This window comes from Burkholderia ubonensis (assembly GCF_001718695.1).
Classification (GTDB): domain Bacteria; phylum Pseudomonadota; class Gammaproteobacteria; order Burkholderiales; family Burkholderiaceae; genus Burkholderia; species Burkholderia ubonensis_B.
The window spans coordinates 2,442,766-2,558,108 of record NZ_CP013420.1 but is presented as its reverse complement, the minus strand read 5'-3'; the positions used below and the strand labels follow the sequence as shown (position 1 = coordinate 2,558,108).

Below are 115,343 nucleotides of genomic sequence, written 5' to 3'. Positions count from 1 at the left end.
GATGACGACTTCCCACTGAGTCATTGCTTACACCCCCGCCGGAACTTGCTTGTGCCAGTCGGTCGCGCGCTGGAACGCGTCGGCGACCTGCAGCATCCGGGCTTCGTTGAAATAGTTGCCGATGATCTGCAGGCCGACCGGGCGCTTCGCATTCGCGCCCGCGCCGAATCCGCACGGCACGCTCATGCCGGGCAGGCCCGCGAGGCTCACCGACAGCGTATAGATATCCGCGAGATACATCTGCACCGGATCGTCGCCCTTCGCGCCGATGTCCCAGGCGACCGTCGGCGACGCCGGGCCCATGATCACGTCGCAGGACTTGAACGCTTCCTGGAAATCCTGCGCGATGATGCGGCGGATCTTCTGCGCCTGCAGGTAGTACGCGTCGTAGTAGCCGTGCGACAGCACGTAGGTGCCGATCAGGATGCGGCGCTTCACTTCGGGGCCGAAGCCCTCGGCGCGCGATTTCTTGTACATGTCGAGCAGGTCGCCGTATTCGGCGGCGCGGTGGCCGTAGCGCACGCCGTCGAAGCGCGACAGGTTCGACGACGCCTCGGCCGGCGCGATCACGTAGTAAACGGGGATCGACAGCTCGGTCTTCGGCAGCGACACCGGCACGAGCGTCGCGCCGAGCGCTTCATAAGCCTTGAGCGCCGCGTCGACCGCCGCGCGCACGTCGGCGGCGAGGCCGTCGCCGAAGTATTCGTTCGGCAGGCCGATGCGCAGGCCCGCGAGCGGCTTGCCCGCGTCGTTGCCCGGCGCCCACGGCTGGCCGAGGTGGCGCGTGAAATCCTCGTCGGCGCGCTCGAGGCTCGTCGAGTCGCGCTCGTCGAAGCCCGCCATCGCGTTGAGCAGCAGCGCGCAGTCGGCGGCGCTCTGCGCCATCGGGCCGCCCTGGTCGAGCGACGACGCGAACGCGATCATTCCGTAGCGCGACACGCGGCCGTAGGTCGGCTTGATGCCGGTCACGCCGGCGAACGACGCCGGCTGGCGGATCGAGCCGCCCGTGTCGGTGCCGGTCGCGGCCGGCGCGAGGCGCGCGGCGACGGCGGCCGAGCTGCCGCCCGAGCTGCCGCCCGGCACGGCCTTCGTGTCCCACGGGTTCTTCACGGGGCCGAACGCGGAGTTCTCGTTCGACGAGCCCATCGCGAACTCGTCCATGTTGGTCTTGCCGAGCGTGACCATGCCGGCCGCCGACAGGCGGGCGACGACGGTCGCGTCGAACGGGCTCGCGTAGTTCGCGAGCATCTTCGAGCCGGCGGTCGAGCGCCAGCCGCGCGTGACGAACACGTCCTTGTGGGCGATCGGCAGGCCGGCGAGCGGGCCGGCCGCGCCGCGCGCGAGCTCGGCGTCGGCGGCCTTCGCCTGCGCGAGGGTCAGATCGGCGTCGACATGGACGAACGCGTTCAGGTCCTGCGCGGCGTCGATCCGTTTCAGATAGTGCTGCGCCAGCTCGACGGCCGAGCATTCCTTGGCGGCGAGCGCGGCGCGCAGTTCGGTCAGGCTTTTTGCGTGCATTGAGTGGTTTTCCTGGGAATTCTGGGGCGCGTGCGGCGTGAAGCGGCGCGCACGCTTGTCATCGAACGCTTACTCGATCACCTTCGGCACGAGGTACAGGCCGTCCTGCACGGCCGGCGCCGGACGCTGGTTGTCGTCGCGGTTCACCGTTTCCGTGACGGCGTCGTCGCGCAGGCGCTGCGCGACTTCCTGGATCTGTTCGATCGGGTGGGCGAGCGGTGCGATGCCGGCGGTGTCGACCGCCTGCATCTGCTCGACGAGGCCGAAGAATTCATTGAGCTGGCCGAGCGTATGCTCGGCGTCGGCGTCGGCCATTTCGAGGCGCGCAAGGTGCGCGATGCGTTTCACGTCGGTCAGGGTCAGAGCCATGCAATCACCGGAAAACAAGGCGGCGCAGCGCGCGAACAGCGGCGCTGCGGCGGGGGTTGGAGGGTGCGATCCCACCCTCAAAAATCGGGTACGAAGCGGGAAAAATACCGTCCGTTTCGATTCAAATACCGCGAAATTATAAGGTATCATTACGCGTTCGACCCAAACCCGGCAGCCTTTTCCCGTACCGCTGAGCCCCTTGTCGGCAAGCCGTGCGTGCTTCGTGCGACCCCCGGTAGATTTCACTCGCAGCTTCGAGCGCCGCGGCGGCCGCTTCCGCCACGATCCGAGGCTGTTATTTTTTCCGCTGCCGCCCCGAGCACTCGCATCGCAGGGCTGGCCCAGAGCGAAACAGGATTCTGAAGAAGAATGTTCGGTTTTTTGCGCAGCTACTTCTCCAACGATCTCGCGATCGACCTCGGCACCGCAAACACCCTGATCTACATGCGCGGCAAGGGCATCGTGCTCGATGAGCCGTCCGTCGTGTCGATCCGCCAGGAAGGCGGCCCCAACGGCAAGAAGACGATCCAGGCGGTCGGCAAGGAAGCCAAGCAGATGCTCGGCAAGGTGCCGGGCAACATCGAGGCGATCCGCCCGATGAAGGACGGCGTGATCGCCGACTTCACGGTCACCGAGCAGATGATCAAGCAGTTCATCAAGACGGCCCACGAGTCGCGCATGTTCTCGCCGTCGCCGCGCATCATCATCTGCGTGCCGTGCGGCTCGACCCAGGTCGAGCGCCGCGCGATCAAGGAAGCGGCCCACGGCGCCGGCGCGTCGCAGGTCTACCTGATCGAGGAGCCGATGGCGGCCGCGATCGGCGCCGGCTTGCCGGTGTCGGAAGCGACGGGCTCGATGGTCGTCGACATCGGCGGCGGCACGACCGAAGTGGGCGTGATCTCGCTCGGCGGCATCGTCTACAAGGGCTCGGTGCGCGTCGGCGGCGACAAGTTCGACGAGGCGATCGTCAACTACATCCGCCGCAACTACGGGATGCTGATCGGCGAGCAGACGGCCGAGGCGATCAAGAAGGAAATCGGCTCCGCGTTCCCGGGCTCCGAAGTCAAGGAAATGGAAGTGAAGGGCCGCAACCTGTCGGAAGGCATCCCGCGCAGCTTCACGATCTCCAGCAACGAAATCCTCGAGGCGCTCACCGATCCGCTGAACCAGATCGTGTCGTCGGTGAAGATCGCGCTCGAGCAGACCCCGCCGGAACTCGGCGCGGACATCGCCGAACGCGGGATGATGCTGACGGGCGGCGGCGCGCTGCTGCGCGACCTCGACCGCCTGCTCGCGGAAGAGACCGGCCTGCCGGTGCTCGTCGCCGAAGATCCGCTCACCTGCGTGGTGCGCGGCTCGGGCATGGCGCTCGAGCGCATGGACAAGCTGGGCAGCATCTTCTCGTACGAGTGATCGTCTAGGCAGTCTTCCTGACATGACGCAACCGCGGCGTGGCCGGCTCGCTCGTTCAGAACGAACCGCCGCGCCGTTTGCGCGTCTGAGCATCATTTAACCGATCATTCGCGCCCGGCGCCGACCATGGAATACAGTCCGCCGCCCCTCTTCAAGCAAGGTCCGCCCGCCCTCGCGCGGCTCATTTTCTTCGTCACGGTCGCCATCGCGCTCCTCGTGTCGGACGCGCGCTTCAACACGCTCGAAATCGTCCGCGGGGTGCTCGGCACCGTGCTGTATCCGCTGCAGCGCGTGGCGCTCGTGCCGCGCGACCTGTTCATGGGCGCGGCCGAAATCGCGACCACCGGCGCGACGCTGCGCCACGAGAACGACCAGTTGCGCGCCCGCAACCTGCAGCTGTCGACGCAGGCCAACCAGGCCGCCGTGCTCACGCAGGAAAACGCGCATCTGCGCGCGGTGCTCGAGCTGCGCCAGCACATCGCGACGCAGTCGACGCCGGTCGAGATCCAGTACGACACCGCCGACCCGTTCACGCAGAAGATCGTGATCGGGCAGGGCATGCAGCAAGGCATCCAGGGCGGCGCGCCCGTCGTCAGCGAGGACGGCGTGGTCGGCCAGGTCACCCGCGTGTTCCCGCTGCAGGCCGAAGTCACGCTGATCACCGACCGCGATCTCGCGATTCCGGTCCAGGTGCTGCGCACCGGCCTGCGCAGCGTGATCTACGGCACCCCGCGCGGCGATTCGCTCGACCTGCGCTTCGTGCCGACGAGCGCCGACGTCGTCGCCGGCGACGAGCTCGTCACGAGCGGCCTCGACGGTGTCTATCCGCCCGGCCTGCCGGTCGCGAAAGTCGTGCGCGTCGACAAGCTCGCCGACACCGCGTTCGCGCGCGTGACCTGCGCGCCGGTCGCTGCTGTGCGCGGCGCGCGCCAGATGCTGGTGCTGCACTACCAGAACGCCATTCCGCCGCGCCCGGCCGAGCCGGAGTCGGCCGACAAGAACGCGAAGGGCGGCAAGAAGGCCGCGAAGGGCGCCGCCAAGGGCGAAAAGGGTGACAAGGCGGCCGACACGGGCGCGAAGCCGGCGGCCGGCGCCGCGGCCCAGCCCGGCGCGCCGGCTGCGCTCGCCGCCCCTGCGGCACCAGCCGCAACGGCCAGGCCCGCCGCCCCCGCGAAGCCCGCCGCCGGGCAATCAGGAGCCCAGCGATGAATCGTCCGCAATACATCCTGCAGCCGGTCAACCCGTACTTCATCGTCTTCAGCCTCGCCGCCGCGTTCCTGCTGAACCTGATGCCGTGGGGCCACCTGCCCGGCGTGCCCGACTTCGTCGCGCTCGTGCTGCTGTTCTGGAACATCCACCAGCCGCGCAAGGTCGGGATGGGCGTCGCATTCGCGCTCGGCATCCTGATGGACGTGCACGAAGCGGGGCTGCTCGGCGAGCATGCGCTCGCCTACACGCTGCTGTCGTACGGCGCGATCACGCTCCACCGCCGCGTGCTGTGGATGCCGATCGGCGTGCAGGTGCTGTACGTCACGCCGCTGCTCGTCGTCGCGCAGCTCGTGCCGTTCGTGATCCGCCTGCTGATGGGCGCCGCGTTCCCGGGCTGGCGCTACCTGGTCGACGGTTTCGTCGAGGCCGCGCTGTGGCCGGTCGCGAGCCACCTGCTGCTGATGCCGCAGCGCCGCCCGGTCGATCCGGACGATACGCGCCCCATCTGAGCGCGCCCGCGCCTCCAGGACCTGCCTTGAACCCCCGCCGCCCTTTCGCCCGCCGGACTTTCGCGCGCGGCTCCGCTCGCCCCTGACCGCATGACCGAATTCAACGACACCCAACAGCAGCTCTCGAGGTTCCGCCTGCGCGTCGCGGCGGCGGGCGTGTTCGTGTTCGTCTGCTTCGGGCTGCTCGCGAGCCGCTTCTTCTACCTGCAGCTCTGGCAGCACGGCAAGTACGCGCTGCAGGCCGAGGAAAACCGCATCTCGGTCGCGCCGATCGTGCCGAACCGCGGCATCATCACCGACCGCAACGGCGTCGTGCTCGCGAAGAACTACTCCGCGTACACGCTCGAAATCACGCCGTCGAAGCTCACCGACACGCTCGAGAACACGATCGACAAGCTCGCGACGATCGTCCAGATCGACGCGCGCGACCGCCGCCGCTTCAAGAAGCTGCAGGAAGACTCGAAGAACTTCGAAAGCCTGCCGATCCGCACCCGGCTCACCGACGACGAAGTCGCGCGCTTCACCGCGCAGCGCTTCCTCTTCCCCGGCGTCGACGTGCGCGCGCGGCTGTTCCGCCAGTACCCGCTCGGCACGACGGCCGCGCACGTGATCGGCTACATCGGCCGCATCTCGAAGCGCGACCAGGACAAGATCGACGCGATGAGCGACGACAACGACAGCGACCCGGAGCACTACGATCCGCGCCGCGACGCGAACAACTACAAGGGCACCGACTACGTCGGCAAGATCGGCGTCGAGCAGAGCTACGAGACCGAGCTGCACGGCCTGACCGGCTTCGAGGAAGTCGAGGTGACGGCGGGCGGCCGGCCGGTGCGCACGCTGTCGCGCACGCAGGCGACGCCCGGCAACAACCTCGTGCTGTCGCTCGACATCGGGCTGCAGCAGGTCGCCGAGCAGGCGTTCGCCGGCAAGCGCGGCGCGCTCGTCGCGATCGAGCCGAAGACGGGCGACGTGCTCGCGTTCGTGTCGTCGCCGAGCTTCGACCCGAACTCGTTCGTCGACGGGATCGACCAGCAGACCTGGGACGAGCTGAACAACTCGCCCGACAAGCCGCTGCTGAACCGGCCGCTGCACGGCACCTACCCGCCGGGCTCGACCTACAAGCCGTTCATGGCGCTCGCGGGCCTGACGCTCGGCAAGCGCACGCCGAGCTGGGGCATCCAGGATCCCGGCTACTTCACGTTCGGCGGCCATACGTTCCGCAACGACGTACGCGCGGGCCAGGGTTTCGTCGACATGAACAAGGCGATCATGGTGTCGAACGACACCTACTTCTACATGCTCGCCCGCGACCTCGGCGTGAACGCGATCGCGAACTTCATGAAGCCGTTCGGCTTCGGCCAGATCACCGGCATCGACATCCAGGGCGAGGCGCGCGGGATCCTGCCGTCGCCGGACTGGAAGCGCAAGACCTTCAAGAAGGCCGCGCAGCAGAAATGGTTCGACGGCGAGACGATCAGCCTCGGGATCGGCCAGGGCTACAACTCGTTCACGATCCTGCAGCTCGCGCACGCGACCGCGACGCTCGCCAACGACGGCGTGGTGATGAAGCCGCACCTCGTGAAGGAAGTCGAGGATCCGATCTCGCGCGGGCGCCACCTGACCGTGCCGAAGGAAAGCGACACGATCCCGCTCAAGCAGTCGGACATCGACGTCGTGAAGCGCGGGATGGAGAACGTGATCGAGAACCCGTCCGGCACCGCGTACAAGGTGTTCCGCGGCGCACCGTACCTCGCCGCCGGCAAGACCGGCACCGCGCAGGTGTTCTCGCTGCAGGGCGGCAACTACAAGGGCCACCTGCTCGCCGAGCACCTGCGCGATCACGCGCTGTTCATCGCCTACGCGCCGGTCGACCATCCGCAGATCGCGCTCGCGCTGATCGTCGAGAACGGCGGCTGGGGCGCGCAGTCCGCGGGCCCGATCGCGCGCCGCGTGCTCGACTTCTACCTCGTCGAGCGCCAGAAACCGGAGAACGAGGCGGCCGCGGTGGCCGCCGCGGCCTCGGCGACCGAGCCGATCAACGCGCCGGTGATCGGCGACGCGTCGAAAGCCGTCACCATCGCGGCCGGCTTCAAGATGCTGCCGCAGCCGGTCGTGCCGGGCGCGGCCAGCGCGGCGGAAGCGGCGTCGGGCGCATCGGCGCCGGGCGCGAATCCCGCATCGGGTGCGAACGCCGCCGAGGTTGCCGCGCCCGTCCTGGCAAGCGCCGCGGCGCCGGCCGCCGCGAGCATGCCGCCGTTCCGGCGCATGCCGCATCGGCCGCACAAGCCGGCCGGCGAAGCGCAGCCGCTCGCCGCCGCGCCACGCAACGACAACCGTGCAGCGTCCCCCGCGAAGGCGGCGGACGCGGGCACCGCTCATTGACGGAGAAAGGCATGCAATTCGACAAGCGCGCCTGGCTCGACAAGATCAAGCAGATGTTCGCGGGCTTCGACCGCCCGCTCGCCCTCATCGTGTTCCTGCTGCTGTGCGTCGGCATCGTCACGCTGTACAGCGCGAGCATCGACGTGCCGGGCCGGGTCGAGGACCAGTTGCGCAACATCCTGCTGACGTTCGTGCTGATGTGGGTGATCGCCAACATCCCGCCGACGACGCTGATGCGCTTCGCGGTCCCGCTGTATTCGTTCGGCGTCGCGCTATTGATCGCGGTCGCGCTGTTCGGGATGACCAAGAAGGGCGCGAAGCGCTGGCTGAACGTCGGCGTCGTGATCCAGCCGTCCGAGATCCTGAAGATCGCGACGCCGCTGATGCTCGCGTGGTACTACCAGCGGCGCGAAGGCGGCGTGCGCTGGTACGACTTCATCGCCGCGTTCGGCATCCTGCTGGTGCCGGTCGGGCTGATCGCGAAGCAGCCGGACCTCGGCACCGGCCTGCTCGTGTTCGCGGCAGGCTTCTTCGTGATCTATCTCGCGGGCCTGTCGTTCAAGCTGATCGTGCCGGTGCTGGTCGCCGGCGTGATCGCGGTCGGCTCGATCGCGGTGTTCGAGGAGCGGATCTGCCAGCCGGAAGTGCAGTGGCCGCTGATGCACGACTACCAGAAGCACCGCGTCTGCACGCTGCTCGACCCGACGTCCGACCCGCTCGGCAAGGGCTTCCACACGATCCAGGCGGTGATCGCGATCGGCTCGGGCGGCGCGCTCGGCAAGGGCTACCTGAAGGGCACGCAGGCGCACCTCGAATTCATTCCGGAAAAGCACACCGACTTCATCTTCGCGGTGTTCTCCGAGGAATGGGGCCTCGCCGGCGGCCTCGTGCTGCTCACGCTGTACATGGCGCTGATCGCGCGCGGGCTGTACATCGCCGCGCAGGGCGCGACGCAATTCGGCCGGCTGCTCGCCGGGTCGCTCACGCTGGCGTTCTTCGTCTATGCGTTCGTCAACATCGGGATGGTGAGCGGCGTGCTGCCCGTCGTCGGCGTGCCGCTGCCGTTCATGAGCTACGGCGGCACCGCGCTCACGACGCTCGGCATCGCGATCGGGATGATCATGAGCGTCGGCCGGCAAAGGCGGCTGATGAAGACCTGACCCGCGCGGAAAATCAACTCGAAGCGGCGCATGATGCGCCGCTTCATCATTGCGGCGGCGCATCATGCGCCGCTTTGTCATTGCGGCGGCGCCGCGCCGGCACCGCCGCCGCTCGCCGGGCCCTGCGCCTTCACGCGTTCGCTGAGCTCCTTGAATTTGAGTCCCGCGGTCTCGTCGCCCTGCGCGGCGGCCGCCGCGTAGTACGCGCGCGCGATGTTCAGGTTCTGCTCGACGCCGTCGCCGCCGCGCTCGTAGAACGACGCGGTCACGTACTGCGCGGTCGGATCGCCCGCGTCGGCGGCCTGCTTGTACCAGACGAACGCCTGGCGGTTGTCGCGCGGCGTGCCGCGTCCGTCGAGGAACTGGTTGGCAAGCGACAGCTCGGCCTGCACGTGGCCCTGCTTCGCCGCCTTCAGGAACCAGCGGTGCGCCTCAGCCGGATTGCGCGCGACGAAATCGCCGTCATCCAGCATCCGGCCGTACACGTACTGCGCGTGCGACATGTTCGCGTCGGCCGCGCGCCTCAGCCAGCGCAGCCCCTCTTCGACGTTCGCAGTCACGCCCTCGCCCGTGATCAGCATCATCGCGTAATTGAACTGCGCGAGACGGTTGCCGCGCTCGGCCGCATCGTGAAACTGCACGAGCGCCGCCCGGAAATTGCCCGCGTTGTAATCGGCGATCGCGGACTCCGTCTCGCGCGCCGGCTCCGGCTGCGCTCGCGCGCCCTGCGCGAACGCAGCGCCGCAGACGGCCCACAGGCCGAGCGCCGCGCCGCCCGCCCGCAGCGCGCGCGCACAGGTGCGGCGGCACGCGCCGGCGCTTGCGTTCATGACCGCACCTCCTGCAATGCCTGCCGCGTCGCGCGCAGCAGCCAGCTGACGTCGGCGGACAGCGAAATGACCCGGTAGCCGGCGTCGCGGTATTGCCGCGCCGCGGCCGTATCGGCCGCGTAGATGCCGACCGCGACGCCCGCTTGCCGGCCCGCCGCGAGCACGCGCGCCATCGCGGCTTCGACGGTCGGATGCCGGATGTCGCCGAGATGCCCGAGGCTCGCCGCGAGATCGGCGGGACCGATGAACAGGCAGTCGATGCCCGGTATCGCGGCGATCCGCTCGACTTCGTCGACGCCGCGCGCCGATTCGATCTGCGCCATCACCGCAACCTGCGCGTTCGCCGTCTGCAGGTAATCGCGCCGCATTCCGAACGCCGCCGCGCGCACCATGCCCGCCACGCCGCGCAGCCCGTCCGGCGATTCCGGCGACGGGTAGCGGGTGAGCCGCACCGCGTGCGCGGCGTCGTCCACGGTTTCGATGTTCGGAAACATCAGCGTGCGCGCGCCCGCATCGAGCGCGCGCTTCACGAGCCACGGCTCCCGCGCCGGCACGCGCACGACCGGTTCGCTCGGCAGATGGGCGGCGGCCAGCGCCCGCAGCTGCGACGCGACGTCGTGGCTATCGTTCGGCGCATGCTCCATGTCGATGCAGAGCCAGTCGTAGCCGGCGTGCGCGAGCGCCTCGGCCGCGGCGTCGCTCGCAAGCGTCAGCCACAGGCCGTATAGCGGGTCGTCGCCGTCGTGCAGGCGTTGTTTGAGGGAATTGGTCAGCGTGCTCATCGAAACGGCCTCCAGACGGACGGGCATTCGAAAGGGACAAGCAACGGGCGAGACGGGACGGGGCGCGACGCGCCGGGCTGCGCCGGCGCAGAAACGCTGACGCGTTTTGCGACGCCACGCAACGATCATAGCTCGGCACGCGGCGGAATGTGGGAAGGGGCGGAACGGAAAGCCGCCAGGGGATTACCGCCATCGACCGCGGCGGACGGAACGCCGCCGCGGCGGCCGTCCGCGCCACCCGGGCGGGACGGCCGCGCCGGGAAGCTCAGCGGCCGGGCTCGCGCTCGACGTCGGCCCAGCAGTTCGGCGTTTCGTACAGGCGCACGCGCTCGAGGCGCAGGTTGATCCCGTAGTGCGCGTCGTAGACGTTCGCGAGGATGTCGAACGCGATCGCCGCAAGGTTCTCGACGGTCGGAATCCGGTCGATCACGACGGTCTTGTGATCGGCCATCTGCTCGAGGAACGAGCGCACGACCTCGTCGCGCGCGTAGACGAGAAACGCGTGATCCCACTTGCTGACCAGGTGCTCCATCGCGAGCGCCTTCACGTCGGCGAAATCCATCACCATGCCGCGGTCGGGCGCGCCCTCGGTATCGACGAGATCGCCGCGCAACGTGATTTCGAGCACGTAGCGATGGCCGTGCAGGTTCCTGCACTGGCTGCGGTGATCGGGAATGCGGTGTCCCGCGTCGAATTCGAGTTTTCGGGTAATCAGCACGATGTCAAAAGCCGGTGCATCAGGGAATGTTCAGATATTTGTGCGTCTGCATCGACAGGCGCCACTGCGGATGGCGCTTGCACCAGTCGATCGCGAGCTTGGTGTTGAGGTCGCGCGACGGGCCGTCCATCGGCTGCACGAGAAAATAGTCGAAGTCGAGCTTCGCATAGTCGGCGAGCCGCTGGTTGTCCTGCGGAATCACGACCTTCAGCTCGTTGCCCTTCGTGACGACAAGCGGCGCGTCAGCCTTCGGGCTCACGCAGATCCAGTCGATCGACTCGAGCACCGGCAGCGAGCCGTTGGTCTCGATCGCGATCTCGAAGCCTGCCGCATGCAGCGCGTCGACGAGCGGCTGGTCGAGCTGCAGCATCGGCTCGCCGCCCGTGCAGACGACGAAGCGGTGCGCCTCGCCGTCCGGCCACAGGCTCGCGACCTGCGCGGCGAGCGCCGCCGCGTCCTTGAACTTGCCGCCGTTCTCGCCGTCGGTGCCGACGAAATCGGTGTCGCAGAAGCGGCACAGCGCCTGCGCGCGGTCATCCTCGCGGCCCGACCACAGATTGCAGCCGGCGAACCGGCAGAACACGGCCGGACGGCCCGCGTTCGCGCCTTCGCCCTGCAACGTGTAGAAAATTTCCTTGACCGCGTAAGTCATCGTCCTGGATCCGGCTCGCGCCGTTCGTTCTCGATCAGTTCATCATTGTGCGCCGCCGGCGCGCGGGCGTCACAGCGGCGCTTCGGTCACGCGCTCGCCCTTCAGGTAGGCCTCGTAGCCGCGCTTGCGCAGCTTGCACGCCGGGCATTCGCCGCAGCCGAAGCCCCAATCGTGCAGCTCCGCCCGTTCGCCGACATAGCACGTATGCGTCTCGACGCGGATCAGCTCGACGAGCGCCTGGCCGCCGAGCTGCTCGGCAAGCTGCCAGGTCTGCGCCTTGTCGAGCCACATCAGCGGCGTCTCGAGCACGATGCGCGTGTCCATGCCGAGGTTCAGCGCGACCTGCAGCGCCTTCATCGTGTCGTCGCGGCAGTCCGGATAGCCGGAGAAGTCGGTCTCGCACATCCCGCCGACCAGCACGCGCAGCCCGCGGCGGTAGGCGATCGCCGCGGCGATCGTCATGAACAGCAGGTTGCGGCCCGGCACGAACGTGTTCGGCAGGCCGTTCGCCGACGTCTCGATCTCGATCGCGCGCGTCATCGCGGTGTCGCTGATCGCGCCGAGCACCGACAGGTCGATCATGTGATCGTCGCCGAGCCGGCCGGCCCACGCGGGAAACTCGCGCTTCAGCGCGTCGCGCACGCCTTCGCGGCACTCCAGCTCGACGCGATGGCGCTGGCCGTAGTCGAAGCCGAGGGTCTCGACCGTCTGATAGCGTTCGAGGGCCCAGGCCACGCACGTGGCCGAGTCCTGTCCGCCGGAAAACAACACGAGCGCGCCGTCTTTAGCGTCTGTCCGAATCACCGTGATACTCCGTGAATGTGTAGGCTCGCGCCGCGCCCGGGCGACCGGCTGTCGCGAGGGCCGCCCGGCGCGTGCCGGCTGCGCCGGCTCGACCAGTATAGGCGGGGCCGCCTGCTTCAAAGACGACGGGACGCTTATGCCGCCCATCGCGCGACATCGGCGCCTCACACCGGCGCGATGCCGGACCGCCCGCTTCGCGATGCACGCGAAGCGACGCGCTAAGTCATTGAGCGGGCACGGATTTTATCACGTCGCCGCGAATGCCGCCGGGCAGCGCGCGCCACCACAAACGAAAAACCCCAAGAATCCGGCGATTCTTGGGGTTCGAAATGCTGGTGGCCTGGGACGGAATCGAACCATCGACACGCGGATTTTCAATCCGCTGCTCTACCAACTGAGCTACCGGGCCAACGAAGAAGAGAAAGTATATCGAGGTATCTGGCGTAGCGCAAGCACTTTCGCGAAGTTTTTTACGCGATGCCTTCCGGCGGCTTCTTGCCGAGTTCGACGCCGAGCTGCTTGAGCTTGCGATACAGGTGCGTGCGCTCGAGGCCCGTCTTCTCCGCGACGCGCGTCATGCTGCCGTTCTCGCGCGCGAGGTGATACTCGAAGTACGCGCGCTCGAACGCGTCGCGCGCCTCGCGCAACGGGATGTCGAACGGAATCGCCGCCGTCTGCCCGGCGAGGCCGAGCGTCGCGGCCATGTCGTCGCCGAGCGTCGGCAACGCGGCCGCGGACGCGATCGCCGCGGGCCCGGCGGCCGGCCCTGCTCCCGGCTTCGCCGCCGCGTTGATGGTCGCCGGCGCCGCGCCGCGCGCGAGCCCGTGCTCGACCGCCTTCAGCAGCTTCTGCAACGCGATCGGCTTCTCGAGGAAATCGAGTGCGCCGATCTTCGTCGCCTCGACGGCCGTGTCGATCGTCGCGTGCCCGGACATCATGATCACGGGCATCGTCAGCAGCCCCTGCGCCGCCCATTCCTTGAGCAGCGTAACGCCGTCGGTATCGGGCATCCAGATATCGAGCAGCACGAGATCGGGCGTCTGATTCAGGCGGTAGTCACGCGCGGCCTGCGCGTTCTCCGCCGCCTCGACGACATGTCCTTCGTCGCTGAGGATCTCCGAGAGCAATTCCCGGATGCCCATTTCATCATCTACCACCAGGATGGTTGCCATTTACGCTGCCTTTGTCTGCACACTTGCTTTTGTCTTTGCGGGGGCCGTCCCGCCCTGCACGCCCTGTACGCCATGCCCGGCGTCCGGCGCATCGCTCGCCAGCTGGACGAACAGGATCGACACCTGCGCACCCTCGACGACCTCGCCGTGCATGCGATTGCGCAGGTCGATCCGCGCGCCGTGCTCGTCGATGATTTTCTTCACCGTGGCCAGCCCGAGGCCCGTGCCCTTCGCCTTCGTCGTCACGTAAGGCTCGAACGCACGGGTCAGGATGCGCGCCGGAAAGCCCGGACCGTTGTCGGACACGGTCAGGCGAACCGCGACACGCGTTTTGCCCTCGGTGTCAGGATCGCCATATTCTACTGTCTTGGTTTCGATCAACACACGCGGCTGCGCGACTTCCGCAACCGAATCCTGCGCATTCTGCAGCAGGTTGTGGATCACCTGGCGCAGTTGCGTCGCGTCGCCGCGAATCACCGGCAGCGGCGCGAGCTCGACGACGATCGCGCTCTTGCCCTCGCCGACGCCGTAGAGCCCGAGCACCTCGCTCACCAGCTCGTTGAGCTGCAGGTTCGCGAGCACCGCCGGCGGCGTGCGCGCATATTCGCGGAAATCGTCGACCATCCGCTTCATCGCCGCGACCTGGTTGACGATCATCGTCGCGCCGCGCTTCAGCACGTCCGCATCCGTCGGCGCGAGCTTGTCGGACAGCTTCATCTGCAGCCGCTCCGCCGACAGCTGGATCGGCGTCAGCGGGTTCTTGATCTCGTGCGCGAGCCGCCGCGCGACTTCGCCCCACGCAACCGAGCGCTGCGCGGAAATCACGTCGGAGATGTCGTCGAACACGACGACGTAGCCGGACGTCTGCGGATCGTCCGCCTGCCCTTGCACCGTCGACACGAGACGCGCGCCGCGCACGAGCAGTGTCAGCGGATCGGCTTCACCCGGCACTTCGACCGCGAACTGCTGCTGCCAATGGCCATGATCGCCGCTGCCGCCGTCGGACGCCGCCTCGCGATCGGCGAACGCCTTGCGCACCATCGCGCCGAATTCCGCGACGACGCCGACCTGGTCGAGCGTCGCGCCGATCAGCGCATCGAACGGCTGCCGGAAGATTCGCTCGGCGCCGCGGTTCGCGGTCGTCAGCCTGAACTGGCGGTCGAGCACGAACACGCCCGCGGTCAGGTTCGCGAGGATGCTCTCGAGATAGGCCTTCGAATGCTCGAGCGCGATGCGGTTGTTCTCGACCGCGAGCCGCGCCTCGGACAGCTGGCGCGTCATCGCGTTGAACGCCTGCGTGAGGAAGCCGAGCTCGTCGCGCGACTTGATCTCGCGCTTGGGCGTGTAGTCGCCTTCCGCGACCTCCTTCGTCCCCTGCGCGAGCAGGAACAGCGGCCGCGCGAGCTGCTGGCCGAGCGCGAGCGCGAGCATCATCGCGATGAAGGTCGCGAGGAACAGCGCGAGCGTCAGCGTGCCGATGTACATCTTGCGCAGGCCCGTGCGGCCGAGCGCCTTTTCCTGGTATTCGCGATACGCGCGCTGCACGGCGTCCGCGTTGTGCGCGAGCGTCGGCGGCACCGGCTGCGTGAGCTGCAGGAAGCGTTCGGCCGGCTGCAGCAGCGACGTGGACGCATCCGGAATGGGCCGCACGACGCGCAGCCGCAGCGCGCCCTTCGCGCCATGCGCATGCGGATCGCCGTCGACCTCGCCCTCGATCGCCGCGTACGCGCCGCGTTCGCGCGCCTGGTTCAGCATCAGCGGCGTCGGCAGGTCGTCCGGGATCAGCGCCGCGAAATTGCCCGACGCCTGCGCGACGATGTGCAGGTCGGGTGCGGCGCCCGGGCCGCTGCGGCCGGGCTCGACGATCGTCGCGTCCTGCACGCCGAACTGGTCGCGCAGGCGCAGCAGCGTGAGCGTCGTGCCGTTCGTGTTCGTATCGGCGCTCGCGAGCTGGTCGGACATCAGGCGCGCCTTCGTCTGCAGGTCGGACAGCGATGCGTCGAGCATCCCGCGGCCGAGGTTGAGGCCGGCGGTCAATGCGGTTTCGACGTTCACGTCGAACCACGATTCGATGCTGCGCGACACGAACTGGTACGACACGATGTAGATGATGCCGCCCGGCACGACGCCGACGAGCGCGAAGAACACCGCGAGCTTCGCAAGCAGCCGCGTGCCGAACTTGCCCTTCCTCAGGCGCACGACGATCATGCCGATCAGGCCGAGCACGACGAGCAGGAACACCAGCGCGACGACGATGTTGGTCGCGTACAGCCACGAGTAGTAGCGGTCGAAGAATTCGGTGTTCGCGCTCGCGGCCGCCAGCAGCACGAGCAGCAGCAGCGCGGTGAGGGCAACGGTCGAAACGATCACGCGCACGAGCAGGCTCTTCCCGCTGGCCGCGCGGCGCACTTTATTTAGCACGTTCGGTCACCGTGAAGGTAAAGCGCTTCCAGTCCGACCCGAGCGTCCAGTCGCGGTTGTTCACCGCGTCGACCTGGAACGGCTTCGGCATCAGCGCCGTATCGAGCTGCATCCGCACCGAGGCCGTATAGGTTTCGCCCTGGTGCACCTGGTTCCGGTCGATCACGTGCCACGACGTGATGTGCTTGACGACCGCGAGCGCGTCCTTCAGCGTGCCGAAGCCGAGCTGCAGGCCGCCCGTCGACACGCGGTATTCGCGCGTGAGCGGCTGGAACGACAGGCGGATCGTCTGCGACACCGACACCGGCTGTTCGTCGAACCAGTACCAACGCGCGCGGGCCAGCTCGAAATCGGTCGTGAAGTAAAGCGGGATGCCCTTGTTGACGGCGTCCTCGAGGTTCGAATTCAGCTCGAAATCGAAGCGGGCGTCGAGGCTCCAGCCGCTGCCGTCGGACTGCAGCGATGCGCGCTGCACGGCGATCGATTCGGCGCGCGCCGGCCTCGCGACCGCGAGGCACAGGGCCAATGCGACCATCAGCACGGCCGCGAGCCGAAGTGGAAAAAGGTGTTTGATCGTCACCGTTTCTGAAACCGCGCGTAGAAAAATCCGTCGTGATCGGTGTTCTGGTCGGGACCGGCCGCGCCTGCCTGCGCCCCGCCCGAGGCGGCGCGCGGCAGCAGCTGGCCGGGCGCGTCCAATCGTACCGCATCTTCACAAGCCGCTTCAAACCAGCGCGCCTGCAGCTCACCCTCTTCCGGAAAGATCGAACAGGTCACGTACAGCAGTTCGCCGCCCGGCTTCACGAGCGGCCACAGCGCCGACAGGATGCGGCGCTGCTCGGCGACGAGCGCCGGAATGTCGGCCTCGCGGCGCAGCCAGCGAATGTCGGGATGACGGCGCACGATGCCGGACGCCGAGCACGGCACGTCGGCGAGGATGCGGTCGAACGGCCGGCCGTCGTGCCATTCGCCGGGCGCGCCCGCATCGCCGACGCGCACGTCCGCGACCAGCGACAGCCGCGCGAGATTCTCGCCGATGCGCGTCGCGCGGGCGGCGTCGCTTTCGAGCGCAACGACTTCCGCGTCGGCGAGTTCGAGGATATGCCCGGTCTTGCCGCCGGGCGCTGCACAGGCGTCGAGCACGCGCATCCCGTCGGCCGCGCCGAGCCATTCGGCGGCGAGCTGCGCGCCCGCGTCCTGGACGGACACGACGCCGTCGGCGAAGCCCGGAATGCGTTCGACCGGCAACGGCGAGGCGAGCCGCACCGCATGCTTGCCGATCGCGGCCGCGTCGATGCCGTGCGAGCGCAGCGTGTCGAGATACGCGTCGACGGTCGTGCGGCGCGCATTCACGCGCAGCGTCAGCGGGCCGGGACGGTCGCCAGCCGCGAGCATCGCCTGCCAGCCGTCGGGCCACGCGGCCTGCACTGCGTCACGCCACCACGCACGGTAGTTCCAGCGCGCGACCGGATCGTCCTGCATCGCCGCGACCTGCGCATCGCGCTCGCGCAGGAAGCGCCGCAGCACCGCGTTGACCATTCCTTTCGCGAACGCGACCTCGCGACGCGCGCCGATCGCGGTCACGGCCTGGTCGACGACGGTGAACGCCGGATACGCGGCGGCGTCGCCTTCATCGAGCAGCAGCGCGAGCGCGCACGCGAGGACGGCCTGGACATGCGCGGGCGGCGCCTTGCTGACGAGCCGGCCGATCAGCCAGTCGGCGCTGCCGAGGCGGCGCATCGTCCGGTAGGCGACGTCCTGCGTCGCGCCGCGCGCAAGCGCCTGCGCGCCGGACGCCATCCCCGCGAACACCGTCGCCAGCGCGGCCGGCAACGCAGTGCCGCGGCGCACCGCGTCGACCGCCTGCGCGGCCGCATCGAGCGCGAAGCCGAGCGACTCGGGCGCGAGGCGCAGCGCGGACGGGCGCGCAGCGCGGCCGGAGGAAGACGGGGCGGAGGAACGGGTTCGTGTCATCGGAGCGAAATCGGCAAACGGGCGCCGCGAGCGGCGGGAACCGGGCCGCCGCGTGGGCATCGCGATCCCAAACCGCGCATTGTAGCGTGAGGCCATGCGGCCCCTTTGCGGGCGCGGCAAATGAAACACCCCGCAGCGCGAGGCATGCGGGGTGTGGGCGATGAATGAGGGGCGGCTTAGAGCCTGTTCACGCTGATAACGGGCTTGCGGGGGCCCTAATCGAAGCGGCCGGTACGCGCCATTTCCATCAGGCGCGCGATGCGCTCCTCGGTGGCCGGGTGCGTCGAGAACAGGTTCTGCAGGCCGCCGCCGTGCAGCGGGTTCATGATCATCATCTGCGCGGTGGCCGGATGCTCCTCGGCCGCCGGGAACGGGATGCCCGCCGCGTAGCGATGGATCTTGTCGAGCGCCGTCGCGAGCGCCTGCGGATCGCCGGAAATCTGCGCGCCGCCGCGGTCCGCCTCGAACTCGCGCGCCCGCGAGATCGCCATCTGGATCAGCGCGCCGGCGATCGGCGCGAGCAGCGCGACCGCAATGCCCGCGATCGGATTGGCCGGACGGCCGTTCTCGTCACGCCCGCCGAAGAACATCGCAAAATTCGCGAGCGCCGAGATCGCGCCCGCCATCGTCGCGGTGATCGTCGAGATCAGGATGTCGCGGTGCTTCACGTGCGCGAGCTCGTGCGCCATCACGCCGCGCATCTCGCGCTCCGACAGCACGCGCAGGATGCCCGTCGTCGCCGCGACGGCTGCGTGCTCGGGGTTGCGGCCCGTCGCGAACGCGTTCGGCGCGTCTTCGTTGATCAGGTACACGCGCGGCATCGGCAGATTCGCGCGCGTCGCCAGTTCGCGCACCATCCGGTAGAACTGCGGCGCCGTGCTCTCGTCGACTTCCTGCGCGTTGTACATGCGCAGCACCATCTTGTCGGAGAACCAGTACGAGAAGAAGTTCATGCCGAGCGCGAACAGCAGCGCGATCGTCATGCCGCGCGAGCCGCCGATCATCCCGCCGATCACGATGAACAGGGCCGTGATCGCGGCCATCAGCATCGCGGTTTTGACCCAATTGAACATACGTGTCCACTCCTTTGTCCGAATGTAGCACCCGCCGGTTGCCTCGAGGGGCGAGGCGGAAAATTGTAAGCGATCTGTTAGATAAGTGCGGATCGGAAAAATTCAATCTCAGCGTTGCGAAGCCGCGAGCCTGAGGCCGAGCCCGACGAACGCGCTGCCGACGGTGCGGTCGAGCCACTTCTTCACGCCCGGCTTGCCGGAAAAACGGCGCGTCACGCTGCCCGCGACCCACGCGAGCATGCTGTTCCAGATCGTGCTCATCACGACGAACACCACGCCGAGGGTCAGGAACGCCAACGCCTTGTGCGCGCTGTCGGCCGACACGAACTGCGGGAAGAACGACACGAAGAACAGCACGACCTTGGGGTTCAGCACGTTCGTCCAGAAGCCCTGCATGAACAGCTGGCGCAACGGTTTGGCGGCCGCGGCCGGCGCAGCCCGCGCCGTGTCGGTCCCGGCCGCCGGCTTCGCGAGGATCATCCGCACGCCCAGATAGATCAGGTAGGCCGCGCCCACCAGCTTGATCACCGTGAACGCCGTGGCCGACGCAGCCAGCAGCGCAGTCAGGCCGAACGCGCAGGCGAGCGCGTGCACGCAGCAGCCGGCGGAGATGCCGAGCGTGGACATCAGCCCGGCGCCGCGGCCTTGCGCGACGCTGCGGCCGATGATGTACGCGGTGTCGGGACCGGGCGTGACGTTCAGCAGGAACACCGCCAGGAGAAAGAAGCCGAAATGGGTGATGCCAAGCATGGAAACCTCGGAGCCGGGAAGGCGCAGGGAAATTCTACGCGTGCGCGCCGTGCGTTGCGACTCGGCCGTTCGGCCGATTGCGCGCCGCCGGCGAGCCGTGTCGAATGACGCTCAGGATGCGTCGGGAAGCGTGAACCGCTGGCCCGCGGCCAGCGGCGCGCCGGCCAGGAATTCGCGCGCCGGCAGCCGCTTGCCGCCCGGTTTCTGCAGCTGCGTGACGCGCAGTGCGCCGCTGCCGCACGCCACGATCACGCCGTCCGGGCCCGCGTCGACGATCGTCCCCGGCGCCGCGTCGCCGCGCGCGTCCACGGGCGCCGCCGCCCACAGCTTGAGCGCCGCGCCGTCGAGCGTCGCGACGCCGCCCGGGAACGGATCGAACGCGCGCACCCGGCGCGCCAGCACGTCCGCGGGCTCGCGCCAGTCGAGCGCGGCCTCGTGCTTGCCGATCTTCTCAGCGTACGTCACGCCGTCGGCCGGCTGCGGCGTGGCCGGCAGGCTGCCGGTGCGCTCGAGCTGCGCCAGCGCGTCGACGATGAGGCGCGCGCCTTCCGCTGCGAGCCGGTCGTGCAGCGTCGCGGTCGTGTCGTCGGGCGCGATCGCGACGCGCGCGTCGTGCAGCATCGCGCCGGTATCCAGCCCGGCGTCCATCTGCATCAGCGTGACGCCCGTCTGAGCGTCGCCCGCCTCGATCGCGCGATGGATCGGCGCGGCGCCGCGCCAGCGCGGCAGCAGCGACGCATGGATGTTGATGCAGCCATGGCGCGGGATGTCGAGCACCTCCTGCGGCAGCAGCAGGCCGTATGCGGCAACCACCATCACGTCGTGCGGAGTTGCGCGCAGCAGCTCGATCGCGTCGGCCGCCTCGGCCGGGTACTTGCCCCCGCGGCGCAGCGACGGCGGCTGCGCGACGGGCATGCCGTGCTCGACGGCATAGCGCTTCACGGCGCTCGCCTGCAGCTTCATCCCGCGCCCGGCGGGGCGGTCAGGCTGCGTGAGGACGAGCGGCACCGGAAAACCGGCCTCGTGGATCGCGGCGAGTGCGGCCGCGGCGAATTCCGGCGTGCCGGCGAAAATGACGCGCAACGAATGTGTCATGACAACGGATCGGGGTCAGGCAGGGCGAACACGCGTCACATCGCGCGTTCGAGTTTCTTCATCTTCGACTTGATGCGGCTTTGCTTGAGCGGCGACAGGTATTCGACGAACACGCGGCCCATCAGGTGATCCATCTCGTGCTGGATGCACACGGCCAGCAGGCCCTCGCAGTCGAGCTCGAACGTCTCGCCCTTTTCGTCGAGCGCGCGCACGCGCACGCGATCCGGACGCTCGACTTCGTCGTAGACGCCCGGCACCGACAGGCAGCCCTCCTCGTAGACCTGCTTCGCGTCGCTCGACCACACGAGCTCGGGGTTGATGAATGCACGCAGCTCGCTCTTGTCTTCCGAGATGTCGATCACGATCACGCGCTCGTGCACGTCGACCTGCGTCGCGGCAAGGCCGATGCCCGGCGCGGCGTACATGGTTTCGGCCATGTCGGCGACGAGCTTGCGGATCCGGTCGTCGACCTTGTCGACGGGCTTGGCGACCTTGTGCAGCCGCTTGTCGGGGTAATGAATGATGTTCAGCAAAGCCATGGCGTTCGGTATTCGGGTGGGCGGCGTGCCCTATCGGCCATCCGGCCGAGTGGCGCCATTGCCGGGATGCAATGAAGATGAGGCGAACGCACGGCATATCAATGCCGCGCGTCATGCCTCCTGCAACTGGCCGGACGCCCGTGCGCGCGGCCCCGTCGAGTATTTCGGATGATGAAAATTTTAACATGGCGACACGCGTCTCGCTGGCCGTCGCATTCGGGCGCAATCTCATGTCGCCGCAAGCGCTGACCGCGACCATGCTGCGCGCATGGCTGCAACTCGCGCATGCGCCCGGCATCGCGCCGGCGGTGCTGCGCGTGCTGCTCGACGCGTTCGGCACGCCCGCGGCGCTGCTGCACGCGTCGGACGCGGCCATTGCCGAGCACACGAGCCCGGCGGCGGCGCAGGCCGTGCGCGCGAGCGAGCGCGCCGACCTGGACGCACGGGCCGCCGCGGTGCTCGCGTGGCGCGACGCGCCCGGCAACTGCATCGTCCCGCTCGGCGATCCCGCGTATCCGCCGCGGCTGCTCGACCTGCACGACCCGCCGCCGCTGCTATATGTAAAGGGGCGCGTCGCGCTGCTGCACGCGCGCGGGCTCGCGATCGTCGGCAGCCGGCACGCGACGCCGCAGGGCCTCGCGGATGCGACGCGCTTCGCGCGCATCCTGTCGGACGCCGGGCTCGCGATCGTCTCCGGGCTGGCGCTCGGCATCGACGGCGCCGCGCACCGGGGCGGACTGGACGGCCGCTCGAGCACGATCGCGGTGATCGGCACCGGCGCCGATCTCGTCTATCCGGCGCGGCACCGCGCGCTCGCGCACGAGATCGCCGCGCACGGCGCCATCGTCTCCGAGTGGCCGCTCGGCACGCCGGCACGCGCCGCGCACTTCCCGCAACGCAACCGGCTGATCGCCGCACTGGCGAGCGGCGCGCTCGTCGTGGAGGCCGCGCCGCGTTCCGGCTCGCTGATCACCGCGCGGCTCGCGAACGAATTGGGCCGCGACGTGTTCGCGATGCCGGGCTCGATCCACGCGCCGCTTGCGCAAGGCTGCCACGCGCTGATCCGCGACGGCGCGAAGCTCACCGCCACACCGCTCGACGTGCTCGAGGAGTACGGGCTCGGGGAACCTGCGACGCAGGCCGGCGGCGCGGCGGCCGATGCGGGTTCCTGCTCCAACCGCCACGATGCATCTGCCGCCGCCGCGCCTCGCGCGGGCGAGCGCCGCACTGGAGCAGCGGCATCTTCCGGCACCGACACCGACACCGCAGCCGATGCCAGCTCCACGCCGCCACGAACCGCATGCGTGCCCGCGAACGATCCAGCCGAACGAGCCGTCCTCGCCGCGCTGGGATATGGCCCCGTGACCTACGAATGGCTGGCCGAGCGCAGCGGCCTGTCCGACGACGCGCTCCACCGGGCGCTCCTCGCGCTCGAACTGGCCGGACGCGTCGCGAGCGTGCCCGGCGGCCGCTTCGCGCGGCTTGATTTGGCGCCCACCCCACCGCCGTCCGGCGTGCTACAGTCCCCGGCATAGGGGCGGCCGCGCCGCCGACGATATCGAAGGAATTCCATGCCCGCGCTGAATCTCGACACCGACGCGGATCGGATCGCCGAGCGCCTCCGTCATCCCGACACGCTGCTCGTCGCCTGCCTGTGCGCCGACTGGTGCGGCACCTGCCGCGAATACCGCGTCGCCTTCGACCAACTCGCCGACGCGCATCCCGAGGCCTGCTTCGCATGGATCGACATCGAAACGCATGCCGACCGGCTCGACGATCTCGACGTCGAGAATTTCCCGACGATCCTGATCGAGGACGCCAACGCCGCGCGCTTCTTCGGCACGGTGCTCCCGCATGCGGCCATCGTCGAACGGATGCTGTCCGACCTGACCGCGCTGCCGGGCGTGCCGCATGCACCAAAATTGCGCAACATCCTGAACGTCGAGGCCTGAGCGGGCGTCCGTCCGGCCCCGCCGCACGCCGCGACGCGTGCTGCCGGGCCAGGCGCTTGCCGCCGCTGCAGCCCCCCTCTATGATGGGCCGCTTTTTGCACGCCGAGCCGCCGTCATGGCGCCGTGTGCTATAAAGCCGTCGTAAAAGGGACCCACAACCGGCAAACCCGGTCTACCACACACACAGTCATGTCCAAAGCTCTGATCATTGCGGAAAAGCCTTCTGTCGCGAACGACATCGCGCGCGCTTTGGGTGGCTTTACGAAGCATGACGAATACTTCGAGAGCGACGAGTACGTCTTGTCGTCCGCTGTCGGCCACCTGCTCGAAATCGCGGCCCCGGAAGAGTACGAGGTCAAGCGCGGCAAGTGGAGCTTCGCGCACCTGCCCGTCATTCCGCCGCATTTCGACCTGAACCCGATCGCCAAAAGCGAGTCGCGCCTCAAGGTGCTGACCAGGCTGATGAAGCGCAAGGACGTCGACCGCCTGATCAACGCATGCGACGCGGGGCGCGAAGGGGAGCTGATCTTCCGCCTGATCGTGCAGCATGCGAAGGCGAAGCAGCCGGTCCAGCGCCTGTGGCTGCAGTCGATGACCCCGCAGGCGATCCGCGACGGCTTCGCGCACCTGCGCAGCGACTCCGACATGCAGCCGCTCGCCGACGCGGCCCGCTGCCGCTCGGAAGCCGACTGGCTCGTCGGGATCAACGGCACCCGCGCGATGACCGCGTTCAACAGCAAGGGAGGCGGCTTCTTCCTGACCACGGTCGGCCGCGTTCAGACGCCAACCTTGTCGATCGTCGTCGAACGTGAAGAGAAAATCCGCCGCTTCGTCCCGCGCGACTACTGGGAAGTGCAGGCGGCGTTCGCGTGCGCGGGCGGCTTCTATGAAGGCAAGTGGTACGACCCGAAATTCAAGCGCGACGAATTCGATCCGGAAAAGCGCGACTCGCGGCTCTGGAGCCTGCCCGCCGCCGAGACGATCGTCGCGGCCTGCCGCGACCAGATCGGCACCGTCAGCGAGGAATCGAAGCCGTCGACGCAGCTGTCGCCGCTGCTGTTCGACCTGACGAGCCTGCAGCGCGAAGCGAACAGCCGCTTCGGCTTCTCCGCGAAGAACACGCTCGGTCTCGCGCAGGCGCTGTACGAAAAGCACAAGGTGCTGACCTACCCGCGTACCGATGCGCGCGCGCTGCCGGAAGACTACATCGCGACGGTCAAGTCGACGATGGAGATGCTCAAGGAGAGCCACAACTACCTGCCGCATGCGAAGCAGGTGCTCGACAAGGGCTGGGTGAAGCCGAACAAGCGGATCTTCGACAACTCGAAGATCAGCGACCACTTCGCGATCATTCCGACGCTGCAGGCGCCGAAATCGCTGTCCGAGCCGGAACAGAAGCTCTACGACCTCGTCGTGAAACGCTTCCTCGCCGTGTTCTTCCCCGCCGCGGAATACAGGGTCACGACGCGGATCACCGAAGTGGCCGGCCATCACTTCAAGACCGAAGGCAAGGTGCTCGTCGAGCCGGGCTGGCTGCAGGTGTACGGCCGCGACGCCGAAGGCGCGGACGCGAACCTCGTGCCGGTGCAGAAGGACGAGAAGGTGAAAACCGACGAGATCGCCGCGGTGGCGCTCGTGACGAAACCGCCGGCTCGCTACTCGGAAGCGACGCTGCTCTCCGCGATGGAAGGCGCGGGCAAGCTGGTCGAGGATGACGAGCTGCGCGAGGCGATGGCCGCGAAGGGGCTCGGCACGCCGGCCACGCGCGCGGCGATCATCGAAGGGCTGCTCGGCGAGAAATACCTCGTGCGCGAAGGCCGCGAGTTGATCCCGACCGCGAAGGCGTTCCAGCTGATGACCCTGCTGCGCGGGCTCGGCGTGAAGGAACTGACCGCGCCGGAGCTCACCGGCGAATGGGAATACAAGCTGTCGCAGATGGAGCGCGGCAATCTCGGGCGCGACGCGTTCATGCAGGAAATCGCCCGCATGACGCAGCAGATCGTCAAGCGCGCGAAGGAATACGATTCCGACACGATCCCCGGCGATTACGCGACGCTCGAGACGCCGTGCCCGAACTGCGGCGGCCAGGTGAAGGAAAACTACCGGCGCTTCGCGTGCACGAAGTGCGAGTTCTCGATCTCGAAGATCCCGGGCAGCCGGCAGTTCGAGATCGCGGAAGTCGAGGAGCTGCTGCAGAAGAAGGAAATCGGCCCGCTGTCCGGTTTTCGCAGCAAGATGGGGCGGCCGTTCTCGGCAATCCTGAAGCTCTCGTTCGACGACGAGACGAAGAACTACAAGCTGGAGTTCGATTTCGGCCAGGACCAGGGCGGCGAGGAAGGCGAGGCGCCGGACTTCTCCGCGCAGGAGCCGGTCGGCGCGTGCCCGAAGTGCAAGGGCCGCGTGTTCGAGCACGGGATGAGCTACGTGTGCGAGCACTCGGTCGCCAACCCGAAGACCTGCGACTTCCGCTCGGGCAAGGTGATCCTGCAGCAGGAAATCACCCGCGAGCAGATGGGCAAGCTGCTCGCCGACGGCCGCACCGACCTGCTGCCGAATTTCAAGTCGTCGCGCACCGGCCGCAACTTCAAGGCGTACCTCGTGAAGCAGCCGGACGGCAAGATCGGCTTCGAGTTCGAGAAGAAGGAGCCGAAGGCGGCAGCGGCGAAGAAGACGGCGAAATCGGCGACGAAGGAAGCCGAAACCGTGACGGAAGGCGCCGACGAGAAGCCGGCGCCGGCCCGCAAGACCGCTGCGCGCAAGACGACGACGCGCAAGACCGGCTCGTAAGGGCTTGCCGCCCGGCGCACCCCGCGCCGGGCCGGCCGACAAAAAACGCGGATCGATCGCTCGATCCGCGTTTTTTCATTGCGCGGGCGGTTCGATCACCGCCCCGCCCCCGCGTTACAGCGGCGACGGCACGGCAACCCGCGACCGCGCCGAACGCGGCTGGCGCGACGAGACCGTCGAATCGACCTGATCCGGCCGTTCGGGGCGCATCTCGACGCCGATCGGCGCCGGCGCGACGCCCTGCGCCGCCCACTGCTCGCCCATCGTCGCATCGGTCGAATGGCTGAAATGCTCGACGAGGTGGTCGATGAAGGTGCGCACCTTCGCCGGCAGGTGGCGGCGGCTCGGGTATGCGATGTTGATCTCGACCTGCGGCAGCCGGAAATCCGGCAGCAGCCGCACGAGCGCGCCGCGCGCGATGTCGCTGCCGATCAGGTAGCTCGGCAGGATCGCGACGCCCATCCCGAGCAGCGCGAACTGGCGCAGCATCGCGGTGTTGTTCGCGACGACCACGTTGGTCGGCCGCACTCGCACTTCGCCATCCGGCCCCGTAAACACCCGGTCGTCGCCCCAGTATTCGCTCGGCAGGCTCAGGCCCGGATGCTCGGCGAGATGTTCCGGATGCGTCGGCACGCCGTGCTTTTCCAGATAGCTCGGCGTCGCGCAGACGGTCATGCAGCCGGTGGTCAGCCGCCGCGTCACGATGCTCGCGCTGCGCATCTGGCGCGTCACCACGATGCCGACGTCGAAGCCTTCCTCGACCAGGTCGACCTGCCGGTCGACCAGCGTCAGATCCGGCACCACTTTCGGAAACTGCTCGGTATAGGTCTGCAGCACCGGCGCGAGGTTATGCAGGCCGAACACGACCGGCGCAACGATGCGCAGCGTGCCGACCGGCTCGTGGTTACGGGCGACGACCATCTGCTCGACGTCTTCGAGCTCGTCCAGAATCTGGCGCGCGCGCTCCAGATACACCTGGCCGGACTCCGTCAGCGAAAGGCTGCGCGTGGTGCGATTGAGCAGGCGCGTGCCGAGACGGCCTTCCAGATCGGCGACGTGACGGGTCGCGACCGCGTTGGAGATATCCATTGCACTTGCGGCCCGCGCGAAACTCCCGAGATCCGCAACCTTGACGAACACTCGCATCGACTGCAAATGATCCATTTAACGACTCCTGCCGCTGTTACCGCTTCAAAAAGATGAAGCAAATGCGTAATTCTCCTACGACAGCGGAATTGATGCAGAGTTGCTCAACAAGCCCGCCGTAGCCGATAAAAACAGTCAAACATCCTCGCCACTGCCGGAAAAATGACCCAATTATTCTGATTGGAGCAACAATTGGGTGAACCTCGTCGCCCAAGCGACGGATTCAGGAAGGACGTATTTGATGCGGCACGGCATCGGCGGCCGGCAGGGCGGCGCAAACACGGCGTCGGAGCAGGCCGACGCCAATTGCGGCAGGGCGTAACAACCTGTTAAAAAGACACCACGAGGCCGCTCGACATTGCATCATGTCGGCCCCGGCCGGGCGGGACGAGGCGCGACCGCGCGCCGCCGCCCCTGCTTTCAACGCGCGATTCCCGCAAACCATGAAAATTGCCATCCTCGACGACTACCAGGACGCCGTCCGCAAGCTGAATTGCTTCCAGATGCTCGCCGACCACGACGTGAAGGTCTTCAACAACACGGTGCGCGGCCTGGGACAACTCGCGAGCCGCCTGGCGGAAGTCGAAGCGCTCGTGCTGATTCGCGAACGCACCCCGATTTCGTCGCAACTGCTCGCCAAGTTGCCGCATCTGCGCATGATCAGCCAGACCGGCCGCATCGGGACCCACATCGATATCGAGGCCTGCACCGAGCGCGGCATCGTGGTGCTCGAAGGCTCGGGCTCGCCGATCGCGCCCGCCGAGCTGACCTGGGCGCTGATCATGGCCGCCCAGCGCCGGATTCCGCAGTACGTCGCGAACCTGAAGCAGGGCGCGTGGCAGCAGTCCGGCCTGAAGACGTCGGCGATGCCGCCGAACTTCGGCCTCGGCCAGGTGCTGCGCGGCCAGACGCTCGGGATCTGGGGCTACGGCAAGATCGGCCGGCTCGTCGCCGGCTACGGCAAGGCGTTCGGGATGAACGTGCTGGTCTGGGGCCGCGAGCATTCGCTCGAGGCAGCGCGCGCGGACGGCTATGCCGCGGCCGACAGCCGCGAGGCGCTGTTCGAGCAGAGCGACGTGCTGTCGCTGCACCTGCGCCTGCACGACGACACGCGCGGCATCGTCAAGCAGGACGATCTGATGCGGATGAAGCCGACCTCGCTGCTCGTCAACACGAGCCGTGCCGAGCTGCTCGAGGAAAACGCGCTCGTCAACGCGCTGTCGCACAACCGGCCGGGGATGGTCGCGATCGACGTGTTCGAGAGCGAGCCGATCCTGCAGGGCTACAGCCTGCTGCGGATGGAGAACGTGATCTGCACGCCGCATATCGGCTACGTCGAGCGCGAAAGCTACGAGCTGTATTTCAGCGCGGCGTTCAGGAACATCCTCGCGTTCGACCAGGGCGACATGTCGAACGTCGCCAACCCGGAAGCGCTGACGCCGATCCGCAAGCGCTGACCGCCCCGCGGCCGCGCCCGCCCCTGAACCGCCAGCCGACCGTCAGGCCGCGGCGCGCCCGCCCGTCATCGCGTCGATGCGCGTGAGGAAGTGCTCGCCGTCGCGCCGGCCGAGATCGTATGCATGCCGCATCTGCGACGGGCTCGTGTAGTCCCAGCTCGAAATCGGCACCTTGCTCGACGGCTGCACGTAGAGGCGCTGCTGTTCGCCCTGCGCGACCGTGAACATCTGCGGCCGCGGATACAGCCGGGTGACGAGCACCAGCACGCGGCCCGGCGACGCGTCGAGCGCGCCGACCGGCACGTTGTCGACCATCCCGCCGTCGAGCACCGGCCGGCCATTGCGGCGCAGAACCGGCGTGAACGGCGGCGTGCACGACGATTGCAGGATCAGGTCGGCGAGATCCTCGACGCGCGCGCAGTCCTGCGCGCGCACGAATTCCGGCCGGAAACCGAGCGCGCGGCCGAGCGTCGGGTGCAGCGTCTTGCGCACGTATTTCTCGATGTTGTACGCGACGAGCCCCGCCGCGACTGCGCTGCGCGCGCCGAGCCAGCGCGGCACGTGGGACACGCCGATGCGGATCTCGGGCGCGTCGGCGAGCTTCGCGAACGGCTCGCCGTAGATGTCGAGCAACGCCTGCCGGTAGATCCGGTAGTGCGGAAACACCGGTTCGCGGCCGAACAGGTTGCCCCAGTACGCGTTCTTCCGGTTGTGGCGCAGCGCCTCCTCGTAATAGCGCATCACCCATGCCGCGTCGCGCGTATACAGCATGCACGCGGTCGCGGCGCCGGCCGAGATCCCGGCGATCACGCGCGGCCGCAGCGCGAGCGCCGGCTGCGCGACGTCCCAGAAGCCGGCCTGCCACCAGCAGCGATTGCCGCCGCCCGCGAACACGATCTGGTCGAACATCGCGCGCCGCTCAGCTGACGAGCGCGTAGGTCGACGTCGCATGGACGGCCATCTTGCCGTCCTCGTCGAACAGCTCGACCTCGCCGAACACGAGGTTGCGGCCCATCCGCAGCACGCGCGCGGTGATGAGCACGTCGCCCTTGCGCACCGGCCGCATGAAGTTCGTGTTGAGCGAGACGGTCGTCATCGGCCGGAACTCGCCGAGCGCGGACGAGATGGCCACCACCATCGCGGTATCGGCGGCGGCCGTGAACACCTGGCCGCAGATCACGCCGCCGGAATGACGGAATTCGCCGGAAAAAGGCAAGCGCAGCGTGATGCTGTCGTCGGCGATCGATACGGGGACCAGACCGAGCGAGCGGACCCAAGGGGCCAGCAAGCGGTCCAGCAATTCGCGGACTGCGTTTTCGTCCATCTTCGAATGTCCAGGAAATGTTGCGCGACCGCCGCGCAACAGGTGTGGGCGTCATCATACCGGGAGCGCGCAAACTGCGATCGCTCGTTGCCACCCCGACCGGCCCGCACATTCGTGACGAAATATTTTCGAGAAATTTGCAGAAAGGGCTTGTCAGAGGTAAAAAACCCGTGCATAATTTCACTTCTGTTGGGGGCGTTAGCTCAGTTGGTAGAGCAGCGGACTCTTAATCCGTAGGTCGAGTGTTCGAGTCACTCACGCCCCACCAGGAATTCAAAAGGCCGGTCAGCGCAAGCTGACCGGCCTTTTTCCATTCCGGCCGCCCATCGGCCTCTCCGCGCGCCCCGCCGCAGTACCTTTCCGTTAGAATCGTCCGACAAAAATCACATAACCGGCACGACGATCGCCGCATCGCGGCCGGCACTGAGAGAGCATGGGACGTCAGACATGGAAGCATGTGAACCAGACGCGACCATTGAGAGGGCATGGTCACGCACAAATCGGCGCGCGGGTCGAAGCGCGCTATCCACCCGATCGCATCCGCCCCCGTTACATGACGCACGTCGCGGATCCGGTCATGCTGCGTAAGGACGCGCTCGTTGCATTCGCGCTCGGAATCGCGCTGCTCGTGATCGCAGCGGCGCTCGCCGTTACCGCGAGCCGCGCGACCGGCGGGCTGCTCCGCGCATCGGGCACCATCGTGCGCATCGTGCAGGACAGCGACGCGATGCGCGCTTATCGCCCGATCGTCGCGTATCTCGCGAGCGACGGCCGCCGACGCGAAGTCGCCGGCGACACCGCGTCGGCCGTCCCGGCCTACGACATCGGCGAGAACGTCGACGTGCTGGTCGATCCCGCCCATCCGAACCGCCCCGCGCTGATCGACGATTTTGCGCAACGCTGGTCGCCGGTCGCGGTGCCGGCGCTGCTCGCGGTCGTGTCGCTCGCGATCGGCTGCGTGCTGTACGTGGACGAGCGCCGCAATCGCCGCCCCGGCGCCCCGTTCGCCGCATCGGCCCGGGACGCCGCGCGGCGGCGATGGAACATCGCGATCGTGCTGATTCCGCTCGCGCTCGGCACCGCGTTCATGGCCGGCGCCGGCGCTGCCGGCTTGCGCCAGTGGCAGGCCGCCCGCCATTACGCGCATTCGACCGGCCACGTCGTCGAGATCGCCGAACCCGCGGGCGCGTCCCGCAACCGCGCGTCGCTCGATTCCGTCAGCGTCGCGTTCACGACCGACAGCGGCCGCGCGGTGACCTTCGAGCAAAGCTCGGCCTCCCCGCATCCGCGGCTGTACGAAGGCGAACGCGTCAACGTGCTGTACGACCCCGTCGCGCCCGAACGCGCGATCATCGACCAGTTCTGGGACCGGTGGAGCGTGACCGCAATTCTGTTCGCGATCGGCGCACCGTTGTTCGTCGCCGGGCTGGTCGCGGCCAGCGCGCTGTGGCCCGAACCGCGACTGCACGAAATCGTCGAATGACGGATGGGGCGCGCCGCACGCTTCACCGCAGCCTGAATGCCTCCACCTTTGCGCGGTTGCCGCATGTGCGCATGTCGCATCAGCGGCGGCCGGCGCCGCGGCCGCGATCGATGAAGAACCACTCGCAGCGGGCGCATTGGCGCACGCGCCTGACCACATCACCGGCTCCCGCCTACAGCGGCAACGAATAAGTCCTCGGCTTCGTGAAGCTCTTCGTCGCCTCCTACGCGCCCTCCTTGTAGCCGAGCGGCCCGAACCCTCGTCGTCGCCGAAGTGCGTCAATTCGAGCCGGTAGCCCGGCACTTCGCGCACGTTCACGCTGCCGGCCTCCAGCTCCGTGATGAAGCCCGCGATGTGATGGAAATGATTCGTGCAGACCGACGACGGCAACGCATAGTCGCTACTGTTCGAAATCCCGATCGCGTTCATCGATATTGCGACAGCAAACGCCCGCCGCCATCCTCGCACTCGCCTGCGCCTTCCAAACGTCTGCTCACGCCAACGTCGCCCGCCTCCCTACTTCGGCAGCGTCGGGATCATCCACGACAGCACGTGCTGCTGCAGGAACACGAGCACGCCGAGCAGCAGCGTGAGGATCACGCTGTGCCAGAACGTGCGCGCGAACACGACACCCTCCTGCCCCTTCAGGTCCGTCGTCGACACGCCGGTCGCGATGTTCTGCGGCGAGATCATCTTGCCCATCACGCCGCCCGACGAGTTGGTCGCGGCCATCAGCACCGGATCGAGGCCGAGCTGCCGCGCCGCGACCACCTGCAGGTTGCCGAACAGCGCGTTGCCCGACGTGTCGCTGCCGGACAGGAACACCGCGATCCAGCCGAGCGACGCGGACACGAGCGGGAACAGCGCGCCCGTCGACGCGACGCCGGTGCCGAGCGTGTAGCTGATGCCCGAGTAGTTCAGCAGGTAGCCGAGGCCGACGATCATCATCACGGTGACGATCGCGATGCGGGTCTGCCGCCACGTCTTCGCGACGCAGCCGAGGAAATCGCCGGCGCCGGTGCGCGTCCACCCACGCGGCCGTGACGATCGCCGCGAGCAGGATCGCGGTGCCGGTGCCGAGCGGCTGGAAGTCCCAGACCGCCGCGTACGGCTTCTGGTACAGCGTGACGTACACGGCGTTGTGCAGCCCCGGCCAGTGGACCTTCACGTCGCCGATCGCCGCGATGTTCGCGCGCACCCAGACGATCACGATCACCGACACGACGAGCCACGGCAGCCAGCCGCCGTAGCCGACGCGCCCGCCCGCCCCGCCGTTCGCAGCGCCGTTCGCAGGTGCGCTGCGCGCGATCGCGAATTGCGGATCGGCGATCGGCTTCCACACTTTCAGGAAGCCGATCGTCACGATCAGCGACGTCAGCGACGACAGCACGTCGGTGAGCTGATAGCCGAGGAAGTTCGACGTGACGAACTGCGCGAGCGCGAAGCTGCCGCCCGACACGAGCAACGCGGGCCACAGCCGCGCGATCGAGCGCGCGCCGCCGTACACGCCGACCACATAGAACGGCAGCAGCAGCGCAACGAACGGCAGCTGGCGGCCGACCATCGCGCCGAGCGTCGCGGCCGGCAGCGACGTGACCGCGCCGAGCACGGTGATCGGCACGCCGAGCGCGCCGAACGCGACCGGCGCGGTGTTGAACAGCAGCGTGTAGGTGAGCGCCTCGATCGCCGGGAAGCCGAGCGCGATCAGGAGCGCGCTCGTGATCGCGACCGGCGTGCCGAACCCGGAGATCCCTTCGAGCAGGCAGCCGAACGAGAACGCGACGACGAGCAGCACGAGCCGGCGGTCGTCGGGCAGGTGGTCGAGCATCCACTGGCGGAACTGGTCGAAGCGGCCCGACTTCACCGCGATGTTGTACAGCAGCAAGGCGTTGAAGACGATCCACATCACGGGAATCAGCGCGAGCGCCATGCCCGCGGCGACCGCGTCGAACGCGAGGCCGACGGGCATGCCCCATGCGCCGATCGCGACCGCGAGGCCGGCGATCAGCCCCGCGAGCGACGCCTGCCACGCGGGGCGGCGCAGCACGCCGAGCGCGATCAGCGCGACCGCGATCGGAATCACCGCGACGAGGAACGACAGCAACAGCGAGTCGCCGACGGGCGTCAACGGCTGGACGAACAGGATGCCGGGCGGCAGGGCTGCGGTGGGATTCATCGTGTGTCGTGTCTCCGATCCAGTACCAGACGTACATTCGGCGGCCGCTACGCCCGGCCGACGCTTGCGCATGCAACCATGCGGCAAGGCCGACCGACCGGTCGCTCAAATGAGGTTAGGAGGCCGGTCGCGCTTGTACAAGGAGGGCAAGCCCGATGCGCGTCCGAATCGTTGCGCGGGCGTCGGCGAAGGGTCCGAGCAATGTTGCACAGCGGGAAAAGGTGCGTGACGGCGAGCGGGATGTTTCGTTTGGGCTCCGAAGCCTAGACTCGCTGCATCGATTCCGCCCGCGCCGGCGACGACGCGGCTCCGGAAACTTCACGGAGCAGACACGATGAAAAACCTGAAACTTGCGGCCTGCGCGTTGCTGCTGATCGGCCCGGCGCTCGCTGCCCACGCCGAGTCGACGCTGACGCGCGCCCAGGTACGCCAGGAACTCGCCGAGCTACAGGCGGCCGGCTACCGGCCGAGCCTCGTCAGCAGCCCTGACTTTCCGGAGAACATGCAGGCCGTCATGCAGCGCGCCGCCCAGGCCCGCGCCGACGCCGCCGGCCACGGCAACGACGGTCATGCGAGCGTCGAAGCGGGCAAGCCGGCTACGCCGGCCGTGGTCGATCGCAGCACGTACGCGCATCACTGAAGCAGGTGCCGCCGGCGCGTGAACCGCGACGGACGGCAGCTTCGGCTGCGGCCATCAAACGCTGAAGCGGTTCAGCGTGTACGCGCGATAGGCCGCGACGAAAGCGTCGAACGAACCGGCTTCCTTCGCTTCCAGTTCGGCCTGCTCGGCCAGCGAGCGCTCGGCGAGCGCCGCCGCAGCGCGCGCGTCGGCCTCCGGAAGCGGCCGCGCGCGGAAATGCGCGGCATGCGCGTCGCTTTGCGCGCGCGCGAACGCGAGGAACGACTGCCCGTTGTCGCGCATCGTGCGCAGCACGCGCGCGGACGGCGTGCGTTCCGGATCGGCGAGCTTCTCGCGCTGCGCGGCGATCGCACGCGCGTGCTCGTCGCCGCCGCGAATCTCGTCGAGACGCCGGCCGACGGCTTCGACTTTCACCATCAGCTCGTCCGCCCACGCTTGCAGCGCAATCGGGCTGCCGTCGCGCGACAGCGCGAGGCCCGGCTTGCGGCCCTCCATCGTCACGGCGCCGAAGTTCGCGTTCGCTTCGCGGTACGCGTCGCCGTCGAGCGGCGGGCTCGCGTCGAGCGCGCACGCCAGCAAATACGCGTCGATGAAGCGCGCGGTGTCGAGCGCGATGCCGGTCGGCGCGAACGGATCGATGTCGAGGCAACGCACCTCGATGTACTGCACGCCGCGCGACGCGAGCGCATGCAGCGGACGCTCGCCCGAATACGTGACGCGCTTCGGCCGGATCGTCGAATAGAACTCGTTCTCGATCTGCAGCACGTTCGTGTTGATCTGGATCCACTCGCCGTCGCGATGCGTGCCGATCGCCTCGTACGGCGGATACGGCTCGCTCACGGCCTTCGACAGCGCGTCCAGATAGCCCGCCAGCGTGTTGTAGTCCGCCTGCAGCGCCGCCTGCGCGGTCGTGTTCGAGTAGCCGAGGTCGCTCATCCGCAGGCTCGTCGCGTACGGACGGTACAGCGTGTCGGCGTCGAACGTGTCGAGCGTGTGCGGGCGGTCGCGCAGGAACCGCCGGTCGAGCGCCGGCGATGCGCCGAACAGGTACATCAGCAGCCAGCTCGTGCGGCGGAAGTTGCGGATCAGCGCGAGATAGCGCTCGGACTGGTAGTCGACGAGCGTCGCGGTCGAGCCTTCCTCCGCGTGCAGGCGCCGCCACACTTCCTCGTGCAGCGAATAGTTGTAGTGGATGCCGGCGATGCACTGCATCGTGCGGCCGTAGCGATACGCGAGGCCGAGCCGGTACACCATCTTCAGGCGTCCGATGTTCGACGTGCCGTAGTCGGCGATCGGAATCTGGTCGTCGGCGGGCAGCAGGCCCGGCATCGACTCGTTCCACAGCATTTCGTCGCCGATCGACGCGTAGACGTAGCGATGCAGCTCGTCGAGGCGTTCGAGCGTGAGCGCTGCGTCGGGCTCCGCCGGCGTGATCAGTTCGAGCAGCGCTTCGGAGTAGTCGGTCGTCAGCGACGGATGCGTGAGCGCCGAACCGAGCGCGCGCGGATGCGGCGTGAACGCGATCATCCCGTCGCGCGTCACGCGCAGGCTTTCCTTTTCGATGCCGCGCAGGCCGTCGGGCAGATGCTGCCGCGTCGGGCCGGAACTCAGCACGTCGAGGCGATCCAGCAGCAATTCGGTCTGGCGGATGGTCATGGTGTTCGACATTGATGCGCAAGTGCGGGCACGGCCGCGCGCGGAACGCTCGCGCGCGGCCGGCAGGATTGTTGGTCGCTTCGTTGGTAGCGGGCACTTTAACATCTCGCCGGAACACGCGCTTGGGGTGGCTCACGGCCGGCCCGGCCGCCTGCAGCGGGCCGCCGCGCGGGCGATCGCGGCGATTGCCGCTGGCGCGGACGAGCATCCGCTATAACGCCGGGCGCGGCCCTCGCGCGGCTTTCGTCGGGAGGATTGCGCGGTGCAGGATGCGGCGCGAAGAGGTGGAACCGGTGCCTTGGTGCCGTCGCTGCTGGCGCTGCCCCGCCCACCTCGCTGCTGGCGCACCTCGACCATGACCACGCCCGCGATGCAGACGGTTACTGCGGTGGGCTGGGGCTGCTATGTGTTGGTGCAGATGCCACCGCACGGCACCTACTCGCCGCCCGCATCTTACCCACGTCGTTAGAGCCTCGGCACGCCGCCCCCACGCGCACCCCGAAGCGAATCACACCGCGCCGATACCGACTGCGCGACGTCGCTCGCCGGTCGCATCCGCCCACCAACCGCCGCGAGCGTCATCCCCCGCGCGCGCCTCCCGCGCGGTCGGCCACCTCGTTCCACAGATGGAGCGCCGCGTACGCGCGCCATGGACGCCAGCCGTCCGTGCGGCGCTTCTGGCTCGCGAGCCGGTCGAGCGACGGATCGCGCGCGGTGATCGACTGCATCAGCACGAGATCCGACGCAGGCCACGCATCCGGGTCGCGCCACGCGCGCATCGCGATGTATTCGACGGTCCACGGGCCGATGCCGGGCAGGTCGAGCCACGCGTGGCGCAGCGTCGCGAGGTCGGCCTGCGCGGGATCGAGCGGCACGTCGCCCGCCGCGACCGCGCGCGCCATGCCGGTGAGCGCCGCCGCCCGCTTGCCGGGCATGCCGATCTTCGCGAGATCGCACGCGGCAAGCGCGTCCGGCGCCGGAAAGCGCCACGCGGGCGCGCCGTCCGATCGATGCGTGCACGCCGTCGTCGTGCACGACGTGCTCGCCCGCGCGCTCGACGAGCCGGCCGACGATCGTCGTCGCCGCCTTCACGCTGACCTGCTGGCCGACGATCGCGCGCACCGCGAGCTCGAAGCCCGACCACGCGCCCGGCACCCGCAGCCCGGGCGCGGCCGCGACGAGCGGCGCGAACCACGGGTCGCGCGCCAGCTCCGTGCCGATCGCGGCCGGATCGGCGCGCAGGTCGAACATCGACGCGATGCGCGCGGCGAACGCGTCGTCGACGTGCCGCGCCGCCGCGCCCTCCACCGTCGCGACGAGGCAATGCCGGCGCGGATGCCGCTCGACGGTGAGCCGGCCGGGCTCGCCCTTCAGGTCGACGATCCGGCGGTACACGCCGCCCGCGACCTGCTCGACGCCCGGAATCGCGCGCCCGCTGAAGAAGCGCAGCACGCGCGCCCAGTCGTAGGGCGCCTTGAAGCGCAGCTCGAGTTGCACGGCCGGCGGCACGCCGCCGCCGCTCACGGTTGCGATGGGGGTTGCGACCTTCAAGCTGCGCTGCCCTCCGCGACTGCGACGTCGGCCGGTTCGTCGTGCGCATGGCGCGCCTCGGCCGCGAGCAGCGTCGCCTTGCGGCGCACGCCCCAGCGATAGCCGGCCAGCGCGCCGCCCTTCTGCACGACGCGATGGCACGGAATCGCGAGCGCGACCGGATTCGACGCGCACGCGGACGCCACGGCCCGCACCGCGCGCGGCGCGCCGAGCGCCTCGGCGATCTCCGAATAGCTGCGGGTCTCGCCGTACGGAATGTTCGTCAATGCCTCCCACACGCGCTGCTGGAACGCGGTCGGCGCGATGTCGAGCGGCAGCTCGAAGGCGCGGCGCGTGCCGTCCAGGTACGCACCGATCTGCGCGACGAACGGCGCGAGCCGCGCGGGCGACTCGACCAGCTCGGCGCGCGCGAACGCGTCCTTCAGCGCGGCGACGAGCGGCGCCGGATCGTCGCCGAACGCGATCCGGCAGATGCCCTGCGCGGTCGCGGCGACCAGCACCGTGCCGAGCGACGTCGGCGCGGTCGCGTAGTCGATCCGCAGCCCCGCGCCCTGGCGGCGAAATGCCGACGGCGCCATCCCCAGCTCGCGCGGCACCGACGCATACAGCCGCGACGGCGAATTGAAGCCCGCGTCGACGGCCGCCTGCGTGACCGGCCGGCCGCTCTGCAGCGCCTGCCGCAACGCGGCGCCGCGCTGCGCGGCCTGGTACTGCCGCGGCGACACGCCGACCACGCGCTTGAACAGCCGCTGCAGGTGGAACGGGCTCACGTGGACCGCATCGCTCAGTTGCGCAAGCGTGAGCCGCTCGGGATGCGCGTCGAGCACCGCGCACGCGCGATTGACGATTTCGAGCTCGCGCGGCAGCCCCTCGGGCTGGCAGCGTTTGCAGGGACGGAACCCGGCCGCGCGCGCGGCGGCCGGATCGTCGAAGAAGGCGACGTGGTCGCGCCGCGGCAGCCGCGACGCGCAGGTCGGGCGGCAGAACACGCCGGTGGTGCGCACCGCGTAGAAGAATGCGCCGTCCGCATGCGGATCGCGGGCGGTCACGGCATTCCAGCGGGCGTCGTCGGTCGGATAGGCGGATTTCATCGGAACCTCGCACTCTCAGTGTAGACGGTGCCTACTGTAGTCAGCCGCACGCACCGTCGCGCCCCGAATCTTGCTCTGTGATTCGCGCCGACCGCCGACAAACGGGGGCGCATCGGAAAAACGGGCATGAACGGTCAACTTTCGGGCTCATTAGTCACCGTTCCGTCACATTCATGTTGCAGTGCAGGTGCGGCAAAACGCCGTCCTGACGTTTTTTTACACAAACAATATTGCGTCGCACCATCGCCGTGTGTATAGTTGGACTTGTCTCCTCCATGTCTCCTCCTGATATGGATTAAGCCCGTTCCACGTGAGCGGGCTTTTTTTTTCGTCTGCCGATTTTGCCGTGTTCGCGCGGGCGCTCCCGACTCCTTCGGCTACACTCGATGAACCTCGCTTGCCAAGGAGTGTTCACCTATGAAACCGATCCTCCGCGGGATCGATCACGTCGTGCTTCGCGTGACCGACATGGCCGCGATGACGCGCTTCTACTGCGACGCCGTCGGCTGCCGTGTGGAACGGGAACAGCCGGAGCTCGGCCTCGTGCAGCTGCGCGCCGGCGACGCGCTGATCGACCTGCTCGCCGTCGGCGGGACGCTCGACCGGCCCGACAGCGGGCCGCCCGGCGCCGGGCGCAATCTCGACCACCTGTGCCTGCGCGTCGAGCCGTTCGACCCGCAAGCGCTCGCCGCGCATTTCACCGCGCACGGCGCGCCGCCGGGCGCGCCCGAGGAGCGCTACGGCGCTGACGGCTATGGCCCGTCGATCTACCTGTTCGATCCGGAAGGCAACATGCTGGAGCTCAAGGGGCCGCCGGCCGCGATCGCGTGAGTGCGGCCGGCGCGCGCGTCACGCGTCGGCGCGGGCCTTGAGGACCGTCCATTCGACGGGCACCGGATCGTGATCCGCGCTCGAGATCCATGCGGCGCCGTCCTGCACCGTGCACTGCAGGCGCATGGTCCGCTCGGCGAGCCGCCCGAGCGCCGCCGCGACGCCGTCGTCGAGCGACAGCACCTGCACGTTGCGCAGCCGCTCCACCTTGCTGCGCACGCCCTGCCACCAGATATCCGAGGTCTTGCCGCCGTACGCGATCACCGTCACCTGCGCGGCGCGGCCCGCCGCCTTCGAGATGCGCCGCTCGTCGGGCTGGCCGACCTCGATCCACGCGTCGATCGCGCCCGTCAGGTCCTTCTGCCACAAGTCGGGCTCGTCGGTATCCGACAGCCCCTTGCAGAACTCGAGCCGCTCATGCGCGAACAGCCCGAACGCGGCGATCCGCACCATCATCCGCTCGTCGGTTTCCGACGGATGGCGCGCGACCGTCAGCGTGTGGTCGCCATAGTAGTGCCGATCCATGTCGGCGATTTGCAGTTCGGCTTTGTAGATCGTGGATTTGAGCGCCATGCGGGTAGTGCCCGGGCGGGCATCGGTTCAGGTCGGGCCGTGATGATACCGAAAGCCCGACGTTCGCTGCATGACGCGCACAGCAGAACGGCCCGGCGGGCGGCCGGGCCGTATCGGTTCGCGCCGCCGGCTTGCGCCGGCGCGCGCATGCGCCCGTTGATCGGCGCGTTATTGCTTGATGAAGCGCGAATCGGCCCAGAGGCCCTGCTGGTCGCTGTTGTCGGCGCTGACGAACTGCACGTCGCCGTTGTCCACCGACACCACGCGGAAGCGCTGGCCTTCCGGCACCGACAGGCAGCGGAAGTCGTCGAAGTATTGCTGCTTCGCCTGCGAATGGCCGCCGCGCTCGTGATCCAGTACGGAATCCAGATTATCTTTCGACAGGCAGCCCCACGCGTTCTTCGTCAACTGGATCTCCTGCCGCGGCTTCACGGCGGCATCGCCGCCGGCCTGGGCAATCGACACCACGGCAAATGCACCGACAAGCGCAACAAACACACTGGTTCGTTTCATCATGTTCAGTCTCCCATGCACGCTGGCAAACAGGCTGGGTTAGCTATGTGTTTAAAGGTGAGCGCGGAGCAACGTTTTTCACTTTAGGAGAGCGATAACCGATAGCAAGCACATTTGTTGTGCAACCGCAATAGCGGCGAATTGTCGCACCCGCCGCGCACCCGATTTTTGGCGGTTCGCGGCCGGGTGCCGGATTTTCCGGCACGGAGCGCGACGCCGCGGCGCCCCGCCTGCCGCGTTATCCAGCAACCCTTTCAGCCGAATTACGCCGCGCCGGCTGAACGGTTTGGATAATTCATTTCAGTCGCCCGACCTGATTGGTGCAACGCACATAAAGTCGCGGGCAACGATATGAATTTATCGCGCTGCCGCAGCACAAAATCCGGTAACAAGAAAAATGCCAGCTATAAGCGCGCGCGTATTTATCCGTATTTTCCCGCATGCGCAGGCGGTCCATCCGCCGCCGCCCATTTTCCGCTTTTACCGACGCTTATTCAGTCGGCCGGCTGCCGTTCGAAATAGTCCCGCTGGAAGATGCACATCCGAAACGCGTTGTGATAAGACCCGTTTCCGAAAAATTCTTCCCTCAATTCCGCTTCACGCCGGAACCCGCATTTTTCATAAACGTGAATGGCCGCCGCATTGGACGTATCCACGACCAGGTACAGCTTGCGCAGGTTCAGCACCTTGAATGCGTACTCGACCGCGAGACGCGTCGCGTGGCCCGCATGGCCGCGGCCCTGGCAGTGCGGCGCGATGATGATCTGGAATTCGCCGCGGCGGTGGATGTAGTCGAGCTCGATCAGTTCGACGAGCCCGACCAGTTCGCCTTGCAGGTCGACCGCGACGAAGCGGCGCTCGCGCTGGTCGTGCACGTGGCGGTCATACAGTTGCGACAGCTCCGCGAAGGTTTCATATGGCTCCTCGAACCAGTAGCGCATGATCTTCGCGTCGTTGTTCAGTTCATGCACGAAGCGCAGGTCCTGACGCTCGAGCGGCCTCAGCGCGAGCGTGTGCTTGTCGTTCTGGAGTTGCATGTTGGTTTCCTTTTCGATGCCCGCGTACGCGCGAAACGCCGCTGAGACGCGACGTTCTAACGCCGCGTTCCGCACTGTAAGAAGTTGACCGCGGGTGAAGCTCAGAGCCTAGAATGGATAGGACGGTTCCTGCCACCGCAAGGAGGCTATCGTGATCGAGCAACTGATACTCGGTGTCTTTCTGGTGCTGCCGCTCGTGATCGTGGCCGTGCTGTTTTCCGATGAACTCTGGCAGGAACACCGGCGTCAGCATCCGCGCGACGAGAACGCTCCGCACATCGACTGGAAGCATCCGTGGCGCCGCGTGCGGCGCGGGCATTGAATCGCTCGCCGTGCGGTTTGCGTCCGGCTGCCGGTCGGCCGCAGCGATGCGGGCGCCGTTGCCGTGCCCTCATGACCACCCATTGCCGCTCAACCCACGAGACTCCGCTGTGAACGACAAACCTGTTCTGCCTTCCCACGATATCCCCGCCGAAGCGATCGACCTGCAGATCACCGACGTGCTCGCCGGCGTCGCCTACCCCGCGAACAAGGATGCGATCGTCGACGCCGCGCGCGTTGCGGGCGCAAGCAACGAAGTGCTGTCGATGCTCGACGGGCTGCCCGAGCAGGACTACGCGGACATCGACGCCGTCACGCGCTGGGTCGCCGGCAACTACGGGCCGGGACTGGGGATTTGAGCGCGCGCAAATAACGCGCTAGGATCGGGGCCGCACCCGTCGCACCGCGGCCGGATGCATGGCCGCGCCCGGCATCGAGCCGGGCGTTCCGGCACGAGAGCGCAGGGGGCGCGATGGATGGCATCCTGATCCAGCATACGACGGGCCGTCAGCTGTGGTTCGCCGCGCTGTCGGCACTCGTCATCCTGCTCACGCTCGGCATCGCCGCGCCGCATGCGAACGTCGCGCTGCCCGCGGTCGAGCCGTTCATGCCGATGTGCGCGCTGACCGTGTTCACCACCGCCGGCATCGCGGCGTTCTTCCTCGGCGCGCAATTCGCCGTCACGCGCCAGCCGGTGCTCGGGGCGCTGGGCGGCGCCTATGCGTTCACCGCACTCGCCGTCGCGCTGCAGCTGCTGACGTTTCCCGGCGTGTTCGCGCCGCACGGCCTGCTTGGCGCACGGCCGCAAAGCGCCGCGTGGATGTGGATCTTCTGGCACACCGGCTTCCCGTGCTTCGTGATGGCCGCGCTGGTCGCGCGCGAGCGGTTCACGCGCGTGCCCGTCGGCGCGGCGCAGACGCGCCTGTGGGCGCTCGTCCTGGTCGGCGGACCGGCCGTCGCGGCGGCGCTGCTCGGTGTGCTCGCGCTGAACGTGGCGTTGCCGCCCGCGCTGCAACCGCCGGACGCCGCCGCATTGCTGCCCGTGAACGGCATCGGGCTCGCGGTGTGGATCGCCAATGCGCTCGCGCTGGTGACGGTGCTGGCGGCCGGCCGGCTGCGCACGACGCTCGACCTGTGGCTCGCGATCGCCGTGCTCGCGTGCCTCACCGATACCACGCTGAACCTGCTGAGCACGAACCGCTTCACGGTCGGCTGGTACGTCGCGCGCGTGTTCAGCATGTTCACGCCCGGCGTGCTCGTCTGCGTGCTCGCGTGGGAAGTGACGATGCTGTATCAGCGCCTGTTCGAAGCGCACGCGACGCTGATGCGCTCGTCCGCGCGCGACGGCCTGACGGGCGTCTACAACCGCAGCCACTTCAACGATCATTTCCACTTGCTGTTCCTGCAGGCGCGTCGGCAAGGCGAGCCGCTGTCGCTGCTGATGGTCGACGTCGATCACTTCAAGGCATACAACGACACGTTCGGCCACGTGAAGGGCGACGCGTGCCTGATCGCGGTCGCGAATGCGCTGACGGGCGTCGTGCGCCGGCCCGCGGATCTCGTCGCGCGTTACGGCGGCGAGGAGTTCGCGATCGTGCTGCCGAACACCGGCGCACGCGGCGCGCGCATCGTGGCCGACGAAGCACGCGAAGCCGTGCTGCGGCTCGACCTGCCGATGCCCTCGTCGCCGACGGGGCGCGTGAGCGTCAGCATCGGCTGCGCGACCGTGTCGGCCGATGAACTGTCGACGCCCGATGCGCTGATCGAAGCCGCCGACGCCGCGCTGTATCGCGCGAAGGATGCCGGGCGCAACTGCGTGGTGATGGGGTGAAAACGTCGGAGGAATCGCAGTTGTTACGGTCAATGTGACCGGAATAATCCGCCGTTACCGATTGCGGTTCGGCGAAACGATCGCTTACAGCCGGTGCCGACCGCGCTCGCTATGCTCGATTCATCTCGAATCCGCGCAGGTGAGCACGATGAAGAAAACCCTGTTGTTGATTGCCGGCGTCGCCGCGTTGTTGAGCGGCTGCATCGTGGTGCCTGATGGTGGCGGGTATTACGGTGACGGGTATTACCATCACCATCGTCATTGGGATTGATTGCGTGAAGGTCCGGCCGCTTCGCGGCGGACCTGAGCGGCACGGCGGGCCGAGGCCGGCGATTGGCTCGCAGCAGCCGGCCTCGGAACCGGTCACTTGCCGATACAGAACCTGCTGAAAATCACCCCCAGCAAGTCATCCGAAGTAAATTCCCCGGTAATCGAATTGAGCTGCTCCTGCGCGAGCCGCAGCTCCTCCGCGAACAGGTCGAGCGACTGCGCGCGCTGCTCCGCGTGATCGGCCGCCTGCGCGAGATGCTCCTGCGCGGCACGCAGCGCGATCAGGTGCCGCTCGCGCGCCAGATACACCCCCTCGGCCCCCGCCTGCCACCCCGCGATCCGCAGCAGCTCGCCGCGCAGCAGGTCGATCCCGTCGCCGCGCTTCGCCGACAGACGCACCTCGGTGAGATCCCCTTGCGCCGCCGGATGCGCAACCGACGCCGGCGCGCCGGTCAGGTCCGTCTTGTTCAGCACGCGCACGACCGGCACGCCCGCCGGGAACCGTGCGGCGATCGCCTCGTCGTCGGCCGTCATCCCGCCGCGCGCATCGAGCAGATGCAGCACGACGTCCGCGCGCTCGATCTCGCTCCACGTGCGCGCGATGCCGATCCGCTCGACCTCGTCCTCGGTCTCGCGCAGCCCCGCCGTATCGATGATGTGCAGCGGAATCCCCTCGACCTGGATCGTCTGCGCGACCTTGTCGCGCGTCGTGCCGGCGATCGGCGTGACGATCGCGAGCTCGGCGCCCGCCAGCGCGTTCAGCAGCGACGACTTGCCGACGTTCGGCTGCCCCGCGAGCACCACCGACAGCCCTTCGCGCAGCAGCGCGCCCTGCCGCGCATCGCCGAGCACGTGCGCGAGCTGCTCGCGAATGCGCGCGAGCTTGCCGCGCGCGTCCGCCGCCTCGAGAAAATCGATTTCCTCTTCCGGGAAATCCAGCGTCGCCTCGACCAGCATCCGCAGCGTGATCACGTCGTCGACGAGCGTATGGATCTGCCGCGAGAACGCGCCGTCGAGCGAGCGGCCGGCCGAGCGCGCGGCCGCCTCGGTGCTCGCCTCGATCAGGTCGGCGACCGCCTCGGCCTGCGCGAGATCGAGCTTGTCGTTCAGGAACGCGCGCCGCGTGAACTCGCCCGGCTCCGCGAGCCGCAGTCCGGCGCTGCGGCCGGCGTCGAGGCAGCGCTGCAGCAGCAGCTGCATCACGATCGGCCCGCCGTGCCCCTGCAGTTCGAGCACGTGCTCGCCGGTGTACGAATGCGGCGCCGGGAAATACAGCGCGATGCCGCGGTCGAGCGGCGCGCCATGCTCATCGAGGAACGGCACGTAGCTCGCGTGGCGCGGCGCGAGCCGCTGCCCGCACAACGCGTCGATCAGCGGCAGCGCCGCCGCCTCGCCGCGTCGCCCGAACGACACGCGGACGACGCCGATCCCGCCGCGGCCGGCAGCGGTGGCAATGGCGACGATCGGATCGGAATCGGTAGCAAGCATGGCAATCGGAAATCAGCGGTGGAACGGCCAACCCGCGCGGAACGACGCACGGGCATCGGGACGCCGGCATTGTAGCGTGACGACGCACCCGTCACCGCGCCTACCCGAACCGCGATTAGGACTAGAATTAATTTATCCCGTTAGAGATAAGATAAATACTAATCGAACCGCGCGAGCCAACATCAGTTTCGGATAGGTACGCCCAAACAGGGCGACTCGCGCGCAGTCGGCATACCAGGATATTCCTCTGATAATAGCTTGAGACTCATCCGAATGAGATACGTTTATCTCAATTGGTTGTCTGAAAGCCGTTAGTCGAAATGCACAATCTCTTCCATGCCGACATCCGAAGAGAAAAAGGCGTTCTCCGTACGCCTGAAATTCGCCTTGCAGCGCAACCCGCACAAGATCGTGGGCGCGACGGAGCTTGCCAACCAGTTCAATCTTCGACACCACGGCGAGCATCCGGTGTCGCCGCAGACGGCGCACAAATGGCTGACGGGGCGCACGATCCCGACGCAGGACAAGCTGCGCACGCTCGCGGAGTGGCTTCGCGTCGATCTCCACTGGCTGCATTACGGCCCGCCGCCGAACACCGCGGCGCATTCGACGCCGCAACCGCTGCCGCGCGACGAGCGCTACCCGCCGACGCCCGAGACGATCGAGCTCGCGTCGAAGATCGAGGCGCTGTCGCCCCACCATCGCTACCTGGTTCAGGAACTGATCGAGCAGTTCTACGGCGACGCGACGAAACGCTGAGCGCCGCACCCGTAAAAAAAGCCGCAGGGCCCGAAGGCCATGCGGCTTTTTTTGCATCGTCGCGACGGCCGGGGCCACGGGGCGGACAGCTTCCGCCCGCGGCGCCGGCCGATCGTCAGGCGGGTTTCTTCTTGAGCCCGCCCAGCTTGCGCGTGATGTAGTACTGCTGCGCGATCGACAGCACGTTGTTCACGACGTAATACAGCACGAGGCCCGCCGGGAAGAAGAAGAACATCACCGAGAACGCGATCGGCATGAACATCATCATCTTCGCCTGCACCGGGTCCGGCGGCGTCGGGTTCAGCTTGGTCTGCACGAACATCGACACGGCCATCAGCACCGGCAGGATGAAGAACGGATCGCGCTGCGACAGGTCGTGAATCCACAGAATCCACGGCGCGCCGCGCATTTCGACCGACGCGAGCAGCACCCAGTACAGCGAGATGAACACCGGGATCTGGATCACGACCGGCAGGCAGCCGCCGAACGGATTGACCTTCTCGGTCTTGTACAGCTCCATCAGCGCCGCGTTCATCTTCTGCGGGTCGCTCTTGAAGCGCTCGCGCAGCGCCTGCATGCGCGGCGTGATTTCCTTCATGCGCGCCATCGACTTGTAGCTCGCGGCCGACAGCGGGAAGAACACCGCCTTGATCAACAGCGTCAGCAGCACGATCGCCCAGCCCCAGTTGCCGACGAAGCCGTGGATCTTCTCGAGCAGCCAGAACAGCGGCTTCGCGATGATCGTCACCCAGCCGTAGTCCTTCACGAGCTCGAGGCCCGGCGCGATGCCTTCCAGCATGCGCTCCTCTTCCGGACCCGCGAACAGGCGCGCCGACACGTCGGCCGACTGGCCCGGCGCGATCGCGCCGACCGGCTGCTTCACGCCGACGCGGTACAGCGCCGGATCGAACTTCTCCGCGTAGATGTCGCGCTTCACGCCCTGCTTCGGAATCCACGCCGATGCGAAGTAGTGCTGGACCATCGCGACCCAGCCGTTGTCCGCGGACTTCTCGAAGTTCGCCTTGTTCTTGTCGAGATCGCTGAAGTCGATCTTCTGGAAGTGCTTGCTGTCCGTGTAGACCGCCGGGCCAAGGAACGTGTGCGAGAACATCGGCGTCTCGACCGCCGTGTTGTCGCGCACGAGCTCCATGTAGACCGTCGGCGACACCGGCGCGGTGCCGACGTTGTCGATCTTGGTATCGACGTCGATCACGTAGCTGCCGCGCGTGAACGTGTAGGTCTTCACGACCTTCACGCCGCCCTTCACCGGCGATTCGAACGACAGCTTCAGCGCGTTCTGGTCGCCCGACAGCGTCGTCGGGCCCGCGTTGACCTGCGAGTAGACGTCGTTGTGGTTCGGGAAGTCGCCGCCGAGCAGGCCCGTGCGCGCGAGGTACGTGTGGCCGGCCGTGTGGTCGAACAGCGTGATGTAGAGGTCCGGCTGCTTGCCGTCGCCCTGCTTCTTCAGCGTCAGCTTCGCGAGCGTGCCGCCGCGCGTGTCGATCTCGCCGTCATACACGTCGGTCGAGAACTTCACGAGCTGCGCCTGCGCGGCGGGCGCCGTCGTCGCGGGCGCGGCGCCGGCTGCCGCGGCCGGCACGTCGCCGGCCGTCGTCGTGCCGGCGCCGGTGCCGGCGCCGGTCGCGCCGGCGCCGGAAGCGCCGCCTGCGGCTGCGGGAGCCGTCTGCGTGGCGCCCGGGAAGAACATCGACGGGCGTCCATGGGAGCGCTGCCAGTTGTCATAGAGCATGACAGCTGACATGAAGAAGATCACCCATAGGACGGTGCGTTTGATATCCATGCGTTGTCTCAGAGTCGATGGGACTGCGCTTCGGCGTCGCCGCGGGCGCGTGTTTCGGAGTTGGGCGGCGGAACGAGGTCGATGCCGCCCGAGGAAAACGGGTGGCATCGGCACAGTCGCCTGGCGGCGAGATACGTGCCGCGCGCGGCGCCATGATACTGGATTGCCTCGCGCGCGTAATCCGAACAGGAAGGATAAAAACGGCAACGGTTGCCGAGCAGCGGACTCACGGCAACCTTGTAGAAGCGCAGCAACGCGATCAATACCGTTTGCATACCCAACGCGGCGCCGTTCAGCGCCGCTTCAAAGCCGGCCGCGCAGGCGCGAACGCCGCACGGCTAACGGGTGCGTCACTCGGACGCGGGCTTCGACGCGCGGCGGGCGATCTCCCGGGCCGCCCTGTCGAGCAGCTCGCGGATCTCGGCCGCGCACATCGCCGCGAGCGGGGCGGAAGCCGCGCTCGGCAGCACCTTCTTGTCGAAGCGCGTGTGCTGCCGCAGCAGCAGGTCGTAACCGGCGAACTCGGCCCGGCGCAGACGAAACGCGTCGCGTGCGAGCCGCTTCACGAGGTTGCGCGTCACCGCGCGCGGCGCATACTTCTTGCCGACCACGAGCCCCAGACGCGCGGGCTGGCCGGTCGGCCTGCCGTAAATCACGAAGTGCGCGGAGCGCCGCCACGGGCGCAAACGAAAAACGGATGAAAATTCATCCGTTTTCAGAAGTCGCGCAGCTTTGGGGAAGGCGGCTTTCGTCTGCAACGGATTCGCACCCGGCTCGACGGCCCCTTCCGCATCACTGCGGACGGCGGTCACAGCGCGCAACCCGCGTTAGATCGCGAGGCGCTTGCGGCCCTTCGCGCGGCGAGCGTTGATGACCTTGCGGCCACCTGCCGTCTTCATGCGGACACGGAAACCATGGGTGCGCTTGCGGCGCGTCACGGACGGTTGGTAAGTACGTTTCATGATGCTCTCTCTTGGTTGAGAATGTCGGAATTCAGGGACCGCGCACCCTTACCAACAGGCCTTCGGGCGAACGCAATCGCCGGAAATACAGGATTGGTTTTCGCGGAACCCGCTATTTAAACCGTTTTTCTCTTGACGGTCAATACTTTACCAGGCGCGCCGGGGCCCTGTGATCCGGCCCCGCGACCCACAGCGCACCCTGTGGATAACTCGCGCTGTGGCCGCGTTTGCGGGTAGAATCTCGCCTTATCTCCAAGAATCCCGCACGCCGCGTCGGCCCAAGCCTGCCCCTCCACCGCTGTGACGCAGGTGTCCGACGCATGCTCGCACGACCGCTTCGGGCCTTGTTGCGCATTCGCGACAAGGGCGCCGGCGAGCCGCTGTGCACGCAAAAAACGACAGTTACTTGATGAACGATTTCTGGCAACACTGTTCCGCACTGCTGGAGCGCGAGCTGACGCCCCAGCAGTACGTGACGTGGATCAAACCCTTGGCCCCGGTGGCCTTCGATGCGGCGGCGAACACGCTGTCCATCGCCGCGCCGAACCGCTTCAAGCTGGACTGGGTCAAGAGCCAGTTTTCGGGGCGGATCTCCGATCTGGCCCGCGATTTCTGGAATGCGCCGATCGAAGTCCTGTTCGTCCTCGATCCGAAGGCCGGCATGCGCAGCGCGCCCGCGGGCGTCGCTCCGGCCGCGCCGCGCATGCCGCTCACGCCGAACGGCCCCGCCGCGGCGGTCGCCGCGATTGCCGCAAACCTGACCGCACATGCATCGGCCGCGCCGAGCGCGCCGGCCGACGTGCCGCTGACGCCGTCGGCGGCCGCCGCACACCACCTGCACGGCGACGACGCCGACATCGACCTGCCGAGCCTGCCCGCGCATGAAGCGGCCGCCGGCCGCCGCACGTGGCGCCCCGGCAACGGCGCCGCGCCGGCCGCCGCCGGCGAGACCGATTCGATGTACGAGCGCTCGAAGCTGAACCCGGTGCTCACGTTCGACAACTTCGTGACGGGTAAGGCGAACCAGCTCGCGCGCGCCGCCGCGATCCAGGTCGCGGACAACCCCGGCATCTCGTACAACCCGCTGTTCCTGTACGGCGGCGTCGGCCTCGGCAAGACCCACCTGATCCACGCGATCGGCAACCAGCTCCTGCTCGACAAGCCGGGCGCGCGGATCCGCTACATCCACGCCGAACAGTACGTGTCCGACGTCGTGAAGGCGTACCAGCGCAAGGCGTTCGACGATTTCAAGCGCTACTATCATTCGCTCGACCTGCTGCTGATCGACGATATCCAGTTCTTCTCCGGCAAGTCGCGCACGCAGGAAGAATTCTTCTACGCGTTCGAGGCGCTGGTCGCGAACAAGGCGCAGGTGATCATCACGAGCGATACGTACCCGAAGGAGATTTCGGGGATCGACGATCGCCTGATCTCGCGCTTCGATTCGGGCCTCACCGTCGCGATCGAGCCGCCCGAGCTGGAGATGCGCGTCGCGATCCTGATGCGCAAGGCCCAGTCGGAAGGCGTGAACCTGTCGGAGGACGTCGCGTTCTTCGTCGCGAAGCACCTGCGCTCGAACGTGCGCGAGCTCGAAGGCGCGCTGCGCAAGATCCTCGCGTATTCGAAGTTCCACGGCCGCGAGATCTCGATCGAGCTGACCAAGGAAGCGCTGAAGGACCTGCTGACCGTGCAGAACCGGCAGATCTCGGTCGAGAACATCCAGAAGACCGTCGCCGACTTCTACAACATCAAGGTCGCCGACATGTATTCGAAGAAGCGTCCGGCGAACATCGCGCGGCCGCGGCAGATCGCGATGTACCTCGCGAAGGAGCTGACGCAGAAGAGCCTGCCGGAAATCGGCGAGCTGTTCGGCGGGCGCGATCACACCACCGTGCTGCACGCGGTGCGCAAGATCGCCGACGAGCGCAGCAAGGATGCGCAGCTCAACCACGAGCTGCACGTGCTCGAACAGACGCTGAAGGGCTGACCGGCGCGCCGGGTTGAGAATTCGGCGTCCGCCCCAATTTAAGGGGGGCGGTTCGGTTTTGAGGCACAATACAGGTTTGACCGCTCCGGCGGCCAAGGGCCAAGAGCCCGGCCGGCGGGGCGTTGCGAGGCTGCTGCAGGCCGTTATCTCAACGAAGGAACTCTATGCAACTGGTCAAGACCGAACGAGACACCCTCCTCAGGCCGCTGCAAACGGTCAGCGGCATCGTCGAACGCCGCCATACGTTGCCGATCCTCGCCAATCTGCTGATCACCAAGAACGGCGCGGACGTTTCGTTCCTGTCGACCGACCTGGAGCTGCAAATCACCACGCGCGCCGATTTCGGCGTCGGCAACGACCAGGTCGCGACCACCGTTGCCGCCCGCAAGCTGCTCGACATCCTGCGCGCGATGCCTGACGGCCAGGTCACGCTGTCGCTCGCCGACAAGCGCCTGACCGTCCAGTCGGGCAAGAGCCGCTTCGCACTGCAGACGCTCGCGGCCGACGAGTTCCCGACCGTCGCGCAGGCGAAGGATTTCGGCGCGAGCCTCAGCGTCCCGCAGAAGTCGTTCCGCCAGTTGCTCGGCATGGTGCACTTCGCGATGGCGCAGCAGGACATCCGCTATTACCTGAACGGCATGCTGCTCGTCGTCGACGGCGACCAGCTGATGGCCGTTGCGACCGACGGCCACCGCCTCGCGTTCTCGTCGATGAAGATCGAGGGCGGCGCATTCGGCCGCCAGGAAGTGATCGTGCCCCGCAAGACCATCCTCGAACTGCAGCGCCTGCTCGAGGACATCGACGACACCGTCACCATCGACATCGCGCAGACCCAGGCGAAGTTCACGTTCGGCCAGGTCGAGCTCGTGTCGAAGCTGGTCGAGGGCAAGTTCCCCGACTTCCAGCGCGTGATCCCGAAGGCGCACAAGAACACGTTCGAGATCGGCCGCGAGGAACTGCAGCGTTCGCTGCAGCGCGCGGCGATCCTGACCTCGGACAAGTTCAAGGGCGTGCGCTGCATCATCGCGCCGGGCCAGCTGAAGATCATGTCGACCAACGCCGACCAGGAAGAGGCGCAGGAAGAGCTGGAAATCGCCTACCAGGGCGACACCGTCGACATCGGCTTCAACGTCACCTATCTCCTCGACGTGCTCGCGAACCTGAAGGTCGACACCGTGCAGGTGAGCCTCGGCGACGCCAGCTCGAGCGCCCTGATCACGGTGCCCGAGAACGACGAGTTCAAGTATGTCGTGATGCCGATGCGCATCTGACGCGCGCGACATCACGACACACACCAGGGGGCGGCAAGCCCCTTTGGCGTTTTTATGGCGAATCTAAAACCCCTCCTTTCGGCGCCGGGCCGGCGCCCTGGACGGGTCAGGAAAACTGGAGCGGCCCGGCGTTATCCACAAGATGCGCACCGCGCCGCCGCTTGAGTGGCCTCGCAGAACCGGAAGATATCCATGAGTGAACAGCACAATACGCAGCCCGATAACAGCAGCTACGGCGCCTCGTCGATCCAGATCCTCGAGGGTCTGGAGGCGGTGCGCAAGCGCCCCGGGATGTACATCGGCGACACGTCGGACGGCACCGGTCTGCATCACCTCGTGTTCGAGGTGCTCGACAACTCGATCGACGAAGCGCTCGCCGGGTACTGCAACGACATCCACGTGATCATTCATGCGGACAACTCGATTTCCGTGACCGACAACGGCCGCGGGATTCCGACCGACGTGAAGATGAACGACAAGCACGAGCCGAAGCGCAGCGCCGCCGAGATCGTGATGACCGAGCTGCATGCCGGCGGCAAGTTCGACCAGAACAGCTACAAGGTGTCCGGCGGCCTGCACGGCGTGGGCGTGTCGTGCGTGAACGCGCTGTCGAGCTGGCTGCGCCTCACCGTGCGCCGCGACGGCAAGAAGCGTTTCATGGAGTTCCATCGCGGCGTTGCGCAGGACCGCGTGATCGAGACGGTGGACGGCGTGGAAGTGTCGCCGATGCAGCTGATCGGCGATACCGAGAACCGCGGCACCGAAGTGCACTTCATGGCCGATCCGACGATCTTCGGGACCGTCGAGTATCACTACGACATCCTCGCCAAGCGGATGCGCGAGCTTTCGTTCCTGAACAACGGCGTGCGGATTCGCTTGACGGACCTGCGCTCGGGCAAGGAAGACGATTTCGCGTTCGCCGGCGGTGTGAAGGGCTTCGTCGAGTTCATCAACAAGACGAAGAGCACCCTGCACCCGACCATCTTCCACGTGAACGGCGAGAAGGACGGCGTGGGCGTCGAAGTCGCGATGCAGTGGAACGACAGCTACAACGAAAACGTGCTGTGCTTCACGAACAACATTCCGCAACGCGATGGCGGCACGCACCTGACCGGCCTGCGGGCCGCGATGACGCGCGTCATCAACAAGTACATCGCCGACAACGAGATCGCGAAGAAGGCGAAGGTCGAGACTTCCGGTGACGACATGCGCGAAGGGCTTTCGTGCGTGCTGTCCGTGAAGGTGCCGGAGCCGAAGTTCAGCTCGCAGACCAAGGACAAGCTGGTTTCCTCCGAAGTGCGGGCGCCGGTTGAGGAAGTCGTCGCGAAGGCGCTGGAAGAGTTCCTGCTCGAAACGCCGAACGACGCGAAGATCATCTGCGGGAAGATCGTCGAAGCCGCGCGTGCGCGCGATGCTGCGCGCAAGGCGCGGGAGATGACGCGTCGCAAGGGCGTGCTCGACGGCGTCGGCCTGCCCGGCAAGCTCGCGGACTGCCAGGAGAAAGACCCGGCGAAGTGCGAAATCTACATCGTCGAGGGCGACTCGGCAGGCGGCTCGGCCAAGCAAGGCCGCGATCGGAAGTTCCAGGCGATCCTGCCGCTGCGCGGCAAGGTGCTGAACGTCGAGAAGGCGCGCTACGACAAGCTGCTGTCGTCCGAGCAGATCGTGACGCTCGTGACCGCGCTTGGGTGCGGGATCGGCAAGGACGATTACAACCTCGACAAGCTCCGGTATCACCGCATCATCATCATGACCGACGCGGACGTCGACGGTGCGCACATCCGGACGCTGCTGCTCACGTTCCTCTATCGGCAAATGCCGGACATGATCGAGCGCGGGTATGTGTATATCGCGCAGCCGCCGCTTTACAAGATCAAGGCGGGCAAGGATGAGCGGTATCTGAAGGACGACTCGGAGCTCAACGCGCATATGCTGCGGCTCGCGCTGCAAGGGTCGGAGCTGGTGCCTGGCGAGAACGCGACGGCGATTTCGGGGGATGCGCTTGGGGAGCTTGCGCGGTCGTATCTGATGTCGCAGAGCGTGATCGAGCGACTCAGCCGCCTGTATGACCCGGCCGCGCTTGAAGCCGTCATGGATGGGGTTGTGATCGATCTCTCCAGCGAAGAATCGACCGAGGCTTCGGCCAAGGCGCTTCACGCCGCGCTGCATGATGAAGCGCTCAAGAACGAAGTGCGGGTCGTGCCTTCGTATGACGCGGTGCGCGAGCTGCGGTCGCTGCGGGTTGAGCGCGCGCATCACGGGAATGTGCGGGTCTCCGTCATCGACGAGGAATTCCAGCATACGGCGGATTATCAGCAGCTCGTGACCACCGCGAATACGTTCAAGGGGCTTATTGGGGAAGGGGCGGTCATCAAGCGGGGGGAACGCAGTATGGCTGTCGGCGACTTCAAGAGCGCGATGAAGTGGTTGCTGGCGGATGCCGAGCGGAACGTTTCGAAGCAGCGGTATAAGGGGCTGGGGGAGATGAACCCCGAGCAGCTTTGGGAAACGACGATGGATCCGGCGGTAAGGCGGTTGCTGCGGGTGCAGATCGAGGATGCGATTGCTGCGGATGGGATCTTTACTACCCTCATGGGGGATGAGGTCGAGCCGCGGCGGGCGTTTATCGAGTCTAATGCGTTGAGGGCGGGGAATATTGATGTTTAACAGCGAATGTAGTGCAGGGAAACGGAATTAGTGAGACTAGGGCGCCTCGCATGAGACCGGAAAAACGGAATTCGTGTGACTACCCTGACGACAAGTTCGGATGGCGTTGCAGGCAGTAGTTGGCGTTCACGTCTCGCGGCGCCGGCAATTGTTGGCACGAAACGTCTAAGGCACTGAACCGGCTTTTCCCCGCACATCGATCATCGTTCGTGACACTGTCCTTTGACGGACAGCGGGAACGATCGCGACCAATAGATCGAACGGCTTTGGGTAGCCCAGCTTCGAAGCTGGGCTACCCATCTAGTTTCACAAAGGTCGTGCGTTATCGGATGGAGTGATCGGTTGGCATCGGTGATAGATCGTCATCTGAGTACCCTGGAACAAAGATCTCGGCTCCCCGAGTTGCTTGAGTGGGTGGTGTACTCTCCACCCACAGCCAATCCACAAGCGCTGGCGGCATTCCAACGAAGACATTTGTGTTCCAATAATTTTCCCAATGGCTAAAGCGTTCGTTGAAGGGCACCGCCAAGCTTTTTTTCGGATCCGTCGATTTGTCCTTGGCCGCGAGTTGTGTCGAAATGCATTCCTTCAATTCCCTAATACCCGGAACTGTAGGCTCAACGATGCGGCTCCAGATTTGTGATGGGACCAGCGAAGCTAGTCTGTCGTGCAAGTCAGATCCAAATTTCGGCGATTTATTTTCGTCAACCTCCACAATAGGCAAGTAAGCAACGAGCTGAAGTGGATTCGCGAGCGCCTGCGGCCTTGGCTTGCCTTCCTGCATAAAGAGCGGGTCAACGTCGGCGATGACCATCGCCTGCTCACTATCGCCAAGAGCGTCGGAGCGACTGTTGTAGTAAATACCCTTTGACCACCCCGCATAAGGAGTTATGTTCGTGTCGCGGTGGACGTTGTGCCCGCCGCCATTCCAACTATTTCGCCCAATAAAGCAACTTCCGCCGACCGAATGGCTATCGACGGCGTTGCAAAAGACAGTTGTCGCGCCACCGGCGAGCAAAGCGGCTTGGCCAAAGATCCAATAGTCGGCCGATCTGGTCGTCATCGCTGGCACCAGCAGAATTGAACGTCGCTTCATCGACGCTGTTGTATCAGAGATGCCCAGAAATCTCGCAACGTTAGCTATGTCATACTGTACTTGCATCATCGCGGCCTCCTCATCCAGTCTTGCACCGAATCGACGCGCCAGTTTATGCAGTTCTACAGCGAGCGTTTGATGGTTGGCGAGGCTCATTGGCAAGAACAGCTCTGAGCACACAAATTCTGCGAAACATTCCAGATGTCGCAGTTTTCCGACGTAATGGAGTATTTCGGCTGCCGATACCGCCTGTGAAGTGGCAGAACGAAGGCCTCCCTTGGAACGATGCTCTAATTCGTGCAACAGCCCAGAACTCGAAAAGAGCGGCTCCAGCGGTTCCAAAGGAGGATTAAAGACTTCGGCGGCTGCGAGTGATGGATATTTCTTGCGCCGCGAGAAGGTACAGACAACTCGTTCTCCGTTCTCCAATTCCAAAGGCGATAGCATGGTTAGTACCGCACTGTGCTCGCCAGAAATGTAACCTCCGGTGCTTCCCTTCGTGACGACAGACGACGATTCGAATGTCTTCTGATATTCGGCTAAACCGAGAATCTCCCGATATACCTTTTCGAAGTTCAGATCTGACGATCGACCATGCAACTTGTAGGTGCCGGCCAGTATCGAAGGCGCCCCCGTCCTTAGCTGCAGCTGGTTTTTCAGCCAACCGACAGTATCAGGTCTAACCGAGTACTCCGGAAGTACTAAAACATCCACATTAAAGCTTTCGCATGCGGTTAGCGCCTCAGTGAGAAACTGCCTGCGACGATATTCGATCGCGCTCGCTTCAAAGGGTAAAAGTGGCTTCGAAATTCCTCCGACCGGCTCCCTCCGTGGTGGCCATTTCTTGTCCCATTTGTCCGCATCGATTGCCGGATGATGATAGGTTTCATCCAGCTCCCATTGCATCAGCGCAATACGCACGTGTCCTGGCGACTTCGCACGCCTCAACTGCCACGTGTTCTGCTGCAACGTCCGCCAATCATTCCGTCGACCCAATGACGATGAACCGGAAGGAGTGGAGATCTGCGGGGCTCCCCGCAACGCATCATCAGTCGAGCGTAACTCATTGATCGACGAACGCGATTCTTGCCTGTTGTCGGCTTGGCTACTCTTTTCAGACGCCTTGTCCGTTATATGAATGCCAGTCTCGAATACGTCACCACTAGCCGTTTCGGATGGGCTTCCGGGCGTGTCCGATGCAACGTCGCCTTGTGAGTCTTTACGAGCGAAAGCCTCCTCGTTGAGCAATTTGCCAAGCCGTGTATCGCGCGCAGCGACGATTAAAAGGCTTCCTTCCGCGTCTCGTGTTTCATCCCAGATACCGAGGATTTGCCTGCCTATCGTAACCCGCTCTGGTTTTGTGCCTCCACCCAATAGAATCTGCCACGGTGCGACGCCCCATTTAGCTCCGCCTGAATCGGTGAAGCTGCGATCCGCAGGATTAAGTTTCCACTGCCCGACTACCCGAGAAGTATGATTGAGGCCGATATTCGCCTCGAATTCGCCGACGATGACTGTGCTCGAAGCAAACGAAAATTCCGCCCATTGCTCAAGCACAGCTGCGCGATCGCATTCAAACGGCCAGTCGGGATGTACACCATCTCCATCTTCAACAGTCGTAGATGCAACTGCCGAAAGGCTAGTTGCCAGCGCTTTTGTACGATCAACTTGATCAATACTCCACTCGCGCATCACCGGTCTTTTCATTAATCCGTTGATCAGACCAATTCGCCCCGCCAGCAAAACTAGCCAACCGAGCGGGGTAACGTTCGCGAATGCCCGCTCCGATGCACCTTCGGCTACTTTTTTTTGGAAGAACTCTGTAAGAACGCTAACAGATCCGTCAGGCCGATCGAAAAGAAAACCTCTCTCCTCAATTTGCCATACTTCGGCGACTTCACCATCGAGGGGGAGTGGCCATTCCTCCTTTCTTGGAAGGGCCTCCACCGAAAACGTCAGCTCACGTAACCACGCCGATATCGCTGCAAGCCGCAATCCTGAGACCAGCACGGTGAGGCTTCGCTCTTGCTCTCCGATAGGCTCTGTGGCCGAACGCAATGACGAAAATCTATTGGCTAGAGACCAGTATGTCCGCGGCAGAATGCGTTCTGTCGATAGTGTGTTGGTAGTATTCGACTCAGAGAGTTGACCGAGCCAACCTAGCTGTATCCGGCTAACGACGCGTATGGCGACCTGCTCGAAGAAAGCTCCCACGATGCCAGGATAATTCAGCGACACGTCAGTCGCGAGGCGTGTCCGCATTCCAGCGGTCTCGGCTTCGCTAGAAAGCACGTAGGCCATCGCGTTGTGGTATTCCCCGTCAACCGGGAACTTTCGTAACAGGTCAAGTGATCGGGCAATGGATGCAGGAATGTAATCTCGCCCCGGCGGGGATTGGAGTACACGTCCGTTTACGTATGCTCCTCGTAACTTACGAAGAACGTTACGAAGAAGATGCGCGGCAGGATCGAGGTTATCAGCGGCGTCGTGATGACCAAGAGCGAGTGGGTTCAATGAAGCGTACTGATCGAGATCGCTTCGAAACCCGAATAAATCGGACAGAAGAACACCAGCTCGCCAATGTCGACCATATAGTTCCGGCACGTCGTAGGTCTGCAAGCCCCGCGCGCCGTTGCGCACGAATGCCAGACCGTCAAGCGACGACCGCGGATAACGCGGCGAGAGTAGTGTCAGCTTTAATGAGGTCTCGTCGCGGCTCTCGGGACGCGAGTTGACGACCAGATATGGCCAAGCCGGTGCAAACTCGGCACCGTCGATCGACATATCTTTCCCGACAATATGATTTAACTTTGCGATCGACTCGTAAGCATCTGCGATCCACGCCAAACAGCGGGTGGTTATTGATAACGCAGGAGGTTGCAACAGCGCGTAAGCAGGCGAGTTGTCCGCAGCCCATGCCGCGCTATACATTTGAAGCCCATCCACCCCTTGGACTTGCCGCCAATCGAGCGCGATTTCTTCAACGGTTCCGCTCGTGGACGCAACGCGGAAGCTAGGAAGCAACGTTTCCGCATCGTCTCGTTGGGGCGTAACCCACCATACGGTCGAGATTTTTGCCCAATTGCCATCTCTCTCGGTATGAGAAATGAGAAGTAGCCCTCTCGCAGGCACGCCTGGTAAGGGCGGAAGGGGGAGCTTTTCTCCGCCGCCCTGTAGCAAGTGTCCTCGTCTTGAGAGCAACTTTGCCAGATGCTGTCTCGGCGCGATAGCGGCAAGCGTCTGGAGAGAGAGCAAAGTAGTCTCGCCGTCCTGCTTTTGCCGCCCAAGCGTGTTGAATGGATCATCATCATTCGGCAATAGACCGCGCAGCAACGGCAGAAACCTATCGTGCGTAACCGAAAAATGCGCTGCTCTATCGTCCCTCAGCCACCGCTCCATCCTTTCGAGGTCACTATCAAACCCTGATAGCGGATCCGCTTCTAAGAAATCCGTCTCAGATGCCAGCGCTGCGATCGCTCGATGGATCCATTGAAACCCGTCACTCAACACATTGAATTCAGACTGGCCACTAGAGGTTACTGCGACACCCGTTGTACCGGTCCTCCAAGTTTCCGCATCTGTAATAAGTGATCGCCGTAGCGAAGCGCGCAGTGGGTCGCCAAGATGATGGAGCAAAATCTGGGCTGTTTCGTTGCGAGAATCAGCCACGGGAGCGTCATCGGTCAAACACGCGGCTTTCCAGCGCATGCAGATGACACGCTGGAAAAACATTCGACGCAAGCGCTCTGTCCCGTGTCCCCATCCTGGGGGCGCATCTTCGCGGTCGGTCTGTTCAAACATTCGCGCGAACTCCAGAGAGCGGGCTACGCGCGCCAGGCCAGCGATACACCTTGTTCGTTCAATTGATTCTTCTGGTGTCAAACCAAATTCGACATGGTTTGCCCTCTCGAACAGATTCTCCAATCCTTCGATCGCATGGAATGCCGGATCATCCCAAGGAACTCGTACATCTAGTGTAAAAGGTGCGCCTGAAGTTACGGTACCCCAAAGCTTCCAGTAGCACGCAATGACATCTTGCGCACTATATTGAGTTTCCTTGAACGACAGCGCAGCTTGATACCACAACCAGCGCGAAGCTTTCCCTAGTTCCGCCGGTCGCAAATCATCGGCCCTCAGTGCCGTGTAAACTTGATCCAGAACCGTATCGGCCGGCATGGCGTACAGCCGAGAATCCCGAAGAAGCTCCAACGATGTTTGCCGGCGTGGCCCCTCGGTCTGCCACATACCCCAGCCGGCGTCGCCATCACCAGATTCAAGGAGTAGCGCCTCTTCTCGCGGACCATAGGCCGGTAGTGCGCGGCCAGCAGTTAGATGCTGTGAAAATTCCTCCGCTGACATTGGCGCGAAATTTTCTTTCGAAATCAGTTCAAGCTGTAGAGTGCGAGCGACATCCTCAGCGGCCGCTCTCAGAACATCGAGTATTCCTTGATTTTCGGCCAAAATGACCACGTCATCGACATATCTCGCGTAACCAGCCCGAACAACTTGGTCGAGGTTAAGCTCCTGTAGCTTTGCACGCATCACAGCGTCAAGCTTGAAGAGAATAATATTTCCGAGCCACGCGGACAGCACTGGCCCCTGTGGTATGCCCTTCTCCCGATCGGATGCTATCGGATGTCCCGTGTTCGGATGGTAGTAGTAAAATCCGAAGCTCTGATCCAGAAGAAAATCGATAGCAGCATGTTGACGCTCGGCTTGCAGTCCCGTAGGGCGAAAGAGCGGAACGAAGGCCTCGCGACTATCACCTAGGCTTTTGTACGCTGACTCAATACTGCTACCCAAAATGTCTTTTACGACGATACGCGTTATGCGATCGTAGTATCTCTTCAAATCTAGACGGACCATATGAACATGGCTCATCGCTCGCCCCTGCCTCAGCAGCGAAGAGATGAAGCCGCGCCAGCACTCGAAATATGGACGAAACATTCCGCCTTCGCCTGGAGGAGAGCGGCCCTCTAGCGCATCCATGTCGACTTGATACGCAAAACTCAGCGTTTCGCTATGTTCAGTTCCTCCTGGTTCGCCAGTTGTGCGCACGTGATCAATTGAGCGGTAGTAGCGAACGGCCGGAATATGATTGCTAAATTTTGACTCGGAACCGTCGTCTAGGCGCTCCGTGAGCAGTTCATTCATTAAGTACTGCTGTACGATCAAATCCTCAAGGCACGGCATTGCCTTGAGGCGTTCTTCATCCTTGCCAAATCCTCTCGACACGACGACGGCGTCGAAAGGCTCGATCGGCTGAAACTGGACTTGCTGGAGCCGCGTTATGAGACCTTCGTTAAACGCGGTGGCGGCAAGTGATACGCGCCTCCATGCCGCTATATCCGAAAGCACCTCGCCTTTGTTTGCGCCCGCCTGAGCGAGTTCACGCGCGATATTCAGTTGCAGGACGATTTCTTCCGCAGACTGGATCGGTAGTCCAACACGTGTAGGAAGCGGATTCTGAATAAATCGCCAGACATCTTGATGCCACTTGCCGTATGAGCCGGATTGTGCCGTTCCCGTTGTCAGGACGCGATCGACAAGACCACCTGCCAAGCTCTCGAGTAGTACAGCTAGGCGATATTTCGCTCCAATGGGAATCGTTTCCCAGCGGTTGTCTTCTAGGATGTCTACCGGCGGAACCCTGAGCCGCTCAGCCAGAAGCGCTACCGCGACCGGGTGGGTGGAACGGTTAAGATATGCAATTGCCGGCCCCGGTTCATCGAACATTCTGAGTAAATCGTCCGGATCCTTAATTGGAAGCGATTGCGAATGAGCCAATTGACCGTCAATTGGCCAGACGAACCCTAACTCTAGGCGGACGTCCTTATCAAGTTTAAGGACAGTTTGTATGGATGCTGTCGCCCCTTTCAAGCCGGCCCCATCCTGGTCTAGGAAGAATCGGACCTGCAGGGGAGCCATATCGGGCAACGTACCCGCGAAATCGATTAGGATTCGAGCTTGAGCGTCCGACATGCGCGAGCCGAGAACTGCCACGGCGGACAAGCCAATGCTTTCGAGCCTCAAAGCATCGACTAGTCCTTCGCAAACGTATACCACTGGCTTGGCACCGTCGGCTAAGTGGGCTTTGATTTTGGCAAGCGCGAAATCCGCTCGATAGAGCACCTGCGATTTAGGCAGGTTCGGCGAATAGAGATACTTCGGCGCGGGCGACTCGTTTAACCTTCTCCCTGCAAATCCCAACATTCGCCCTGAAGCGTCCCTTATTGGAAAAATCACCCGACTGTCGTTAAAGAAATCTCTATATTGCCCACCGAGATTTAGATAAGTCTCGGCAGCGATAACATCTAACTTCTTTCTTTCAGAGCGTATTAGGCCTGCACTTTGCAATTGACCGAGCAGTTCCCTGAATGCGCCGAAATCAGATCGACTGTTCTCAACATAATTCACGAGTGTAGCCGGGGCAGCAAAACCCAACTCTGCCGCGGCAGCGATTTCCTTGGGCAGCGCGCGAGCCTTCAACCATCCCTCAAGTGCTTTCGTATCCTTCTGCCTGTACACCCCGGCGACGCGCTCGAGAACGCCGGTATCTGCGGACGTCGGTTCGACGATCGCCCGACCTCTTGTTATCGGAGACTTTCTTGCTGATGCACCACTTACTAGTGCTGGCGACGCTAATCCATAGGACGACGCCAGCCAGCGCACCGCCTCGACAAAGTCCAATCCTTTCGACTGTTTGACTAGTTCGAAGATATCGCCGTGAGCGTCGCAGACAAAGCAGTGGTAATGCGCCTTATCTCGTGGTGTACCCGGATACAGCGCCATGGATGGGTTGGTGTCGTTATGGAATATACATTGCGCATACGAACGGCCGCCTACACGCCTTACCGGAATTCCCAACCGCTCGGCGAGATCGTCAATGTGGATCGTGTCAGCTAGTTGTGCGATTAGTCGACGGATTTCGCTTCCAGGTTTTGTCGGGCTCATTTTAGATATTTGATACTGTGGTTTTGCGACTCTAACACTGTGAGCGAATCCAGCCCGTCACAATTGGCATACCGCCGGCCTCTTCGTCCAGGCAGTCAACGGTACCGACCGCTGCATCGCCATCCTCTTCGCGTTGAACAACTGATTCGTCAGGCTCGAGCTCGAACACCACGACCGGATTGCTGTAGTAGGCCGGGGCTGCCAACGGTTCGGTCGTCTTCTTCAAGTCCAGAATAGTAAGCCATAGCTTGCGATACTTCTCGTCTACCGGTCGCTTGCCGCGGACTTCCAACGTCGGAAATGACGATGCGGCTCAAAAGTGAAATTAAAAAATTACTCTTTAAAATCAATTGCTTATGCGTTGACCTGCCTCTAGATTTGATCTATGTTTGGTAAATCGTATGTCCATCCGCCGTCATTTCGCCATGTCAACGCCGATCGGAATTTACCTCCGAACCCTTCGATTGCGAGCCGGTTTGCGGCAGCAGGAGCTTGCTGACCGGCTTGGATATGACGCGTCACATGTTTCGAGCGTGGAGGTGGGGCGGAAGAATCCGTCTCAGGAGTTCCTGGAGCGTTTTGCTGCATCGCTTCAGCTCGCGCCGGACCAGAAAGCGGACTTGGAAAGGGAACTGTTGGATTCGCCGACGAGCATCCAGTTGATACCGGATTTGCCCACCGACGAGTACCGCATGTATGCGGAACTTGCCAGGAAGCTCGGGCGGCTGTCGCCCGGCCAAATCGCGACGATACGCAGGATTGCTGGGCTAGACGAGGAGATACGGTCACACCCGACTTATCAGCCGGCTCGCATCAAGCGTCGAACAAAAGAGGAGGTGCCAATGTAAAAACGGGACAAACCTCGCGGCCTGCCCCGTTGCGAGCCAGCGAACGACGCTAACTCGGTTGGCGCCTTTAGTATCGTTCGCCCCCCCGCGACAGTCAAGCCGCTTTTTCGCTGAAACATGGGAAGCGCGCGAGCTGCAATTGTCCGCGTAGGGACACTAATACGCCCGAATTTTGGCATTCCTCAAGCGGGCGTCGTGAAAGTGCATCCCGGCGGATGCATTCGTCCTCCCCATGTCTCGCCACCCTCAAGTCCGCTCGTCGCACGAGACGCGCGTGGCTTCTGTCGCAGGTGCAAACATGGACATCGAACCTCGCCTACGCGATACCAGCAAAGCAAGTACGTCGGCCGCATCACGTCGTATCCCAGCGCGAAACCCTGTCACTCCATCCGGCCGCGGATTCCGGGCCAAATTCTTCTCGGCAAAGAACAATCGGCTTATCCGATGTGAAAGCCTTCTTGAATTTGACTGTCTTCACCTGTTCGAATTCGCTCGAGGCGTGGAGGGATTTGTCGAGCAGCCGAAGACCATCCGATATCGACTAGGCAGCCAGTCACGAACGTACACGCCAGACTTCGCTGTCGATTGGACTGATGGCCGACGCTGGTTTATAGAAGTGAAGCCAGCTGAAGTACTCGCGGAGCCTCGCAACCAGGAAAAATTTGACCGACTCTCGGATGTGTTTCGGAGCCACGGAGATAAATTCGTAGTTCTTACAGATATCCAAATTCAAAGATCGGTCAGGCTAAAGCAAGTCAAGCGCTTACTCCAAGTTCGTTACGGGAAATGGCTGGACGGAACGGCCGATGCCGCCACTCCACTGCGCTTAGCGAATCGAACCATCGCTGAAGCATTACGCGTTGGATCGTCCGGACGCGCGATCTTGCATCGGCTTGCATCGCGCGAGCTTGTGTGCTGCTTGGACGAAGAGATCACAGGCACGACGCTTTTGCTTCCCTTCGAGGAGAGCCATGATGCCGAACTATTCGCTTAAAGTCGGAGAATTTTTCTCGCTAGAACAGAAAGCCTACCTGATCGAGCATGTCGTTGGCGAAGTGGTTCACGTTGTAGCGGCGGACGAAGGTAGCAGGTCAATCTATCAGATCGACGTGTTGCTATCGCACTTTGCAGAAGGAAGGCTGAAATTTTTAACGCGCGAGGAGCTTGAATGTAGCCCGGCCGACTCGGTAATCAAGCCAACCATCGAGCGCAGCCTCTCAAATTTTCCACCGCGAATCCAGCAACTGGCGCTGAGAAAGTGGAAATACCTTAACGCCATTTGCCCAGACGGCCGAATGGGCTTCGCACGTCAGGAGCTTGCCGAAATGCTCCATCGAGCTTGGACCGCGCTTGGCCCGAACGATGGGGGGGCATGCCCCCCATCGGTGCAAAGCTTTTACAGATGGCGAGCCAAATGGGTATGGTCCAAGTTCGATATTCGGGCACTCATCGATAAGTGGGAGCTACGAGGGCGCAGGCCGAAAGCATTGCCTGAGAAGCTGTCGGAGCTGATCGACCAGGGTATCGAAAAGATCTACCTCACACCACAGCGCGAGTCAGCTCGTGAAACGCTCGACTGGGTCCAGTTGCAGATCGAATACGAAAACAGGCGTCGAGCTCCAGTAGACGCTCTGCCACCTGTTAGCCGGCGAATGTTGAACCGAGCCCTTTCTCGCATCGACCGATACGCCGTCCTCAAAGCGCGTTATGGGGAGCGGTATGCCCAAGAGGCGACGCGCATATACGGGAAAGGTCCAGCGTGCACGCACCCTCTTGAGCGGGTCGAAGTCGACCACACGCCTCTCGACGTTCAGGTGGTTGACTCAGTGACGGGGTTGTTGCTAGGTCGCCCATGGATCACGGTAATGATCGACGGTTATTCGAGGATGATCGTGGGTATGCATATTTCGTTCCGACATCCGAGCGTGCGCTCAGTCCTTCGTTGCCTCAAGCACGCGATCTTGCCGAAGACGTATCTGAAGGAACGATTCCCCAAGATCAGCGGAGAGTGGAGCGCATACGGTCTCATCCAGGAGCTTGTGTGCGACAACGGTCTCGAGTTTCATGCGCAAGACCTGGAGGCAGCGTGCGCGGAGCTCGGGACGCACGTCATCTACTGCCCCACACGCTCACCCCAGATGAAGGGCCGTATCGAGCGCTTTCTGAAAACACTCAACTACGGGTTCGTCCATTTGCAGCCCGGAACAACCTTCGCCAAATACGACAAGCGACACGCATACGATTCAGACTCGACGGCCGTGCTCACCCTCGAGGCTTTGCTGGAAATCATCCATCGATGGATCGTCGACGTCTACTCGGTTACGTTCCATCGTGGAATTCAATGCACGCCAAAACAAAAGTGGGACGACGGTGTGCGGACTTTCCCACCCCGTCTACCGCCCTCCGCAGATATCGTTAATGTGTACCTTGGGAACAGCTACAAGCGACGGCTTACCAAAAACGGGATCGAGGTTCATTCGCTGCAGTATGCGTCGCCGGCACTTCAAGACCTCCGACGTCGGTGCGGCGACATTGACGTTTGCATACGAACAGACCCGGACAATCTGGGTTCCATCTTTGTATTTGACGAAGAAGCCCAGCGATACATAGAGGCAAAATCCACCTCGCCTGAGTATGCCGAAGGCATCACAGCGGAGCAGCACCGCTCTATGTTATCGAAAGCGCGCAGCGATTACGCATCGTCTCCGGTGCGACTTGGTCTGCTAGCCGCAAAAGCTGCATTGCGCGTCGACACGGCGCAAATCATGGAGGCTGGCCGTTCACCGAGAGGAAAGCCAAAGCGCGCGAAAGCTCCCAAGACTGACCGCGAGCTTATGGTCCAGCTCGAGGAGACGAGGCAGATCCAGCTTCCTCTGGAGCCCGAATCGGACGAACCGTCCCATGAAGACCGACCGCCCGAGGATGTAAATGGCGACGGTGAAGTCCCGCTCTTTCCGGTCCGACGTGGGGCGGGATTTGCGCAAGCATCTGAAATTGCCATGCGCTCCGATCAGTCCTCCGATCGCCCACGAGCCGAATTCGGACAGGAGCGCGCCCGATGAGCGGAACAACTTGTGCCGATGCGATCGAGGAGCGGGAGCCGTTATCACTCGTACAACCCCTTAGTACAGGTCCCGCTGAGGGAACACCGGAGCTTGTGGCCGGCGTTCGAAATACACTTGTCGAACACCCCGCATTCGCGGCTGGAATTGCAGCCATCCAACGATGTCATCGCATGGGGCGGTTTGGGCTTGAGGAGCCTGGGTGTCTCTTGGTTACGGGGGTTTCCGGGAGCGGCAAGTCAACGCTGCGAAAAGAGTATGCGAGGCATCATCCGCGCCGGGAGACCGAAGAGGGAACGGAAATCCCGGTCCTGGATCTCGAGTTACCAGCACAGCCAACGATAAAGAACGTCGCCGAACGCATCCTTCTAGAATTGGGTGACCCTCTGTTCACGCGCGGGTCTGCGGAAGCCATGACGTCACGAATCGTGACGTTGTTCAGGAACTGTAACGTCGAACTTGTGATCCTCGACGAGTTCCAGCACTTCATCGACCATTCCAGCGAAAAGATTGAAACACGGGTCGCCGACTGGCTCAAGCATCTCGTGAACATTACGAGGGTCCCATTTGTGCTCATGGGATTGCACCGTTGCCGCCGTATTCTGCAAAGTAACGAACAGCTACGTCGTCGCTTCTCTCGACAGATTGCGCTTGAGCCTTTCGCCAATTCAGATAAGAGGTCGAGGCGCATTTTTGACGGACTGATGCGCTCAATCTGGACGAACCTACCTGTGCCACCGGCGCCCCAACTGGTCGGCGACGGCGACCATCTCGACAGAATCCATTTCGCGACGTATGGCCTGATGGGATACATCATGATGCTCGTGAGCACATCAGTCGAGATTGCTCTGGATGAGAAGCGTCCCTGCATCGATCAGGACATACTCTCGCAAGCCTTCGTTGAGTCCATCTGGCCAGACGCGCGCGGGCACCTCAATCCGTTTCATCCTCGCTTCATCTGCAGACCACTCACCAACGCGGGGGAACCATTCTTTGGCTACACGCGCTGAACTTGTCGGACAACGTTTTATCTTCCGTCCTCGCCCAGCTAATGACGAACACGTGTTGAGCTATCTACTCCGCCTTGGGGAGATGAATGGTTACACGGGTCGAGCCGCGCTTCCACGGTTTACTCGATCGATGAAGCTGCGACTTCTGAAAAGAGACCAGATGGCGGCAGTCACACAACTTGTCGAGCTAGAGGAAAAAATGCTGCTCGAGCTTCTTCACCGGCACCGGCATGTTCCTAACGCACATTCGCGTCCTAGTTACTTCGCAATACGTTGCTTCTTTCGCGAGCCGCATACTTCATATTGCCCACAATGTATCCGCGAACGAGGAATTTTTAGAGCAATTTGGAACTTTCGCGCTGTCACTGTTTGCGAACAGCACGGTTTGTGGCTCGTCGAGCAATGTCCTGGATGCTCAGAGCTTGTGGGCTGGAACCGGCCTAGATTGAGGTCGTGCCAATGCGGCTTCGACCTTGGTCAAGCAGAAACGACACCAGCTCCGATCGAGGCGGCATTGATCAATAAGCTGCTCTTGACGAAGCTCATCTGCTCAGCGGAATCTGATCTGCTTGAGCAACAGCTCTTTTGCGACGATGCCCGGCGAATGAGCGCTCTGGAATGGCTAGCAGTTTCCAACTTTCTGGCTACGATCGTTGGGCGATCGCTTCACTTCCACCCGACTACTAGAGCTGCCCTCGGTACAGAAAGAAGCGCCACCCTCCTAGCTGCGCGGCTGTTCGTGGATTGGCCGACAAATGCAATGCGGGAGTTGAACAGGAGTTCGCAGAGCGAGACGGACAAGTGGCAATCGCCACTCATCTCGTTTCATCAACTTTCTTCTCGGGTGCCCGCCCGTTACACGAGCGGCCGACGCGGGGTACTGTCGCTCCCATGTTTTATGAGGAGATTGCTACAAAGCTATACCGATGCCCTTACTGTGCATCGACAAGGACTGGGGCTCGCGATCAATCCGAGCCGTGTGGTTGCCAGCGACGACGGGACCCTTGGTGTACAGCTACGGGGCAGGACGAATACCAACGCATCCGCAGCTTCCGGCGACCTGGAGTTTATTCCATTGCCTCTTCTGGTCCGGGGAATTCGGGACTCGAATATTGTGCTTCACAACAATCGCGAAGTTGAACAACTCATCGGCGCAACACGCCTTCAACGCGCTGCACTAGTTCGCAGTGGGTTCCTGCGCCCCGCAGATGGTAGGCAGTTCGTGCTGTCGTCAGAGGTTGATCGCTTTCGGCAATGCCTACGAGAGAACACTACGGTCGCTACTGACCTTCGCAATATGGTTCCGCTCAGCGCACTGTCACCACGGGGGCGCGAGATGCTGGGACGAGTGCTCACGGCCGTTATGGCGGGACGCGTGCCACTTTTCCGCCAGTTCGAGGATAGTGTGAGGCTGGATTCGTGTTTCGTCAAAAGGAGCTCGCTTGCCGGGCTCGTGAGGTAGCAACGTGGCCATGCTCCTCGTTCGTTTCGCGCCAATGCCAGGCGAAAGCGCAACGGGTTACCTGCTTCGCCTGTCAGAGGCCAATGGTTTCTCGTCGTTACTAGATCTTGATTTTCTAGCCTCCCTCGAGCATGGCGTTGATGGCGTCGCTAGGGTCAGCTCAATGCTCCATGGGCTGTCGCTGAGGCCGCTCCGTGGACAGGTGAGTCACTTTCGCCATCTCAAGACCGCAGATCAAGGTGGCCTGAACATGAAGTACTGGAACGGCCGCCGACCGCGCTACTGCCCCGAATGTTTGGCAGAAAAGTCATACTGGCGTGCAGCTTGGGATTTAACACTGATGGTGGCGTGCCCGATCCATCGCGCACGTCTACGCGACTCCTGCCCTGGGTGTCATCGATCACTATCATGGAAGCGGAGCCAGATTTCCGCGTGCAATTGCGGCCGCTCATTGGCAGATGCCCCGTCGGAAGGCGCTGACAACGCGGCGATTATCGTCAGCGCCTACGTGTCTTCAGCGCTGAGAGATATGACAGCGCCGAACGAGTCCCTTCATCCGCCTGACATCTGCCTGCTAGTGCTCCCCGACTTACTGTCGCTCCTCATCCTTTTAGGGGGATACGCATCTGGCAATGGAAGGAAACCGACCAAGATTGCTAACCTGGACGACGTCTCGGTGGCAACTGTTGTAGCGAGCGCTGCCGGGCGAGCGCTGATCGACTGGCCACGGGGCTTTCATGAACTGCTTCGCAAGGTTGGCCGAAATGGCGGCTCCGACGAATCATGCGCGCGTCTGACATCACGCTTCGGATACTTTTATACTGCCTTGTACAAGCGTTTTGGAGGCACCCAGTTCAACTTTTTGCGTCGCGAGTTTGATTCGTTTGTTCGGGGCGAATGGCTCGGTCAGTTGGCGGAGCGCAATCGTCGGTTGTCAACGGAGACCAGGCGTCAACACGCATGGATTCCCATCACGTCGGCGGCGAAGCTGCTGGGGGTCAAACGAAGCACGGTTGTGACATTGATCGAACAAGGTGCACTGCGGGGCCAGATGCATACGACCGTATCTGGCCGGACATCGGGTACGGTAAGCAGGTGCAGCGTCGATGAGTTCCGCAACGAGAAAGCAAAGTGGATGACGCTCACCGAGGTGCGAACAATGCTGAAAATTTCACGCAGGCGCGCTCATGCTTTGCTCCATTCCGGCGAACTACGGCCGATCGGGGGCCCATCGGTTGACGGTTCTGCGGTATGGACGTTTTCTGCGACAGAAGTGATGTCGATGATTGCACCAACATTTGTGACAACGTCGACCGGCGAGCACCCGGTGGTCGGTATGGACGGCAACCAGAACGCAGGCGGGAAATGGAAGATATGAACCCAGATGGTCTGCATCCATGTGAGCTGCTAAGGACGATCGACACGCTTTATGAACCCGACGTCCGACATGGATATTTTTCTCGTTTCGATAGCACCATTGGAAATTTCCGGCCGGGTACCGCAGCCGAGCATCTCGAGGAGGTAGCATCGTTTACTCTCGGCGCAGACGTGCCTCAGTCGATTCAAATCCACTTCGAGACCGCAAAAAATCTCTATGCGTACGCATGGTTCGTCTATCGCTTCCATCCTGTAGCAGAACAGCAAGCGCTGACATCGTTGGAGTTCGCGCTACGCGAGCGGTTGGCCGCCGAGATTGGGCAATCGTTGCCGGTGGAGGCCAAACTACCACGTGGTCTGAGCAGATTGCTTAAACAAGCACTGGAGCGAGGAGCGATATCGAACGATAGATTTTCTTGGACGAGGGAACGAGCGCTGCGGCGTGCCAGACAGCGAGCCGAACTCGAACAAATTCACGAGATGCAGCGCTCCGGATTGACGACCTGCAAAGTCGACCACTCGAATGTAGTGCCGCTGCCGGAGGATTTTGACGACTGGATCGAGATATTCATCGACACACTGCCCAAAGTTCGAAACATGTACGCACACGGTTCGGGTGCCCTTCACAACACGGTGTTGCACACATTCGAAATCGTCAGTGAGCTGATCAACCAACTATTCGTTCCGGCACGGTAGCGAGTCGATTCGCCACTAGCAGTGCAGTAGCAGCAGCGAGCATTGATGACGCTGCCGAAAGCTGCCGAGCAATCACGTTCCGATTCTTTCGCCGAGAAACTGTAGATATGCTTGTCTTCCTCGATACCGAGTACACCGGCCTTGGCCAACCTACCCCGAAACTAATCAGTCTGGGGATGGTGACGGAAGACGGACGCAGGGAGTTTTATGTCGAACTCGAAGATACCTGGAAGCCTGAGGACTGCTCCGCCTTCGTTCAACGCGAAGTGTTGCCGTTGCTCAGTGGGTCGGCTATGTCCCTGTTGCAAGCTCGCCTAAGCCTGCTCGCATGGTTCGCCGCGTCTCCACGTGTAGTGCGGGCCGCCTGCGATTCGATGACGGATTTCCGATTTCTTTTGGAGATGCTCGGCGAGTCGAAACCGCTCAACCTAGCGGCGGTACCGTTCGACCTCCGGCCGCTAATCGATACTTCGGTGTATCACGATGCCGTAATGGCGCACTATTCGACAGACGACCGCGAGCATCACGCGCTGGTAGATGCGCGTGCTTATCGTAAAGGCTGGCTGGCATGGATGGATGCGCGCAAGGCGAAGCCACTTCATGCCGACGATCGGTGAAATCTCAAACAGTCGTCACTGACGAGCACCGTACGTCTTTTGAAGTTCACGCACGTACCTCGACACTGCGCTTACAGATGTAAAGCAGGCAGCTGAGCATCGGTTACGGCTTGGCGAGAGTGGCATTGGCCGTTTGTGGCGGCAGACGAATTTGGTGCTACGATTAAACATAGCCACGAACTAATTGCATTGGACGGTGCATTGCCGGTAGCTGGATCATGTACAAAGAGATAGAAAAGGTATTGAAGAAAGAGCCGGGGATAAAAGCTCGCGTGATCGCAAGCAAAATTGGCGAGGACAAGAGTGCAGTCAGCGCGTACATGCATGACCATCCGGAGCTGTTTGTGCAGGATGCCGCCTACGGCTGGTCGTTGGCGAAGGCTGGCGAACTTCGCATTGAGCTACCTGCTGGGAAATGGCTAACCGCGGACTTATTTGAAGATGCGTTGGCGTCGTCTGACTCCGCGCTCGTTAGTAAGTGCGAGCACGTAGTGTTCGTGCTCGCGAAGGATAGCAAGCTTCTTCTGGAGGCCACGGCTCGCCTACTTGCTCTTTGCAATCAACTGGTACATGCCGAGAAGAAGGTCTCCGTCGACTTCAGTGATTGCCACTCCACACTCGACTATTTCAACCGAATTGGCTTTTTTGACTTCCTCGATCCGTCGATCTCTATTATTCCTTCCAGGCCGGAGATGTCGAAAGCCGGCCTGTACAAAGGCGGCAATAACGGAGTCGTGGAAGTGGCGATGATTGATCCTGTCTCGCCTGATGAGGATATCCCTGGTCGTCTGCAGAAGAGCTTCGTTAGCTGTGCGGGTGCGCAGTATTCGGTAGGGGCCTTCACCGTGCTTTCGGAACTGTTTGGCAATGTGAGGGACCACTCGGACTCACCGATTCCCGGCTTTGCGGCGTTGCAGTTTTATCCAAGGAGCCGCCAGCCGCACATCCAGGCGGTCATATCTGATAGTGGCCGCGGAATTTTGGGGACGCTGGCACCCGTACTCGAAACCCGATACCCGAAAGTTGCGACGGCAATCCGCGCGTCGGGCCTGCACCCTGGTGTGGCACTCATTCAGGAGATTTTCCGGAATGGCGGCATCAGCAGCAACGAAGACGAGGCACGCGGCCTCGGACTGAAGAGGAGCGGGGATGTAGCCTACAAATTCAATGCTCGTATCTCGGTCCGGCAAGAGACATTCGAGGTCAAGGTCCACTACAACAAGCACGGGGACCTCGAGTTTTCTCATCAACTCGATTTGCGCGAGCTTCGTGGCACCCACGTCTGTTTCGACTTTTTGCTTGACGGTACCCGATGACTCTCTTTAAATTACGCGGATGAACCAGACTGCCCTCCGTGTCAAGCTCCGCGATTTCACCACGACGTCCCAACCGTTTGGGAACGTCCAAGGGAAGGAAGTTTACCAAAAGCTTTCAGAATTCATTAGCAAGCATCCCGACGCGTGTGTGCTCGGCATTTCGTTGGAAGGGATCGAGGCAACAGACGCGTCGTTCCCGCGCGAAAGCGTGCTTTCGGTTGCCAAGCAATTCCGGCGAGAGAGAGGACTGTTTCTCGAACATCTGGACGATCGCGATCTGATAGACAATTGGAAGTATGCCGCTCAGGCAAAGGAGCAGCCGCTAGTAATCTGGCGAGGCGACTCCTTTGAGGTAATTGGCCCGGAGATGAGCTCTTCTAGCCGGGAATTGCTGAACTACGTGCTGAAACACCGATCCGTTCTAGCCTCCCAAGTGGCTGCCGACCTTGACCTTTCCGTCCAAAATGCGAGTACCAGGCTGAAAAAGCTGGTCGACGACGGCTACATTCTGCGCGTCGAGGACATCGCCAGCAGTGGCGGTATCGAATACAAGTACATCGCTATCCACTGATTCTGGTTAAACTGCTTGCATGAAGCAGAAATGATGTGATACGCTTGGTTCCGTGTCCGCTCCAGATGTGCAGGCCAGCTTAAACAGCATCATTGAATCAGAATTGGATGCTCAGGTCCGCGCTCGGTTAGAGGGGATGGATGCCTTATCCACCCAAACGTGAAAGGGATTGAGCATATGGAAACCCAGCAGAGCTTTGATGGCGCCGACGAGCGCTCCATCAACGAGCCTAAACGCATCGAAATCGTTGTCAATGGTCGCGAAGTCGAGGTCAACGACCGTAACGTGACATTTGAACAACTGGTTGCAATCGCATATCCGGGCGAGCCGCCGATGCCCAACATCAAGTATTCGATTACCTACCGCGGGGTCGTTTCGAAGCCCCATAGCGGTGAACTGGCTGCTGGCGGCAGTGTTGAAGTAAAAAATGGGAGCATCTTCAATGTCGGCCGCACTGTTCAATCTTAATTCCGACCTCAAGCGTCTTCGCGAGGACGGGTATGCCATGCGCATCACGGGAGGGTGTCTCGTGATGCACGAGGTTCCCTACGTTAACGCGCGGCGCGAAGTGAAGCTCGGCACGATCACGTCCAGTCTCTGCCTGTCGGGAGATATCACGCAGAAACCCGAGCCCCACACCGTCGAATTCTACGGAGAGTTTCCTTGCAATGCCGACGGAACGCCAATCCAAGGCATCACACCTGGAGGGGCAATACCGCCAGATCCGCTGGTGCTTGGAAAGCACTTGCTTTCGAGCAAACCGGGACCGCAGGAGGGGTATGCAGACTACTTTCAGAAAATGTCCACTTATGCCACGATCGTGGCCGGTGCTGCGGCAGTTGTGAAGCCAGGTGCCACGCCGCGCGTGTACAAACAGCCCGACGTCGACGAGGATAGCGTATTCAACTATCTGGAGACTGCATCGGATCGCGTTGGGATCGGGCATCTTACCGCCCAGCTGGAAAGCGAGCACATCGCAATCATTGGTGTAGGTGGCACCGGCTCCTACGTACTCGACCAGGTCGCGAAAACACCGGTGCGCGAGATTCTGCTGATCGACGGCGATGACTTTCTTCAGCACAACGCGTTCCGCGCCCCGGGAGCGCCTTCAATAGAAATGCTCCGCGACTTGCCGAAGAAAGTGGATTATCTCGCCAGCATTTACTCGAGAATGCATCGCTACATCTTGCCGCATGCAGTTCAGCTTGATGCGAGCACGGCTAACTTGCTTGACCGCATAACGTTCGCTTTCCTATGCATGGATGCGGGCGAGTCGAAGCGCTTCGTCGTGCAAAAGCTGGAAGCTCTTGGAACCCCGTTCATTGATGTCGGGATGGGTCTGGAACTGGTCGACGGCACGCTCGGTGGTATCTTGCGCGTTACCGCCAGTACCCCCGAAAAGCGGGAACACGTCAGGGAGCGCGTCTCGTTTGAAGGCGGAGGTAATGAAAATTTGTATGCGTCGAATATCCAGGTCGCCGACCTGAATATGCTCAACGCCGCCCTCGCCGTCATTAAGTGGAAAAAGCTCAGAGGCTTCTACCGCGATCTGGAGAGCGAGCATCACTGCACATACACGACAGACGGCAACATGCTGCTGAATGCGGAGCAGACATGATGCGCTTCAAGCAGCTCGAACCCCGCTTCGTTAAAAGCATCCCTCGTGAGTTGGAGCCAGGCGTCCTTTACGTATCGATGGAGTACGGCACAGTCGTTCACAGCTGCTGTTGCGGTTGCGGCCACGAAGTAGTCACACCATTGACGCCGACCGACTGGTCGCTGACCTTCAACGGTGAAGCAATCTCGCTTTGGCCCTCCGTTGGTAGCTGGAATCTGCCGTGCCAGTCGCACTACGTGATCAAACGCAACAAGGTCATCGAAGCGAGCCCCTGGGATAGAGCGAAGATCGAGGCCGAGCAACGTCGGGATAAGGTGGCCAAGGCGAAGTTCTACGCGCAAATTAATCACCGAACCGACAGCTCGCAAGTTCCAGTGGCAGAAGCGGCCGCGGCGACTGTCCAGGAACAGCATGCTGAGAAAAGCGTCTGGGCGAAATTGCGCCGGTGGCTTCTGGGGTAGCCGAACCACCGCGCGAGAGTATGCAACTTGCGATTTCCGTGATCGACAGAGGTCGATGCAGATTCGCCTCCCGAAGCCCGGGCAGTAACGGCCAATGCCTCACGTTAACTGGAGGCACAAAATAATGAGGAACGGAATGGTCACTGGCAGCTGGAGTTTTCTATCTCCCATCATCAGCTTTGCACTGGGTACCGGCTACGCCCGCTGGAATGATCGCCGCCGCATCAAGTACTGTGCGGACGGCGAAACCGTCATTCACAAACGCGACGCGCTAGATGGCTTGGTCGTGTCCCATAACGGCGAACCCGTCGACCGAATCACCAGATCTCTCGTTTCGGTGTGGAATTCTGGTAAGGGGCCGATTAAGCCCGACGACGTGGTCGCCGATAACCCTTTGCGAATCACTCTGGGTGACGATGGCAAAATTCTCTCGGTCAAAACCGTTCACCGCGATGATGATGCAGTGAAGGTTGCTGCAGTTCCATCGGATGATTGCAGCTGGAGGATCGAATTCGCGCATTGGGGGCAAGGCGCAAGCGTGATCTTCGAGGTCATTCACACGTCGTCTACACGAGTGCCAAACGTCGTCGGTACCGTCGATGGATTTCAGCCTGTTAAGTCGCTCGGCCGGGTTACGACCGGCGCCTTCCTCCCTGTTGGCCGAAGGCGCTTATATCGACTGGCCCCTATGCTCGCGGTCCCTCTCTTCGCGGTCGGTGTTTGGATTGTTATGTCGTTCAAACTGACGCCCGACCCAAAGACAATTCTCGGTCTGCTCCTCATTACCCCTGGGGAATTTTTGCTAATCGTCTTTGGAGTCGAATTTCTAGTGAATCTACGCGTGCCTCGCATTGTCCGCCGGTTTTCCATCGACAGCATCAGCAAACAATAACCACCGTGCGCACTGGGTTTCGCCTCGCAAAACCCGAGCACCGTCAAAAATCGAGCTATGAAATCGCCTCTTTTCAACATTGACAGGCAAATTCAGGAAGTAGGACTTGCGGACAGTACAGGTGCGAGTATTGATGGCTTCATCACGACGCTTGCCTATATGTTTGTTGAACACGTAAGGCAACCCGAGTGGCTGTGGCAGCAGGTTACGCACTCCCCTCGAGTTTGGAGCACGCTTCGACGTCACGCCGACCGGCGGGTTCGTTTGGTAAGGGAAGGAATCGAGCTTGCAATATACGGACCACGGGAAAACTGTGGTTTCATCCGCACGTACAGATATCGTGGCTCGTTGGCTGCGGAAGAGGTTCGCGGCAAACAAAGCTTCGAGCACTCTAGCGCCGAGGTATTCGCAGACGAGGGTGTCTTGATAAGTGCTTTGCAGACGGAGAATACGATTCGAATCTTCCGAGACTGGCGAGACGAACAAGCCCGCCGCTACGCGGCTGCTACCCAGATGGCCGAGGGGCGAATTAGCAATACATCGGTAGAGAGAGCCGTCATCATAGGAAGCGGGAAAGGTTGCTTGGTTTGCGGCGCACCGGCGACGCGCTACGCGCACTCGACAGTCGGGAGCGGCTCGGCAGTGATGTTCATGTTGCAGCTTTGTGCTCAACACCTCGAGGAAGTTCAGACACACCCGTCTGTACTTTCTTTTATGAACGCGGTGTTTTCGATGGGCCTAGACCTCTCGAACCTCATTAAGACGAACTCAATACCGAAAGAGCTTATCGACCCTCTCGCGGAATATATGCGCGCGAATTTAGGCGCAACCTCGGTGGTGAGGGATGATCGGGATAATGGAACCCATCTCGCTTTCACTTACCCGTCCGGTTGGCAGTGGAAACTTAGACTGCGAACCTTCACCGATTACGCATACGTCCTTACGGATCCGTCAGAAGTACACAAGGCGAAGGTGGATTCGGCGGCCCACCACCCTGACGTACCATTTGGTCCGGATCATTGGCATGTAAATGCAGCCAAGAAAGTGAAGCGAGACACAATATTGCCTAGTTTTACCTACGGTCTGCCACTGTTCGACTTTACCCTGTTGTATCGAATCGCAAAGGAAAAGGGAGCAATTGGGGCGGAAGAGCAGAACTAATCAAGGGTAACGATGTTACATTGTATACGCACCTTCACTGCAGAATGCAATTTCGCTCCCGATAGGTAGGATGCGTTGCGCGGTGCGGACATCGATAGTCCGGATGCCGCGCACGCCCGGTCGCCTGCGCACGCGCTTGGTTTTCTCGATAGTTGCGGTCACTACTCATGCGCTGACGCTGCCGACGGCGCCGACGCTCCCGGTGGCATGTCAGAGCCGAGCAATAGCGTTGATTCGGAGCCTGCAAGCACGGGGGAACAATATTGCCGTATGCCTAACGACGGCGGACGGTCCACATGGCATGCCCCTCACTCGGAACGAGTGGGAGCGCCGCTTGAACGGCGGTGTGGTCGGCCGTCCCTCCAACCCGCCCGGACTCCTCGGACATCGCTGGAAAGGCCGTAGGGCTAGGGTGAGCATCCCAGTCTAACGAATTCGCGTCACAAGTCCGGGCAGTCCAACCATTTCGGTTCGGGTGGTCCGAACGGACAGACCAAGTTCGTTCGCAAGTGCTTGATTCTTAAGGGGGCGCAGTCTAGAGAATTCCGTTTCCCTGCAGTAGATAGACGCATATCCTGAGAAAAACGGACCCATAAATTGAGAAATTTATGGGTCTTTTTCATTGATAGCCAAGAGTTAAGAACAATCCATCGAGTTGTCCTACGCCCACCACAGGCAGAAGCGCTCGGCATTCAGTGCGGACCTATCATCGTTCCAGCGCCTGCCGCTCCGCCGCAGAAGCCCGAACTGGAGGTGCCCAGTGCTAACGCGCGCTTCGTAGAGCAGATGCGTGCGAGGCGCAATGCCAGCCTCGGGAAGAATCTCGGCAATCGTTGACGGTGGCGAGCGCAGCCGCGTGGCACGACTTCAGTCCACGCCGCCAGACGAAGCCTGAACTCTCACTTATGAATGCCTCATGCTCGAAGAACTCTACAATCGAATCTCATCCGCGTGCTGCTCTGTCACGGTCTTCCTTGACGACGAGAAAATCAGCGAGGGCTCAGGCTTTGCGTTTCTTCCGAACGGTCAGGTGATTACGGCCGCGCACGTCGTCACCGGGCGGTTCCCGATTCGGCACAGCGATTACATCGACCCGGCGCTAAAAATATTCTGCAAGTTCCAGGGTTTGCCGGTCGCAGAGTATGCGGTCCAGCTTTGCTCCATGAACATAGAAGTCCCGGGATTTTCGCAGCCGGTCCAGCTGGACATCGCGATGCTGAATCCGAAGGAGCCGTTTCCGACGGAGGTTCCTCGGATACCGGTCGTGCTTGGGGATACGCCGCGACTTGGCCAGCGCGTATTCCTGGCAGGCTATTCTGAAGAGCTGCGCCTCCCGTTCGACATTGACCGACTACTCTTGCCAGAGACAAAGGGCGCCGCCGAATTCAAGGCAGCCATGGACAAGGGCTACATGGCCGACATGACGGGCCCGCTCATCAAGCAAGGGCATATCGGCAACCTCAGGCGGATAGTGACGACAGTCTCTGGTCTCGGAACCCTCGAATGCGATGTCATGTATATCGACAACGCAATGCATCCCGGCGCCAGCGGCGGCCCAGTGTTCAACGAGCGGGGCGAGGCTATCGGGATTCTATCTCAGCGCGCTATGACCGCCGTTGAATACGGAGCCGATGGCCGAGCACGCGTGCCATCTGGTTGCACTATCGCTATCGGCCTCAACCCGCTTGCGTTTCTTGGCGGGCAGCCCCACGCCTCTAAATGATTGCGGCCGGCTCGAACAGACTGGATGACTTGGTCGACCGTCGTCTTGTTTAGGCTAGACTGGCGTTTCGCCAGCTCCGGAGGCAACCATGGTTGGCGTCCATTCGAAGAATGCAGAGCTCACAACCGCGCACCTGCGCGCCGTGCGGTGCTGGGTTGCCTCGCTTTGGTTGGCGGCGCAGCGCTTAGCGATGACATCAACTCGGTAGTCGAACGAACGTCGCGCGGTGTCGCGTACATGAAAGGCCTGAAGGTGCACACATGATTGTTCTGGAAGCGAACGAGACCCTCCGCTCAACGTGCGAAGAAGCCCGACATTTCCTGCGGCTCGGTCAGGCGGATAAAGCGGGGTCCGCCTGGTATAAGAGCTTCCTGGACCAGCCCACTGTACGGAGCTTCTTCAAGCGTTCCGTGTTCGGCAAGGGGACCGTGCTGCAGGTCACGGCGATTACTCAGGTCGCGCTCGCGTTCGTGGCTTGCGTCGACGACGAGCCGTCCGAGCTGTTGCCCACTGCCGCAGCTGTCCAGGCAGTGATGAAGCGCGCGGAGGCCTTTGAGTCTTCCCTGCTGGCTGAGACTTCCTTCTGGGTGCCGTCGCAGCTCCAGGCGAGTTTCTTTGGGCAGTTCAAACACCTGCACGATGTAGCATCTGCGGTCAAAACTCGCTCTGCCGGCCGCCCGGCATTCGAGGAACGGCGCACATTCGTCTTGCACCTTGCCCGAGCGCTTTACGAGATGTGCGGAGACTATCCGAACAAGTTCATCGCTACGGTGGCTGCGCGTGTTTGGGAAGACACCGAATCGCGCGCCGTCCGGAAAATCCTGACCGATGTCGAGCGAGCCTCCATCGCGCGTTACGTAGACGATAAACGGCGTCAAACCGCCGAGAGCGAGAACCTCGCGCACCTCGTGATTGCACGGGCAAGCATTCCGCCGAAGATGCTCCCCGCGGTCGCGCTGCCGCAGACAACCAGCGAGATATTCCAAGCGATGCTTGCGCTCGCCCAGCGCATTCCGGATGAGACTGACAGGATTGTCGCAGTCGACCACCTGGACATGCTCCGTCGCGAAATCGGTTTGGAGCCTGACCATCCCGCCGAATAACAGGCGGCCCAAATAGGCTCAAAAATGGCCGAATTTTGGCCGGACGATTCGGCGCTCGATTAGTCAGGTATTTCGGTAGCTACGTTTTGAAGCATGTGGCCAACAATGGACCTCATCCCCACTACGTTAGCGTCGAATGCACAAGCAAAACGGACGGCTGGACCATTCATTGTTCAGCAGCATCATCGCCAACTGGCCTGAGAACACCGCTGCGCATCAGCGCGCCCGCCTGCTCGAGGCGATGAAGATGTGCGGTGGCGTAACAACGTTGGAGGCGGTGCGGTTTCTCGACATCGTTGACCCGCGGCCGCGGATTGTGGAGCTCCGCAAGGAGGGATACAAAATTGCAACCCTGTGGAGCCGTCAGCCGTCCGAGTGCGGGCGGATGCACCGGGTCGGGGAGTATGCGCTTGTGAACAGCCGTCCCACGGCAGCATTCGGTGGACGGTCGGACATGCCGCGCACCGACTCCGGCCGGCAGATGACTCTTGCGTTGCAAATTTGAAGACCGGCTGCCAGCGACTCGTTATTTGTCCGGGTCGTGCCGGAGATAGCCAATCATGTGGCGAACTTTGTAGGGCAATCCCGTGCCGGCGTGGGGCGCAGCTGTCGAGAATGCAAGCCCTGGCCTAGTCGCGTCCTCGCGGTCGCATTCGATGCCCTGCTCGCTTTCCAGATACTTGGCCGATTGCTCCGGACGCGATTTTGCGTCTTTGTAATTCTGCAGGTAGATGAGGATGCCACCGGCGTCCGCATGAGGCTAGCCCAATTTCCGTCCCAGTCTTAGCTGGAAAATTCCGGCTCGGAGCACCCCTCTCCGTAGATCAGAACTCGACATAAGATACCGACTGCGACGCCACCAACTTCGGCGGCGTTGGACATGCGCACCGACAGAGGTCGTCACTAAGCGCCGACTGCCGACCATCCGGCCCGGTGCTCGAATGGCGCGGGCCGTCGCATACGATCATGCCAACTGTCTTGCACACCGGGCACCACACCTGATCGTGCTCGTACGCTTGTTCGCGATCGTGCAGTATGTCCCGTGCGTCACCTCCCTGCACGATGCCACCGACTGTCGTCATGTCACCTTTTAGGATATCAAATCGCCTCACGGCACGCCCCCCCTTAAACCGCACCGGGCCGCAGCCTCAAGCTGTTCAGCAATGTATCCCACGCCTGTAATGCCCGCGCTTCATCGACCGGAGAGGTTCGCTCTTCAGCCGGCATATCGTGACTACTGATATCTCCGAGAATCATTTGAATCGAAGTATGTGGCTTCGCCAGCGTACTCGGGTCACCCGGGGCAAGCAAAGAGAAGCGGTATTCGGTAACCCCTCCGTCTTTAGCTTCAAACAGTACTTCTTCCGCTTCGATGCCCGCGACTTTGCGATGGCCTTGGCGCAAAATACGGTAGTGTGCACCGATACTATCCAATTTCGCACGCAAATCAGGCAAGGTCTTCAGGAGCGAGGCGGAAGGATCGCGGTCTTGACTAACTGAATCGCGCATCTGAATCACTAGCAGTGCCGGGCGACTTTCCGGCATCAATGCGAACGACTGGGTAACCTCCTCAGAGTAGGTCGACGAACCAGTCACGATTCCACCATCAATACAGAATCCTGACTCTGTCGGTACCGACCAGTTGTCACGGCTCTTAATTCGACGGTACGTGTCCTTATAGATCTCCTCAGCCTGTCCCAGCGCCTCTGCCCCAATTCCACCAACAGTGTGAAAAAGATTCCCACCATCCAACAAATAGCCCTCGGTCTTGAAATCAAGCCCCGATTTTGAATAATATTCCTGATAGACAAATACCGCCGAATCATTTCGTGGACGCAACTCCTTCTCCAACCACGAATGATTAATCTTGACACCAGTTCCGGGATTTACTCGCTGCGAACCATTCAACCTCGAGCTCAAGAGCTTTACCTTCGAATCGTATTCGGCTGCCGAAGAATTATGTTTAACATCAATCTTTTCACCGCGAAATTCGTATGATTGATTCGATATTTCGCTCGCCACCGGGCGATCAAAGACAAAGCGACCGACACACCACGGTCGCGACTTGGACAACAAAGGATTAGTCACTGCCGACTCCCCCGAGAAGACAACTGAGCAGGCACACATACCTGCAACAATTAACGAAATAGTAGCGACACGTCTCAGCATTTCGGCTCCGGTGCATTCCAGGCAATCTGCACAATACTATAGAGCACCGACCAACGCGTCCACGGGTGATCGTAACTAAACTGATGTTGATACCCGCCTTGCTCGAAAACCATCTGTACACCTTCGGCCGGACCGCCGCCCACACCCGGCTTAAGGCCACGGGCCTGCGCACGAGCTGACCAGACCGGCACTGTTCCGTCTCCCGGAATGATACCGTTTCGACTTTTTTCCAAATCCTGATTTGGGCCACCGGGCAACGATGCAGTTCTCTGGACTTGAAACTCGATTGTTAGTTTGCGAGATTCCAGATGGATACGCAAAATCCCATCACGAGAATCAAACAATGGAGTAGCGGCAAGCAACTCCTCTTCCGTTACCCCTGCTGGGATGTTTCCGGTCCACACTGCATTCCCCCACGCCAAAAGCTTGTCGAGCACCTCTCCTTTCTCGATAGTTTGTTTTCCGGCGCTCTTTTCAGGCGGGCTGCCTTGCAGCTTAGGATCGAGTGCTCCATTCGCATAGGCAGCATACGTATTACCATGATACTTGTTGATAATATTTCTCTGATTCTCAACCGCCTTAGACAGCGTGTCTTTGAAATTTCCCAAGACCGTCTTATTAATTTTATTCTTTTTAAGCCTATCCTGAACAATTCCAGCCGGATCTAGCATTGACGCGTCCGGAACGAGTCCATACCATTTTGAGCTTGTATATATGTCATCATATGCATTACCGGCTTTCGGCAGTTTAACAACTGGATCTCCATTTATTCTTGCAAATATCCACCATGGCTCACCGTTGTTGTAATCTGGCATCGGCAACAGTTCGAGTGGCCCCGGCGCATTCGCCGTCACCGCAACAAACTCATTTTCATTTCTTCCCATCAACGCAGCATTCTTATATCCGTCTTGCGTGATAAATGTGGAAGGACCCTCGGTCTCCGCTCCCACCCTAAATCGCTTCGCCGCCAATGGTGCCCCAGTCGCCGGTTGCACGCCATGAAACACCCCATGCATTAAATCCGCCGCACCATGCATCGCAATTGCCATGCGTGCCACTAGTCCGCCCATCGAATGAGTTACGATTATCGCCTTACCGCTATGATTTTCTGCGATAATTTCCTTGATTCCCATCAAGTGTGTTTTTTTCTTGGATTTTGGATTGAAATAATCTGTACTTTCAATCACCTGCCTGGCGGAATCCGAATTCGATTGAAGCCAGTTATATCCAATCGCATACACTCGATATCTGAATTTCGTAAAATGATCAAATTTTGTCGAATCAGCCTCGATAGGTGCTCCGTTACCAAAGCCCCCGTATTTCTTCGGATCAGTCCCAAGTACCGGATGAAGCGCCCACTTCTCGCCAGTTGGATCAGGAGTGATCCACGGACCGAGTATTTTCCCAAAAAACTTCGGCGAGTTCAGCGTCTGCTCGAGCCATAAAAGAAACGGGTGGTAGCTCCAGCGATGTACTGACCCCCACCCTCTTCGCCGCGCTTCGTCTTCACTGATTGTCTTTCCATCCCCGACGTTGATGGGGCCAAGCGTAGTGACGGCCGCCTCTAACGGATTGAATTTTGTCTGGCGCTCGGCCGCATTTTGGTGGTAAGCACCATATAACCAAGGCGCTGCGGCTGCCTTCGAACCTGTAGTATCCGCATTCGGCGGAAAAAACATTTCGTCGCCTGTATTTTTGTTGACCAACAGCGTGCCCATTACTCCCGGAATGAAAATCACCGGGATGATGGGCCGGACATCACACAGCAACTCCTTTTGCCGCGTATCACTCGCGGGGGTGAGCGTAAATTTTCCGAAAGACGAGCCGTCAGGCGCCGTGTGCCCCATGAGTTGCACAACATCCTGATCGAAGTCGTTATTGAACGGCGAAACTACGTTTGGATTACCTACCGGATTGGTGCCCATAGCATTCGCAAAATATGTTTAGATCTGTCAGACAATGTTATTGAGTATCGCCACCCGCGTCCGGGGTTCGCCTCAATGCATGCAGCATCAGTGATTCAACGTCATCGCTTTTTTGCTCGGCGACATGGCCCAGTTCGTTTGTCGTCCCGGTCAGGCGTGTACCGTCCCCGCGGATCAGTTCATACGGATGGTTTTTCAGCACCTCGCCCGTGAGGCGATCTCGCAGCACATACGGATCGTTGAACTTGGCTTGCGGCAGACTGTTCATATGCTGCGCAATCGAGCTCGGCCCCTGACGGCTGAGCGACGCCGATTTGATCGTGCGCGGACCTTGCGTGCCGTCTTCAATGCCAGCAGCGACCCACCGGGTGTACGAACCGCCCGCCTTGATGATGATTTCATCGGCATCGAGCACAATACGCTTGGCCTTCACGGTCACATCTTTACCGGCATTGACGTTCACGTCATCCGTGTTGGCCGACAGTTTGATCGGACCTTTAGCCGTCACAAAGAACGCTCCGAGCTTCTGGGCGAAGAAGCTCACCTTTTCCGCAGCCGCCACGACGAGCGACTTGCCGGTCGCCATATACGTGTTCTCGTTGCTGACGACGTTGATCTCTTTCTCGGCCACGATATGCGTCGAGTTGTCCGCAACCAAAGCGATGTCCTTCGGCGTCGATACCAATATGTTCGGCTGCGAAAATCCGTTGGCGCTGCCGGTACCGCCACCTGCAGTCACGCCACCCGACGTATCGCCCGACACTGGGTGCTGGATGTCCTTCGACAACGCTTTTAGCGCATCCTGTCCGGTTTGCAGCGATTCCGCCTGAGCGGTTGTGCTTGCGCTAGATAGCGATTCGACCAACATCCCCGCCTGCTGCAACTGCGACCGCGCCTCATCCACGCCCATCTGTTCGTCGTCGTAGGATTTCGAATGCGCACTGATGGACAATCCCTTGCTGGCGCGAACTGCACCGAACTCGTCGGCGTGCAGGATGAAACCGGCGCCCAGATACTTCCCGCGCGTGTTGCCCTCATGCTTGATCAGGTAGCCCTGCGTCAGCGCCGCATAGCTCTTGCCGGTGTAGCTGACCAGGCGTGTGCCGCCTTGATTAGTGGAATCGTCGTGGACAAAGGAGTTGTATGCTCCTGTCTTTCCGAATCCCTCGGACTTAAACCCGGACAACAATGCGTTTGAATGCCATGGCGATGGGGTTGCGCCTCCGTTGATACGCCCTAATACGAACGGCTTGTCACAGTCGCCGTTCCAGTAGCCGACGATGACCCATTCCCGCGCCCTCGGAACATGAACCGCTCCATAACCGTTCCCAGTATCCGATTGAAGCGATGACAGCAATGGCGAGGAGGTGAAAGCGTCTGGTGGATTCTTGCGGTCCCATGCGAAATGCACCCTGATCTGATTCCGGTCGTTCGTCCATGCTTCGGCGCCATCGGGCGTCACGACAAGCGCGTGTTCGATCGACATGATCGGCTTCGGATGATCCAGCGGACTCCGGTATTCGACTGCCGTGGGTTGCGCCTCGACTTCGATCACGAAAAATCCGGCTGAACCATCCGCAGCATGTCCAGGCGTCTTAAAGCGCTCACTGTGGATCGCCTGCTGCTCGGCCAGCGTTGCGCGAAGGCTCTGCGGAAACTCGGCCGTCTGCTGGCCAATCGGCACATTGTTCTCGATGAACCAACGTGCCTCGATCACCAGAAACTCTCGCTTCTTCGCATCACCGCCTTCGTGGCGGGGATGTCCGTTCAACACAAACCGCGAACCGGCATCGAGCCAGCGCACGCCTCCGACACCAAAATATCGGCTTGCTCGCGCATCCCATACTTCTACCAGCCGTCGAGCTCGCGCCTCGCCCGTGTCCGAACTGGAATAGCCGTAAGCCGTCGATTCGTAGACGGTCATCGGCACATCAGGAACGCTACGCTCGACTTTCTGGCGGCGCTCCTCCGCGACATAGCTCGTCGCGGCAAGTGCACTCTCAGCCTGAAAATCGGACGCGGGCCGCTTGTAATCAAATGCACGCGATATGTAGCGCGTGCTCTGCATCGTCTGCACCCCTGCCCAATGGGCGAAGCCATCCGATTCGTTGCTGTCGTTCGCCCGAATGAACTCAACTGCCTTGGCATCTGGGAGAGTCGAGACGTGGTCGACGATAACGAGCGTCGTCTTTGGAGCGTCGCCTTCAGCAACGTTTTCATGGATCCAGTAGAAGTACCAGCCCTCGGCCTCAGCCAAGCGGTTCACAAAGTGAAGATCGGATTCGCTTTGCCGGCACCACGAACGCTTGGCAGGATCGGACAACAGCGAGAAACGGTACTGTCCGCGTAGCTGCGGATACCGATCAAGCACGTCGGAAATGATCTCCCGGGCGTCTTTCTCGAGCCAGCCTTCTTCGTTATGGGTTTTCTCAAGGAAGACCAGCGCCGATGAAAACTCGATCTGGTATGTCGAAAGGCCGCCATTACCGCCCAAATAGGCGACCCGATGCACGAAGCCGTGAACCGGACGATAGACAGGAATCGCAAAGGGAGCAGTGACTTGCTGAATCTGCAAGGTCACGGGCTGATGCATCAGCGACAGCAGCGCAGTGTCGTCGCGCGTCGACGCAACGTCGATCGTGTACGAATAGTCGCGCCCGATTCTGGCCGATCCGCGCGCCCGTAACGGCACCAGCGCATTCTTGCCGAGCGGCGTATCCAGCATCAGCACTCGGCCCTGCTGCAAAACGCCGTTGCTGATCGCCTCATAGAGCTCGCGCAACTTCAAGTCCCCGAGTGCGGACGATCTGATATCCATTTTCGTTATCCTTCTTTCTCTCAGGTTCGACTGTCCACACTGTGACAAAGGACAGACGGCCATTGCGACGGCACCCAGTCGCTCGCGCGATTCTAATCCAAAGTCTGAGAAATATGGTTCGACTTGATAGAAGTTGACGACTTGCCATGTATTGAAGCGTGCACTCACGTTCCGGCACGATCCGCGAAAGCAAGTCTATGGTCAGAAATACGGTGAGCCGCACCTGGGCGGAGGCAATGAAATCGGAGGTTCAGCAATTGTTCGTCGCGAACGACAAGCACCATTTGGATCTCAGCCATGCCGTTGGCCGTTATCGCGAATTAGTCTTCAGCCTAACCGTCCGACGGAATCGCGAAACGCCGCTTAAGCTGGCCCCGTTTGTTGGGGCAGATCATGCCGGAGTGAACCTCATTGAATACACTGAGATGCCCGCATGACAGGACTCGGGTGGCAAGGGCAAGCGTAAAGGTCACCGTCAAGACCGGCGTGCTTCCCATGAGTGAATCCGGCCGCCGTGGCCGGCGGCCGCAATAACGTCGGTCGACCCGCAAGCCGAGCCGTGAACTTCGGCGCTGACGATCTGCCGTCTTGAGATAGCACCGTTCCATTATGCTTCGGCCTATTTTATTAAATATGCGAAGTCATATCACCTGCGTCACTGGCGAACCATTGGACCGATACGAAAGTTTTTCTACGTTTGACAAAAATCTTCTTTACGCATCTGCCATGTGGCTATTGAGCATCCAAATCGATTTATGAGATGCACCGCGGACTAAACTATCCGTGGCGTGCGATATATAAAAGATCGCATTGCTAGACACAGCGGATCAGAAGAACCGCTGAAGAGAGAAAGCAAAGCAGTAAGAGCGCGGGCCGCATGGGCTGCCACCCATACGACCCGCTGACCACAACCAACTCAACCAAGGAGTCGGAAATGGCTGTCCCGAATATTAAATCGCTTCCTAAGAAACGCAAGCCCCAGCGCGACCCAACCACCATGCTTCAGCTGATCCTCCGCAGCACGCCTGACCGGCCCAGGAGAGGCTGGCCGTACATGCCTTGGATGAGCGTCATCGATGCGCACTTCAAGCTGTTCGGATTCGAACCGGGCGACCGCGTCTATTTCGAGATCAACCACGATACCCGGCAAATGCACATCACGCCGCACTATGGCGATCTCGATTTCCGCGAGCAGCCCTACCATCAACCGGATTGACGGCGACTATTCGAGCGCTAAAGGGTCAAGGGCCGCGTTACGCGGCCCTCACTGCCTCCGCAACGGCCCGCCCCCGGAGAGACCATCTCCATGCGCTCTTCCCGAGCGCGGAAAGCAGCGCAGTTTTCGACAGCCATCGTCAACAACCGTCACACCAACGGTCAACAGATAGATGCTGATGATCTTCGGTGGCCGGATTTTTCGGAGGCCACAAATGCAAAAACCCCCGCCTTATCGGGCGGGGGTTCCTGGCTTAGGGGAGCCTGACGATTACCTACTTTCACACGGGAATCCGCACTATCATCGGCGTAGAGTCGTTTCACGGTCCTGTTCGGGATGGGAAGGGGTGGGACCGACTCGCTATGGTCATCAGGCAAAGAGGGTTGTTCTGCTGGCGTGGCCAACAGAACCAATCTGGGAAGAAGCAGTAATCTTGAGTTGTGTGTATCACACACGAGAATCCAACATGTCGCTCTGGATCGCGGCCAGTGCTTTCGCACGGCGCCGATCTACAAGGCAGACTTGTTATAGGATCAAGCCTTACGGGCAATTAGTATCAGTTAGCTGAACGCATTACTGCGCTTACACACCTGACCTATCAACGTCCTGGTCTCGAACGACCCTTCAAGGGGATCTAGTCCCCAGGGATATCTCATCTTAAGGCGAGTTTCCCGCTTAGATGCTTTCAGCGGTTATCTCTTCCGAACATAGCTACCCGGCGATGCCACTGGCGTGACAACCGGTACACCAGAGGTTCGTCCACTCCGGTCCTCTCGTACTAGGAGCAGCCCCCTTCAAATATCCAACGCCCACGGCAGATAGGGACCAAACTGTCTCACGACGTTTTAAACCCAGCTCACGTACCTCTTTAAATGGCGAACAGCCATACCCTTGGGACCGGCTACAGCCCCAGGATGAGATGAGCCGACATCGAGGTGCCAAACACCGCCGTCGATATGAACTCTTGGGCGGTATCAGCCTGTTATCCCCAGAGTACCTTTTATCCGTTGAGCGATGGCCCTTCCATACAGAACCACCGGATCACTATGACCTGCTTTCGCACCTGCTCGACTTGTCGGTCTCGCAGTTAAGCACGCTTATGCCATTGCACTATCAGCACGATTTCCGACCGTACCTAGCGTACCTTCGTACTCCTCCGTTACGCTTTGGGAGGAGACCGCCCCAGTCAAACTGCCTACCATGCACTGTCCCCGACCCGGATCACGGGCCAAGGTTAGAACCTCAAACAAACCAGGGTGGTATTTCAAGGACGGCTCCACCGAAACTAGCGTTCCGGTTTCATAGCCTCCCACCTATCCTACACAGATCGGTTCAAAGTCCAATGCAAAGCTACAGTAAAGGTTCATGGGGTCTTTCCGTCTAGCCGCGGGTAGATTGCATCATCACAAACACTTCAACTTCGCTGAGTCTCGGGAGGAGACAGTGTGGCCATCGTTACGCCATTCGTGCAGGTCGGAACTTACCCGACAAGGAATTTCGCTACCTTAGGACCGTTATAGTTACGGCCGCCGTTTACCGGGACTTCAATCAAGAGCTTGCACCCCATCATTTAATCTTCCGGCACCGGGCAGGCGTCACACCCTATACGTCCACTTTCGTGTTTGCAGAGTGCTGTGTTTTTATTAAACAGTCGCAGCCACCAGTTTATTGCAACCCCTTCACCCTCCTGGCGCAGGCCAGTCAAGCTACAAGGGCGTACCTTATCCCGAAGTTACGGTACCAATTTGCCGAGTTCCTTCTCCCGAGTTCTCTCAAGCGCCTTAGAATACTCATCTCGCCCACCTGTGTCGGTTTGCGGTACGGTCATCGTTAGACTGAAGCTTAGAGGCTTTTCTTGGAACCACTTCCAATTGCTTCGCTCCCGAAGGAGCTCGCGCCACACCCTTGAATTACGCACCCGGATTTGCCTAAGTGCCTTCTCCAATGCAGCGACCGGGACTTCCAACACCCGGACAACCTTCCGCGATCCGTCCCCCCATCGCATCTAACAATGGTGCAGGAATATTGACCTGCTTCCCATCAGCTACGCATTTCTGCCTCGCCTTAGGGGCCGACTCACCCTACGCCGATGAACGTTGCGTAGGAAACCTTGGGCTTACGGCGAGGGGGCCTTTCACCCCCTTTATCGCTACTCATGTCAGCATTCGCACTTCCGATACCTCCAGCACCCTTTACAAGGCACCTTCGCAGGCTTACGGAACGCTCTCCTACCATGCGTGCAAAGCACGCATCCGCAGCTTCGGTATATAGCTTAGCCCCGTTACATCTTCCGCGCAGGACGACTCGATCAGTGAGCTATTACGCTTTCTTTAAAGGGTGGCTGCTTCTAAGCCAACCTCCTGACTGTTTTAGCCTTCCCACTTCGTTTCCCACTTAGCTATATTTGGGGACCTTAGCTGGCGGTCTGGGTTGTTTCCCTCTTGACACCGGACGTTAGCACCCGATGTCTGTCTCCCGTGATTGCACTCTTCGGTATTCGGAGTTTGCTATGGCGGGGTAATCTGCAATAGACCCCCCAACCATGACAGTGCTCTACCCCCGAAGGTGAGACACGAGGCACTACCTAAATAGTTTTCGGAGAGAACCAGCTATTTCCAGGTTTGTTTAGCCTTTCACCCCTATCCACAGCTCATCCCCTAACTTTTCAACGTTAGTGGGTTCGGACCTCCAGTACGTGTTACCGCACCTTCATCCTGGCCATGGATAGATCACCTGGTTTCGGGTCTACGCCCAGCAACTGAACGCCCTATTCGGACTCGCTTTCGCTACGCCTGCCCTATACGGTTAAGCTTGCTACTGAACGTAAGTCGCTGACCCATTATACAAAAGGTACGCCGTCACCCCTTACGAGGCTCCGACTGTTTGTATGCATGCGGTTTCAGGATCTATTTCACTCCCCTCCCGGGGTTCTTTTCGCCTTTCCCTCACGGTACTGGTTCACTATCGGTCGATCACGAGTATTTAGCCTTGGAGGATGGTCCCCCCATCTTCAGACAGGATTTCACGTGTCCCGCCCTACTTGTCGCACACCTAGTTCTTTCATACTGTTTTCGCCTACAGGGCTATCACCTGCTATGGCCGCACTTTCCAGAGCGTTCGGCTAACAATACAAATAAAGAGTGCAAGGCTCATCCCATTTCGCTCGCCACTACTTTGGGAATCTCGGTTGATTTCTTTTCCTGCGGTTACTTAGATGTTTCAGTTCACCGCGTTCGCTTCTCTGGACCTATGTATTCAGTCCAGGATGACCCAAAAGGGCCGGGTTTCCCCATTCGGACATCTACGGATCAAAGCTCGTTTGCCAGCTCCCCGTAGCTTTTCGCAGGCTACCGCGTCCTTCATCGCCTGTGATCGCCAAGGCATCCACCACATGCACTTGTTCGCTTGACCCTATAACGAGTCTGTCTCATCGACAGTCGCTACAGGTTGAGTTCTCGCGTTGTGCCGTATTCCAATTGAGTCGAACATGAAGTTCGAATCATCTTGAGATACATCGATACAATCACAACCCGGATAGCTTTCACGTCCATCTCGAGACGCTTCCGCTATCCAAATTACTTACTTCTTCCAGATTGTTAAAGAACGACAGCCGATATGGTGTTACTCATATCACTCTGACTGGCTCAATCGCCAATGAGAAAGACTCGAACGAAACACCGTTCGAATATTTTTCATTGAAGATTATCGAAAGCGGCCGGTATTATAACCGATAAAACCGCCAACAGACAGTCTTTCTTTCTAAACCAACAGCCGATAAGCGTGAGCGCTCAACTTTGCGAGAAGCTCTGGAAAGGAGGTGATCCAGCCGCACCTTCCGATACGGCTACCTTGTTACGACTTCACCCCAGTCATGAATCCTACCGTGGTGACCGTCCTCCTTGCGGTTAGACTAGCCACTTCTGGTAAAACCCACTCCCATGGTGTGACGGGCGGTGTGTACAAGACCCGGGAACGTATTCACCGCGGCATGCTGATCCGCGATTACTAGCGATTCCAGCTTCATGCACTCGAGTTGCAGAGTGCAATCCGGACTACGATCGGTTTTCTGGGATTAGCTCCCCCTCGCGGGTTGGCAACCCTCTGTTCCGACCATTGTATGACGTGTGAAGCCCTACCCATAAGGGCCATGAGGACTTGACGTCATCCCCACCTTCCTCCGGTTTGTCACCGGCAGTCTCCTTAGAGTGCTCTTGCGTAGCAACTAAGGACAAGGGTTGCGCTCGTTGCGGGACTTAACCCAACATCTCACGACACGAGCTGACGACAGCCATGCAGCACCTGTGCGCCGGTTCTCTTTCGAGCACTCCCGAATCTCTTCAGGATTCCGACCATGTCAAGGGTAGGTAAGGTTTTTCGCGTTGCATCGAATTAATCCACATCATCCACCGCTTGTGCGGGTCCCCGTCAATTCCTTTGAGTTTTAATCTTGCGACCGTACTCCCCAGGCGGTCAACTTCACGCGTTAGCTACGTTACTAAGGAAATGAATCCCCAACAACTAGTTGACATCGTTTAGGGCGTGGACTACCAGGGTATCTAATCCTGTTTGCTCCCCACGCTTTCGTGCATGAGCGTCAGTATTGGCCCAGGGGGCTGCCTTCGCCATCGGTATTCCTCCACATCTCTACGCATTTCACTGCTACACGTGGAATTCTACCCCCCTCTGCCATACTCTAGCCTGCCAGTCACCAATGCAGTTCCCAGGTTGAGCCCGGGGATTTCACATCGGTCTTAGCAAACCGCCTGCGCACGCTTTACGCCCAGTAATTCCGATTAACGCTTGCACCCTACGTATTACCGCGGCTGCTGGCACGTAGTTAGCCGGTGCTTATTCTTCCGGTACCGTCATCCCCCGACTGTATTAGAGCCAAGGATTTCTTTCCGGACAAAAGTGCTTTACAACCCGAAGGCCTTCTTCACACACGCGGCATTGCTGGATCAGGCTTTCGCCCATTGTCCAAAATTCCCCACTGCTGCCTCCCGTAGGAGTCTGGGCCGTGTCTCAGTCCCAGTGTGGCTGGTCGTCCTCTCAGACCAGCTACTGATCGTCGCCTTGGTAGGCCTTTACCCCACCAACTAGCTAATCAGCCATCGGCCAACCCTATAGCGCGAGGCCCGAAGGTCCCCCGCTTTCATCCATAGATCGTATGCGGTATTAATCCGGCTTTCGCCGGGCTATCCCCCACTACAGGACATGTTCCGATGTATTACTCACCCGTTCGCCACTCGCCACCAGGTGCAAGCACCCGTGCTGCCGTTCGACTTGCATGTGTAAGGCATGCCGCCAGCGTTCAATCTGAGCCAGGATCAAACTCTTCAGTTTAAACCTGTTACTGTTTTCGGTTCCGTTAAGAACCGGTCGCTCACTCAAAGCTGACAGGTATATGAATCTCTTCATAAACCTGACTTACTTTAGTGTGAGACTCTTGATACTTTCGCTTTCTGATCCGAAGATCAGCCCGCTTCCATCAAGCGCCCACACTTATCGGCTGTTAATTTTTAAAGAACGTCGCGTTTCAAACGTCTCGTTTGTTTCGCGTCTCAATCAAGAGAGGCCGAATTATGGTTTTCCCCTGCATCGGCGTCAAGCACTTTTTGAAAATTTTTTGACAAGCGGTGCGGCGGGGTCCGTTGAGCAGCCTTCCGCAGCCGTCAAATCGAGACAGCGGCGGCGCCCTTGAGCGCCGCCGACAGCCCCGCCGCATCGCGCGCAACCCGCGCCAGTCAACGCCCAACCATCGCCCTCACCACCCCGTCGCGCCGGATCAGCCCGTGATAGAGCGCCGCCGCGAAGTGCGCGACGAACGTGACGAAGAACAGGTAAGCCAACACCCGATGCGCGACCCGCAGCCATGCGAAGGTCGCCGGATCCGCCGAGACCAGCGCCGGCAATTGCACCCCGCCCCCGAGCGTCACCGGATACCCGCCGGCGGAGAGCATTGCCCACCCGATCAACGGCATCGCGATCATCAGCGCGTAGAGCGCGAGATGCGACCCAAGCGCCGCAACCTTCTGCCACCCCGGCATATCCTCCGGCAGCGCCGGCGCTTTCGTCGACAGCCGCACCGCGATGCGCACGCACACCAGCACCAGCACGGCGATCCCCAACGGCTTGTGCAACGCCACCAGGAAATCGTGTCGCCGCGAAACCGACGCCACCATCCCCACCCCGATAAACAGCATCGACAAAATCATCGCGGCCATCACCCAATGCAGCACCCTCGCCGGCAAGCCAAACGTCGTCGTTCCGTTCATCATCGTCCCTCCGCAGTCAATCGCGCCGCCCCGGCCACGCCGGCCTCTTCACTTGTCCTGCGCAGATACGAATCCGCATACGCCGCCGACCTCGCCGCCAGCAACGGATCCCCCGAAGCCTGAATCCCTTCCGGCAGCACCGTCGGGTCGTAATTCACATCCCGGCACGGCCCGCTGTCCTGCTTCGCCACGCGATCGAGCACCAGCGTCCCCGCATCGATCGTCGTCCGTTGCGCGGGCCAGGCCTTCGTCGCGTCGTCCACCGGATCGCCGGGTTCGGCCAAGGTGACGAGCATCTTCCACTTCTGCGCACCGCCAGCGATGCGGCGCGTGACGTCCTGCTGCAGCACGTTCGGATCGGCCGCCGTCGCGACGTCCGCGGCGCCGGCCGTCTGCTCGGGCACGACGCGCCATCTCACCGCGTGCCGCTGGCCGGCGGCGTCGACGAAGTAGAACGCGTTCAGCCCGTAATAGCTTTCGGTGACGTAACTCGCACTCGGCTTCGCCCCCTTCACCCACGCGCGAAACGCGGCCGTCTCCGGATGCGCATCGAAGAACGCCTTGAGCTTCGCCGGATCCGGCTTGCCCGTCGCCGGGTCGGGCGCGGTCGCGAGCAGCTGCTCGTAGAACGCTTCCGGCGTCGCCACCGGAAACACCGGCATGCTGTTCATCCCGGTCCGCCATTGCTCCCCATCCGGCGCGGTGAGCCGCAACGCCATGCTGCGGATCGGCACGCTGCTGTCCGGCGCATACGGATTCCCGCCCGGCAACGCGAACCGTCCGACCACCGGCGTCCTCACCGCCTTGAAAAAGGGTGCGGTCGAATACGCACTCGCCGCGCCATTCCCGTCGAAGTACCCGGTCACGCACACGCCCTTCGCGTGATTGCGCCGGTACCCGGGATGCAGGCCACCGTTCGCCTGCAGCGCATCGACGAGCTTTTGCGGCGTCAACCGCGCCGGCGCGAGCCACCCGCCGACATACCCGAACGCCGCCGCCACGCCGGCCGCCGCGCCGCCGATCACGGCCCAGCGCCACCATCCGCGCCCAGGCTCGCGCGGCGGCGAAGAAGAAGATTGCTTCATGGATGCACTCCCGATCGTCTGATCATTGTCGAACGGGAATAGGACGCCGCCCGCGTCGCTTTATTCCACGAAACAATTTTTCGTATGCTGATGGAATAAGCGGTGCCGGGCGGCGTCTTACCCGGCATCTCCACGCCTTTCGGCTCGCCCCCGGCCATGCCTTCAAACGCCCCCGACGACGACGCGTTGCGCGAACTGATCCCGCGGCTGCGCCGCTTCGCGCTCTGGCTGACCCGCGACGTCCACGCGGCCGACGATCTCGTGCAGTCGACGCTCGAGCGCGCGCTGTCGCGCTGGTCGAGCCGCCGCGACGACGCGTCGCTGCGCAGTTGGCTCTTCACGATCCTGTACCGGCGCTTCCTCGACGGGAAACGCAGCGCGAAGCGCTACGCGTGGCTGCTCGGCCGCCTGCAGGAACCGGACGAGCCGCACTGGCCGTCCGCCGAACGCGAGTTCGCCGCGCGCGCGACGCTCGAAGCGTTCGGCCGCCTCTCCGACGCGCAGCGCAGCCTGCTGCTGCTCGTCGCGGTCGAGGGCTTCAGCTACCAGGAAGTCGCCGATCTGCTCGACGTGCCGATCGGCACCGTGATGTCGCGGCTCTCCCGCGCGCGCCAGGCGCTGCGCCAGCTCAGCGACGGCGAAATCCCCGCCCCTTCACTGCGGTTGATGAAGAAATGAACATCCCACCCGACGAACACGACCTCCACGCCTACGTCGACGGCCAGCTCGACGACGACGCGCGCGCCACGGTCGAACGCTATCTCGCGCTCCATCCGGAGAGCGCGGAGCAGGTGAAGCGCTGGCGGCAGGACGCGCAGCGGCTGCGGGCCGCGCTCGAAAGCGTGCGGATGCCCACCGGGAATCCCGAGCTCGATCCGGCCGCGATTCGTTCGCGCCGCGCCGAACGCTCACGGATGCGGTTCGCGATGGCCGCTTCGTTCGTGTTCTGCATCGGGCTCGGCACGTTCGGCGGCTGGCAGGCGCGCGGGTGGAATGCGCCGCCGGCGGTCGCGCCGATGAGCGACGCGGTCGAGGCGTACAAGCTGATGGTGGTCGATCAGGTCGCGAAGGTGGATTTCCGGCCGACGAGTGCGAAGGATCTGCATGGGTGGCTCACCAGACGCGTCGGCGCGTCGGCGAAGCTGCCGGACTTGAGTGCCGCAGGGTTCAAGCCGATCGGCGCGCGGTTGTTCATGACGGACAGCGGCGCCGCGGCGGCGATGGTGCTGTATGAAGACGATGCGGGTCGCACGCTGAGCTTCTATCTGCGGCCAGCGGAAGCGAAAAATCGGCTGCTGCCCGCGGGGCAACGCGTGGACGGCGCGTTGATGGCGCGGTATGGGTCGGTGAACGGGCTCAACTATGCGGTGGTCGGGCCGGCGAGCAATCTCGGTGAGCAAGCCGTTGCGAGGGCGTTGGATCAGCAGATTTGAGGGGGGTGATGTCGGCGGGCCGGCTGGTGGAGCTCGGCCAGCGCTCAAAGCGCTCATGTGAGACGTTCAGATCCACAGCGTTGGGAGTCGCTTTTGTGGCGGTTGTCCACACAGAGAGTCTCGTCTCGGTGCGTTCGCAGATCGGCGTGTCTTGCACGATTCCGGTGTCGTGCGGTTTGGCGTCTTCTGCGCGCGGGATATCAACATCAGTCTCGGCAACTCTGCATGCAGCCTCTCGTCGAACCGCCCATCTTCGGGTTACACAGCGTTTCGAGTGACTTCGGGCGGCGATATCCACACAGCTTTCACTGAGCCGGCATAGCGGATCTCGGTTCGGCTGCGCTCGCGGTGTTCGCATGCGCGTCAGTGCTTCGAACTCGTGCTTTTTGTCGACGGGCACACCGTTTCCGATTGTGTTGCGTGCCGGTTGTCCACACTCAGAAGCCAAGTGCTACGGCAGCACGGGCGGCATTTGCCCGCCCTTGCCGTCTGCGCACTACGCGCGCTTCACCAGATGCCACGTCACCCAGTGCACCTTGAGCTCGCCAAGATTGTCCCTGATCAGCATGTCCGGCATCGCAGCCCCGGCTTCGACGCGCAGCGTCTTGCCGCCGTATTCATCCGTTTGCCATTCACCGGAAACCGGGCAGATATCGCCGGTCCGGACCGGCGCGACGGTTTCACGATTCGGCTGCGACGCCGACGGCGGCTCGAGGAAGTACTGCGATTCGTCGGGGATGATGCCGTCCGCGTATCGCTTGTCTTCCCACAACAGTCGCCAGTGCGTCTTGACGAGCGCTCCCGTGTCGTCATCCCTGAGGTTCGGCGCGCGAATGTCGCGAATGAAATAATTGAAGCAGCCGTTGCCGCGCAAACTGCGATTGCCGACCGGCACGACGCCCAGCAACTTCGATTGCTCGACAACAACGGGCTCCCAGATGCCGTCACAAGGCACCTTGTCGCCGGACTTGATCACCGGGCCGACGGCTTCCGGAACCTCCGGCAAGTACGCCGGAAACACCGGATACGGAAGCGTGTAGAAGCTGTGCTTGTATGCATTCGGGGACAGCAGCAGCCCTACCGAGCGCAGTTTTGCGAGGTCGGCATGTCCCGGCTCGAACGGCGCATACTCCACCTGGTATTCCGATGCGTGCAGCAGCTTGGCCAGCGCGTCGACCTTCGGCGGATAGGCGGCAGCCTGCGCACCGCGGTCCCAGTAATCGGGATGAGGGAAGAAATATGCGTTCAGATGCTGATACCGATCGACCGCGTATTGCAGCGGCTCACCGCGCTGCCAGACGAACCGGTTCCCTCGGGCCAGTTCGGACAACCCTCGATCGTAGGCCGCAAGAATCTCGAAGATGGTCGGCAAATTGTCTGCCGGCATGGTCTCCGGATCATCTTCGGGCCAGGTCTTCACCGCGTTCTCGTATGCGTTCGCGAAGATCGCAAACACATCGCGCTTGCGCTTCCAGAGCGAGAAACTGGTCAGGCGTTGAAGCAGCCAGAAAATCCTGCGCCGCGTCGCGTCGTCCGTCATGTCGTACTGCTTGATCGTATTCGTCATCGTTGAACTTCGTACCACGCTTCCAATTCGCGTCGTGGGACTCACGTTGCTGTCGCTCATCTTTGTATGGGTCTCTTCATTCTCGAGCCAACGACGCCTCCATGCAGCGGCTTGCACAGCCGGCCGGCGAGCTGCACAGCGCTTCGAACTGGTTTGCTTCCGGTTAACCAAACGTGATGGAGAGCCGCATCACCGGCACGAGCGTTTCCTGTGCAGACCACTCCCCAGGACGCTTCGCCTGCCGCGCCGCTTCCGAGCTACGCGGCTTTACCAGGCAGCACATCACCCAATGCAGCTTGAGCTCGCCAAGCTAGCTCCGGCCCCAAGCTATCAAACAATTGATCTGTGCGTCCCATCCAGACCTTGGCCCCGCTCACAGCGCCCAGATTAGGTTCTCCCCCCACCGCACGCAGTGCACATCCACCCCGGGTCACAGTCTCCGGACTGTGCTTATCCCACGGTGTTAACAGGATTCGTATATATACGTAGTGATAGTTAACAAGCGCACGGCCTCACAGTGGATAACCTCCTTAACCCCCTGAATCCAAAGCCCGAACCGCAACGCATAACCCGCCGCAAAGCAGACGCAAATCTCTGTGCAGCACAGAACAACTTTTCGTCGATTCACAGCCGCGCCGACGTATCCTCAATCGTTCCACTGTGAATCCAGAGGCTTCCGAAGCGGTTATCCAGAGGGCGATGTGCATAACGTCACAGCGCACCGACACGTTTTGCTGTGACGCGACGACACGAGCGCAACGTCCCGACTTCGCCGCCCCGACACCAACCGCCAGCCGCCCCGCACACCGGTTCAAAAAATTTTCACGAAGGGGCTTGTGCTGTCTGAAAACCCTGTCTATAATCTGCGGCTTCTTAGGCTCGTAGCTCAGCTGGTTAGAGCACCACCTTGACATGGTGGGGGTCGTTGGTTCGAGTCCAATCGAGCCTACCAACGAATAAATGAAGGGGTCTGGCAGCACGCATTGCCTACAGGCAGTCGGCTCGCCAAACATACGAACGCCACGCGGCAACATCGCGTGGCGTTTTTCTTTTTGCGGTCGAAATCACGCATACGCGTGCGCTGCAAGCAGCCAAGCGGGCGCACGAATCGCCCGCCGCGCGCCTTCAATGCAGATGCCGCAGCTTGTCCGGATTGCGGACCACGTAGATCGCCGCGACCTTGCCGTCCTCGATCTCGAGCGCGGTCGTCTGCAGCTCGCCGTCGGCTTCCAGCGTGACGAAGCCGGGCAGCCCGTTGATGAAGCCCGCGCGCACGAGCGTCGACGCGTTGTTGCGGAACAGCTCCGCGAGGTAGGCGTGGACCTTCATCACGCGCTCGAAGCCGAGCACCGGCTTGCCGGCCGCCGGCCGCTTGCCGCCGCCGTCCGCATGCAGGCTCACGTCCTCGGCGAGCAGCGCGCCGAGCGCGCGCATGTCGCCGCTGCGCGACGCCGCGAAGAACGCCTCGGCGATCTCGACGCCGCGCTGCTTCTCCACATGAAAGCGCGGCCGCGCTTCGCGCACGTGCGTGCGCGCCCGCGCGGCGAGCTGCCGGCACGCGGCCGGCTCGCGCCGGATGGTCGCGGCCACTTCGTCGAACTCGAGGCCGAACACGTCGTGCAGCAGGAACGCCGCGCGCTCCAGCGGCGACAGGCGCTCGAGCGCGAGCATCAGCGGCAGCGTGACGTCCTCCTGCTCGTCCTCTTCGACGACAGGCTCGGGCAGCCACGGGCCGACGTAGGTCTCGCGCTGATGCCGCGCGGATTTGAGCTGGTCGAGGCACAGCCGCATCACCATCCGGCGCAGGAACGCCTCGGGCACGCGCACCTCGCTTCGATCGACGTCCATCCAGCGGATGAACGCCTCCTGCACGATGTCCTTGGCATCGGCGACCGAGCCGAGCATCCGGTAGGCGACGCGGATCAACGTACGACGCAGCGGATCGAAGCTCGTCGCTGCGTCGTCACCGCCCGCGGACGGATCGACGTTCGTCATCAGGCCACCAGGCTCGCGGCGGCAGCCTTCGCTTCGGCCGGGTCGACCCACAGGCCGAAGCCGACGGCGAGCCGGTTCCAGCCGTTGATCACGTTGATCATCAGCGTGAGCTTCACCTGTTCCTCCTGCGTAAAGTGGTCGTTCAGCGCCGCGTACGCCTGCTCGTGCGCGTGGCCTTCGGAGAGCCGCGTGAGCGCGTCGGTCCAGCCGAGCGCCGCGCGTTCGCGGTCGGTGTAGCAGGGCGCTTCGCGCCACGCGGACAGCAGGTACAGGCGTTGCTCGGTCTCGCCTCGCGCGCGCGCTTCGGCGGTATGCATGTTAATGCAGTTCGCGCACGCGTTGATCTGCGACGCGCGGATCTTGACCAGCTCGATCAGCGTCGGCTCGAGGCTCGCGGCAGCGGCGACCGATACGGTCATCCAGCTCTTCATCAGCGCGGGCGCGGCGGCAAACGGATTGAGTTTCGCTGTCATGGTTGCTTCTCCTTTCGGGTGGATTCAGACGACATGACGAGCGACACCTGCCGCGTGTGACATCGACGCGAAAAAAATTTCAACGAACGGAAGCGGCGGGGCGATGCAGCGCGATTGCAAGTCATGCGCGACGAACGCCCGATCCGAAGCGCAGCGCGCCCGGTATCACGCGCATGGAGACGCCGCAGCGTCATCGCAGCTTTCACGCGCTCAGGGCGCTTGTCACCAGATGTCGGCAGAATCGACGCTCGGGCATGCGAATTGCGGGCGCGTTGCGACACATTGCGCTACCCGCATTCGACCGCCCGCCCCCCATCCGAGCTTCGTGGAACCCATGCTTTCATTCCTCTTTCGCTATCGTTTCACCCGAAATCCGATTCGCGACGGTCACATTTCTGGGCCATACTGCTCTGCACGGGCGGACGAAGTGACGCAGAATTTACCGCCCGACGACGCAGCATCGAAGGTCGCACGTCAGTCGCGCGCACCGAGCGCGGGGCTTTCCTTTCCGGCAACGCAGCTAATCGCGACGTGGACGGTCAACCGATGAGCCTCCTTGCATCCCAGCTTCAGCGCCGCTACCGCGACGTTCGCGCGCACAGCGTCGAGCTGACGGCGACGCTGTCCGCCGAAGACCAGGCCGTGCAGTCGATGCCCGACGCGAGCCCGGCAAAGTGGCATCTCGCGCACACGACATGGTTCTTCGAGACGGTCGTGCTGTCGCGCCGCGTCGCGGGCTATGCGCCGTTCGACGACGCGTACCGCTTTCTCTTCAATTCCTACTACGAATCGCTCGGCCCGCGCCATCCGCGGCCGCAGCGCGGGCTGCTGACGCGTCCGTCGCTCGATCGCGTGCATGCGTACCGGCAGCATGTCGACGCAGCGCTGCAGCACGCACTCGACGCTGCGGATCCTGCCTTGCTGGCCGCGATCGCGCCGGAGATCGAGCTCGGGCTGCAGCACGAGCAGCAGCACCAGGAGCTGATCGTCACGGACATGCTGCATGCGTTCTCGTGCAATCCGCTGCGGCCGGCGTTCCGGCCGCGCGACGGCGCGAGCGACGTCGATCCGCACGCAACGGCCGGCGCGCCGCGATGGCTGCGCCAGCCGGGCGGGCTCGTCGAGATCGGCCATGACGGCAACGGCTTTTCGTTCGACAACGAGCGGCCGCGGCATGCGGCGCTGGTGCAGCCGTACGAGATCGCGGATCGCCTCGTGACGAATGCCGAATTCGCGGCCTTCATCGCGGATGGCGGCTACACGCGCGCCGAACTCTGGTTGTCCGACGGCTGGGCGACCGTGCAGCGCGAAGGGTGGTGCGCGCCGGCGTACTGGATCGCCGACGATGAGCGCACCGCGAAAACCGTACGCGAATGGCGCGCGTTCGGGCTGCATGGCGTCGAGCCGCTCGCGCCCGCTGCGCCGGTGTGCCACTTGAGCTTCTACGAGGCGGCCGCGTATGCGGAATGGGCGGGCGCACGGCTGCCGACCGAGTTCGAATGGGAAGCCGCATACGGCGCGGACGGCGTCCGGCAGATGACGGGACATGTGTGGCAATGGACGCGCTCGTCCTACGACCCGTATCCGGGTTTCCGGCCGCTCGCGGGCATCGCGGCCGAATACAACGGCAAGTTCATGGTCGGCCAGCTGGTCCTGCGCGGCAGCAGCATCGCGACGCCGCCGGGCCACGCGCGGCCGACGTACCGCAACTTCTTTCCGCCGGCCGCGCGCTGGCAGTTCACGGGAGTCCGACTTGCGCGAGACGTCTGACCTGACGGCCACGAGCGGTGGCCTGCAATCCGCCCGCGATCCGCGGCCCGTCGCATTCGAGCGCGACCTGATCGACGGGCTGTCGCACCGGCCGCGCAGCATCCCGCCGAAGTACTTCTACGACGCGGCGGGCTCCGCGCTGTTCGACCGCATCTGCGCGCTGCCTGAGTACTACCCGACGCGCACCGAGCTCGGCATCCTGCGCGCGCACGCGACGGAGATCGTGCGGCGCGTCGGCCCGCACGCGGACATCGTCGAGTTCGGCGCGGGCTCGCTCGCGAAGATCCGCATCCTGCTCGACGCGTTTTCGTTTCGGCGGAGCGCGCGCCCGCGCGCTACGTGCCGGTCGACATTTCCGCGGACTACCTGCACGAGGCGGCCGCGCGCCTGCGCGCCGCGTATCCGTGGCTCGACGTCGCGCCGATCGCCGCCGACTACACGAAGGCCGAGCAGCTCGCCGCGCTGGCGGCCGAGCCGCGCCGCCGCATCGGATTCTTTCCCGGCTCGACGATCGGCAATTTCTCGCCGGACGAAGCCGACGCGTTCCTGCGCGACGCGGCGCGGCTGCTGCGCGGCGGCGCCTTGCTGGTCGGCGCCGATCTCGTGAAGGACGAGGACACGCTGCACCGCGCGTACAACGACGCGCAGGGCGTGACCGCGGAGTTCAACCTGAACCTGCTCGCGCGCGCGAACGCCGAGCTCGGCGCGGATTTCGATCTCGACGGCTTCGCGCATCATGCGTTCTACGATCCGCAACGGCAGCGCATCGAAATGCATCTCGTCAGCGTGCGCGCGCAGGCCGTGCGCGTATGCGGCCGCACGTTCCGCTTCGACGCCGGCGAGCGGATCCATACCGAGAACTCGTACAAGTTCACCGTCGACGGCTTTCACGCGATCGCGCGGCGCGCGGGCTTCGAGCCCGATGCCGTGTGGACCGACGACGCGCGCCTGTTCAGCGTGCACTGGCTGCGCAGCGTCGACGATATCCGCGCGTAGCGGCCGGGCACGCCGCACCGGCCGCCTTGCGGCAATAATTTCCGTCTCCGTCGATTCGATGCGCCGTCGCAACGGCGTGTCGAATCGCGCGTCTCCTTGCGCAGCAAGGCTCCGCGGGCGCCGTAATCGCCCGTTACCGGTCTCGCAGACCGGTTTCACCTGTGTCGGCCCGCGCTGCCTAGACTCCGAACCGTAGTCACATCACGCACGACACGTGCAGGGAGTCGCGAGATGAACACGAAACTTCTCGTCGGTGCCGTTCTCGGAGCAGCAGCGCTCGCGGCGTCGGACGTTGCGTCGGCCCACGTCGACGTCGCGGTCGGCATCGGCGTGCCGGGCGTCTATGCGCCCCCGCCGCCGGTGTACGTCGCGCCGCCGCCGCCCGTCACGTACGCGCCGGTCGGCTATCGCTACGACGACTGGCGTGCGCGCGCGTGGCGCGAACATGAATGGCGCCGCCACGAATGGCGCGAGCACGAGTGGCGCGAGCGCGGCTGGCGCGACGGCGGCGGCTGGCGCGGCCGCTGGGACTGAGCGCCGCGACACGCACACGACAACATTGATCGCATCGACACGAGGAGCGTGATCGCATGAACCCCATTCGATACATCGGAACGTTGACGGCCGCCGCGGCCGTTGCGCTCGCAACGATCGGCAGCGCGCAGGCTGCCGGCTGCATCAAGGGCGCGGCGGTAGGCGGCGTTGCCGGCCACTACGCCGGGCACCATGCGGTGGTAGGCGCGGTCGGCGGCTGTCTCGTCGGCCGCCATTTGGCGAAGAAGCACGAGCAGGAGCAGGCGGCGCAGCGCAAGGCGGCCGCGGCCGCATCGCAGACGGCGCAGTGAACCACGACGACCGGCGGCGCCGCGACACCGTCGCCGCCGGTCGCTGTCGTTGTCGCACGCCGGTGGGCCGGAAATTGATCGGACGAATGCGTGCACACGCCGCGTTACGATCATTTACAACGTCGCGCCGCGCGAAAACCGCGCGTTCGTAGAATGCAGTTATCCGAACGCGCTTCAGGGAGCAAACGATGAAAACTCAACGATATCTGTCCGTGCTGGCAGCGGCGCTGCTCGCACTCGGGGCCGCCGGCGCACAGGCGGCGGCTGGCGGGAATGGCGGCGGCGGCGGCGGCCATGGCGCAGGCGGCATGGGCGGAAACGCGGGCGGGATGTCCGGCAGCCACATGAGCGGCGACGCGCTGAGCAATTCGAACGGCTTCCGCTCGGGCGACCGCGACAAGGGCCTCGCACGCGCGACCGATCGCTCCGACACGATCGCCGACCGCGCCGGCGTGCAGCCCGGCCACGGTCACGCGCATACGCACGGCCATACCGCGCATGCGACGACGGCGACCTCGACGCATCACGGGCATCGCAACGCGCTCGGCCGCACGCTGTAAGCGTGCCCGTGCGGACGGAACAAGCGCGCTTCGGTGCGCTTTTTTCATGGGCGCGCGCGGCATCGCAGGCCGGTCGTTGCTCGCCGTCTCGACCCTGATTTGCAACCAGCCGTAACGGCGCGTGAGAACGCCTCGGAATACGAACCGCTTTCCCGCGGACGACGGACGGATCGTTCGTATCGAAGGAGGGAAGCGCGTCCCCCCAAATGAAAAAAGGGCGGCTCGCGCCGCCCTTCGCATCAACCCGCGCGGCCGCCCGCCGCCGCACCGGGCTCGAACAGCGCATCGACCTGCGCGACGCGCACGAAGCGCGCCGCATCGTCGCCGTCGGCGAGCGCCCGGAAATGCGCGTCGCCGCACGCGAGCTTCGCGCGCTCGTGCTCGCGCGGCGCGTCGTCGTCGGCGCTGCGCGGCGTATCGACGACGAAGTACAGGCGCGCATCGCCGCCATCACTCGCGAGCACCGCCCAGTCGGGGTGATAGCTGCCGAGCGGCGTCTGCGCGTCGAACCAGCGCGGCAGCTTCGCGTAGAGCTGCACGTCGTCGCGCGCCTCGAGCGCATCCGCGAACGCGCGCTCGGCGTCGGTCTCGCACACCACCGCCTCGTGAATCGACTTGCGCGCGTCCGTGCGCAGGTTGCGCAGGTAGCCGGTCAGCGCTTCGCTCTCGAACGATTCGAGCGCGTGCACATGCCGCTCGCCGAGCTTGCGGTACGCGATGCCGTCGACGAGCGCGAGCCGCTTGCAGCGGTTGATCGCGTCGGCCGCGAGCGCGATGAACTGCTGCGGGTTGAGCCGGAAATCGTCGAGCCGGCCGCTGTCCGCGAGGATCGTCGCGAGCGAGCGGCGCGTGAGCTGCGTGCGGTCCTGCAGCTCGGTGAGCAGGTCGGGCAGCAGCAGCGCACCTTCGTCGATCAGCACCGTGCCGGCGCCCGTCACCTCGATCGCCTCGACGCCGGCCTTGCCGATGTCGATCTCGGCCTTGCGCCACTGCAGCCGCGCGCGCGCCACCTCGGGCGCGTCGCGCAGCGCGGCCGCGCAATCGCTCACGAGCTTCGCGTTGTCGAACTGCACGCGGTACACGGTGCGATGCTTGATGCGCTCCCACAGCGCGCGGAAGTCGGGGCCGAGCACCACCGCCTTGCCCGACGGGTCGCGGCGCAACGCGATCTCGCGGCGCTCGTCCGCGTTGCGCACCGCGAAGCGGCCGGACACCTTGCGCAGCGTCGCGACGATGCCCGGGCGCAGCATCTCGAACGCCGGCGGCAGCACGAGCGCGCTTTGCCGCAGCGCGTCCTTCAGCCGGTCGAGCACCTTGCCCTGCGCGTCGACGTAGCCGTGCTCGCGCAGGTGCGTCCACAGCACGCCCGAGAGTTCGATGCCGAGCGCATGCGCGGGGCCGTCGCCCTCCTGCACCGCGAGCGCCGCGAACTGGTGCTCCTCGACGATCCCGAAACGGATGCCCGTATCGGCCTCGATTTCCTTCTGCAGGTTCTCCGCGAAGCTCTCGTAGCGCTCGGTCGCGATCACGGTGAGCGTGTTCACGCCCGGGTCGCGCACCCGTTCGCCGTCCTGATCGACCGCGAGGCGCAGCCCGCGGCCGAGCGTCTGGCGGCGCTCGCGTTCGGTCTGGATGTCGCGCAGCGTGCAGATCTGGAACACGTTCGGGTTGTCCCAGCCTTCCTTGAGCGCCGAGTGCGAGAAGATGAACTTGAGCGGCGTGTCGAACGACAGCAGCGCTTCCTTCTCGCGCATGATGAGCCCGTACGCGCGCTCCGCGTTCTCGCGGCTCGCGGCGCTGCTCTCGCTCGTGTCGGTCCAGCCGCCCTTGCGGTCGATCGAGAAGTAGCCGTTGTGCGCCGCCTCGACCTCGCGCGCGACGTCGACGCCGTCGAACAGCGCGCGATACGCGGGCACGCGCGCCGCGCGCGCGTACTCCTCTTCGAAGATCAGCGCGTAGTCGCCCTTCACGGGCATCCCGTTCTCGTCGTACCGGCGATAGCGCTCGACCGAATCGACGAAGAACAGCGACAGCACCTTCACGCCGCGCTCGGCGAGCCGCAGCTCCTTGTCCAGATGCTCGCGGATCGTGCGGCGGATCATCTCGCGCTGCACGGCGAGCGTGTCGATGTCGCCGTACGCCTCGCCGAGCGACAGGAACGCCTCGCCCGCCGGATGGCGCAGCTCGATGTATTCCGCGCCCTTCGCCGCATGCACCTCGCCGATCCGCAGGCCCGCATACAGCGCGCGCTTCGTCACGCGCTCGAGATCGTCGCCGTCGGTCACGGACGCGATCTGGCGCTTCACGCCGGCCGCCGTCGCGACGTCGAGCTCGACGCGCGCGGCGATCGCGCCGCGCCGGTTCGACACGCCGACGAGCCGCAGGTACGGCTTGTTGTGCGCGTCCTCGACGATCGCCGATGCGATCTCGATCTGCTTGACGAGCTTGCGCTCGTACGCGTCGACCGCGTCGAGCCGGTACACCATGTGGTGCCGGTCGACGTGGGTCGCCGAGTAGCGCAGCGTGCACAGCGGGTCCATCGCGGCGAGCGCCTCGCGGCCGCGCCCCTCGAGGCCGCCGTCGACGCTTTGCGGCTCGTCGACGATCACGATCGGTCGGGTCGCGCGGATCAGGTCGATCGGCTTCTCGCCGCCGGTCTTCTCGCTGTCCTTGTAGAGGTTGTTGACGTCCTTCTTGTTGATCGCGGCGACCGTCATCACCATGATCTGGATCGTCGCGCTCGCCGCGAAGTGGCGCACCTGGCCGAGCTTCGCGGAGTCGTACAGGAAGTAGTCGTACGGCATGCCCGCGTACAGGCCGCGGAAATGGTCCTCGGTGATCAGCAGCGTCTTGTGCACGCCTTCCTTGATCGCGACCGACGGCACGACGATCACGAACTTCGTGAAGCCGTAGCGGCGGTTCAGCTCGAAGATCGTGCGCAGGTACACGTAGGTCTTGCCGGTGCCGGTCTCCATCTCGACCGTGAAGTCGCGCGAGGCCGGGTCGCCGGACGGCGGCAGCCCGCCGCGCAGCTGCACGTCGGCGAGGTTGCGCGCGAGCGCGTCGGCGGTGATCGACAGGTGGTTGCCGACGCCGCGCTCCGACAGCGCGAAGCCGAGCGCCGTCTGCGCGCTCGCCGACGTGCCGGGCGCGGCGTTCGCGAGCACGCTGAAGTCGCCGCGGCACGCCTCCTGCCCGCGAAACAGGTCGCAGACGGCGTCGATCGCGTCGCGCTGGTAGTCGAGGTCCGCTTCGAAATGCAGCCGCATCACAGGCTCCGCACGCGCTTCACGCCGTGCTGCTCGAGCAGCGCGGCGAGATTGAGCTTCGCGACGTCGTCGACGAAGCCGCTGTCGCGGAACAGGCAGGTGACGTCGCGCGGCGCGCCGTGCGCGTCGAGCAGCGCGACGATGCCGTCGGCGAGCGGCTCGGCGTCGTCGCGCGACACGCGTGCGTCGAAGCAGGCGAGCACCGACCGGCCGATCAGGTGGACCGTCTTGCCGGCGACCGCGTGATGCGTGACCGGCGTGCACAGGTCGAGGCCGAGCTTGAGCGTCAGCTCGGCGAGCAGGTCGTCGTCGCTGCGGCCGGTCTTCACGTGCTCGACCGATGCGAACAGCGCATGGTCGAAATCGTCGCGGCGCGGGTCCCACTCGATCACGTTGGTCGTGTCGAGCCGGTACACGCGAAAGCCGAGGTCGCCATAGCTTTCCGGATAGTCGCGCGCGACCTGCTGCGCGGCGCGGCGCAGGCGCTCCTTGGTCAGCTCGGCGAGCGTCGCGGGCTTCTTCAGCTTCGCGCAGAATTCGGCCGCGGCCTGCTGCGCCTTGTCACGGCCGTCGAGCGGCTCGGGCAGCTGCACGAGCACGTAGCGGCGCGCACCGCCGTCGGTCGCGTTGAGCTGCATCACCGCGTGGCCGGTCGAGCCGGAGCCCGCGAAGCAGTCGACGACGATGTCGTCACCGCGCGTGCACCAGCCGATCACCGCCGCCGCGAAATCGACCGGCTTCGGCTGCTCGAACGGCACGCCGAGCGCCTTCAGCAGCGCGTCGTCCGAGCCGCCGAACGGCAGCACCGACGGCACGTTCTCGTACATGTTCTCGTCGAGGTAGTAGATCCGCTGCGGCTGCGTGGTCTCGTCCGCGCCGAACTCGATCAGCCCGCGCTCGAGCAGCGCCTGCATCGTCGCGGGCGGATTGCGCCAGCCGCGCTCGGGCATCGCGCACGGCTTGCCCGTGACCGGGTGCACGAGCGGCACGAAGTATTCGTCCGGGGCCTTCTTCTTGTTCGGCCATGCCATCGACACGAGGCGGTACACGCGGCCGTCCTCCGACAGCCGGTCGTACATCACCTCGCCGCCGGACAGGTTGGTCTGCGCCTTGACCCACGCGCGATACGCCTGCGCGGCGTCCGCATGGGTGCCGCTGCGGCGCACCAGGTCGTACGCCGCGTCGAGCATGCGCTGCGCGTTGCGCTTCGGGCGCTTGAGCGGCGTCGCTTCGTGCAGCGCCTCCGCGTTGCGCGCGAACAGCACGAGCGACTCGTGCTGGTACGCGACGCCGCGCGCGTCACCCTTCGGGTTGCGCTTGTCCCACACGGCCACGCCGAGCTCGTTCTCCTCGCCGAAGATCTCGCGCAGCATCAGCACGAGCGCATGCACCTCGTGCTCGTCGATGTGCACGGCGATCAGCCCGGCGTCGGACAGCAGCGCGTGCGCGAGCTTCAGGCGCGGATACATCATGTTCAGCCAGTCGGTATGGAACCGGCCGTTCGCCTCGGTGTTGGTGCTGCGCTTCACGCCGCCGTCGGTCTGGCCCGTGACCGCGAGGTAGTGGCGCAGGCTGTCGCTGAAGTCGTCCGGGTACACGAAATCGCTGCCGGTGTTGTACGGCGGATCGATGTAGACCAGCTTCACCTTGCCCGCGTAGCTCTTGTGCAAGAGCTTCATCACGTCGAGGTTGTCGCCCTCGATCACGAGGTGGCGGGTGTCGTCCCACGCGACGCTGTCGGCCGGGCAGGGCCGCAGCGTGCCGGTCGACGGCGTGAGCGCCGCCTGCCGCGCGCGGCGCTTGCCGTGCCAGTGGAAGCCGTATCGTTCGTCGGCGTTGCCGACCGTGCGATCGCCGACCAGCGCCTTCAACGCGTCGACGTCGACCGATGCGCCGCCGGGGCCTTCGGTCACGAGTTCGGGGAACAGCGCCTTCAGGCGCGCGACGTTGTCGGCGGTGAAATCCGTCGACTTCGCCTGCGGGCTCGCCGCATCGAGTTTGTGCATCGTCATTTTCATCCTCTGGGCCCGGCCGCGCCGCGCCCGGACGTCGGGCGCTGTCGCGATGCCGGCGGCCGGGAGAGGGGGCCGCCGCGGGCGAACCCGAAACGCTAGCGAGTCGGTCGGCGCAGGTCAAGCGCCGTCGTGCGCCGCAAACCGCGCCGACGAGCGGGATCGCCCGCCGGACGGGCGCGGCGGGGCATCGGCCGCGTTGTCGCAGCGCGCGGCGGGCGGGCCGGAACGGGGGACGAAAAAAAGGGGCACGGACGGCGCGGTGCGCCGGCGTGCCCCGAGGGAGCGTCCGTGAATGACGGTCGCGGGCAGGGCGCGAGGCGCCCCGCACGGGGTCGGAAGAGGGTCAGAAGCGGGTGCGGATGCCGGTCGTCAGCTCGAGCTGGTTGTTCGAGCCGAACGTCGACGACACCTTGTAGCCGCCGTGCAGCTTCATGTAGTCGCCCGCCAGGTAGAGCTCGGTGCGCTTGCTCAGGTGGTAGAAGATCGACCCATAGATCGTCTCCTTGAAGCCGTTGCCGACGCCGTTGGTCAGGCTGAACGCGCCGAGGTTCGCGTTCGGCGTGAAGCCGTCCGCGTTGTATGCGGCGTTCTTGATGCGCATCTGCTGGTAGCCGAGCTCGTAGTCGAGCGGGCCCTGCGGCGCGATCTTCATCGACACGGTCCACGCGTTGTCGTGACGCTGGCCGAGCGCGCCCTGGTCGCCGTTGTAGCGGAAGTAGCCGGCATTCACGCGCACGATGCTGAACGTGTAGTTGCCGCCGGCCGAGAACGTCTGGTTCCTGAAGCCGTTGTGGTTCACGTGGCTGTAGAAGCCCGACACGTTGAACGGCCCGCCGTTGTAGCCGAGCGCGACCTGGTACGCGGAGCCGGTCGCGAAGCTGGTCGAGTTGCTGAACTGGTAGCCCGCGCTGGCGAAGATGCCGTTGCTGAACAGCTTCTTCCACGCGAGGCCGTTGTTGTAGCGCGTGCCGGTCGGGCCGGCCGCGTAGAAGATCATCTGCTTGAAGTTGTTCGAGTTGGTCCAGCCGCCTTCCTCGGTGGTCAGCTGCGCGGTGCCGTACGCGTCGCCGTAGATCGCCGCCGCGTCGCGCGCGATCGAGTTCTGGAAGCCGGCCGTCAGCTTGCCGAAGCGGTCGTCCTGGATGCCGACCCATGCGTCGCGGTCGAAGATCTGGCCTTCGTCTTCCATCTGGCCGTTCGCGACCACGTATTCGCTTTCGAGGCGGAAGATCACCTTCGTGCCGCCGCCGATGTCCTCGGCGCCGCGCAGGCCCCAGCGGCTGCCGCTGAACCACGGCTCGCCTTGGTTGCCCATGCCGATCACGTGCTTGCCGTTCGCATCCGCGTGCGTGCGGTAGGTCGGGAAGCTCAGGTCCATCAGGCCATAGAGCTGCACGCTCGATTGCGCATGAGCCTGCGTCGCGGCGCACAGCCCCGTCGCGATGGAAAGGGCCAGGTATTTTCGTTTCAAGATCGTCTCCTCCGAGCTGCCGCATTGAAGTCAATTCGTTGGCGGTACGAAACGTACGCCGCATGGTGACGGCCGCATGGGGCCGACGCGTAGCATCGTAGAAGGTGCAATCCTTCACGCCGCTTTCCCGCGGCAAGCATCTGCGTCGGTGAAAACACCGAAGCCGCGACGAAGGCAGGTCGCGCACGCGAGCGGCAGCGGGCCGCGCAATGCATCGCCGGGACGGTTGTGAATTTCCGTACTACGAATTGTCGCGCGAGGCGCGCGAGGCGCGTGAGAGAGCGGGCGTCAGTGCTGCGCGGGTTTCGCGCGCAGGATGTAGCCGAGCCCGCGCAGCGTGATGATCTCCGCCGTGCTGAGCGCGAGATGCTTGCGCAGCCGGTGGATGTAGATGTCGATCGCGTCCGCGCTCGGCTCGTCGTCGAGCGCGAACACGCTGTCCATCAGCCGCGCCTTCGACACGGTCTTGTTCTGCTGCAGCATCAGCGTCTCGAGGATCGCGTGCTCGCGGCGGCGCAGCGCGAGCGGCGCGTCATGGCAGCGGAACTCGCGCGTGCCGAACGCATAGACGAGATCGCCGCACACGAGCCGGGTCGCGCCGACGCCCGCCTGCCGGCGGATCAGCGCGCGGATGCGCGCAACCAGCTCGCGCGACTCGAACGGCTTGACGACGTAGTCGTCGGCCCCCGCGCCGAAGCAGTCGACCTTGTCGTCGACCGAGCCGTGCGCGGTCAGCATCAGCACCGGCACGTTGTCGTTGCGGCGCCGCAGGCGGCCGAGCACTTCCTTGCCGCTGATGCCCGGCAGCCGCATGTCGAGCAGCACCGCGTCGTAGCGCTCGGTCTTCAGCACCGCATCCGCGCGCTCGCCGTCGCCGACGCTGTCGACCGCGAAATCCTCGCCGCGCAGCAGGTTCACGATCCAGTGCGCGAGCTCGGCGTTGTCTTCGACCAGCAGGAGTTTCATTGCAAGCATCTCTTCAGACATAGGCGGGCAGCCGCACCGTCACGACGACCCCGCGGTTGCCGGGCCCCGGCGCGAGCGACGCCATCCCGCCGTGCGCCTGCGCGATCTCGCGCACGATCGCGAGGCCGAGCCCCGATCCTTCAGTATCGCTCGACACGCGGTAGAAGCGCTTGAACACGTGCGGGCGCGCCTCCGCCGGAATGCCGGGGCCGTCGTCGATCACGTCGAGCACGACCGTGTCGCCGTCGCGGCGCGCGGCGACCGTCACGCAGCCGCCCGGCTGCGTATAGCGCACCGCGTTGTCGACGAGATTCATCACGAGCGCGGTCAGCAGGCTGTCGCTGCCCGTCACGTCAAGCTGTTCGCCGAGGTCCGCGCCGAGGTCGATATTGCGCCGCTGCGCGAGCACGATCGTCTCCTCGAACACGCTCGATACGACCGCCGCCAGGTCGACGCGATGCGTGAGCAGCGTCGGCGGCGTCGCCTCCGCGTGCGCGAGCAGCAGCAGCTTGTCGGTCACGTCCGCCATCTTGCGGCTGCTGCGCTGCATGCTGTCGAGCATCGCGGTCAGCTCCGGATCGTCGCGCTCGCGCTGCTGCGCGTACTGGATCTGCGTGTCGAGCACCGCGATCGGCGTGCGCAGCTGGTGCGCGGCGTCGGCGATGAAGCGCCGCTGCGTCGCCGTGTGCGTGTTCAGCCGCGCGATGCACTGGTTGATCGCGTCGACGATCGGCCGCAGCTCGTGCTGCAGCCGCTCCGGGCGGATCGGCTCCAGCTCCATCGGCCCGCGGTCCGCGACGTCGTCCTTCAGCTTCATCAGCGGCCGCAGCTCGAAGGTGAGGCCGAGATACACGAGCGCGACCGCGAGCAGCAGCATCAGCGACAGCCGCGCGAGCTGCGGCCGCCAGATCGTGTCGAGCATCGCGCCGCGCGAGCGCGGCGTCTTCGCGACCGCCACCGTCACCGTCTCGACCTGGCCTTCGTTGTACAGCTGGCGGTCGTACGCGACCGCGCGCAGCCCGATGCCGTCGAGCGCCGTGTCGTAGAGCGTCGGCTCGGCGCCGTGCCGCGCGGGCACCTCGAGCTCGGGATTGCCCGCGAGCAGCCGGCCGTGGCCGTCGACCACCTTGTAGAACACCGAATCGCGCGACGGCGACTCGAAAATCTCCAGCGCGGCCGGCGGCACGTCGGCCGCGAGATAGCCGTTGCGCCACTCGACGTCCTCGCCGATCGTGCGCGCGGACGCGACGAGCGCGCTGTCCTGCACGAGGTCGGCGGTGCGGCGCGCGGTGTCGTACGACATCGCGCCCGCGATCAGCACGAACGCCGCGAGCGGCAGCAGCAGCCACCACAGCAGCCGACCGCGCAGGCTGTGCGTCATCCTTTCCCGCTCCTTCTTCTCGATGCCGAACCGCGCCGGAGCCGGAAAGGCCTCGGGCGCGGTCGGGGTCGAACTTTGTCGCGCGGCGTTCAGAACGCGGCCGGACGCCACTTCAGCAGCCGCCTTTCGAGCCGCGTCAGCAGGTAGTCGGCGGCCAGCGCGACCACGGCCAGCACGATCATCGCCGCGAACACGCCGCT

At 63.3% G+C, this 115,343-nt stretch carries 93 protein-coding genes, 3 tRNA genes, 3 rRNA genes and 5 pseudogenes (2 of these 104 only partly in view); 50 read left to right on the top strand and 54 right to left on the bottom strand.

Features of this window, described 5'->3' with window-relative positions; all coding sequences use genetic code 11:
* The 3 genes from gatB to gatC form a co-directional block, all read right to left on the bottom strand.
* A protein-coding gene (gene gatB, locus WJ35_RS11655; RefSeq protein ID WP_060238580.1) for an Asp-tRNA(Asn)/Glu-tRNA(Gln) amidotransferase subunit GatB crosses the window boundary here: on the bottom strand, window positions 1–24 show its start. It extends 1,449 nt beyond the left edge of the window; only the first 24 of its 1,473 coding nucleotides appear in the window; it begins with the start codon at window positions 22–24; its stop codon lies beyond the left edge, outside the window.
* Between the two features lie 3 nt (window positions 25–27).
* Window positions 28–1,518 (bottom strand): Asp-tRNA(Asn)/Glu-tRNA(Gln) amidotransferase subunit GatA, encoded by a 1,491-nt coding sequence (gatA, locus tag WJ35_RS11650; RefSeq protein ID WP_059717348.1) that lies wholly within the window; start codon window positions 1,516–1,518, stop codon window positions 28–30.
* A 69-nt stretch (window positions 1,519–1,587) separates the two neighbouring features.
* Entirely contained in the window at window positions 1,588–1,887 is a 300-nt protein-coding gene (gene gatC, locus WJ35_RS11645; RefSeq protein ID WP_042586579.1) for an Asp-tRNA(Asn)/Glu-tRNA(Gln) amidotransferase subunit GatC, read from the bottom strand.
* A 369-nt stretch (window positions 1,888–2,256) separates the two neighbouring features.
* On the opposite strand from gatC, the gene WJ35_RS11640 reads away from it, so the two are divergent.
* The 5 genes from WJ35_RS11640 to rodA all read left to right on the top strand — a co-directional run bounded on the left by WJ35_RS11640 (window position 2,257) and on the right by rodA (window position 8,563).
* Entirely contained in the window at window positions 2,257–3,300 is a 1,044-nt protein-coding gene (locus tag WJ35_RS11640) for a rod shape-determining protein (RefSeq protein WP_004189550.1), read from the top strand.
* A gap of 126 nt (window positions 3,301–3,426) precedes the next feature.
* Window positions 3,427–4,509 carry a rod shape-determining protein MreC gene (gene mreC, locus WJ35_RS11635; protein WP_060238577.1) on the top strand — a complete coding sequence of 361 codons (1,083 nt, stop codon included), beginning with the start codon at window positions 3,427–3,429 and terminating at the stop codon, window positions 4,507–4,509.
* Window positions 4,506–5,018 carry a rod shape-determining protein MreD gene (gene mreD / locus WJ35_RS11630; protein ID WP_059893348.1) on the top strand — a complete coding sequence of 171 codons (513 nt, stop codon included), beginning with the start codon at window positions 4,506–4,508 and terminating at the stop codon, window positions 5,016–5,018. The genes mreC and mreD overlap by 4 nt, the downstream gene beginning before the upstream one ends.
* 90 nt (window positions 5,019–5,108) lie before the next feature.
* Window positions 5,109–7,403 (top strand): penicillin-binding protein 2, encoded by a 2,295-nt coding sequence (gene mrdA, locus WJ35_RS11625; protein ID WP_060238574.1) that lies wholly within the window; start codon window positions 5,109–5,111, stop codon window positions 7,401–7,403.
* Between the two features lie 11 nt (window positions 7,404–7,414).
* Window positions 7,415–8,563: a rod shape-determining protein RodA gene (rodA, locus tag WJ35_RS11620; RefSeq protein WP_010090324.1), complete on the top strand. Its 1,149-nt coding sequence runs from the start codon at window positions 7,415–7,417 to the stop codon at window positions 8,561–8,563.
* A 77-nt stretch (window positions 8,564–8,640) separates the two neighbouring features.
* On the opposite strand, the gene WJ35_RS11615 is transcribed toward rodA, so the two are convergent.
* The 14 genes from WJ35_RS11615 to def all read right to left on the bottom strand — a co-directional run bounded on the left by WJ35_RS11615 (window position 8,641) and on the right by def (window position 21,373).
* Complete coding sequence (locus WJ35_RS11615; protein ID WP_060238571.1) at window positions 8,641–9,393, bottom strand: tetratricopeptide repeat protein; 753 nt, start codon at window positions 9,391–9,393, stop codon at window positions 8,641–8,643.
* Window positions 9,390–10,175, bottom strand: coding sequence for an HpcH/HpaI aldolase family protein (locus WJ35_RS11610; RefSeq protein ID WP_010090321.1), 786 nt, complete (start codon window positions 10,173–10,175; stop codon window positions 9,390–9,392). The genes WJ35_RS11615 and WJ35_RS11610 overlap by 4 nt, the downstream gene beginning before the upstream one ends.
* 265 nt (window positions 10,176–10,440) lie before the next feature.
* A complete protein-coding gene (gene queD, locus WJ35_RS11605) occupies window positions 10,441–10,893 on the bottom strand; it encodes a 6-carboxytetrahydropterin synthase QueD (RefSeq protein WP_010090320.1) in 453 nt (150 codons plus the stop codon).
* A gap of 19 nt (window positions 10,894–10,912) precedes the next feature.
* A complete protein-coding gene (gene queE / locus WJ35_RS11600) occupies window positions 10,913–11,545 on the bottom strand; it encodes a 7-carboxy-7-deazaguanine synthase (RefSeq protein ID WP_060238568.1) in 633 nt (210 codons plus the stop codon).
* 69 nt (window positions 11,546–11,614) lie between these two features.
* Window positions 11,615–12,349 carry a 7-cyano-7-deazaguanine synthase QueC gene (queC, locus tag WJ35_RS11595; RefSeq protein ID WP_029226298.1) on the bottom strand — a complete coding sequence of 245 codons (735 nt, stop codon included), beginning with the start codon at window positions 12,347–12,349 and terminating at the stop codon, window positions 11,615–11,617.
* Between the two features lie 333 nt (window positions 12,350–12,682).
* Window positions 12,683–12,758: transfer RNA gene (locus WJ35_RS11590), tRNA-Phe, on the bottom strand.
* A gap of 61 nt (window positions 12,759–12,819) precedes the next feature.
* Complete coding sequence (gene esaR, locus WJ35_RS11585; protein ID WP_010090317.1) at window positions 12,820–13,521, bottom strand: response regulator transcription factor EsaR; 702 nt, start codon at window positions 13,519–13,521, stop codon at window positions 12,820–12,822.
* Window positions 13,522–15,942: a sensor histidine kinase EsaS gene (gene esaS, locus WJ35_RS11580; protein ID WP_060238566.1), complete on the bottom strand. Its 2,421-nt coding sequence runs from the start codon at window positions 15,940–15,942 to the stop codon at window positions 13,522–13,524.
* On the bottom strand, window positions 15,932–16,522 hold the full coding sequence (locus tag WJ35_RS11575) for a DUF4390 domain-containing protein (protein WP_010090315.1): 591 nt from the start codon (window positions 16,520–16,522) through the stop codon (window positions 15,932–15,934). The genes esaS and WJ35_RS11575 overlap by 11 nt, the downstream gene beginning before the upstream one ends.
* Window positions 16,519–17,916: a 16S rRNA (cytosine(967)-C(5))-methyltransferase RsmB gene (gene rsmB / locus WJ35_RS11570; protein ID WP_069239190.1), complete on the bottom strand. Its 1,398-nt coding sequence runs from the start codon at window positions 17,914–17,916 to the stop codon at window positions 16,519–16,521. The genes WJ35_RS11575 and rsmB overlap by 4 nt, the downstream gene beginning before the upstream one ends.
* A gap of 215 nt (window positions 17,917–18,131) precedes the next feature.
* A complete protein-coding gene (gene htpX, locus WJ35_RS11565) occupies window positions 18,132–18,989 on the bottom strand; it encodes a zinc metalloprotease HtpX (protein WP_059616472.1) in 858 nt (285 codons plus the stop codon).
* Window positions 18,990–19,097: 108 nt separating this feature from the next.
* Entirely contained in the window at window positions 19,098–19,739 is a 642-nt protein-coding gene (locus tag WJ35_RS11560) for a LysE family translocator (protein WP_060238561.1), read from the bottom strand.
* Window positions 19,740–19,850: 111 nt separating this feature from the next.
* Complete coding sequence (fmt, locus tag WJ35_RS11555) at window positions 19,851–20,834, bottom strand: methionyl-tRNA formyltransferase (RefSeq protein WP_060238558.1); 984 nt, start codon at window positions 20,832–20,834, stop codon at window positions 19,851–19,853.
* Between the two features lie 35 nt (window positions 20,835–20,869).
* Window positions 20,870–21,373 carry a peptide deformylase gene (gene def, locus WJ35_RS11550; protein WP_010090310.1) on the bottom strand — a complete coding sequence of 168 codons (504 nt, stop codon included), beginning with the start codon at window positions 21,371–21,373 and terminating at the stop codon, window positions 20,870–20,872.
* 185 nt (window positions 21,374–21,558) lie between these two features.
* On the opposite strand from def, the gene dprA reads away from it, so the two are divergent.
* From dprA to WJ35_RS11535, 3 genes are all read left to right on the top strand, one after another.
* On the top strand, window positions 21,559–22,908 hold the full coding sequence (dprA, locus tag WJ35_RS11545; protein ID WP_069239189.1) for a DNA-processing protein DprA: 1,350 nt from the start codon (window positions 21,559–21,561) through the stop codon (window positions 22,906–22,908).
* 36 nt (window positions 22,909–22,944) lie between these two features.
* Window positions 22,945–23,325 carry a thioredoxin family protein gene (locus WJ35_RS11540; protein ID WP_060238553.1) on the top strand — a complete coding sequence of 127 codons (381 nt, stop codon included), beginning with the start codon at window positions 22,945–22,947 and terminating at the stop codon, window positions 23,323–23,325.
* Between the two features lie 189 nt (window positions 23,326–23,514).
* Complete coding sequence (locus WJ35_RS11535; RefSeq protein ID WP_069239188.1) at window positions 23,515–26,112, top strand: DNA topoisomerase III; 2,598 nt, start codon at window positions 23,515–23,517, stop codon at window positions 26,110–26,112.
* A gap of 114 nt (window positions 26,113–26,226) precedes the next feature.
* Here the strand turns inward: WJ35_RS11535 and WJ35_RS11530 are convergent, their stop codons facing one another.
* The gene (locus WJ35_RS11530; protein ID WP_060238550.1) at window positions 26,227–27,276 is read right to left on the bottom strand and encodes a LysR family transcriptional regulator; all 1,050 of its coding nucleotides are present in this window, start codon (window positions 27,274–27,276) and stop codon (window positions 26,227–26,229) included.
* A 425-nt stretch (window positions 27,277–27,701) separates the two neighbouring features.
* Between WJ35_RS11530 and WJ35_RS11525 the strand changes: the two genes are divergently transcribed.
* Window positions 27,702–28,715 carry a D-2-hydroxyacid dehydrogenase family protein gene (locus tag WJ35_RS11525; protein WP_010090305.1) on the top strand — a complete coding sequence of 338 codons (1,014 nt, stop codon included), beginning with the start codon at window positions 27,702–27,704 and terminating at the stop codon, window positions 28,713–28,715.
* 42 nt (window positions 28,716–28,757) lie between these two features.
* On the opposite strand, the gene WJ35_RS11520 is transcribed toward WJ35_RS11525, so the two are convergent.
* Window positions 28,758–29,624 (bottom strand): patatin-like phospholipase family protein, encoded by an 867-nt coding sequence (locus WJ35_RS11520; protein WP_060238548.1) that lies wholly within the window; start codon window positions 29,622–29,624, stop codon window positions 28,758–28,760.
* A gap of 10 nt (window positions 29,625–29,634) precedes the next feature.
* Entirely contained in the window at window positions 29,635–30,039 is a 405-nt protein-coding gene (locus WJ35_RS11515) for a PaaI family thioesterase (RefSeq protein WP_042586602.1), read from the bottom strand.
* Window positions 30,040–30,231: 192 nt separating this feature from the next.
* On the opposite strand from WJ35_RS11515, the gene WJ35_RS11510 reads away from it, so the two are divergent.
* Window positions 30,232–30,307, top strand: a tRNA-Lys gene (locus tag WJ35_RS11510).
* 165 nt (window positions 30,308–30,472) lie between these two features.
* Entirely contained in the window at window positions 30,473–31,522 is a 1,050-nt protein-coding gene (locus tag WJ35_RS11505; protein ID WP_059558760.1) for a DUF3592 domain-containing protein, read from the top strand.
* Between the two features lie 22 nt (window positions 31,523–31,544).
* On the opposite strand, the pseudogene WJ35_RS32735 reads toward WJ35_RS11505, so the two are convergent.
* The 3 pseudogenes from WJ35_RS32735 to WJ35_RS11500 all read right to left on the bottom strand — a co-directional run.
* A pseudogene (locus tag WJ35_RS32735) lies at window positions 31,545–31,601 on the bottom strand (CGNR zinc finger domain-containing protein); the annotation flags it as partial.
* A 144-nt stretch (window positions 31,602–31,745) separates the two neighbouring features.
* Window positions 31,746–31,945, bottom strand: a pseudogene (locus WJ35_RS31805) (aldehyde dehydrogenase family protein); the annotation flags it as partial.
* A 93-nt stretch (window positions 31,946–32,038) separates the two neighbouring features.
* A pseudogene (locus WJ35_RS11500) lies at window positions 32,039–33,698 on the bottom strand (L-lactate permease).
* A gap of 334 nt (window positions 33,699–34,032) precedes the next feature.
* Between WJ35_RS11500 and WJ35_RS11495 the strand changes: the two are divergent.
* On the top strand, window positions 34,033–34,338 hold the full coding sequence (locus WJ35_RS11495; protein WP_011886443.1) for a DUF4148 domain-containing protein: 306 nt from the start codon (window positions 34,033–34,035) through the stop codon (window positions 34,336–34,338).
* Between the two features lie 54 nt (window positions 34,339–34,392).
* Here WJ35_RS11495 and gshA read toward each other — a convergent pair whose 3' ends face one another.
* Window positions 34,393–36,006, bottom strand: a complete 1,614-nt coding sequence (gene gshA / locus WJ35_RS11490) for a glutamate--cysteine ligase (protein WP_060238520.1) — start codon at window positions 36,004–36,006, stop codon at window positions 34,393–34,395.
* On the opposite strand from gshA, the gene WJ35_RS31205 reads away from it, so the two are divergent.
* Complete coding sequence (locus tag WJ35_RS31205; protein ID WP_155121899.1) at window positions 35,993–36,211, top strand: hypothetical protein; 219 nt, start codon at window positions 35,993–35,995, stop codon at window positions 36,209–36,211. The genes gshA and WJ35_RS31205 overlap by 14 nt on opposite strands.
* A 361-nt stretch (window positions 36,212–36,572) precedes the next feature.
* On the opposite strand, the pseudogene WJ35_RS11485 reads toward WJ35_RS31205, so the two are convergent.
* Together WJ35_RS11485 and ada are read right to left on the bottom strand one after the other, a co-directional pair.
* Window positions 36,573–37,527 (bottom strand): annotated as a pseudogene (locus tag WJ35_RS11485) (DNA-3-methyladenine glycosylase family protein).
* 14 nt (window positions 37,528–37,541) lie between these two features.
* Window positions 37,542–38,636, bottom strand: a complete 1,095-nt coding sequence (gene ada, locus WJ35_RS11480) for a bifunctional DNA-binding transcriptional regulator/O6-methylguanine-DNA methyltransferase Ada (protein WP_060238516.1) — start codon at window positions 38,634–38,636, stop codon at window positions 37,542–37,544.
* A 417-nt stretch (window positions 38,637–39,053) separates the two neighbouring features.
* Here ada and WJ35_RS11475 point away from each other — a divergent pair, with 417 nt between their 5' ends.
* On the top strand, window positions 39,054–39,467 hold the full coding sequence (locus WJ35_RS11475) for a VOC family protein (RefSeq protein ID WP_010090283.1): 414 nt from the start codon (window positions 39,054–39,056) through the stop codon (window positions 39,465–39,467).
* Window positions 39,468–39,485: 18 nt separating this feature from the next.
* Here the strand turns inward: WJ35_RS11475 and WJ35_RS11470 are convergent, their stop codons facing one another.
* The 3 genes from WJ35_RS11470 to speG form a co-directional block, all read right to left on the bottom strand.
* The gene (locus tag WJ35_RS11470; RefSeq protein WP_060238514.1) at window positions 39,486–40,040 is read right to left on the bottom strand and encodes a YaeQ family protein; all 555 of its coding nucleotides are present in this window, start codon (window positions 40,038–40,040) and stop codon (window positions 39,486–39,488) included.
* A 168-nt stretch (window positions 40,041–40,208) separates the two neighbouring features.
* Window positions 40,209–40,556 (bottom strand): surface attachment protein Sap1, encoded by a 348-nt coding sequence (sap1, locus tag WJ35_RS11465; RefSeq protein WP_059633245.1) that lies wholly within the window; start codon window positions 40,554–40,556, stop codon window positions 40,209–40,211.
* Window positions 40,557–41,047: 491 nt separating this feature from the next.
* Complete coding sequence (gene speG, locus WJ35_RS11460) at window positions 41,048–41,590, bottom strand: spermidine N1-acetyltransferase (RefSeq protein WP_069239187.1); 543 nt, start codon at window positions 41,588–41,590, stop codon at window positions 41,048–41,050.
* A 151-nt stretch (window positions 41,591–41,741) separates the two neighbouring features.
* Here speG and WJ35_RS31800 point away from each other — a divergent pair, with 151 nt between their 5' ends.
* The 4 genes from WJ35_RS31800 to WJ35_RS32515 all read left to right on the top strand — a co-directional run bounded on the left by WJ35_RS31800 (window position 41,742) and on the right by WJ35_RS32515 (window position 44,013).
* Window positions 41,742–41,912: a hypothetical protein gene (locus tag WJ35_RS31800; RefSeq protein ID WP_010090279.1), complete on the top strand. Its 171-nt coding sequence runs from the start codon at window positions 41,742–41,744 to the stop codon at window positions 41,910–41,912.
* A 109-nt stretch (window positions 41,913–42,021) separates the two neighbouring features.
* Window positions 42,022–42,270 carry a DUF2795 domain-containing protein gene (locus WJ35_RS11455; RefSeq protein ID WP_069239186.1) on the top strand — a complete coding sequence of 83 codons (249 nt, stop codon included), beginning with the start codon at window positions 42,022–42,024 and terminating at the stop codon, window positions 42,268–42,270.
* Between the two features lie 113 nt (window positions 42,271–42,383).
* Window positions 42,384–43,742, top strand: coding sequence for a sensor domain-containing diguanylate cyclase (locus tag WJ35_RS11450; RefSeq protein WP_069239185.1), 1,359 nt, complete (start codon window positions 42,384–42,386; stop codon window positions 43,740–43,742).
* 148 nt (window positions 43,743–43,890) lie between these two features.
* Window positions 43,891–44,013 (top strand): hypothetical protein, encoded by a 123-nt coding sequence (locus WJ35_RS32515; RefSeq protein WP_257785821.1) that lies wholly within the window; start codon window positions 43,891–43,893, stop codon window positions 44,011–44,013.
* A gap of 92 nt (window positions 44,014–44,105) precedes the next feature.
* Here the strand turns inward: WJ35_RS32515 and mnmE are convergent, their stop codons facing one another.
* Complete coding sequence (mnmE, locus tag WJ35_RS11445; protein ID WP_060238507.1) at window positions 44,106–45,500, bottom strand: tRNA uridine-5-carboxymethylaminomethyl(34) synthesis GTPase MnmE; 1,395 nt, start codon at window positions 45,498–45,500, stop codon at window positions 44,106–44,108.
* Between the two features lie 336 nt (window positions 45,501–45,836).
* Here mnmE and WJ35_RS11440 point away from each other — a divergent pair, with 336 nt between their 5' ends.
* Window positions 45,837–46,259 carry a transcriptional regulator gene (locus WJ35_RS11440; RefSeq protein WP_060238505.1) on the top strand — a complete coding sequence of 141 codons (423 nt, stop codon included), beginning with the start codon at window positions 45,837–45,839 and terminating at the stop codon, window positions 46,257–46,259.
* A gap of 115 nt (window positions 46,260–46,374) precedes the next feature.
* Here the strand turns inward: WJ35_RS11440 and yidC are convergent, their stop codons facing one another.
* The 4 genes from yidC to rpmH form a co-directional block, all read right to left on the bottom strand.
* Window positions 46,375–48,060 carry a membrane protein insertase YidC gene (gene yidC / locus WJ35_RS11435; RefSeq protein ID WP_069239184.1) on the bottom strand — a complete coding sequence of 562 codons (1,686 nt, stop codon included), beginning with the start codon at window positions 48,058–48,060 and terminating at the stop codon, window positions 46,375–46,377.
* An 8-nt stretch (window positions 48,061–48,068) separates the two neighbouring features.
* Window positions 48,069–48,335, bottom strand: a complete 267-nt coding sequence (gene yidD, locus WJ35_RS11430) for a membrane protein insertion efficiency factor YidD (RefSeq protein WP_059527039.1) — start codon at window positions 48,333–48,335, stop codon at window positions 48,069–48,071.
* Window positions 48,336–48,410: 75 nt separating this feature from the next.
* Window positions 48,411–48,872, bottom strand: coding sequence for a ribonuclease P protein component (gene rnpA / locus WJ35_RS11425; protein ID WP_060238503.1), 462 nt, complete (start codon window positions 48,870–48,872; stop codon window positions 48,411–48,413).
* Between the two features lie 15 nt (window positions 48,873–48,887).
* A complete protein-coding gene (rpmH, locus tag WJ35_RS11420; RefSeq protein ID WP_004198824.1) occupies window positions 48,888–49,022 on the bottom strand; it encodes a 50S ribosomal protein L34 in 135 nt (44 codons plus the stop codon).
* Between the two features lie 409 nt (window positions 49,023–49,431).
* On the opposite strand from rpmH, the gene dnaA reads away from it, so the two are divergent.
* The 3 genes from dnaA (at window position 49,432) to gyrB (ending at window position 54,947) form a co-directional block, all read left to right on the top strand.
* Window positions 49,432–51,009: a chromosomal replication initiator protein DnaA gene (gene dnaA, locus WJ35_RS11415; RefSeq protein ID WP_069239183.1), complete on the top strand. Its 1,578-nt coding sequence runs from the start codon at window positions 49,432–49,434 to the stop codon at window positions 51,007–51,009.
* 164 nt (window positions 51,010–51,173) lie between these two features.
* Entirely contained in the window at window positions 51,174–52,280 is a 1,107-nt protein-coding gene (gene dnaN, locus WJ35_RS11410; protein ID WP_010097668.1) for a DNA polymerase III subunit beta, read from the top strand.
* 192 nt (window positions 52,281–52,472) lie between these two features.
* On the top strand, window positions 52,473–54,947 hold the full coding sequence (gene gyrB / locus WJ35_RS11405; RefSeq protein WP_010097666.1) for a DNA topoisomerase (ATP-hydrolyzing) subunit B: 2,475 nt from the start codon (window positions 52,473–52,475) through the stop codon (window positions 54,945–54,947).
* Between the two features lie 322 nt (window positions 54,948–55,269).
* On the opposite strand, the gene WJ35_RS29980 is transcribed toward gyrB, so the two are convergent.
* The gene (locus WJ35_RS29980; protein ID WP_155121898.1) at window positions 55,270–62,997 is read right to left on the bottom strand and encodes a CHC2 zinc finger domain-containing protein; all 7,728 of its coding nucleotides are present in this window, start codon (window positions 62,995–62,997) and stop codon (window positions 55,270–55,272) included.
* A gap of 31 nt (window positions 62,998–63,028) precedes the next feature.
* Entirely contained in the window at window positions 63,029–63,223 is a 195-nt protein-coding gene (locus tag WJ35_RS11400; RefSeq protein WP_155121897.1) for a hypothetical protein, read from the bottom strand.
* Between the two features lie 175 nt (window positions 63,224–63,398).
* Here WJ35_RS11400 and WJ35_RS11395 point away from each other — a divergent pair, with 175 nt between their 5' ends.
* From WJ35_RS11395 to WJ35_RS11330, 18 genes are all read left to right on the top strand, one after another.
* On the top strand, window positions 63,399–63,845 hold the full coding sequence (locus WJ35_RS11395; protein ID WP_196773730.1) for a helix-turn-helix domain-containing protein: 447 nt from the start codon (window positions 63,399–63,401) through the stop codon (window positions 63,843–63,845).
* Between the two features lie 298 nt (window positions 63,846–64,143).
* Entirely contained in the window at window positions 64,144–64,839 is a 696-nt protein-coding gene (locus tag WJ35_RS29975; RefSeq protein WP_176300938.1) for a TnsA endonuclease N-terminal domain-containing protein, read from the top strand.
* Entirely contained in the window at window positions 64,817–66,907 is a 2,091-nt protein-coding gene (locus tag WJ35_RS11390; protein WP_080484300.1) for a DDE-type integrase/transposase/recombinase, read from the top strand. Before WJ35_RS29975 ends, WJ35_RS11390 begins: the two co-directional genes overlap by 23 nt.
* Entirely contained in the window at window positions 66,904–67,917 is a 1,014-nt protein-coding gene (locus WJ35_RS11385) for a TniB family NTP-binding protein (protein WP_080484299.1), read from the top strand. Before WJ35_RS11390 ends, WJ35_RS11385 begins: the two co-directional genes overlap by 4 nt.
* Before the next feature lie 82 nt (window positions 67,918–67,999).
* On the top strand, window positions 68,000–69,379 hold the full coding sequence (locus WJ35_RS32730; protein WP_418219568.1) for a TniQ family protein: 1,380 nt from the start codon (window positions 68,000–68,002) through the stop codon (window positions 69,377–69,379).
* A 10-nt stretch (window positions 69,380–69,389) separates the two neighbouring features.
* A complete protein-coding gene (locus WJ35_RS29965) occupies window positions 69,390–70,757 on the top strand; it encodes a TniQ family protein (protein ID WP_080484296.1) in 1,368 nt (455 codons plus the stop codon).
* Entirely contained in the window at window positions 70,745–71,452 is a 708-nt protein-coding gene (locus WJ35_RS31200; protein ID WP_155121895.1) for a hypothetical protein, read from the top strand. The genes WJ35_RS29965 and WJ35_RS31200 overlap by 13 nt, the downstream gene beginning before the upstream one ends.
* Window positions 71,453–71,559: 107 nt before the next feature.
* A complete protein-coding gene (locus WJ35_RS11375) occupies window positions 71,560–72,069 on the top strand; it encodes a 3'-5' exoribonuclease (protein WP_069239179.1) in 510 nt (169 codons plus the stop codon).
* A 218-nt stretch (window positions 72,070–72,287) separates the two neighbouring features.
* Window positions 72,288–73,385 carry a hypothetical protein gene (locus WJ35_RS11370; protein ID WP_069239178.1) on the top strand — a complete coding sequence of 366 codons (1,098 nt, stop codon included), beginning with the start codon at window positions 72,288–72,290 and terminating at the stop codon, window positions 73,383–73,385.
* A gap of 19 nt (window positions 73,386–73,404) precedes the next feature.
* Window positions 73,405–73,956, top strand: coding sequence for a winged helix-turn-helix transcriptional regulator (locus WJ35_RS11365; protein WP_069239177.1), 552 nt, complete (start codon window positions 73,405–73,407; stop codon window positions 73,954–73,956).
* 177 nt (window positions 73,957–74,133) lie between these two features.
* On the top strand, window positions 74,134–74,424 hold the full coding sequence (locus WJ35_RS29960; protein WP_080484294.1) for a multiubiquitin domain-containing protein: 291 nt from the start codon (window positions 74,134–74,136) through the stop codon (window positions 74,422–74,424).
* Window positions 74,399–75,574: a ThiF family adenylyltransferase gene (locus WJ35_RS11355; protein ID WP_069239175.1), complete on the top strand. Its 1,176-nt coding sequence runs from the start codon at window positions 74,399–74,401 to the stop codon at window positions 75,572–75,574. The genes WJ35_RS29960 and WJ35_RS11355 overlap by 26 nt, the downstream gene beginning before the upstream one ends.
* Complete coding sequence (locus WJ35_RS11350) at window positions 75,571–76,035, top strand: DUF6527 family protein (RefSeq protein ID WP_069239174.1); 465 nt, start codon at window positions 75,571–75,573, stop codon at window positions 76,033–76,035. The genes WJ35_RS11355 and WJ35_RS11350 overlap by 4 nt, the downstream gene beginning before the upstream one ends.
* A gap of 136 nt (window positions 76,036–76,171) precedes the next feature.
* Window positions 76,172–76,927, top strand: coding sequence for a hypothetical protein (locus tag WJ35_RS31195; RefSeq protein ID WP_155121894.1), 756 nt, complete (start codon window positions 76,172–76,174; stop codon window positions 76,925–76,927).
* A 57-nt stretch (window positions 76,928–76,984) separates the two neighbouring features.
* On the top strand, window positions 76,985–78,088 hold the full coding sequence (locus WJ35_RS31190) for a hypothetical protein (RefSeq protein ID WP_155121893.1): 1,104 nt from the start codon (window positions 76,985–76,987) through the stop codon (window positions 78,086–78,088).
* Window positions 78,089–79,004: 916 nt separating this feature from the next.
* Window positions 79,005–79,811: a S1 family peptidase gene (locus tag WJ35_RS11340; protein WP_046423681.1), complete on the top strand. Its 807-nt coding sequence runs from the start codon at window positions 79,005–79,007 to the stop codon at window positions 79,809–79,811.
* 260 nt (window positions 79,812–80,071) lie between these two features.
* Entirely contained in the window at window positions 80,072–80,914 is an 843-nt protein-coding gene (locus WJ35_RS11335; protein ID WP_224056256.1) for a hypothetical protein, read from the top strand.
* Between the two features lie 136 nt (window positions 80,915–81,050).
* Window positions 81,051–81,419: a helix-turn-helix domain-containing protein gene (locus WJ35_RS11330; protein ID WP_059474639.1), complete on the top strand. Its 369-nt coding sequence runs from the start codon at window positions 81,051–81,053 to the stop codon at window positions 81,417–81,419.
* A 319-nt stretch (window positions 81,420–81,738) separates the two neighbouring features.
* Here the strand turns inward: WJ35_RS11330 and WJ35_RS29955 are convergent, their stop codons facing one another.
* The 4 genes from WJ35_RS29955 to WJ35_RS11320 are packed head-to-tail and all read right to left on the bottom strand — an operon-like array spanning window position 81,739 to window position 87,826.
* A complete protein-coding gene (locus tag WJ35_RS29955; protein ID WP_080484292.1) occupies window positions 81,739–82,026 on the bottom strand; it encodes a PAAR domain-containing protein in 288 nt (95 codons plus the stop codon).
* A 13-nt stretch (window positions 82,027–82,039) separates the two neighbouring features.
* Window positions 82,040–83,083 carry a T6SS immunity protein Tli4 family protein gene (locus WJ35_RS29950; RefSeq protein WP_224056255.1) on the bottom strand — a complete coding sequence of 348 codons (1,044 nt, stop codon included), beginning with the start codon at window positions 83,081–83,083 and terminating at the stop codon, window positions 82,040–82,042.
* The gene (locus WJ35_RS29945) at window positions 83,077–85,008 is read right to left on the bottom strand and encodes an esterase/lipase family protein (RefSeq protein ID WP_080484289.1); all 1,932 of its coding nucleotides are present in this window, start codon (window positions 85,006–85,008) and stop codon (window positions 83,077–83,079) included. The genes WJ35_RS29950 and WJ35_RS29945 overlap by 7 nt, the downstream gene beginning before the upstream one ends.
* A 37-nt stretch (window positions 85,009–85,045) precedes the next feature.
* A complete protein-coding gene (locus tag WJ35_RS11320) occupies window positions 85,046–87,826 on the bottom strand; it encodes a type VI secretion system Vgr family protein (RefSeq protein ID WP_069239172.1) in 2,781 nt (926 codons plus the stop codon).
* Window positions 87,827–87,984: 158 nt separating this feature from the next.
* On the opposite strand from WJ35_RS11320, the gene WJ35_RS32095 reads away from it, so the two are divergent.
* Window positions 87,985–88,263 (top strand): hypothetical protein, encoded by a 279-nt coding sequence (locus WJ35_RS32095; protein ID WP_124260315.1) that lies wholly within the window; start codon window positions 87,985–87,987, stop codon window positions 88,261–88,263.
* A 497-nt stretch (window positions 88,264–88,760) separates the two neighbouring features.
* Window positions 88,761–89,042, top strand: a complete 282-nt coding sequence (locus WJ35_RS11315; RefSeq protein WP_069239171.1) for a hypothetical protein — start codon at window positions 88,761–88,763, stop codon at window positions 89,040–89,042.
* A 261-nt stretch (window positions 89,043–89,303) separates the two neighbouring features.
* Here the strand turns inward: WJ35_RS11315 and rrf are convergent.
* The 5 genes from rrf to WJ35_RS11290 form a co-directional block, all read right to left on the bottom strand.
* Window positions 89,304–89,416 (bottom strand): 5S ribosomal RNA (gene rrf / locus WJ35_RS11310).
* Window positions 89,417–89,571: 155 nt separating this feature from the next.
* Window positions 89,572–92,453 (bottom strand): 23S ribosomal RNA (locus WJ35_RS11305).
* Between the two features lie 399 nt (window positions 92,454–92,852).
* Window positions 92,853–94,385 (bottom strand): 16S ribosomal RNA (locus tag WJ35_RS11300).
* Together the 16S, 23S and 5S rRNA genes form the textbook arrangement of a ribosomal RNA operon.
* A 401-nt stretch (window positions 94,386–94,786) precedes the next feature.
* Window positions 94,787–95,320: a cytochrome b gene (locus tag WJ35_RS11295; protein WP_069239170.1), complete on the bottom strand. Its 534-nt coding sequence runs from the start codon at window positions 95,318–95,320 to the stop codon at window positions 94,787–94,789.
* A complete protein-coding gene (locus tag WJ35_RS11290; RefSeq protein ID WP_069239169.1) occupies window positions 95,317–96,402 on the bottom strand; it encodes a catalase family peroxidase in 1,086 nt (361 codons plus the stop codon). Before WJ35_RS11290 ends, WJ35_RS11295 begins: the two co-directional genes overlap by 4 nt.
* Window positions 96,403–96,558: 156 nt before the next feature.
* Here WJ35_RS11290 and WJ35_RS11285 point away from each other — a divergent pair, with 156 nt between their 5' ends.
* Both WJ35_RS11285 and WJ35_RS11280 read left to right on the top strand, forming a co-directional pair.
* Complete coding sequence (locus tag WJ35_RS11285; RefSeq protein WP_069239168.1) at window positions 96,559–97,080, top strand: sigma-70 family RNA polymerase sigma factor; 522 nt, start codon at window positions 96,559–96,561, stop codon at window positions 97,078–97,080.
* A complete protein-coding gene (locus tag WJ35_RS11280; protein WP_069239167.1) occupies window positions 97,077–97,835 on the top strand; it encodes an anti-sigma factor family protein in 759 nt (252 codons plus the stop codon). Before WJ35_RS11285 ends, WJ35_RS11280 begins: the two co-directional genes overlap by 4 nt.
* A gap of 496 nt (window positions 97,836–98,331) precedes the next feature.
* Here WJ35_RS11280 and WJ35_RS11275 read toward each other — a convergent pair whose 3' ends face one another.
* On the bottom strand, window positions 98,332–99,402 hold the full coding sequence (locus WJ35_RS11275) for an Imm72 family immunity protein (protein WP_069239166.1): 1,071 nt from the start codon (window positions 99,400–99,402) through the stop codon (window positions 98,332–98,334).
* 875 nt (window positions 99,403–100,277) lie between these two features.
* Here WJ35_RS11275 and WJ35_RS11270 point away from each other — a divergent pair.
* Window positions 100,278–100,354: transfer RNA gene (locus WJ35_RS11270), tRNA-Val, on the top strand.
* A 173-nt stretch (window positions 100,355–100,527) separates the two neighbouring features.
* On the opposite strand, the gene WJ35_RS11265 is transcribed toward WJ35_RS11270, so the two are convergent.
* Complete coding sequence (locus WJ35_RS11265; RefSeq protein ID WP_069239165.1) at window positions 100,528–101,397, bottom strand: sigma-70 family RNA polymerase sigma factor; 870 nt, start codon at window positions 101,395–101,397, stop codon at window positions 100,528–100,530.
* The gene (locus tag WJ35_RS11260; protein WP_069239164.1) at window positions 101,397–101,870 is read right to left on the bottom strand and encodes a carboxymuconolactone decarboxylase family protein; all 474 of its coding nucleotides are present in this window, start codon (window positions 101,868–101,870) and stop codon (window positions 101,397–101,399) included. The genes WJ35_RS11265 and WJ35_RS11260 overlap by 1 nt, the downstream gene beginning before the upstream one ends.
* 546 nt (window positions 101,871–102,416) lie before the next feature.
* Here WJ35_RS11260 and egtB point away from each other — a divergent pair.
* The 5 genes and pseudogenes from egtB (at window position 102,417) to WJ35_RS11235 (ending at window position 106,041) form a co-directional block, all read left to right on the top strand.
* On the top strand, window positions 102,417–103,640 hold the full coding sequence (gene egtB, locus WJ35_RS11255; RefSeq protein WP_069239163.1) for an ergothioneine biosynthesis protein EgtB: 1,224 nt from the start codon (window positions 102,417–102,419) through the stop codon (window positions 103,638–103,640).
* Window positions 103,624–104,636 (top strand): annotated as a pseudogene (gene egtD / locus WJ35_RS11250) (L-histidine N(alpha)-methyltransferase). The gene egtB and the pseudogene egtD overlap by 17 nt, the downstream one beginning before the upstream one ends.
* Window positions 104,637–104,867: 231 nt before the next feature.
* Window positions 104,868–105,170 carry a hypothetical protein gene (locus WJ35_RS11245; protein ID WP_069239162.1) on the top strand — a complete coding sequence of 101 codons (303 nt, stop codon included), beginning with the start codon at window positions 104,868–104,870 and terminating at the stop codon, window positions 105,168–105,170.
* Window positions 105,171–105,226: 56 nt separating this feature from the next.
* Complete coding sequence (locus WJ35_RS11240; protein ID WP_034193013.1) at window positions 105,227–105,481, top strand: glycine zipper 2TM domain protein; 255 nt, start codon at window positions 105,227–105,229, stop codon at window positions 105,479–105,481.
* A gap of 188 nt (window positions 105,482–105,669) precedes the next feature.
* Window positions 105,670–106,041 carry a hypothetical protein gene (locus tag WJ35_RS11235; protein WP_059735479.1) on the top strand — a complete coding sequence of 124 codons (372 nt, stop codon included), beginning with the start codon at window positions 105,670–105,672 and terminating at the stop codon, window positions 106,039–106,041.
* A gap of 239 nt (window positions 106,042–106,280) precedes the next feature.
* Here the strand turns inward: WJ35_RS11235 and WJ35_RS11230 are convergent, their stop codons facing one another.
* The 6 genes from WJ35_RS11230 to WJ35_RS11205 all read right to left on the bottom strand — a co-directional run.
* A complete protein-coding gene (locus WJ35_RS11230; protein ID WP_069239161.1) occupies window positions 106,281–109,310 on the bottom strand; it encodes a type III restriction-modification system endonuclease in 3,030 nt (1,009 codons plus the stop codon).
* Window positions 109,310–111,316 (bottom strand): site-specific DNA-methyltransferase, encoded by a 2,007-nt coding sequence (locus WJ35_RS11225; protein WP_196222095.1) that lies wholly within the window; start codon window positions 111,314–111,316, stop codon window positions 109,310–109,312. The genes WJ35_RS11230 and WJ35_RS11225 overlap by 1 nt, the downstream gene beginning before the upstream one ends.
* Before the next feature lie 352 nt (window positions 111,317–111,668).
* On the bottom strand, window positions 111,669–112,796 hold the full coding sequence (locus WJ35_RS11220; protein ID WP_060233308.1) for a porin: 1,128 nt from the start codon (window positions 112,794–112,796) through the stop codon (window positions 111,669–111,671).
* A gap of 288 nt (window positions 112,797–113,084) precedes the next feature.
* Window positions 113,085–113,762 (bottom strand): response regulator, encoded by a 678-nt coding sequence (locus tag WJ35_RS11215; protein WP_069239160.1) that lies wholly within the window; start codon window positions 113,760–113,762, stop codon window positions 113,085–113,087.
* Between the two features lie 13 nt (window positions 113,763–113,775).
* Window positions 113,776–115,143: a sensor histidine kinase gene (locus WJ35_RS11210; protein ID WP_060231189.1), complete on the bottom strand. Its 1,368-nt coding sequence runs from the start codon at window positions 115,141–115,143 to the stop codon at window positions 113,776–113,778.
* An 89-nt stretch (window positions 115,144–115,232) separates the two neighbouring features.
* Window positions 115,233–115,343: the 3' end of an ABC transporter permease gene (locus tag WJ35_RS11205; protein ID WP_010090261.1), read on the bottom strand. Its footprint extends 747 nt past the window's final position; only the last 111 of its 858 coding nucleotides appear in the window; its start codon lies off the right edge, out of view; the stop codon is at window positions 115,233–115,235.

What these genes read in the sequence shown, in the direction of transcription:
- WJ35_RS11520 (WP_060238548.1), bottom strand. Translation starts at nt 29,624, where the DNA reads ATGTTCGACCAGATCGTGTTCGCGGGCGGCGGCAATCGCTGCTGGTGG.
- WJ35_RS11290 (WP_069239169.1), bottom strand. Translation starts at nt 96,402, where the DNA reads ATGAAGCAATCTTCTTCTTCGCCGCCGCGCGAGCCTGGGCGCGGATGG.
- WJ35_RS11235 (WP_059735479.1), top strand. Translation starts at nt 105,670, where the DNA reads ATGAAAACTCAACGATATCTGTCCGTGCTGGCAGCGGCGCTGCTCGCA.
- WJ35_RS11315 (WP_069239171.1), top strand. Translation starts at nt 88,761, where the DNA reads ATGGCTGTCCCGAATATTAAATCGCTTCCTAAGAAACGCAAGCCCCAG.
- WJ35_RS11265 (WP_069239165.1), bottom strand. Translation starts at nt 101,397, where the DNA reads ATGACGAACGTCGATCCGTCCGCGGGCGGTGACGACGCAGCGACGAGC.
- WJ35_RS29980 (WP_155121898.1), bottom strand. Translation starts at nt 62,997, where the DNA reads ATGAGCCCGACAAAACCTGGAAGCGAAATCCGTCGACTAATCGCACAA.
- dnaN (WP_010097668.1), top strand. Translation starts at nt 51,174, where the DNA reads ATGCAACTGGTCAAGACCGAACGAGACACCCTCCTCAGGCCGCTGCAA.
- dprA (WP_069239189.1), top strand. Translation starts at nt 21,559, where the DNA reads ATGGCGACACGCGTCTCGCTGGCCGTCGCATTCGGGCGCAATCTCATG.
- WJ35_RS11470 (WP_060238514.1), bottom strand. Translation starts at nt 40,040, where the DNA reads ATGGCGCTCAAATCCACGATCTACAAAGCCGAACTGCAAATCGCCGAC.
- WJ35_RS11275 (WP_069239166.1), bottom strand. Translation starts at nt 99,402, where the DNA reads ATGACGAATACGATCAAGCAGTACGACATGACGGACGACGCGACGCGG.
- WJ35_RS11365 (WP_069239177.1), top strand. Translation starts at nt 73,405, where the DNA reads ATGAACCAGACTGCCCTCCGTGTCAAGCTCCGCGATTTCACCACGACG.
- WJ35_RS11285 (WP_069239168.1), top strand. Translation starts at nt 96,559, where the DNA reads ATGCCTTCAAACGCCCCCGACGACGACGCGTTGCGCGAACTGATCCCG.
- esaR (WP_010090317.1), bottom strand. Translation starts at nt 13,521, where the DNA reads ATGGCAACCATCCTGGTGGTAGATGATGAAATGGGCATCCGGGAATTG.
- WJ35_RS11440 (WP_060238505.1), top strand. Translation starts at nt 45,837, where the DNA reads ATGCCGACATCCGAAGAGAAAAAGGCGTTCTCCGTACGCCTGAAATTC.
- WJ35_RS11215 (WP_069239160.1), bottom strand. Translation starts at nt 113,762, where the DNA reads ATGAAACTCCTGCTGGTCGAAGACAACGCCGAGCTCGCGCACTGGATC.
- mnmE (WP_060238507.1), bottom strand. Translation starts at nt 45,500, where the DNA reads ATGCTTGCTACCGATTCCGATCCGATCGTCGCCATTGCCACCGCTGCC.
- mrdA (WP_060238574.1), top strand. Translation starts at nt 5,109, where the DNA reads ATGACCGAATTCAACGACACCCAACAGCAGCTCTCGAGGTTCCGCCTG.
- rodA (WP_010090324.1), top strand. Translation starts at nt 7,415, where the DNA reads ATGCAATTCGACAAGCGCGCCTGGCTCGACAAGATCAAGCAGATGTTC.
- WJ35_RS11615 (WP_060238571.1), bottom strand. Translation starts at nt 9,393, where the DNA reads ATGAACGCAAGCGCCGGCGCGTGCCGCCGCACCTGTGCGCGCGCGCTG.
- speG (WP_069239187.1), bottom strand. Translation starts at nt 41,590, where the DNA reads ATGCAACTCCAGAACGACAAGCACACGCTCGCGCTGAGGCCGCTCGAG.
- yidD (WP_059527039.1), bottom strand. Translation starts at nt 48,335, where the DNA reads ATGCAAACGGTATTGATCGCGTTGCTGCGCTTCTACAAGGTTGCCGTG.
- WJ35_RS29975 (WP_176300938.1), top strand. Translation starts at nt 64,144, where the DNA reads ATGGACATCGAACCTCGCCTACGCGATACCAGCAAAGCAAGTACGTCG.
- WJ35_RS31205 (WP_155121899.1), top strand. Translation starts at nt 35,993, where the DNA reads ATGGTGTTCGACATTGATGCGCAAGTGCGGGCACGGCCGCGCGCGGAA.
- WJ35_RS11375 (WP_069239179.1), top strand. Translation starts at nt 71,560, where the DNA reads ATGCTTGTCTTCCTCGATACCGAGTACACCGGCCTTGGCCAACCTACC.
- WJ35_RS29960 (WP_080484294.1), top strand. Translation starts at nt 74,134, where the DNA reads ATGGAAACCCAGCAGAGCTTTGATGGCGCCGACGAGCGCTCCATCAAC.
- gyrB (WP_010097666.1), top strand. Translation starts at nt 52,473, where the DNA reads ATGAGTGAACAGCACAATACGCAGCCCGATAACAGCAGCTACGGCGCC.
- WJ35_RS11330 (WP_059474639.1), top strand. Translation starts at nt 81,051, where the DNA reads ATGCACAAGCAAAACGGACGGCTGGACCATTCATTGTTCAGCAGCATC.
- ada (WP_060238516.1), bottom strand. Translation starts at nt 38,636, where the DNA reads ATGAAATCCGCCTATCCGACCGACGACGCCCGCTGGAATGCCGTGACC.
- WJ35_RS32730 (WP_418219568.1), top strand. Translation starts at nt 68,000, where the DNA reads ATGAATGGTTACACGGGTCGAGCCGCGCTTCCACGGTTTACTCGATCG.
- WJ35_RS11560 (WP_060238561.1), bottom strand. Translation starts at nt 19,739, where the DNA reads ATGCTTGGCATCACCCATTTCGGCTTCTTTCTCCTGGCGGTGTTCCTG.
- WJ35_RS11350 (WP_069239174.1), top strand. Translation starts at nt 75,571, where the DNA reads ATGATGCGCTTCAAGCAGCTCGAACCCCGCTTCGTTAAAAGCATCCCT.
- WJ35_RS11260 (WP_069239164.1), bottom strand. Translation starts at nt 101,870, where the DNA reads ATGACAGCGAAACTCAATCCGTTTGCCGCCGCGCCCGCGCTGATGAAG.
- WJ35_RS29965 (WP_080484296.1), top strand. Translation starts at nt 69,390, where the DNA reads ATGCTCCTCGTTCGTTTCGCGCCAATGCCAGGCGAAAGCGCAACGGGT.
- fmt (WP_060238558.1), bottom strand. Translation starts at nt 20,834, where the DNA reads ATGACACATTCGTTGCGCGTCATTTTCGCCGGCACGCCGGAATTCGCC.
- WJ35_RS11370 (WP_069239178.1), top strand. Translation starts at nt 72,288, where the DNA reads ATGTACAAAGAGATAGAAAAGGTATTGAAGAAAGAGCCGGGGATAAAA.
- yidC (WP_069239184.1), bottom strand. Translation starts at nt 48,060, where the DNA reads ATGGATATCAAACGCACCGTCCTATGGGTGATCTTCTTCATGTCAGCT.
- WJ35_RS11385 (WP_080484299.1), top strand. Translation starts at nt 66,904, where the DNA reads ATGAGCGGAACAACTTGTGCCGATGCGATCGAGGAGCGGGAGCCGTTA.
- WJ35_RS11450 (WP_069239185.1), top strand. Translation starts at nt 42,384, where the DNA reads ATGGATGGCATCCTGATCCAGCATACGACGGGCCGTCAGCTGTGGTTC.
- WJ35_RS31200 (WP_155121895.1), top strand. Translation starts at nt 70,745, where the DNA reads ATGGAAGATATGAACCCAGATGGTCTGCATCCATGTGAGCTGCTAAGG.
- sap1 (WP_059633245.1), bottom strand. Translation starts at nt 40,556, where the DNA reads ATGATGAAACGAACCAGTGTGTTTGTTGCGCTTGTCGGTGCATTTGCC.
- WJ35_RS11640 (WP_004189550.1), top strand. Translation starts at nt 2,257, where the DNA reads ATGTTCGGTTTTTTGCGCAGCTACTTCTCCAACGATCTCGCGATCGAC.
- gatC (WP_042586579.1), bottom strand. Translation starts at nt 1,887, where the DNA reads ATGGCTCTGACCCTGACCGACGTGAAACGCATCGCGCACCTTGCGCGC.
- WJ35_RS11515 (WP_042586602.1), bottom strand. Translation starts at nt 30,039, where the DNA reads ATGGACGAAAACGCAGTCCGCGAATTGCTGGACCGCTTGCTGGCCCCT.
- WJ35_RS11535 (WP_069239188.1), top strand. Translation starts at nt 23,515, where the DNA reads ATGTCCAAAGCTCTGATCATTGCGGAAAAGCCTTCTGTCGCGAACGAC.
- WJ35_RS29945 (WP_080484289.1), bottom strand. Translation starts at nt 85,008, where the DNA reads ATGGGCACCAATCCGGTAGGTAATCCAAACGTAGTTTCGCCGTTCAAT.
- WJ35_RS31195 (WP_155121894.1), top strand. Translation starts at nt 76,172, where the DNA reads ATGGTCACTGGCAGCTGGAGTTTTCTATCTCCCATCATCAGCTTTGCA.
- WJ35_RS11505 (WP_059558760.1), top strand. Translation starts at nt 30,473, where the DNA reads ATGGGACGTCAGACATGGAAGCATGTGAACCAGACGCGACCATTGAGA.
- WJ35_RS11530 (WP_060238550.1), bottom strand. Translation starts at nt 27,276, where the DNA reads ATGGATCATTTGCAGTCGATGCGAGTGTTCGTCAAGGTTGCGGATCTC.
- WJ35_RS11245 (WP_069239162.1), top strand. Translation starts at nt 104,868, where the DNA reads ATGAACACGAAACTTCTCGTCGGTGCCGTTCTCGGAGCAGCAGCGCTC.
- WJ35_RS11540 (WP_060238553.1), top strand. Translation starts at nt 22,945, where the DNA reads ATGCCCGCGCTGAATCTCGACACCGACGCGGATCGGATCGCCGAGCGC.
- WJ35_RS11280 (WP_069239167.1), top strand. Translation starts at nt 97,077, where the DNA reads ATGAACATCCCACCCGACGAACACGACCTCCACGCCTACGTCGACGGC.
- rsmB (WP_069239190.1), bottom strand. Translation starts at nt 17,916, where the DNA reads ATGACACGAACCCGTTCCTCCGCCCCGTCTTCCTCCGGCCGCGCTGCG.
- queE (WP_060238568.1), bottom strand. Translation starts at nt 11,545, where the DNA reads ATGACTTACGCGGTCAAGGAAATTTTCTACACGTTGCAGGGCGAAGGC.
- gatA (WP_059717348.1), bottom strand. Translation starts at nt 1,518, where the DNA reads ATGCACGCAAAAAGCCTGACCGAACTGCGCGCCGCGCTCGCCGCCAAG.
- mreC (WP_060238577.1), top strand. Translation starts at nt 3,427, where the DNA reads ATGGAATACAGTCCGCCGCCCCTCTTCAAGCAAGGTCCGCCCGCCCTC.
- WJ35_RS11390 (WP_080484300.1), top strand. Translation starts at nt 64,817, where the DNA reads ATGATGCCGAACTATTCGCTTAAAGTCGGAGAATTTTTCTCGCTAGAA.
- mreD (WP_059893348.1), top strand. Translation starts at nt 4,506, where the DNA reads ATGAATCGTCCGCAATACATCCTGCAGCCGGTCAACCCGTACTTCATC.
- WJ35_RS11240 (WP_034193013.1), top strand. Translation starts at nt 105,227, where the DNA reads ATGAACCCCATTCGATACATCGGAACGTTGACGGCCGCCGCGGCCGTT.
- rpmH (WP_004198824.1), bottom strand. Translation starts at nt 49,022, where the DNA reads ATGAAACGTACTTACCAACCGTCCGTGACGCGCCGCAAGCGCACCCAT.
- WJ35_RS11475 (WP_010090283.1), top strand. Translation starts at nt 39,054, where the DNA reads ATGAAACCGATCCTCCGCGGGATCGATCACGTCGTGCTTCGCGTGACC.
- WJ35_RS31190 (WP_155121893.1), top strand. Translation starts at nt 76,985, where the DNA reads ATGAAATCGCCTCTTTTCAACATTGACAGGCAAATTCAGGAAGTAGGA.
- gshA (WP_060238520.1), bottom strand. Translation starts at nt 36,006, where the DNA reads ATGTCGAACACCATGACCATCCGCCAGACCGAATTGCTGCTGGATCGC.
- WJ35_RS11355 (WP_069239175.1), top strand. Translation starts at nt 74,399, where the DNA reads ATGTCGGCCGCACTGTTCAATCTTAATTCCGACCTCAAGCGTCTTCGC.
- def (WP_010090310.1), bottom strand. Translation starts at nt 21,373, where the DNA reads ATGGCTTTGCTGAACATCATTCATTACCCCGACAAGCGGCTGCACAAG.
- WJ35_RS11335 (WP_224056256.1), top strand. Translation starts at nt 80,072, where the DNA reads ATGATTGTTCTGGAAGCGAACGAGACCCTCCGCTCAACGTGCGAAGAA.
- WJ35_RS11340 (WP_046423681.1), top strand. Translation starts at nt 79,005, where the DNA reads ATGCTCGAAGAACTCTACAATCGAATCTCATCCGCGTGCTGCTCTGTC.
- WJ35_RS11225 (WP_196222095.1), bottom strand. Translation starts at nt 111,316, where the DNA reads ATGCACAAACTCGATGCGGCGAGCCCGCAGGCGAAGTCGACGGATTTC.
- WJ35_RS11295 (WP_069239170.1), bottom strand. Translation starts at nt 95,320, where the DNA reads ATGATGAACGGAACGACGACGTTTGGCTTGCCGGCGAGGGTGCTGCAT.
- WJ35_RS11395 (WP_196773730.1), top strand. Translation starts at nt 63,399, where the DNA reads ATGTCCATCCGCCGTCATTTCGCCATGTCAACGCCGATCGGAATTTAC.
- WJ35_RS11525 (WP_010090305.1), top strand. Translation starts at nt 27,702, where the DNA reads ATGAAAATTGCCATCCTCGACGACTACCAGGACGCCGTCCGCAAGCTG.
- egtB (WP_069239163.1), top strand. Translation starts at nt 102,417, where the DNA reads ATGAGCCTCCTTGCATCCCAGCTTCAGCGCCGCTACCGCGACGTTCGC.
- WJ35_RS32515 (WP_257785821.1), top strand. Translation starts at nt 43,891, where the DNA reads ATGAAGAAAACCCTGTTGTTGATTGCCGGCGTCGCCGCGTTGTTGAGC.
- WJ35_RS29950 (WP_224056255.1), bottom strand. Translation starts at nt 83,083, where the DNA reads ATGCTGAGACGTGTCGCTACTATTTCGTTAATTGTTGCAGGTATGTGT.
- WJ35_RS11320 (WP_069239172.1), bottom strand. Translation starts at nt 87,826, where the DNA reads ATGGATATCAGATCGTCCGCACTCGGGGACTTGAAGTTGCGCGAGCTC.
- WJ35_RS11610 (WP_010090321.1), bottom strand. Translation starts at nt 10,175, where the DNA reads ATGAGCACGCTGACCAATTCCCTCAAACAACGCCTGCACGACGGCGAC.
- WJ35_RS11495 (WP_011886443.1), top strand. Translation starts at nt 34,033, where the DNA reads ATGAAAAACCTGAAACTTGCGGCCTGCGCGTTGCTGCTGATCGGCCCG.
- WJ35_RS11210 (WP_060231189.1), bottom strand. Translation starts at nt 115,143, where the DNA reads ATGACGCACAGCCTGCGCGGTCGGCTGCTGTGGTGGCTGCTGCTGCCG.
- htpX (WP_059616472.1), bottom strand. Translation starts at nt 18,989, where the DNA reads ATGTTCAATTGGGTCAAAACCGCGATGCTGATGGCCGCGATCACGGCC.
- dnaA (WP_069239183.1), top strand. Translation starts at nt 49,432, where the DNA reads ATGAACGATTTCTGGCAACACTGTTCCGCACTGCTGGAGCGCGAGCTG.
- WJ35_RS11230 (WP_069239161.1), bottom strand. Translation starts at nt 109,310, where the DNA reads ATGCGGCTGCATTTCGAAGCGGACCTCGACTACCAGCGCGACGCGATC.